The sequence below is a fragment of the Herbaspirillum sp. VT-16-41 genome (assembly GCF_001994935.1).
GTDB classification, from domain to species: domain Bacteria; phylum Pseudomonadota; class Gammaproteobacteria; order Burkholderiales; family Burkholderiaceae_D; genus Herbaspirillum; species Herbaspirillum frisingense.
On the sequence record NZ_MUXB01000183.1, the window covers coordinates 57,672 to 153,349 of the forward strand.

84 protein-coding genes and 1 tRNA gene (1 of these 85 only partly in view) are annotated in these 95,678 nt (G+C 63.8%); 45 read left to right on the forward strand and 40 right to left on the reverse strand.

All coding sequences use genetic code 11. The annotated features are described in order from the left end of the window. From BTM36_RS25880 to BTM36_RS25900, 5 genes are all read right to left on the reverse strand, one after another. Positions 1 to 1,271, reverse strand: the 5' portion of a protein-coding gene (locus tag BTM36_RS25880; RefSeq protein ID WP_077238496.1) for a DNA topoisomerase IV subunit B. The gene continues 718 nt to the left of window position 1, outside the view; 1,271 of the gene's 1,989 nt are visible here — the first part of the coding sequence; it begins with the start codon at positions 1,269 to 1,271; the stop codon falls past the left edge of the window. A 269-nt stretch (positions 1,272 to 1,540) separates the two neighbouring features. After that, positions 1,541 to 2,893: an amidase gene (locus tag BTM36_RS25885; RefSeq protein WP_077238552.1), complete on the reverse strand. Its 1,353-nt coding sequence runs from the start codon at positions 2,891 to 2,893 to the stop codon at positions 1,541 to 1,543. 123 nt (positions 2,894 to 3,016) lie between these two features. After that, positions 3,017 to 3,694: a DUF2848 domain-containing protein gene (locus BTM36_RS25890; protein WP_077238497.1), complete on the reverse strand. Its 678-nt coding sequence runs from the start codon at positions 3,692 to 3,694 to the stop codon at positions 3,017 to 3,019. Positions 3,695 to 3,784: 90 nt separating this feature from the next. Further along, positions 3,785 to 5,098 (reverse strand): MFS transporter, encoded by a 1,314-nt coding sequence (locus BTM36_RS25895; RefSeq protein WP_039876979.1) that lies wholly within the window; start codon positions 5,096 to 5,098, stop codon positions 3,785 to 3,787. A gap of 300 nt (positions 5,099 to 5,398) precedes the next feature. Next, positions 5,399 to 6,334 (reverse strand): LysR family transcriptional regulator, encoded by a 936-nt coding sequence (locus BTM36_RS25900; RefSeq protein ID WP_006463599.1) that lies wholly within the window; start codon positions 6,332 to 6,334, stop codon positions 5,399 to 5,401. A 368-nt stretch (positions 6,335 to 6,702) separates the two neighbouring features. Here BTM36_RS25900 and BTM36_RS25905 point away from each other — a divergent pair, with 368 nt between their 5' ends. From BTM36_RS25905 to BTM36_RS25950, 10 genes are all read left to right on the forward strand, one after another. Further along, complete coding sequence (locus BTM36_RS25905; protein WP_039875452.1) at positions 6,703 to 7,668, forward strand: MurR/RpiR family transcriptional regulator; 966 nt, start codon at positions 6,703 to 6,705, stop codon at positions 7,666 to 7,668. Further along, the gene (locus tag BTM36_RS25910) at positions 7,665 to 8,651 is read left to right on the forward strand and encodes an isoaspartyl peptidase/L-asparaginase family protein (protein WP_077238498.1); all 987 of its coding nucleotides are present in this window, start codon (positions 7,665 to 7,667) and stop codon (positions 8,649 to 8,651) included. Before BTM36_RS25905 ends, BTM36_RS25910 begins: the two co-directional genes overlap by 4 nt. A gap of 25 nt (positions 8,652 to 8,676) precedes the next feature. Next, the gene (locus BTM36_RS25915; protein WP_077238499.1) at positions 8,677 to 10,530 is read left to right on the forward strand and encodes a dipeptide ABC transporter ATP-binding protein; all 1,854 of its coding nucleotides are present in this window, start codon (positions 8,677 to 8,679) and stop codon (positions 10,528 to 10,530) included. Between the two features lie 90 nt (positions 10,531 to 10,620). After that, positions 10,621 to 12,192 (forward strand): glutathione ABC transporter substrate-binding protein GsiB, encoded by a 1,572-nt coding sequence (gene gsiB, locus BTM36_RS25920; protein ID WP_039875449.1) that lies wholly within the window; start codon positions 10,621 to 10,623, stop codon positions 12,190 to 12,192. Positions 12,193 to 12,321: 129 nt separating this feature from the next. Next, positions 12,322 to 13,242, forward strand: coding sequence for a glutathione ABC transporter permease GsiC (gene gsiC, locus BTM36_RS25925; protein WP_006463594.1), 921 nt, complete (start codon positions 12,322 to 12,324; stop codon positions 13,240 to 13,242). A gap of 8 nt (positions 13,243 to 13,250) precedes the next feature. After that, on the forward strand, positions 13,251 to 14,195 hold the full coding sequence (gsiD, locus tag BTM36_RS25930) for a glutathione ABC transporter permease GsiD (protein WP_006463593.1): 945 nt from the start codon (positions 13,251 to 13,253) through the stop codon (positions 14,193 to 14,195). 35 nt (positions 14,196 to 14,230) lie between these two features. Then, on the forward strand, positions 14,231 to 15,259 hold the full coding sequence (locus BTM36_RS25935; protein WP_077238500.1) for a P1 family peptidase: 1,029 nt from the start codon (positions 14,231 to 14,233) through the stop codon (positions 15,257 to 15,259). A 24-nt stretch (positions 15,260 to 15,283) separates the two neighbouring features. Then, positions 15,284 to 16,129 carry a M55 family metallopeptidase gene (locus tag BTM36_RS25940; RefSeq protein ID WP_077238501.1) on the forward strand — a complete coding sequence of 282 codons (846 nt, stop codon included), beginning with the start codon at positions 15,284 to 15,286 and terminating at the stop codon, positions 16,127 to 16,129. An 84-nt stretch (positions 16,130 to 16,213) separates the two neighbouring features. Further along, positions 16,214 to 16,687, forward strand: a complete 474-nt coding sequence (locus BTM36_RS25945; RefSeq protein ID WP_006463590.1) for an antitoxin Xre/MbcA/ParS toxin-binding domain-containing protein — start codon at positions 16,214 to 16,216, stop codon at positions 16,685 to 16,687. After that, complete coding sequence (locus BTM36_RS25950) at positions 16,684 to 17,163, forward strand: RES family NAD+ phosphorylase (protein WP_077238502.1); 480 nt, start codon at positions 16,684 to 16,686, stop codon at positions 17,161 to 17,163. The genes BTM36_RS25945 and BTM36_RS25950 overlap by 4 nt, the downstream gene beginning before the upstream one ends. 26 nt (positions 17,164 to 17,189) lie before the next feature. On the opposite strand, the gene BTM36_RS25955 is transcribed toward BTM36_RS25950, so the two are convergent. The 8 genes from BTM36_RS25955 to BTM36_RS25990 form a co-directional block, all read right to left on the reverse strand. Further along, positions 17,190 to 18,083 (reverse strand): ketopantoate reductase family protein, encoded by an 894-nt coding sequence (locus BTM36_RS25955; RefSeq protein WP_006463588.1) that lies wholly within the window; start codon positions 18,081 to 18,083, stop codon positions 17,190 to 17,192. Between the two features lie 84 nt (positions 18,084 to 18,167). Next, positions 18,168 to 19,004, reverse strand: a complete 837-nt coding sequence (locus BTM36_RS25960; RefSeq protein ID WP_139347297.1) for a GntR family transcriptional regulator — start codon at positions 19,002 to 19,004, stop codon at positions 18,168 to 18,170. Continuing rightward, a complete protein-coding gene (locus BTM36_RS25965; RefSeq protein WP_077238503.1) occupies positions 18,982 to 20,601 on the reverse strand; it encodes a gamma-glutamyltransferase family protein in 1,620 nt (539 codons plus the stop codon). The genes BTM36_RS25960 and BTM36_RS25965 overlap by 23 nt, the downstream gene beginning before the upstream one ends. A gap of 33 nt (positions 20,602 to 20,634) precedes the next feature. Then, complete coding sequence (locus BTM36_RS25970; RefSeq protein WP_077238554.1) at positions 20,635 to 21,582, reverse strand: ABC transporter ATP-binding protein; 948 nt, start codon at positions 21,580 to 21,582, stop codon at positions 20,635 to 20,637. 16 nt (positions 21,583 to 21,598) lie between these two features. Then, positions 21,599 to 22,558, reverse strand: coding sequence for an ABC transporter ATP-binding protein (locus tag BTM36_RS25975; protein WP_077238504.1), 960 nt, complete (start codon positions 22,556 to 22,558; stop codon positions 21,599 to 21,601). Positions 22,559 to 22,603: 45 nt separating this feature from the next. Continuing rightward, positions 22,604 to 23,497 carry an ABC transporter permease gene (locus BTM36_RS25980; RefSeq protein WP_006463583.1) on the reverse strand — a complete coding sequence of 298 codons (894 nt, stop codon included), beginning with the start codon at positions 23,495 to 23,497 and terminating at the stop codon, positions 22,604 to 22,606. Between the two features lie 55 nt (positions 23,498 to 23,552). Beyond that, positions 23,553 to 24,491 (reverse strand): ABC transporter permease, encoded by a 939-nt coding sequence (locus BTM36_RS25985; protein WP_006463582.1) that lies wholly within the window; start codon positions 24,489 to 24,491, stop codon positions 23,553 to 23,555. A gap of 65 nt (positions 24,492 to 24,556) precedes the next feature. Then, complete coding sequence (locus BTM36_RS25990; protein ID WP_077238505.1) at positions 24,557 to 26,056, reverse strand: ABC transporter substrate-binding protein; 1,500 nt, start codon at positions 26,054 to 26,056, stop codon at positions 24,557 to 24,559. Positions 26,057 to 26,504: 448 nt separating this feature from the next. Between BTM36_RS25990 and BTM36_RS25995 the strand changes: the two genes are divergently transcribed. Together BTM36_RS25995 and BTM36_RS26000 are read left to right on the forward strand one after the other, a co-directional pair. Beyond that, the gene (locus BTM36_RS25995) at positions 26,505 to 26,966 is read left to right on the forward strand and encodes a MarR family winged helix-turn-helix transcriptional regulator (RefSeq protein WP_077238506.1); all 462 of its coding nucleotides are present in this window, start codon (positions 26,505 to 26,507) and stop codon (positions 26,964 to 26,966) included. A 335-nt stretch (positions 26,967 to 27,301) separates the two neighbouring features. Then, positions 27,302 to 28,324, forward strand: coding sequence for an alpha/beta hydrolase (locus BTM36_RS26000; RefSeq protein ID WP_077238507.1), 1,023 nt, complete (start codon positions 27,302 to 27,304; stop codon positions 28,322 to 28,324). 152 nt (positions 28,325 to 28,476) lie between these two features. On the opposite strand, the gene BTM36_RS26005 is transcribed toward BTM36_RS26000, so the two are convergent. Continuing rightward, positions 28,477 to 29,145 carry an alpha/beta hydrolase gene (locus tag BTM36_RS26005; protein ID WP_077238508.1) on the reverse strand — a complete coding sequence of 223 codons (669 nt, stop codon included), beginning with the start codon at positions 29,143 to 29,145 and terminating at the stop codon, positions 28,477 to 28,479. A gap of 205 nt (positions 29,146 to 29,350) precedes the next feature. Here BTM36_RS26005 and BTM36_RS26010 point away from each other — a divergent pair, with 205 nt between their 5' ends. Next, a complete protein-coding gene (locus BTM36_RS26010) occupies positions 29,351 to 30,013 on the forward strand; it encodes a hypothetical protein (RefSeq protein WP_077238509.1) in 663 nt (220 codons plus the stop codon). Positions 30,014 to 30,061: 48 nt separating this feature from the next. Here the strand turns inward: BTM36_RS26010 and mog are convergent, their stop codons facing one another. Continuing rightward, positions 30,062 to 30,691: a molybdopterin adenylyltransferase gene (mog, locus tag BTM36_RS26015; protein ID WP_077238510.1), complete on the reverse strand. Its 630-nt coding sequence runs from the start codon at positions 30,689 to 30,691 to the stop codon at positions 30,062 to 30,064. After that, complete coding sequence (yjgA, locus tag BTM36_RS26020; RefSeq protein WP_077238511.1) at positions 30,681 to 31,292, reverse strand: ribosome biogenesis factor YjgA; 612 nt, start codon at positions 31,290 to 31,292, stop codon at positions 30,681 to 30,683. Before yjgA ends, mog begins: the two co-directional genes overlap by 11 nt. Positions 31,293 to 31,367: 75 nt before the next feature. Between yjgA and pmbA the strand changes: the two genes are divergently transcribed. The 3 genes from pmbA to BTM36_RS26035 all read left to right on the forward strand — a co-directional run bounded on the left by pmbA (position 31,368) and on the right by BTM36_RS26035 (position 34,980). Continuing rightward, a complete protein-coding gene (pmbA, locus tag BTM36_RS26025; RefSeq protein ID WP_077238512.1) occupies positions 31,368 to 32,732 on the forward strand; it encodes a metalloprotease PmbA in 1,365 nt (454 codons plus the stop codon). A 75-nt stretch (positions 32,733 to 32,807) separates the two neighbouring features. Further along, complete coding sequence (locus BTM36_RS26030; protein WP_077238513.1) at positions 32,808 to 33,299, forward strand: GNAT family N-acetyltransferase; 492 nt, start codon at positions 32,808 to 32,810, stop codon at positions 33,297 to 33,299. An 82-nt stretch (positions 33,300 to 33,381) separates the two neighbouring features. Continuing rightward, complete coding sequence (locus tag BTM36_RS26035) at positions 33,382 to 34,980, forward strand: MDR family MFS transporter (protein ID WP_077238514.1); 1,599 nt, start codon at positions 33,382 to 33,384, stop codon at positions 34,978 to 34,980. A 79-nt stretch (positions 34,981 to 35,059) separates the two neighbouring features. Here the strand turns inward: BTM36_RS26035 and BTM36_RS26040 are convergent, their stop codons facing one another. Further along, positions 35,060 to 36,544 carry a deoxyribodipyrimidine photo-lyase gene (locus BTM36_RS26040; RefSeq protein ID WP_077238515.1) on the reverse strand — a complete coding sequence of 495 codons (1,485 nt, stop codon included), beginning with the start codon at positions 36,542 to 36,544 and terminating at the stop codon, positions 35,060 to 35,062. Positions 36,545 to 36,783: 239 nt separating this feature from the next. Between BTM36_RS26040 and BTM36_RS26045 the strand changes: the two genes are divergently transcribed. Continuing rightward, entirely contained in the window at positions 36,784 to 38,325 is a 1,542-nt protein-coding gene (locus BTM36_RS26045; protein WP_077238516.1) for a methyl-accepting chemotaxis protein, read from the forward strand. 259 nt (positions 38,326 to 38,584) lie between these two features. Here BTM36_RS26045 and BTM36_RS26050 read toward each other — a convergent pair. Then, positions 38,585 to 38,669: transfer RNA gene (locus BTM36_RS26050), tRNA-Leu, on the reverse strand. 221 nt (positions 38,670 to 38,890) lie between these two features. On the opposite strand from BTM36_RS26050, the gene rnr reads away from it, so the two are divergent. The 3 genes from rnr (at position 38,891) to cysE (ending at position 43,106) form a co-directional block, all read left to right on the forward strand. Further along, positions 38,891 to 41,425, forward strand: a complete 2,535-nt coding sequence (gene rnr / locus BTM36_RS26055; RefSeq protein ID WP_077238517.1) for a ribonuclease R — start codon at positions 38,891 to 38,893, stop codon at positions 41,423 to 41,425. 90 nt (positions 41,426 to 41,515) lie between these two features. Beyond that, positions 41,516 to 42,253, forward strand: coding sequence for a 23S rRNA (guanosine(2251)-2'-O)-methyltransferase RlmB (gene rlmB, locus BTM36_RS26060; RefSeq protein WP_077238518.1), 738 nt, complete (start codon positions 41,516 to 41,518; stop codon positions 42,251 to 42,253). A gap of 100 nt (positions 42,254 to 42,353) precedes the next feature. Next, complete coding sequence (gene cysE / locus BTM36_RS26065; RefSeq protein ID WP_006463567.1) at positions 42,354 to 43,106, forward strand: serine O-acetyltransferase; 753 nt, start codon at positions 42,354 to 42,356, stop codon at positions 43,104 to 43,106. A gap of 68 nt (positions 43,107 to 43,174) precedes the next feature. On the opposite strand, the gene BTM36_RS26070 is transcribed toward cysE, so the two are convergent. The 5 genes from BTM36_RS26070 to BTM36_RS26090 form a co-directional block, all read right to left on the reverse strand. Next, positions 43,175 to 43,966, reverse strand: a complete 792-nt coding sequence (locus BTM36_RS26070; protein ID WP_077238519.1) for a UDP-2,3-diacylglucosamine diphosphatase — start codon at positions 43,964 to 43,966, stop codon at positions 43,175 to 43,177. Between the two features lie 23 nt (positions 43,967 to 43,989). After that, positions 43,990 to 44,478, reverse strand: a complete 489-nt coding sequence (locus BTM36_RS26075) for a peptidylprolyl isomerase (RefSeq protein WP_077238520.1) — start codon at positions 44,476 to 44,478, stop codon at positions 43,990 to 43,992. An 83-nt stretch (positions 44,479 to 44,561) separates the two neighbouring features. Continuing rightward, positions 44,562 to 45,131: a peptidylprolyl isomerase gene (locus BTM36_RS26080; protein WP_006463564.1), complete on the reverse strand. Its 570-nt coding sequence runs from the start codon at positions 45,129 to 45,131 to the stop codon at positions 44,562 to 44,564. Then, on the reverse strand, positions 45,128 to 46,345 hold the full coding sequence (locus BTM36_RS26085) for a murein L,D-transpeptidase family protein (RefSeq protein WP_077238555.1): 1,218 nt from the start codon (positions 46,343 to 46,345) through the stop codon (positions 45,128 to 45,130). Before BTM36_RS26085 ends, BTM36_RS26080 begins: the two co-directional genes overlap by 4 nt. Positions 46,346 to 46,381: 36 nt before the next feature. Continuing rightward, entirely contained in the window at positions 46,382 to 47,863 is a 1,482-nt protein-coding gene (locus tag BTM36_RS26090) for a tetratricopeptide repeat protein (protein WP_077238521.1), read from the reverse strand. Between the two features lie 231 nt (positions 47,864 to 48,094). Between BTM36_RS26090 and cysS the strand changes: the two genes are divergently transcribed. From cysS to tilS, 4 genes are all read left to right on the forward strand, one after another. After that, positions 48,095 to 49,486: a cysteine--tRNA ligase gene (cysS, locus tag BTM36_RS26095; protein WP_077238522.1), complete on the forward strand. Its 1,392-nt coding sequence runs from the start codon at positions 48,095 to 48,097 to the stop codon at positions 49,484 to 49,486. A gap of 1 nt (position 49,487) precedes the next feature. Next, complete coding sequence (locus BTM36_RS26100) at positions 49,488 to 50,147, forward strand: DNA-3-methyladenine glycosylase (RefSeq protein WP_006463560.1); 660 nt, start codon at positions 49,488 to 49,490, stop codon at positions 50,145 to 50,147. Between the two features lie 147 nt (positions 50,148 to 50,294). Then, the gene (locus BTM36_RS26105) at positions 50,295 to 51,275 is read left to right on the forward strand and encodes an acetyl-CoA carboxylase carboxyltransferase subunit alpha (protein WP_006463559.1); all 981 of its coding nucleotides are present in this window, start codon (positions 50,295 to 50,297) and stop codon (positions 51,273 to 51,275) included. Between the two features lie 82 nt (positions 51,276 to 51,357). Continuing rightward, positions 51,358 to 52,776 carry a tRNA lysidine(34) synthetase TilS gene (gene tilS / locus BTM36_RS26110; RefSeq protein WP_077238523.1) on the forward strand — a complete coding sequence of 473 codons (1,419 nt, stop codon included), beginning with the start codon at positions 51,358 to 51,360 and terminating at the stop codon, positions 52,774 to 52,776. A 140-nt stretch (positions 52,777 to 52,916) separates the two neighbouring features. Here the strand turns inward: tilS and BTM36_RS26115 are convergent, their stop codons facing one another. After that, a complete protein-coding gene (locus tag BTM36_RS26115) occupies positions 52,917 to 53,168 on the reverse strand; it encodes a hypothetical protein (protein ID WP_006463557.1) in 252 nt (83 codons plus the stop codon). A gap of 77 nt (positions 53,169 to 53,245) precedes the next feature. Then, on the reverse strand, positions 53,246 to 53,536 hold the full coding sequence (locus BTM36_RS26120) for a hypothetical protein (protein WP_006463556.1): 291 nt from the start codon (positions 53,534 to 53,536) through the stop codon (positions 53,246 to 53,248). Positions 53,537 to 53,741: 205 nt separating this feature from the next. On the opposite strand from BTM36_RS26120, the gene BTM36_RS26125 reads away from it, so the two are divergent. Then, positions 53,742 to 54,401, forward strand: a complete 660-nt coding sequence (locus BTM36_RS26125) for a LysE family transporter (RefSeq protein ID WP_006463555.1) — start codon at positions 53,742 to 53,744, stop codon at positions 54,399 to 54,401. A gap of 125 nt (positions 54,402 to 54,526) precedes the next feature. Here BTM36_RS26125 and BTM36_RS26130 read toward each other — a convergent pair whose 3' ends face one another. Both BTM36_RS26130 and BTM36_RS26135 read right to left on the reverse strand, forming a co-directional pair. Then, positions 54,527 to 54,826, reverse strand: coding sequence for a PsiF family protein (locus tag BTM36_RS26130; protein ID WP_006463554.1), 300 nt, complete (start codon positions 54,824 to 54,826; stop codon positions 54,527 to 54,529). A gap of 79 nt (positions 54,827 to 54,905) precedes the next feature. Continuing rightward, complete coding sequence (locus BTM36_RS26135) at positions 54,906 to 55,295, reverse strand: lysozyme inhibitor LprI family protein (RefSeq protein WP_006463553.1); 390 nt, start codon at positions 55,293 to 55,295, stop codon at positions 54,906 to 54,908. 148 nt (positions 55,296 to 55,443) lie between these two features. On the opposite strand from BTM36_RS26135, the gene BTM36_RS26140 reads away from it, so the two are divergent. The 4 genes from BTM36_RS26140 (at position 55,444) to rmuC (ending at position 60,366) form a co-directional block, all read left to right on the forward strand. Continuing rightward, on the forward strand, positions 55,444 to 55,794 hold the full coding sequence (locus BTM36_RS26140) for a hypothetical protein (RefSeq protein ID WP_077238524.1): 351 nt from the start codon (positions 55,444 to 55,446) through the stop codon (positions 55,792 to 55,794). A 101-nt stretch (positions 55,795 to 55,895) separates the two neighbouring features. Then, the gene (locus BTM36_RS26145) at positions 55,896 to 58,394 is read left to right on the forward strand and encodes an ABC transporter permease (protein ID WP_077238525.1); all 2,499 of its coding nucleotides are present in this window, start codon (positions 55,896 to 55,898) and stop codon (positions 58,392 to 58,394) included. Positions 58,395 to 58,475: 81 nt separating this feature from the next. Further along, a complete protein-coding gene (locus BTM36_RS26150; protein WP_006463550.1) occupies positions 58,476 to 58,877 on the forward strand; it encodes a group II truncated hemoglobin in 402 nt (133 codons plus the stop codon). Positions 58,878 to 58,884: 7 nt separating this feature from the next. Further along, the gene (gene rmuC, locus BTM36_RS26155) at positions 58,885 to 60,366 is read left to right on the forward strand and encodes a DNA recombination protein RmuC (RefSeq protein ID WP_254427102.1); all 1,482 of its coding nucleotides are present in this window, start codon (positions 58,885 to 58,887) and stop codon (positions 60,364 to 60,366) included. Positions 60,367 to 60,723: 357 nt separating this feature from the next. Here rmuC and glp read toward each other — a convergent pair whose 3' ends face one another. From glp to BTM36_RS26175, 4 genes are all read right to left on the reverse strand, one after another. Next, positions 60,724 to 62,010, reverse strand: coding sequence for a gephyrin-like molybdotransferase Glp (gene glp, locus BTM36_RS26160; RefSeq protein ID WP_077238527.1), 1,287 nt, complete (start codon positions 62,008 to 62,010; stop codon positions 60,724 to 60,726). Then, positions 62,007 to 62,627, reverse strand: a complete 621-nt coding sequence (gene mobA / locus BTM36_RS26165) for a molybdenum cofactor guanylyltransferase MobA (RefSeq protein ID WP_077238528.1) — start codon at positions 62,625 to 62,627, stop codon at positions 62,007 to 62,009. Before mobA ends, glp begins: the two co-directional genes overlap by 4 nt. 47 nt (positions 62,628 to 62,674) lie before the next feature. Beyond that, entirely contained in the window at positions 62,675 to 63,790 is a 1,116-nt protein-coding gene (gene moaA / locus BTM36_RS26170) for a GTP 3',8-cyclase MoaA (RefSeq protein ID WP_077238529.1), read from the reverse strand. Positions 63,791 to 64,199: 409 nt separating this feature from the next. Beyond that, on the reverse strand, positions 64,200 to 67,472 hold the full coding sequence (locus BTM36_RS26175; RefSeq protein WP_077238530.1) for an Rne/Rng family ribonuclease: 3,273 nt from the start codon (positions 67,470 to 67,472) through the stop codon (positions 64,200 to 64,202). A gap of 798 nt (positions 67,473 to 68,270) precedes the next feature. Here BTM36_RS26175 and BTM36_RS26180 point away from each other — a divergent pair. The 4 genes from BTM36_RS26180 to BTM36_RS26195 all read left to right on the forward strand — a co-directional run bounded on the left by BTM36_RS26180 (position 68,271) and on the right by BTM36_RS26195 (position 71,602). Continuing rightward, a complete protein-coding gene (locus tag BTM36_RS26180) occupies positions 68,271 to 69,338 on the forward strand; it encodes an RluA family pseudouridine synthase (protein WP_077238531.1) in 1,068 nt (355 codons plus the stop codon). Positions 69,339 to 69,466: 128 nt separating this feature from the next. Beyond that, positions 69,467 to 70,126, forward strand: a complete 660-nt coding sequence (locus BTM36_RS26185) for an HAD-IIIA family hydrolase (RefSeq protein ID WP_006463543.1) — start codon at positions 69,467 to 69,469, stop codon at positions 70,124 to 70,126. 10 nt (positions 70,127 to 70,136) lie between these two features. Continuing rightward, the gene (locus tag BTM36_RS26190) at positions 70,137 to 70,511 is read left to right on the forward strand and encodes a Rieske 2Fe-2S domain-containing protein (RefSeq protein WP_077238532.1); all 375 of its coding nucleotides are present in this window, start codon (positions 70,137 to 70,139) and stop codon (positions 70,509 to 70,511) included. Positions 70,512 to 70,558: 47 nt separating this feature from the next. Then, positions 70,559 to 71,602, forward strand: a complete 1,044-nt coding sequence (locus BTM36_RS26195) for a S49 family peptidase (RefSeq protein ID WP_077238533.1) — start codon at positions 70,559 to 70,561, stop codon at positions 71,600 to 71,602. Positions 71,603 to 71,692: 90 nt separating this feature from the next. Here BTM36_RS26195 and BTM36_RS26200 read toward each other — a convergent pair whose 3' ends face one another. Beyond that, complete coding sequence (locus BTM36_RS26200; RefSeq protein WP_077238534.1) at positions 71,693 to 72,457, reverse strand: SAM-dependent methyltransferase; 765 nt, start codon at positions 72,455 to 72,457, stop codon at positions 71,693 to 71,695. 189 nt (positions 72,458 to 72,646) lie between these two features. Here BTM36_RS26200 and BTM36_RS26205 point away from each other — a divergent pair, with 189 nt between their 5' ends. Both BTM36_RS26205 and BTM36_RS26210 read left to right on the forward strand, forming a co-directional pair. Further along, the gene (locus BTM36_RS26205) at positions 72,647 to 74,104 is read left to right on the forward strand and encodes a Ppx/GppA phosphatase family protein (protein ID WP_077238535.1); all 1,458 of its coding nucleotides are present in this window, start codon (positions 72,647 to 72,649) and stop codon (positions 74,102 to 74,104) included. A gap of 340 nt (positions 74,105 to 74,444) precedes the next feature. After that, positions 74,445 to 75,479: an extracellular solute-binding protein gene (locus tag BTM36_RS26210; RefSeq protein WP_077238536.1), complete on the forward strand. Its 1,035-nt coding sequence runs from the start codon at positions 74,445 to 74,447 to the stop codon at positions 75,477 to 75,479. 59 nt (positions 75,480 to 75,538) lie between these two features. Here the strand turns inward: BTM36_RS26210 and BTM36_RS26215 are convergent, their stop codons facing one another. After that, entirely contained in the window at positions 75,539 to 76,681 is a 1,143-nt protein-coding gene (locus tag BTM36_RS26215) for a GNAT family N-acetyltransferase (RefSeq protein ID WP_174616926.1), read from the reverse strand. 125 nt (positions 76,682 to 76,806) lie between these two features. Between BTM36_RS26215 and BTM36_RS26220 the strand changes: the two genes are divergently transcribed. From BTM36_RS26220 to BTM36_RS26235, 4 genes are all read left to right on the forward strand, one after another. Beyond that, entirely contained in the window at positions 76,807 to 78,864 is a 2,058-nt protein-coding gene (locus BTM36_RS26220; protein WP_077238538.1) for an NAD(+) synthase, read from the forward strand. A 179-nt stretch (positions 78,865 to 79,043) separates the two neighbouring features. Then, positions 79,044 to 79,382: a P-II family nitrogen regulator gene (locus tag BTM36_RS26225; RefSeq protein WP_006463535.1), complete on the forward strand. Its 339-nt coding sequence runs from the start codon at positions 79,044 to 79,046 to the stop codon at positions 79,380 to 79,382. Between the two features lie 267 nt (positions 79,383 to 79,649). Beyond that, positions 79,650 to 81,170: an aldehyde dehydrogenase gene (gene adh, locus BTM36_RS26230; protein ID WP_077238539.1), complete on the forward strand. Its 1,521-nt coding sequence runs from the start codon at positions 79,650 to 79,652 to the stop codon at positions 81,168 to 81,170. 115 nt (positions 81,171 to 81,285) lie between these two features. After that, positions 81,286 to 81,666: a DUF779 domain-containing protein gene (locus BTM36_RS26235; RefSeq protein ID WP_006463533.1), complete on the forward strand. Its 381-nt coding sequence runs from the start codon at positions 81,286 to 81,288 to the stop codon at positions 81,664 to 81,666. On the opposite strand, the gene BTM36_RS26240 is transcribed toward BTM36_RS26235, so the two are convergent. Further along, complete coding sequence (locus BTM36_RS26240; RefSeq protein ID WP_077238540.1) at positions 81,647 to 83,680, reverse strand: sigma-54-dependent Fis family transcriptional regulator; 2,034 nt, start codon at positions 83,678 to 83,680, stop codon at positions 81,647 to 81,649. The genes BTM36_RS26235 and BTM36_RS26240 overlap by 20 nt on opposite strands. A gap of 208 nt (positions 83,681 to 83,888) precedes the next feature. Between BTM36_RS26240 and BTM36_RS26245 the strand changes: the two genes are divergently transcribed. Next, a complete protein-coding gene (locus BTM36_RS26245) occupies positions 83,889 to 85,196 on the forward strand; it encodes a PA0069 family radical SAM protein (RefSeq protein ID WP_077238541.1) in 1,308 nt (435 codons plus the stop codon). Between the two features lie 65 nt (positions 85,197 to 85,261). Then, positions 85,262 to 86,572 (forward strand): leucine-rich repeat-containing protein kinase family protein, encoded by a 1,311-nt coding sequence (locus BTM36_RS26250; protein ID WP_077238542.1) that lies wholly within the window; start codon positions 85,262 to 85,264, stop codon positions 86,570 to 86,572. Here the strand turns inward: BTM36_RS26250 and BTM36_RS26255 are convergent. The 3 genes from BTM36_RS26255 to trxB all read right to left on the reverse strand — a co-directional run bounded on the left by BTM36_RS26255 (position 86,569) and on the right by trxB (position 88,721). After that, a complete protein-coding gene (locus tag BTM36_RS26255; protein ID WP_039875406.1) occupies positions 86,569 to 87,222 on the reverse strand; it encodes a Smr/MutS family protein in 654 nt (217 codons plus the stop codon). The genes BTM36_RS26250 and BTM36_RS26255 overlap by 4 nt on opposite strands. Before the next feature lie 85 nt (positions 87,223 to 87,307). Then, complete coding sequence (locus BTM36_RS26260; RefSeq protein WP_077238543.1) at positions 87,308 to 87,622, reverse strand: I78 family peptidase inhibitor; 315 nt, start codon at positions 87,620 to 87,622, stop codon at positions 87,308 to 87,310. 145 nt (positions 87,623 to 87,767) lie between these two features. Beyond that, on the reverse strand, positions 87,768 to 88,721 hold the full coding sequence (gene trxB, locus BTM36_RS26265) for a thioredoxin-disulfide reductase (RefSeq protein WP_006463527.1): 954 nt from the start codon (positions 88,719 to 88,721) through the stop codon (positions 87,768 to 87,770). Between the two features lie 477 nt (positions 88,722 to 89,198). Between trxB and BTM36_RS26270 the strand changes: the two genes are divergently transcribed. Continuing rightward, positions 89,199 to 91,538: a DNA translocase FtsK gene (locus tag BTM36_RS26270; protein WP_039875405.1), complete on the forward strand. Its 2,340-nt coding sequence runs from the start codon at positions 89,199 to 89,201 to the stop codon at positions 91,536 to 91,538. 110 nt (positions 91,539 to 91,648) lie between these two features. Continuing rightward, entirely contained in the window at positions 91,649 to 92,368 is a 720-nt protein-coding gene (lolA, locus tag BTM36_RS26275) for an outer membrane lipoprotein chaperone LolA (RefSeq protein WP_077238544.1), read from the forward strand. A 73-nt stretch (positions 92,369 to 92,441) separates the two neighbouring features. On the opposite strand, the gene BTM36_RS26280 is transcribed toward lolA, so the two are convergent. Then, a complete protein-coding gene (locus tag BTM36_RS26280; protein WP_254427103.1) occupies positions 92,442 to 92,753 on the reverse strand; it encodes a ferredoxin family protein in 312 nt (103 codons plus the stop codon). On the opposite strand from BTM36_RS26280, the gene BTM36_RS29315 reads away from it, so the two are divergent. After that, on the forward strand, positions 92,701 to 92,823 hold the full coding sequence (locus tag BTM36_RS29315) for a hypothetical protein (RefSeq protein ID WP_256385257.1): 123 nt from the start codon (positions 92,701 to 92,703) through the stop codon (positions 92,821 to 92,823). The two genes, BTM36_RS26280 and BTM36_RS29315, sit on opposite strands and share 53 nt — an antisense overlap. 205 nt (positions 92,824 to 93,028) lie before the next feature. Continuing rightward, complete coding sequence (locus BTM36_RS26285) at positions 93,029 to 94,333, forward strand: replication-associated recombination protein A (protein WP_077238546.1); 1,305 nt, start codon at positions 93,029 to 93,031, stop codon at positions 94,331 to 94,333. A 115-nt stretch (positions 94,334 to 94,448) separates the two neighbouring features. Here BTM36_RS26285 and BTM36_RS26290 read toward each other — a convergent pair whose 3' ends face one another. Together BTM36_RS26290 and BTM36_RS26295 are read right to left on the reverse strand one after the other, a co-directional pair. After that, complete coding sequence (locus BTM36_RS26290; RefSeq protein ID WP_077238547.1) at positions 94,449 to 94,778, reverse strand: H-NS family nucleoid-associated regulatory protein; 330 nt, start codon at positions 94,776 to 94,778, stop codon at positions 94,449 to 94,451. A gap of 84 nt (positions 94,779 to 94,862) precedes the next feature. Continuing rightward, positions 94,863 to 95,552 carry a hypothetical protein gene (locus BTM36_RS26295; RefSeq protein WP_077238548.1) on the reverse strand — a complete coding sequence of 230 codons (690 nt, stop codon included), beginning with the start codon at positions 95,550 to 95,552 and terminating at the stop codon, positions 94,863 to 94,865. Positions 95,553 to 95,678 lie beyond the last annotated feature (126 nt).

Genomic DNA, 95,678 nt, shown 5'->3' on the forward strand with positions numbered 1-95,678 from the left:
TCGCAATCGGTCAGCTTGCCCGGCAGCACGGCCACGCCGGAAGACTTCTTCTTCTCGACCTTCTGCGCCGAGCGCAGGCGGCTCTGGGCCTGCTTGATGACCAGTTCGGCCAGCTTCTTGCCGTACTCGACGTGCTGGTTCAGCCACAGCTCCAGCGCCGGGCGCGAATAACCGGCCACCAGGCGCACGGCGTCGCGGGAGTTGAGACGTTCCTTGATCTGGCCCTGGAATTGCGGGTCCAGCACCTTGGCCGAGAGCACGAAGGAGACGCGTGCAAACACGTCCTCGGCCAGCAGCTTGACGCCCTTGGGCAGCAGCGAATGCATCTCGGCGAAGCTCTTCACGGCCGAGAACAGGCCTTCGCGCAGGCCCGATTCATGGGTGCCGCCGTTGGAAGTGGGGATCAGGTTGACGTAGGACTCGCGCACCACGGCGCCTTCCTCGGTCCAGGCCACCACCCAGGAGGCACCTTCGCCCTCGGCGAAGCCTTCGGCATCCTTGCCGGCGAACTGCTCGCCCTCGAACAGCGGGATCAGGGTCTCGCCGCTGCCGCTCTGGGCCAGTTGTTCCATCAGGTAGCCGCGCAGGCCCTGGTCGTACTGCCAGCTCTGGCTGTCACCGGTCCTGGCGTTGGTGAAGGTCACCTTCACGCCCGGCAGCAGCACTGCCTTGGACCGCAACAGGCGTTGCAGCTCGCCCAGCGGGATGGTGGGCGAATCGAAATACCTGGCGTCAGGCCAGACCGTGACGCGGGTGCCGGATTTCTTGTCCTCGCGGGTGGCGGGGCGCGACTTGAGCTTTTCGATGACGTCGCCGCCGGAGAAGGCCAGGGTATGCACCCCGCCTTCGCGCCAGACCGTGATTTCCAGACGCGTGGCCAGGGCATTGGTGACCGATACGCCCACGCCGTGCAGACCGCCGGAGAAGGCATAGGCGCCGCCGGAGCCCTTGTCGAACTTGCCGCCCGCGTGCAGGCGGGTGAACACGATCTCGACGGTGGGGACCTTTTCTTCCGGGTGCAGGCCGACCGGGATGCCGCGGCCGTCGTCTTCCACGCTGACGCTGCCGTCGGCGTTCAGGGTGACGATGATGCTCTTGCCGTAGCCGCCCAGCGCTTCGTCGGAGGCGTTGTCGATCACTTCCTGGAGGATGTGCAGCGGGTTCTCGGTGCGGGTGTACATGCCCGGACGCTGCTTGACCGGCTCCAGTCCCTTGAGGACACGGATCGATGATTCACTGTAATCGGACGGGGATGTTTTTTTGGTTGCCATGCAGATGAGTGGTCGTGGCTGATGCCGGAGGGTTGTTCTATCTCTGTTTGCCCAGCGCCGAAGCCCCGTCGCAGGGGCCGTCTTGCGCTGCAAAAGCGCATTCTAATGAAAATTCCAGGGATTCGGCGTCCGGGCCGTGGAAATGTTCCCTTCCGCGTGGGACTTGTCCGTAAATGCGCTTAAATGCTGTTAAATATGCATTTAAATGCGGCAATGAAAAAGGCCTGTGCATGCACAGGCCTGGTTGATGTGTTGCAAGCACGCCGATTTCAGCTGGCCAGCAAGCCCTCCACGGCCAGCGCAATGGACAGCAGGCGTCGGTCCTGGCCACCGGGCGCCGCCAGCGACAGGCCGACCGGTGCGCTGCCTTCCGCATGGCAGGGCAGGGAGACCGCGCAGCCGTCGAGGAAGTTGATCAGCGTGGGGTTGCGCAGCATCTTGCCGTTGGCGCCGTAATAGGCGTCGTCGCTGGCCAGCAGTTCGGCAATGCGTGGTGCGACGATGGGCACGGTGGGCATCACCAGCGCATCGTAGCCGGCCAGTTGTGCCTCGACCTGGGCGATCCAGGGCGAGCGGGCGTGCAGCACATCCAGCAGGTCGGCCGCGCTCATGTCCTTGCCGCGCAGGATGCGCGAGACCACACGCTGGTCGTAGCCGGCAGCGCTCTCGGCAATCAGTGCGCGGTGCCAGGCATAGGCCTCGGCGGCGGTGAAGCCACCCTTGCTGTTGATGGCGGCCAGGCTGTTGAAGGCGGGGACTTCTTCCTCCGCCACCACCGCACCGGCTTGCGTGAGCCTGGACAGGGCGGCACGGTAGGCCTTGGCGACGCTCTCGTCCATGCCGTCGAGCACGACATTGGTGGGTGCCAGCAGGCGCAGGCCGCGCAGTGGATGGGCCGGCAGCGGGCGATAGGCTTCACCGGCCAGCACGGCGTCCATGATGGCGCAGCACTCCACCGAGGCCGCCAGCGGGCCGATTGAATCCAGGTAGGCCGACAGCGGCAGCACGCCCTCCATGGAGACCCGTGCGGCGGTCGGCTTGAAACCGGTCAGGCCGTTCAGTGCCGAGGGAATGCGCACCGAACCGCCAGTGTCCGAGCCCACCGCGGCGAACGCCATGCCATCGGTCACCGAGATGGCCGCGCCGGAAGACGAGCCGCCGGGAATGCGGCCTCCTTCGACGCCACGTTCCCACTGGTTTTGCGGGGTGCCGTAGTGCGGATTGATGCCCAGCCCGGAATAGGCGAACTCGGTCATGTTGGTCTTGCCGATGACGATGGCACCGGCGTTGATCAGCTTCTGCACCACCTCGGCATGGGCGCTGGCGACCGGCTTGCCGCGCAGCACCACGGACCCGGCCAGGGTGGTTTCACCGGCCACGTCAAACAGGTCCTTGACCGAGACCGGCACGCCTTCCAGCGGCGAGCGGCGCAGACCGGCGGCGCGCAGGGTATCGGAGGCACGGGCGGCGGCGCGCGCCTGGTCGGCATAGACGCTGGTGAAGACGCGCGCGCCTTCGCCGGCCGGGTCGGCGATGCGGGCCAGGGCCTGTTCGGTCAGTTGCAGGGAAGTGATGCGGCCGGCATCGAGGTCGGCGGCCAGTTGGGAAAGTGTGCTCGGCATGATGGAAAAATGGGGTGGTCGACAGGAGCGGTGCAGCGAAAAGAGCATAAGGGCCAATCAAGCCGGCAGTATCGCATTGCTTGCCGCATCAGACAAAAATGGCCAGCAGGGCTGGCCACGGGATCAGGCGACTTCGGCCAGCGACTGCGCGACATAGTGATGGCGCAGCGCACGCTGACGGCGTGGATCGTAGAGCTCCATCGTGAAGGAGGCCGCCGGGCGGATGCCGCCGATGGCGCCCACTGTGCCGCAGGTCATGCCGCAGCCCTCGGGCAGGGTCGCGCTGCCGTCGGTGAAGCGGGCGATCAGGTCGGACGGGGTGCGCAGCGAGGCCAGCGGGCCTTCCTGGTACAGCACGGTGGCGCCGTCTTCTTCGATCCAGGAGCGGATTACCAGCTCGTCCCAGTAGTCGGCCAGGTCCGCCAGTTTCCAGGCGGCAGCGCCCACCGGCTTGACGCAGGCCTGCTTGGAAAAAGCTACGCTATGGGCTTCCAGCTTGCGGTCGGTATGGTCGGAGGCGATGGAGACATACAGTTCGCCACCGGCATTGAAGACGAAGGTCTCGACTTCGCCGGAGGAGGCCTCGCCCAGTACCTGCACCTGTTCAGCCTGCGACAGCTGGTTGGCCGAGACGCGGTAGAACAGCGGCACTGCGCTGGGACGGGAGATGCCCAGGGCTTCCAGTTCTTCGATGTGATGTTCGATGGCCGCCATGTCGCGGCCGGCCCAGCCGGCGATGACCAGGCTGTCGATGTCGGCCTGGAGGGCAGATTGGTCGGGGAGGGTAAAGGTCAGCTTCATGATGTCTATCCTGCAGGTGATTCAAGGGTGATTCGAGGGTGATTCAAGGGTGATGTGCACTGCGCTTGGGGGAGTTGGTTCAGTGGGGTGTCAGTGCTTCCTGACGAACACCACCACCAGGAAACTGGCCAGGAATTCCAGTGCTGCCACGAAGTACAGGCCCGAGGACAGCGACCCGGTGCTGGTCTTCAGCGCGCCGATCATGTAGGGCGCCACGAAGCCGGCCAGGTTGCCAATGGAGTTGATCAGGGCGATGCCGCCGGCGGCTGCCGTGCCGGCCAGGAAGGCACCGGGAATCGACCAGAACACCGGGAAGGCCGCCAGGATGCCGACCGCCGCCAGCGTCAGCGAGCACAGCGCCAGGGTGGCATTGCCCAGGCTCATGCCGGTGGCGATCAGGCCGATACAGGCAATCAGGGTGGCGATAGCGCTGTGCATGCGGCGTTCGCCGGTCTTGTCGGAGTGGAAGCCGTTCCAGATCATGGCCAGGGTGCCGGCCACGAAGGGGATGGCCGAGATCAGGCCGATCTGCAGATTACCCTTGACGCCGATTTCCTTGATGATGGACGGTGCCCAGAAGGCGATGGTGGCGTTGCCGCTGACCACGCAGAAATACACGGCAGCGCAGATCCAGACGCGGTAGTTGCTACAGGCGTCCTTGAAGGAGAAGTGCTTGCCCGGCGCGCTGTTTTCGGCAGCCAGTACCTGGGTGACGGCATTCTTCTCGGCCTCGCTCAACCACTTTGCGTTGGCGGGTTTTTCCGGCAGCCAGGCCAGCACGGCGAAGCCGGCCAGCAGGGAAGGGATGCCCTCGATGATGAACAGCCACTGCCAGTTCGCCAGGTGACCCACGCCTTCCATGCTGCTCATGATGAGGCCGGCAATGGGGCCGCCGACCGCACCGGCGATGGCGAACGAGGTCATGAACAGGCCATTGACGCGGGCGCGGCGCTGCGCCGGGAACCAGTAGGTCAGGTACAGCACCACGCCGGGGAAGAAGCCGGCCTCGAAGATGCCCAGCAAAAAGCGCAGGATGTAGAAGCTGGTGGGCGTGGTGACGTAGGCCATCGCCATCGAGGCCAGGCCCCAGAGGATGGTGATGCGGGCCAGGGTCTTGCGGGCGCCGATCTTTTCCAGCAACAGGTTGCTGGGGACTTCGAAGAGGAAGTAGCCGATGAAGAAGATGCCCGCCCCCAGGCCGTAGACGGCTTCCGAAAACTGCAGGTCCTGCAGCATCTGCAGCTTGGCGAAGCCGACGTTGACGCGGTCGATCCAGGCCAGCACGAACAGGAAGACCAGGAACGGGATCAGGCGCCAGGCGATCTTGCGATAGGTGACATCCATGCTGGATGGCGCGCCTGCCGATGCCGCCGCTGTGGCGGCGGCGGATGGGGAATAAGACATGAAAACCTCCTCAAGTGGTGCCGGCGTCCGCGTGGCGGCGCCGTGCTGTGTTCGGCATGAAATGGACTGGGTGCATGGATGGCACTGCAGGACCGGCCATGCTGTTGTTGTAGCCCGAAGGCAGCGGTCTTAAATCAGTATGGGGATGCGGAGAGGGCGCTGTCCAACAAGAAAATGTGAACGGCCTTGATTGAAAAATCTTATGAGCAAAAGCGGGGCGGCGGTTGCTTCAGGATGGTGCTGCGCCGCATGCGGCGGTTGTGGATGCGCAGCTAGTAGCGGCGCGGCATTGCGCCCGGCTCAGTTGAGCGGCGCCGGCAGGCGGGCGATCTCGTGGCCCCAATTGAGTGCGAAGTCGGACGCGGTTTCCTGGGCGATGCGGGCCACGGTTTCGGTCAGGGGATTCTCATGGTCCGAGCGGAAGCAGGCGATCAGCGCCAGGGCCGGGAACTCGGTATCGACCCGCAGCAGGTGCAGGCTTTCCTCGTTGAGCTCGCGCTGGATGATGGCCGGCGGCACGGCGGTGATGCCGAAGCCATCGGTGGCCAGCCGGATCATGGTCGCCACCGAGGCGATGCAATTGATGTGCAGCGTGCGCTCGCTACGTTCGCTGCCCGAGAACAGGCGCTCGATCACCGCATGCGGCCCCGAGTTGCGGGCGAAGCTGATGATCGGGAAGGCCGCCAGGTCGGTCAGCGACAGGGTCTCGCTGCCGATGTCGAGCTTGGGACTACCGACCCAGCGCATGGGGAATTCGCACAGCGCGATATTGCTGACCTGCGGGCCGATCACCGGTTCGGCCTGCAGCACCAGGTCCAGGTTGCTCTTGCTGAACTGCTCGTGCAAGTGGATGGTGGTATCGCTGACGATCTCGATCTGCAGGCGCGGGAAGGTCTTGTGCAGCCGCCCCAGGAAATCCGGGAACCAGCTGTGGACGATGGATTCGATCACGCCGATGCGGATCACGCCGGCATAGACCTCGCGGTCGGACATGTCGTCCTTCATCTCGCGCATGAGCTTGACCATGCGCTCGGCATACACCAGCGCCTTGCTGCCGTCGGCGGTGAGTGCCACCTCGCGCGCGCTGCGGTCGAACAGGCGCACGCCGAAGTCCTGTTCGAGCGAGGCGATGCGGCTGGAGACGGCAGCCTGGGTGGTGTGCAGGCGCTCGGCAGTGAGCCGGAAATTGCGCAGCCGGGCCAGCCAGACGAAGGTTTCGAGGAAGCGGATATTCATGACGAGCAGGACGTGGAGAAGAGGCGTATTTTATCGCCAGGACGTGTCAACTCTCGTTGTCATTTTTGGTGCGCTGCGCAATAAAGTCGGTCCCGTTCGGCGCACATCTGGTGCATTTCACAGGGTAAGTTGCGTGCTTCTGGTGCGTTATATCGATATTCGGAATTTGAAAGTATTTTTTCTTTACTCCGGATTGAAATGAAAATATATTTACATTTTTCGCGCCAGGGCTGGTCGTCATATCAAGTCCCGCGACAGGATAAAAATGGGTGAGGCCCGCGTTTTCGTAAACGATATAAATCCAATCAATGATATGGAGCGTTTGCAGGCACGGGGCGATTTCTTCAGCACAGACGGGGCAGCGGACGGTGACACAACAACCGAAGAACATCAGCTTGCAGGGAGCCGGCGCGGTCGCGCAGGCCGTGGGCAAGCTGTATCCGCAGTTGTCCAAGTCGCACCGCAAGACCGCCGACTATGTGCTCGGCAACCCCTTTCGCGCGGCGACCATGACCATCGACGAACTGTCGGAGGCCGCCGGCATCTCGGTAGCCACCGCCAACCGCTTTGCCCACGCGCTGGGTTTTGACGGGTATGCCTCCTTCCGCGCGGCCCTGGTGGCGGACTTCGCCACCACGCTGGCGCCGGTGGAAAAGCTGCGCGACGAAGTGCAACGCGCCGCCACCAGCGCCGAGATCATGGCTGCTGCCTTCGATAGCGACATCCATAACATCGAGGCCACCCGCCGCATGCTCACGCCCGAGCATTGTGAACAGGCAGTGGACATGATTCTTGCCGCCGAACGCATCTTCATCACCGGCTTCGGCGCCTCGGCCTACCTGGCCGGCCTGATGGCGCATGCGCTGGAGCCCTATGTGCGCACCGTGTCCTCGGTGGCGCTGGCTGGTGGTCCTTCGCAGGCGGGCCGGCAATTCTTCAAGCTCGATAGTCGCGACCTGGTGATCCCGATGGTGTTTCCGCGCTATGCCGCCGATACCGTCTGGCTGACCCAGCGCGCAGTGGAGAAGGGCGCCCGTATCCTGGCCATCACCGATACTCCCGGCTCGCCGCTGGTGCCGCTGGCCGATGTCACGATCTATGCCCAGACCGATCGCAAGCTGTCTCCCACGTCCGATGCGGCCGCGCTGATCTTGATTCAGGCCCTGTGCGATGCGGTGGCGCATCGCGCCCGGCGTTCGGTGCAGGCTGCTTCGCAGATGACCGAATTCGTACTGCCCTGGCTCTACTTGCCGCAACAGCACCAGCGTCCGGCCATGACGCCTGTCGCCAAGCCGGCCCGGGCCGCTCTCAATAAAGGAAAGACCAAAGCATGACCACTCCGGTAATTGCCATCCATGGTGGCGCAGGCACCATCACGCGCGCCTCGCTGAGCGCCGAGGACGAAGCCCGATATCACCAGGCGCTGGCTGACATCGTGGCCGCCGGCCAGGCCGTATTGAATGCCGGTGGCTCGGCACTGGAAGCGGTGACCGAAGCAGTGCGCCTGCTGGAAGACTGTCCGCTGTTCAATGCCGGCCATGGCGCCGTCTATACCAGTGAAGGCCGGCATGAGCTGGATGCCTGCGTGATGAATGGCGCCGACCTGGCCTCCGGCGCGGTGGCCTGTGTCACCAATCTGCGCAACCCGGTGCTGGCTGCCCGCGCCGTGATGGAAAAGAGCGAGCACGTGCTGCTGGTCGGTCCCGCTGCCGAAGCCTTTGCCGCTCGCAACGGTGTGGCCACGGTCACGCCTGACTATTTCCATATCGATGCCCGCCACGAGCAATGGCTGCGCGTGCGCGGTCAGTCGCGGGCCATGCTGGACCATGACGCCTCCTCCTTTGCCTTTGCCGAAAAGACCGCCGCCCCCGTCGAGCCCATCGACCCCGACCACAAGTTCGGCACCGTCGGTGCGGTGGCGCTGGACCAGTTCGGCAACCTGGCTGCGGCCACCTCGACCGGTGGTATCACCAACAAGCAGCCGGGCCGGGTAGGTGATTCACCCATCATCGGTGCCGGCTGCTATGCCAACAATGCCACCGTTGCGGTTTCCGCCACCGGTACCGGCGAGGCCTTCATGCGCACCGTGGCCTGTTACGACATCGGCGCGCGCATGGCCTATGCCGGCCAGTCGCTGGAAGAAGCCAGCCGCGCCGTGGTGTTCGATACCCTGCCCAAGGTCGGCGGACGCGGTGGCGTGATCGCCATCGATGCCCAGGGCAACCTGGCCCTGCCGTTCAATACCGAAGGCATGTACCGCGCCTATGGCTGCGGCGAGCTGGCGCCGGTCACCGAAATTTACGCAGCACCGGCCTGAGTCGGCCGAGCAGGAGAGAATCAAGATGCAACAGTCACAACGCGTGCTCGATGTCAGCCACCTCAACGTCCGCTTCGCCACCTCCGAGCGGACGGTGGATGCGGTGCGCGACCTGTCCTTCCATGTGGATCAGGGCGAGACCCTGGCCATCGTCGGCGAATCGGGTTCGGGCAAGTCGGTGTCCTCGCTGGCGATCATGCGCCTGATCGAACACGGTGGCGGCAAGATCGTCGGCGGCAGCATGCAGTTCCTGCGCCGCAGCGGCCAGACGCTTGATCTGGCCCAGGCCGACAATGCCACCATGCGCGGCATCCGGGGCGCCGAGATCGCCATGATCTTCCAGGAACCGATGACCTCGCTGAACCCGGTCTTCACCGTCGGTGAACAGATCGCCGAATCGATCCGCCTGCACCAGGGCATGAGCCGCGCCGCCGCCCAGGCCGAGGCGCTGCGCATGCTGGAGATGGTGCGTATCCCCGAGGCCCGGCGCGTGCTGGGCCGCCATCCGCACCAGTTGTCGGGTGGCATGCGGCAACGCGTGATGATCGCCATGGCCTTGTCCTGCAAGCCTTCGCTGTTGATCGCCGATGAACCGACCACGGCCCTGGACGTGACCATCCAGGCGCAGATCCTGCAACTGATCCGCTCCCTGCAGGAAGAGATGCACATGGGCGTGATCTTCATCACCCACGACATGGGTGTGGTGGCCGAAGTGGCCGACCGCGTGGTGGTCATGTGCCGTGGCGAGAAGGTGGAAGAAAACGCCGTCGAGCCACTCTTCGCCGCACCCAGCCATCCCTATACCCGTTCCCTGCTGGCCGCCGTGCCGCGCCTGGGCTCCATGCGCGGTACCGATATGCCGCTGCGTTTCGGTATTGCGCCACAGGCCGAGGTGCGCCCCGACCTGATCGCCAGCGAGCTGCAGACCCAGCAGGAGATCGCCGCCCAGCGCCAGCCCATCCTCAAGGTGCGCGACCTGACCACCCGCTTTGATGTGAAGAGCGGCATCTTCGGTCGCGTCAAGCAGCGCGTGCATGCGGTGGAAAAGGTCAGCTTCAACCTGTTTGCCGGCGAGACCCTGGCCATCGTCGGTGAGTCCGGCTGTGGCAAGTCCACCACCGGTCGCTCCCTGTTGCGTCTGGTCGATATCGCCGGTGGTCGCGTCGAATTCGGCGGCCGCGACCTGGCGCAATTGCCGCGCACCGAGCTGCGCCAGTTGCGGCGCGATATCCAGTTCATCTTCCAGGATCCGTTCGCCTCCCTCGATCCGCGCATGACGGTCGGTTACTCCATCATGGAGCCGATGCTGGTGCACGGCATGAAGGAGGGCGCCCAGGAACGCGTGGATGCACTGCTGACCCGCGTGGGCCTCACCCCCGAACATGGCCAGCGCTACCCGCATGAATTTTCCGGCGGCCAGCGCCAGCGCATCTGCATCGCCCGCGCCCTGGCCCTGAACCCCAAGATCGTCATCGCCGACGAATCGGTGTCGGCGCTGGACGTGTCGATCCAGGCCCAGATCGTCAATCTGATGCTGGACCTGCAGGCCGAGCTGGGGATTTCCTTCATCTTCATCTCGCACGATATGGCCGTGGTAGAGCGCATCAGCCACCGGGTGGCGGTGATGTACCTGGGCCAGATCGTGGAGATCGGCCCGCGTCGCGCGATCTTCGAGAATCCGCAGCATCCCTATACGCGCAAGCTGATGGCGGCCGTGCCGGTGGCCGATCCCACCTTGCGCCAGCCGGGCAAGAAGCTGCTGACCGATGAAATTCCCAGCCCGATCCGGCTGGTGGGCGATGAGCCCAAAGTGGAGCCCCTGAAGGAAGTGGCTCCCGGGCACTTTGTGGCCCAGCACCGTATTGCCGGCGCTTTCTGAGCGCGGGCGGGTTTCCATGTTGTAAATGCTTCAGTGCAGTAATCCCCACTACGTCGTACCAACCTCGCTTTACTGATCAGGAGAGACTACATGACTACCACTGCAACCCGGAAGGGCATGACCATTGCCAAATGGCTGGCCGTCGGCGCCCTGGGCACCTCGCTGCAATTTGCAGCGGCACATGCGTTCGCGGCCAAGACCGTGACGCTGGCGGTGTATTCCACCTTCACCACGCTGGACCCCTATGACGCCAACGACACCCTGTCGCTGTCCATGGCCAAGTCCTTCTACCAGGGCCTGTTCGGTTTCGACAAGGACATGAAGCTCATTCCAGTGCTGGCCGAAGGCTACCTGGTGAGCAAGGACGGTCTGGAATACACCATCCGCCTGAAGCAGGGCGTGAAGTTCCAGGACGGTACCGTGTTCAAGGCCGATGCCGTGAAGGCCGTGTTCGACCGTGTCACCAACCCGGACAACAAGTTGAAGCGCTACAACCTCTTCAACCGCATCGCCAAGACCGAAATCCTGAACGACTACACCGTCAAGATCGTGCTCAAGGAGCCGTTCTCGGCCTTCATCAACGTGCTGGCCCACCCGTCGGCAGTGATGATTTCGCCGGCTGCGCTGAAGCAGTACGGCAACAAGGACATCGCCTTCCACCCGGTCGGCACCGGCCCCTTCAAGTTCGTCGAATGGAAACAGACCGACTACGTCAAGGTCGAGAAATTCGATGGCTACTGGAAGCCGGGCTACCCCAAGGTCGACGAGATCATCTGGAAGCCGGTGGTCGATAACAACGCCCGCTCGGCCATGATGCAGACCGGCGAGGCGCAATTCACCTATCCGCTGCCCTACGAGCAGGCCGATCTGTTGAAGAGCAAGTCCAACCTGGATGTGGTGGCGGCACCGTCCATCATCCAGCGTTACATGTCGATGAATACCAAGCAGAAGCCTTTCGACAACCCGAAGGTACGCGAAGCCATCAACTACGCCATCAACAAGCAGGCGCTGGTGAAGGTGGCCTTCAACGGCTATGCCACGCCGATGGAAGGCGTGGTACCGCAGGGCGTGGACTACGCCTTCAAGACCGGCCCCTGGCCCTATGACGTGAAGAAGGCCAAGGCCCTGCTGGCCGAAGCCGGTTATCCGAATGGTTTCGAGACCGAACTGTGGTCGGCCTACACGCACAGCACGGCACTGAAGATCATCCAGTTCCTGCAGCAGCAACTGGCGCAGGTCGGCATCAAGGCCAAGATCCAGGCCCTGGAGTCCGGTCAGCGCGTGGAACGCGTGGAAAGCTGGCAAGACCCTGCCACCGCGCCGGTACGTCTGCTCTACATCGGCTGGTCCTCCTCCACCGGTGAAGCCGACTGGGCACTGCGTCCGCTGCTGGCTTCCGAAGCCATGCCGCCGCGCCTGTACAACACCGCCTACTACAAGAACGACAAGGTCGACGCCGACATCGCCAAGGCCCTGACCCTGACCGATCGCAAGGAAAAGGAAGCCCTGTACAAGGATGCCCAGCAGGAAATCTGGAAGGATGCACCGTGGGCCTTCCTGGTGACCGAAAAGCTGCTGTACGCGCGCAACAAGAACCTCAAGGGCGTCTATGTGATGCCTGACCAGGCGATTGAATTCGAGAACATCGAACTGACGAAGTAAGCAGGCAGCACCAAGCGGCGGCGCAGCAGGAGCGCGCCGCCACTTGCATTCTTCGGTGGACGTCTGGTCCATCGCGCAACAAGAAGGGCCCGATCCATCGGCGAAGAGCGGCCTTATTCAGAGAGCATCATGTTTTCCTTTGTCATCAAACGCCTGTTAGGCCTGATTCCCACGCTGCTGCTGGTGGCGGTCCTGGTATTTCTGTTCGTGCACTTGTTGCCGGGCGATCCGGCACGCCTGGCGGCCGGCCCCGACGCCGACGACAAGACGGTCGCGCTGGTGCGTGCCGACCTCGGCCTGGACAAGCCCCTGCCGGAGCAGTTCGTGAACTTCTTCGTCAACGCCGCCAAGGGTGACTTCGGTCGTTCCATCCGCAGCAAACGCCCGGTCTCCGAAGAGATCGCCGCGCGCTTCTGGCCCACGCTGTGGTTGACGGTGGTGGCCATGATCTGGGCCGTGATCTTCGGTCTGATCATCGGCATTTCCTCGGCGGTATGGCGCAACAAGTGGCCGGATCGCCTGGGCATGACGCTGGCGGTGTCCGGCATTTCCTTCCCGGCCTTCTCGCTGGGCATCCTGCTGATGCAGGTGTTTTCGGTCAACCTGGGATGGTTGCCCACGGTGGGCGACGACACCTGGCGCCACTACATCCTGCCCTCGATCACGCTGGGCGCGGCGGTGGCGGCGGTGATGGCGCGCTTCACCCGTTCCTCCTTCATCGAGATCCTGCAGGAAGACTTCGTCCGTACCGCCCGCGCCAAGGGCCTGACCGAGACGGTGGTAGTCATCAAGCACTGCCTGCGCAATGCCCTCATTCCGGTGGTCACCATGATGGGCCTGCAGTTCGGCTTCCTGTTGGGTGGCTCGATCCTGGTCGAAGTGGTCTTCAACTGGCCGGGCATGGGGCGCCTGCTGGTGGACGCGGTCGAAATGCGTGACTACCCCATCATCCAGGCCGAGATCCTGCTGTTCTCGCTGGAATTCATTTTCATCAACCTGGTGGTGGACGTGCTGTATGCCGTGATCAACCCCAGCATCCGTTTCAAGTGAGGGGAATCATGTCGCTCTCCAATTCGCCTCTGGCAACCACCTCCGAAACCGGCGCGCCCTTGCCGCCGCCCGATCCCGCCGCGGTCACGGCCTCTGGCCAGAAGATCCGCACCCCGTGGCGCGAATTCTGGCGCAAGTTCAAGAAGCAGCGCCTGGCCGTCTATGCCGGCGTGTTCATCCTGCTGCTGATCCTGGTCGCCATCCTGGCCCCCTGGATCGTGCCGTTCGATGCCGAGAACTTCTTCGATTACGACGCCCTGAACTCGCCGCCGACCTGGACCCACTGGTTCGGTGTGGACTCGCTGGGCCGTGACATCTTCAGCCGCATCCTGATGGGCGCACGCATTTCGCTGGCCTCGGGCTTCTTCTCGGTGGCCATCGGCGCCGTGATCGGCACCGTCTTCGGCCTGCTGGCCGGCTACTACGAGGGCTGGTGGGACCGCATCACCATGCGCATCTGCGACGTACTGTTCGCCTTCCCCGGCATCCTGCTGGCCATCGGCATCGTCGCCATCCTGGGTGGCGGCATGATCAACGTCATCATCTCGGTGTCGGTGTTCAGCATCCCGGCCTTTGCCCGCCTGGTACGCGGCAATACCCTGCAATTGAAGAACCTGACCTATATCGAGGCTACCCGCAGCATCGGTGCGTCCGATACCACCATCATGTGGAAGCACATCTTCCCTGGCACCATCTCGGCCATCGTGGTGTATTTCACCATGCGCATCGGCACCTCCATCATTACTGCCGCCGGGCTGTCCTTCCTCGGCCTGGGTGCGCAATCGCCCACGCCGGAGTGGGGCCTGATGTTGAACGAAGCCCGCGCGGACATGGTGACCTCGCCGCACGTGGCGCTGGTGCCCAGCATCGCCATCTTCCTCACCGTGCTGGCTTTCAACCTGCTGGGCGATGGCCTGCGTGACGCGCTCGATCCCAAGATCGATCAGCGTTGATGGCGATGGGCCTGCCGCTTGTGACGAGGTCGCCTATGTCGACGCTACCGCACATTGGCCGGCTTGCCGCCGGCCCGCGTAACAGCATCACCGACGTGGCCGGCGTGACCGTCGGCCATTGCACCCTCGATGACGGCCCGGTGCAGACCGGCGTGACCGTGATTGCGCCGCATGGTGGCAACCTGTTCACCCACCGCCTGCCGGCGGCGGCGGCGGTCATCAACGGCTTCGGCAAGAGTGCCGGGCTGGTGCAACTGGAAGAGCTGGGCCTGCTGGAGACGCCGATTGCGCTGTCCAACACCTTCGCCGTCGGCACGCTGCTCAACGCCCAGATCGCCCACACCCTGCGCGCCAACCCGCAATGCGGGCGCAGCCTGCCCACCGTCAATCCGCTGGTGCTGGAATGCAATGACGGCTATCTCAACGATCTGCAGGCGATGGCGGTGCAGCCGGCGCATTTCGATGCGGCCCTGCAGGCAGCTTCATCTGAGGTGGCCCAAGGTTCGGTGGGCGCCGGGCGCGGCATGTCCAGCTTCGGACTGAAGGGCGGGATCGGGACGGCTTCCCGGGTAGCCGTTGTCGGCGCCGCGGGGCAGGGCTACACCGTGGGGGCGCTGGTGCTGTCCAACTTCGGTCGCCTGCCCGAGCTGATCCTGGCCGGCGATCCACTGGGCGCGCGCCTGGCCGCTGCAGAGCCGCCGGATGCCGCCCCCGAGAAGGGCTCCATCATCATCCTCCTGGCCACCGATGCGCCGCTGGATGCGCGCCAGTTGAAGCGCCTGGCCGTACGGGCCGGTGCCGGGCTGGCACGTACCGGATCGGCCTATGGGCACGGCAGCGGCGATATCGCCCTGGCGTTTTCGACCGCGCAGCAGATCGAGGCCGCGGCCGAGTGCGTGCAGATGGCCTTGTTGGCCGATCATCTGCTGGACCCGCTGTTCCATGCTGCCGCCGACAGCGTGGAGCAGGCCATCGTCCATGCGCTCTTTGCCGCCGAGACCGTGTACGGGCGCGACGGCCATGTGCGCGTCAGCCTGCGCGAGCGGCTGGCGGCATTGAACTGAACGACTTACCGTAGCGAGATTTTCATGACTGGCAAACGCGCCAACATTCTGGTTTCCGTCGATATCGAAGGCGTGGCCGGGGTTTTTCACGTCGAGCAGACCCGTGCCGGCAACGGCGAATATGAACGCGCCCGGCGCTGGATGACCGAAGAAGCCAACGCCGTCATCCGCGGTGCCCTGGCGGCCGGTGCCACCGCCATCAAGGTCAACGACTCGCATGGCGGCTTCCGCAATCTGCTGCCGGACCTGCTGCATCCGCAGGCCCGCATGGTGCTGGGCAAGCCCCGCGTGCTGGGCATGATGGGTGGCGTGGACCAGGAGATCGATGCCGTGATGTTGGTGGGTTACCATTCGCGCGCCCAGGGGCGCGGCATCCTCGCGCACACCACCAACAGCTTTGCCTTTGCCCGGGTCTGGCTGGGCGGGCAGGAGATGGGCGAGGCCGGTCTCTATGGCGCACTGGCTGCCGAGCACGGCGTACCGGTGATCTTCGGCAGCGGGGACGATGCCTTCATTGAGGAAAACCAGCCGCTGTATCCCCACGCGGTCTTTGCCGAGACCAAGAAAGCCTATGGCGCCAACAGTGGCGATTCGCTGACCCCTCAACAATCTTGCGTGTTGCTGGAAGAGCGCGCCCGGCAGGCAGTGACCAGCCTGCTGGCGCAACCGGCGTCGATGCCGGTACTGCCCTTGCGCGGACCACTGCGGTGTCGGCTGCAGGTGCAGACCGTGGCGCTGGCCGACCTGTTCAGCCAGTTGCCCATCCTGGAGCGCAGCGACAATGTCACCGTGGAGTTCGATGCGCCGACGGCGGAATACGCGGTGCGCGTGCTCAACAGCTTGTCGGCGATGTCGGCCATGCTGCGCTAGGCTTTCTCATTTGGTAGTTTGTTGACTCTCATTTGGGAAGGTTCTAAGATGAGAGAGTGAAACTGACCAAATGAGAGGTTGACCATGGCAACACGATCCGCCGCCGTCCGTGCATCCGCTTCCGCGAAAGTGACGCATGGCCTGGGTGCCAGGCCGCATGATTTCGAACGTTTCGCCAGCATGGACCCGATCAGCCAGGGTCGGACCATCCGCGATGGCATGGAGGCCATCATCGCCGAGCGCGTTGCCAAGGAACTGTTGCAGGTTCCCCTGCAGACGCTGCTGGCCGGGCTGGGCCTGCCCAGTTCGACCATTCTGCGCAAGATTTCACGCAAGGAACGCCTCTCGGGGCCCGAATCGGACCGCATCGCACGCGTGCTCTATGTCCGCGAACAGGCCGCCGATGTCTTCGAGGATGAAGCGCTGGCGGCGCAGTGGATGTGTCGTCCCAATGCCACCCTGGGCGGCATGACGCCGCTGGAGGTACTCGATACGCAGCCTGGCTATGACCGGGTCCGCGATATCCTGAGCCGTATCGCCTTCGGGGTGGCGGCTTGAGTGTCACCCGTGTTTACCGGCTCGCCAAGGAAAAACCGGGGCATTATGCGGCCGATGATCTTTCCGGCAATGGCGCAGCCTTGAGTGGCGGTCGCTGGAATCCACGTGGCCTGAGGGTGCTCTATACCTGCTGTAGCGCCTCCACGGCGCTGCTGGAATCCCTGGTCCACATGGCCGGGCTGATGCCACGGGCCAACTTCTACCTGGTCGTGCTGGAGTTGCCGCAGGCCGAGGTGCGCAAGGCCTATATTCCGGAGCTGCCACCGGACTGGTCCGACATCACCCGCGATCCGGCCAGCACGGCGGCCATCGGGAAGCACTGGATCGAGCAGGGGAAGCAGCTTGTCATGAAGGTGCCATCAGTGGTCAGTCCCACCGATTTCAACCTCCTGCTCAATCCCCTGCATCCGCAGATGGCCGGTGTCAGGGTAGTGGAAAAGCAGCTCTTCCAGTTCGACGCCCGGCTATTCGGCTAAGGTGTCCGCCCTGGTTTGCCTCGTAGTCACTTCACCTTGCTCTCGATCAGCTTGACCAGCGCATGCACGGTCAGGTTGACCGGTGTGGACAGCCCATGGGCCTGGCCGCGCCGGACGATGAAGCCGTTCAGATGGTCGATTTCGCTGGGCTTGCCGCGTGCCAGGTCCTGCGCGGTCGAGGAGAACTGGGAGGGCATGGTCTCGATGATCTTGCGTACGGCGGTGTCGACGTCGCCGGCCAGTGTCACGCCTTCGGCAGCGGCCACGGCCTTGCATTCGGCCACCAGGTGGGCCATCACCTCCGGCACCCCCACGCCTTCCACCAGCTTGCCGTAGGGCAGTTGCGCGATGGCGGAGAGGGCGTTGTAGGCGCAGTTGATGATCAGCTTCAGCCACAGGGCGCCACGCACATTGTCGGAAATCTCGGTGGGCACGCCGGCGGCGATCAGGGCATCGGCCGCAGCACGGCTGCGCGCAGCCGGTTCGATCACCAGTTCGCCGCGTCCGTGGTGCTTGACGTGGCCGGGGCCGGCCATTTCGGTGGCGACGTAGACCACCGCCGCCGACACCGGTTGCGGGATCACGGTGCGCAGGCGCTCGGCATTGTCGGTACCGTTCTGCAATGTCAGCACCAGCGTATCGGCGCCCAGGTAGGGGCGCAGTTGCGCGCCGGCAGTTTCGGTATCAGGAGACTTGACGCAGAACAGCACCAGCTCGGCGCCGGCGACAATGGCGGGATCGGTGCTGGCCTTGACGGGGATGGTCTCATCGAAGGTCTTGGCTTCCAGCCGCAGGCCACGGGTATTGAAGGCCTCCACGTGCTGGGGGCGGCCCACCAGGACCACCTCATGTCCGGCGCGTGCCAACATCCCGGCAAAATAACAGCCCACTGCACCCGCGCCCATCACTGCAACTTTCATGCGTGTCTCCCCGCTCGGTAGATTGATGACGAAGCGGAAAGCCTAACACAGCACCGCGGTCTTTTCAGGCGGGGTCAGCAGCGGTCAGAACGAGCGCCGCACCCGCACCGACACATAGGCCGGGGGCTTGGTGGTGGCAGTGGCCCGGGCGCTGTGCAGGCGGTGCAGGGTGATCTGGTTGACCTCGGCATGGCTGCCGTCGATGTGTTCTCCCATGATCTGCTGTGCCGCGTCGGCATCGCCGGCTGCGATGCATTCCAGGATGGCGGCATGTTCCTCGTAGGTCGAATGCAGGCAATCGCCATAGAGGAAATCCAGGCGGCGCACGATGCGGATGCGGTCGGTCAGGCGGTCGAAGGTATCGGCCATCTCCTGGTTGCCGGCCGCGCGCACCAGGGTCTGGTGGAACACTTCGTCGAGCTGTGCGGCCTTGGGGCCATCCAGCTCGCGGGCCTGCTCCGGCACGCACCAGGAGGCGCGCAGTCCGGCCAGCACGCTCTGGTCGCCGTCCTGGGCGCACAGGCGGCGCACGGCGTGGGTCTCGATGAGCTTGCGCATTTCGTAGAGGTCGGAAAAGCGCTTGAAATCGATCGGCACGATCTCCCAGCCACCGCGCACGTAGCCCTGCATCAGGCCATCGTTCTGCAGCCGCTGCAGGGCTTGCCGCACCGGCGTGCGCGAGACCTTGAAGTAGGCGGCGATTTCGGTCTCGGTGATCTGGTCGCCGGGTAGCAGCCGCATGTCGAAGATGTCCTGCCGCAGCTGGGCGTAGACATACTCGGGCAGGGAGCCGCTGCGCACCAGCGCATCGTCGCCGTCGGGCTCGGCCACGTCGATGGCCTCGGCCGTCGGCGGCAGGGGGGAGGGGACAGCCACGCTCTTCACGATGGTCGCATCCTCACCAGGCCGCCACGCAGCCATCGGTGCGCGGTTCGGTACCGCCGCACAGGACACCTTCGTCATTGCGCCAGATGATCTGGCCACGGCCGAAGCCCAATTGGTTGCCTGACCACGAGACCTCGTGACCAAGCCCGCCCAGGCCACGGAACAGGTGTTCGGCGGTGCTGTGTTCGATGGAGACCTTGTTGCCCTTTTCCCATTCCCAGCGTGGCGCATCCAGCGATGCCTGCGGGTTGAGGCCGAAATCGACCGTGTTCATCACCATCTGCACATGGCCCTGTGGCTGCATGAAGCCGCCCATCACGCCGAAGGGTCCGACTGCCTGACCGTTGCGCGTCATGAAGCCGGGGATGATGGTGTGATACGGGCGCTTGCCCGGCGCCAGCACGTTGGCATGGCCGGCTTCCAGGGTGAAGTTGTTGCCACGGTTGTGCAGGGCGATGCCGGTACCCGGCACGACCAGGCCGGAGCCAAAGCCCATGTAGTTGCTCTGGATGAAGGACACCATGTTGCCCTCGGCATCGGCGGTACACAGATAGACCGTGCCGCCGCGTGAGGGATCGCCGGCCACCGGCAGGGTAGCGCGTTCGCCAATGAGTTTGCGGCGTTCGTCGGCATAGGCGTCGGAGAGCAACTGCTCCACCGTCACCTTCATGTGGGCCGGGTCGGCGATGTGCGCCAGGCCATCGGCGTAGGCCAGCTTGATGGCTTCGATCTGGCGGTGGTAGGTGGCCAGGGTGTCGCGCTCGGAAAAGTCGTAGGCCTTCAGCAGGTTCAGCGCCATCAGGGCCACCATGCCGTGGCCATTGGGTGGGATTTCCCAGACGTCGTAGCCGCGATAGTTCACGCCGATGGGGTCCACCCATTCCGGCTGGAAGGCGGCCAGGTCGGAGGCTTGCATGTAGCCGCCCGCTTGCTGGATGAAGGCGGCGATCCGGCCAGCCAGTTCACCGCGATAGAAACCTTCGGCGCCATCCTCGGCGATGGATTGCAGGGTCGCGGCATGGCCGGCCGAGCGCCACAGCTGGCCGGCTTGCGGCGCCTTTCCATCGATGCAGAAGGTGTCGAACCAGGACTGGAAATGGGCGTCCTTGAATTCACGCTTGAAGTTCTGTTGTGCCACCTGCCAGGCGTGCGCCACCATCGGCGAAACCGGGAAACCTTCCTGCGCCAGGGTGATGGCACCGGCCATCGAATCGGTAAGGGCCAGCTTGCCGAAGCGCTTGGCCATGGCAGCCCAGGCGCTGGGCGTGCCGGGCACCGTCACCGGCAGGGCGCCGTATTTGGGGACCTCCTTCAGGCCGGTGCCGGTGAGCTTGTCGGCCGAGATCGATTGCGGTGCCGGGCCACTGGCGTTGAGTCCATGCAGCTTGCCGCCATGCCAGACCAGGGCGAAGGCATCGCCACCGATGCCGTTGGCGGTCGGCTCCACCACCGTCAGCGCGGCGGCCGCGGCGATGGCGGCGTCGATGGCATTGCCGCCGCGCTGCAGGACTTCCAGCCCGGCTTGCGCGGCCAGTGGCTGCGAGGTGGCGACCATGCCGCGCCGGGCATAGACGGCACTGCGGCGCGAGAAGTAGGGATAGTGGTTGCTGCTGAAGTCGGGGAAGTCAGGCATGGCGGTCTCTCGTTCTTGGGTCAGGTGTGTATTTTAGCGATACAGGTGGCAGGCCACGGTATGAGTGGGGCTGAGCTTGATCGGGGCCGGCGCTTCACGCTGGCAGACTTCCATGCAGGACGGGCAGCGTGGATGGAAGTGGCAGCCGGCGGGCGGCGCGGCCGGGTTGGGGATGCTTCCCTGCAGCACGATGCGCTGGCGCTGCTCGCGTGGGTGTTCACGCGGGATAGCCGAGAGCAGGGCTTGTGTATAGGGGTGGCTGGGCCGGACGTAGATGTCTTCACGCGCGCCCAGCTCCACCATGCGGCCCAGGTACATCACGCCGATGGTGTCGCTCACATGGCGGATCACGGCCAGGTCGTGCGAGACGAAGAGATAGGTCAGCCCCAGTTCCTGCTGCAGTTCGCGCAGCAGGTTGAGGATCTGCGCCTGGATCGAGACATCCAGCGCCGAGACCGCTTCGTCGGCCACTACCAGCCTGGGGCGGGTGATGATGGCGCGGGCGATGCCCACGCGCTGGCGCTGGCCGCCGGAGAATTCGTGCGGATGGCGCGCCGCATAGGCCGGGTTCAGACCCACCATGTCCAGTGCCTCGGCCACCTTGCGCTTGCGGGTGGCGCGGTCGTGCAGGCCATGCACGATGAGCGGCTCTTCCAGCACTTCGCCGATGCTCATGCGCGGGTTCAGCGAGGAGTAGGGGTCCTGGAACACCATCTGCATGTGGCGGCGCATGGCGCGCAGCGGGCCGGCCGGCAGCAGGGTGATTTCCTGGCCCATGAAGCGCACGCTGCCTTCGGTGGGTTCGATCAGGCGCAGTACGCTGCGGCCGGTGGTGGACTTGCCGCAGCCGGATTCGCCGACCAGGCCCAGGGTCTGGCCTTCGGCGATGCTGAAGGAGACGTCGTCAACGGCCTTGACGGTGGTGCTGCCGGCAGCAAAATGTTTTTTCAGTCCGTGGACTTCGAGCAGGGGAGGGTTCATCGTCATTAGCCTTGCTTCAATGCGGATACCAGCAGCGCACATGATGGCCGTCGCCCAGGTCTTCCAGTGGCGGCATTTCCTGGCGGCAGATGTCCTGCGCGCGGGCGCAGCGGGCGGCGAAGCGGCAGCCGCTCTTGACGGTGCCGGGCGGCGGCACGCTGCCGGGAATGGCATTCAGGGGCGCGCCGGGCGTGGCGTCCAGTGCCGGGCGGGCGCGCATGAGGGCGTGGGTGTAGGGGTGGGCGGGGCGGTCGAAGAGGTCCTCCACGCTGCTCTGTTCCACCACCTGGCCGGCATACATCACCACCACCCGTTCGCACATCTCGGCCACCACGCCCAGGTCGTGGGTGATCAGCAGGATGGAGGTCTGCTGCTCGCGCTTGAGGTCACGCATCAGGTCCAGGATCTGGGCCTGGATGGTGACGTCCAGGGCGGTGGTGGGTTCGTCGCAGATGAGCAGCTTGGGCTTGCACAGCAGTGCCATGGCGATCATCACGCGCTGGCGCATGCCGCCGGAGAGGCTGTGCGGGTATTCGTCCACCAGTTGCGCGGCCCGTGCCAGGCCCACGCGTTCCAGCATGGCCAGCACGCGGGCATCGATTTCCTGGCGCGCCAGGCCGGTGTGGATGCGCAGCATCTCGGCCAGTTGTTCGCCGATGCGGTGCAAGGGGTTCAGGGAAGTCATCGGTTCCTGGAAGATCATGGCGATCTCCTTGCCCCGGATGCCGCGCAGGGCCTCATCCTCGGCCTGCAGCAGGTCGCGCCCGTCGAAGCGGATCGCGCCTGACAGGCGGGCCTGGCTGGCCATGGGGAACAGCCGCAGGATGGACAGCGCGGTCACGCTCTTGCCGCAGCCGGATTCGCCCAGCAGGCCGACCGTTTCGTCGCTGCCCAGCGAGAAGGAGACACCATCGACCGGCGCCACGCGCCGGCCGTGGCTCAGGAATTCTATTTTCAGTTTGTCGATTTCCAGCATGGGTATTCCTTGGCGGCTCACTTGGTGACTCACTTGGTGATGCCATCAGCGGCTCAGTTTTGGATCAAAGACTTCGCGGATACCGTCGCCCAGCAGGTTGAAGCCCAGCACCACCAGGAAGATCGCCAGCCCCGGCCACATGGCCAGCATCGGCGTGGTATTCAGGTAGCCTTGGGCGATGTGCAACATGGAGCCCCAGCTCGGATCTTCCGGCTTGGCACCCAGGCCCAGGTAGGACAGGCCGGCTTCGGCGATGATCGCGGTGCCCATGGCGAAAGTGGCCTGGATCACCAGCGGTGCCAGCGAATTGGGCAGGATGTAGCGCCACATGATGCGCAGGTGGCCGGCGCCGATGGAGCGGGCCGCCATCACGTAATCGAGGTTGCGGATGGTCATGGCCTGGCCGCGTGCCAGGCGCACGAAGGACGAGGTAAAGCCGATACCCACCGCCACCATGGCATTGTAGAAGCCGCCACCCAGTGCGGCCGCCAGTGCCAGCGCCAGGATCAGGGAGGGGAAAGCCTGCAGTGCGTCGACCACGCGCATGACGATGGCATCGACCGCGCCACGGTAGTAGCCGCTGACGATGCCGATGGGCACGCCCAGGGAAAACGCCAGCCCCACCGAGATCAGCGCCGCCTGTAGCGAGATGCGCGAGCCAAAGAGCATGCGGGTGTAGATGTCGCGGCCGAGGTCGTCGGTGCCCAGCCAGTGTTCGGCGCTGGGGCCGGCCAGCAGGTTGCCGTAGTCCTGGTCGAAGATGGGGTCGTAGTGCGCCAGCAGTGGCGCGGCCAGTGCCAGCACGATCAGCAGCCCGATGATGAGGGCGCCGATCAGCGCCAGCCGATTGCCGGCGAAGCGGCGCAGGGTGCGCCAGCGCGGCAGTTCGGGCAGGGCCTGGGAGGACGTCGTGTTGGTCGTGTTGGTGGAGGAATTCATGGTCGGGCCTGGCAGGGTGGGCGGGGATGCATGGTGCTCATGAAGCTCATTGTGATCATCGTGAAATACGCGGATCGATCACGCTGTAGAGCAGGTCCACGCCCAGGTTGACGATCACCACCATGACGGTGGCGGCCAGCACGCCGGCCTGCACGGTCACGTAGTCGCGCTGGAAGATGGCGTCCACGATCATCTTGCCCATGCCGGGAATGCCGAAGATGCTTTCGGTGATCACCAGTCCACCGAGCATGCCCGAGACCATCAAACCGCTGGCGGTGAGCACCGGGATCATGGCGTTGCGCAGGGCGTGGCCCAGCACCACCTGCCAGTCGCGCAGGCCCTTGGAGAAGGCGGTGCGGATGTAATCCTCGTTGAGCACTTCCAGCAGGCTGCTGCGCACCATGCGCATGAGGATGGCCGATTCGCGCAGGCCGGTCACCACCATGGGCATGATCATGGCGATCAGGTTGGCGTGCCAGTCCACGCTCAGCGGCACGAAGCCCGAGGCCGGCAGCCAGCCCAGCTTGACCGCGAACAGGATGATGAACAGCATGCCCAGCCAGAAGTGTGGCACCGACATGCCGAACAGCGCGATCAGGGTGCCGATGGCATTGGCCCAGCCACGTGGTCGTGCGGCCGAGAGGATGCCGGCCGGCACGGCGATGATCACCGCCACCAGGAAGCTGCCGATGGCCAGTTCGATGGTCACCGGCAGGCGTTGCCACAGGGCGTCGGCCACCGGTGTGTTGTCGATGAAGGAGCGGCCCAGGTCGCCGTGCAGCACGGCCCACAGCCAGCGCCCGTACTGCACCAGCAGCGGATCGTCCAGGCCCAGTTTCAGGCGCAGGGCGGCCGCCGCTTCCGGCGTGGCTTCCATGCCGAGGATGGCGGCCACCGGATCGCCCGGTAGCACCGCCAGCAGGGAAAACACCACCATGCTCACCAGCAGCAGGGTGGGGAGGGACAGCAGGAGACGCTTGAGCAGCTTGGGCATGGCTTGTTTTCGAAACGACTTGAAACGACCTGAGACGACCTGCGATGGTGTGCGATGGCGTGCGACTACTTGGACACGGTGGCAGTGCGGATCACGCCGTCGGGCACGTACTGGAAGCCCTTGACCGACTTGGCGATACCGAACAGCACGTTGTCATGCACCGTGTAGATGTAGGGCACTTCCTTGACCAGGATGGCCATGGCCTGGTCGTAGAAGCCCTTGCGCTTGGCCTGGTCGCCTTCCACCCGGGCTTGCTGCAGCAGGTCGTCCACTTCCTTGGCGCCGAAGTGGGAGTAGTTCAGCGAGCCATTGGTGGTGACGAAGTCATAGATGTTCTGGTCCGGGTCGGGACGTCCGCTCCAGCCCACGAAAAGGCCTTCGAAATTGCCGGCCTTGCCGGCCTCGATCTGGGTGGCCAGCTCGGTCTTTTCCAGCGTGACGCTGATCCCGGCGGGACGCAGCATGCCCTGGATCATCTGGCCGACCTGCAATTCATCCGGGGTGGTGGGCAGGGTCAGCTTGAAGCTGAAGCCACCTTCCTTGCCGGCTGCCTTCAGCAGTGCCTTGGCACGCGCCACATCGACCTTGGGCGGGACGTCGCTGGGACCGTTGGCGAACTGCGCCTTGGAGAAGGGTGAGTGGCCGGCGGCCACCGCGTTGTTGTAGACCACCTTGGCGATGGCGTTGCGGTCGATCAGGATGTCCACGGCTTCGCGCACTTCCTTCTTGTCGAAGGGAGGCTTGCCGGTATTCATGTAGAAGCCACGGAAGCCCAGCGAGGGCTTGTTGAGCACGGTGTAGCTGGCGTTGGCGGGGACGTTGGTGATTTCCTTGTAGGGGAAGCGATTGGTGATGTCCACCTGGCCGCTGCGCAGGTTGTTGAAGGCCACGTTGACGTCCGGCATGATCTTGTAGACCACCTCGTCCACCTTGGGCAGGCCGGCGCGCCAGTAGTCGGGATTCTTCTTCAGGGTGATGGTGGCGCCCTTGAGCCGGCCTTCATAGCTGAAGGGGCCGGTGCCGACCGGATGGTTGACGTAGTCGTCGCCATATTTCTTCACGGCCGCCGGCGAGGACATCATGCCGGCACGGTCGGTGAGGATGGAGAGGAAGGGTGCGAAGGGCGTGGAGAGATCCAGTTTGATGGTGTGCTCGTCCACCACCGTGATCTTGCTGACGTACTTCAGCTCGTTACGGCGCAAAGATGTCTTTTCCTGGCCGCGCAGCAGGTTGAATTCCACCGCCTTGGCATCGAAGGGCGTGCCGTCCTGGAACTTCACGCCCTTGCGCAGAAAGAGGGTATAGGTCTTCTGATCCTCCGAGACGGTCCAGCGCTCCGCCAGCATCGGCACGATCTTGCCTTCGCCATCCAGGTCCACCAGCTTGTCGAAGATGCTCTGGTAGACGATGCGCTCATTGAGCATCGAGGACTGGGTCGGATCGAGCTTGCCGGGATCGGCGTCCAGGGAGATGTTCAGGGTCACTGCCAGGGCCGGCAGGGAACAGGCGGCAAGTACCGCCGAGGACATCGTGGACAACAGGAAACGGGAGACGCGCTGGTTCATTCGGTGTTCCTTTCAAGGGTCATCACGCACTGGTCGCAGCCGGCTGGCGTTCCCACGCCGCTCGGCGCAGGGGAATGTCGTCAGGCCATCGCGGCAGCTTAGGCGATGAAAACGGTGAGGGCAAGGACGGATACGTCAATGTATACAACAAAGAAGACATGCATGAACCGTGCCATATCTGCCCGGATCGGGCCCACTAGCGGGATGCCTTGCAGCACTTGCCTGGTCGGCCGGAGAGGCCTCCGGGCGGTGCTTCGTGCCGTGATTCATGGCAGGGCGTAGTGAGGTTCGCCGATGGGGCAATGCCCTGCGGCGGTGCGCGCGAGGCTATCGGATGGGGGCAGGTGATGGGGCAAGATCATGTTGCGGAATGACCTCGCAAGAGCGCATTAAAAGATTTTTCATTAAATCGCTTGCTATTTAATTTTGGCCTCGTTAAACTGCGTCCATGAATTCGAAAACAGACAAACGCAAGGCGGCCCCGCTACTGGATGCCCAGTTGTGTTTTGCGCTGTACTCGACTTCGCTGTCGATGAGCAAGCTCTATCGCAAGCTCTTGCGCAACATGGGCATCACCTATTCGCAGTACCTGGTGCTGATGGTGTTGTGGGAGCAGGACCAGTTGACGGTCTCCGAGATTGGCGAGCGCCTGGTGCTGGATTCGGCCACGCTCACGCCCTTGCTCAAGCGCATGGAAGCGCAGGGACTGCTGACCCGCGAACGGGCGGCCAGCGATGAGCGCCAGGTGGTCATTTCCCTGACGCCCGAAGGCGACGCACTGCGTGAGCAAGCCGTGGAGCTACCGAGGGAAGTGTTGAGGGCGACCGAGTCCACCGCCGCCGAACTGATGGCGATGAAGGAAGAATTGATGGAGCTGCGCGCCCGCTTGCACAAGAACACGGGCGAGTGAGAGAGGGATGTGATGGCGATGCCGACGTCCCTTTTTTAAGGCGATATAAGTAGTGCGCTATATAATAGCGTGGTAAATTGATCGCATCGGTATTTTTGTTGGCGATCGATGGTGAGCAAGGTCAATATCGCCCAGGTTTGCAGGACGCGCTGTTATACGCAGAGCCAATGGTTTTAATAGGTAGTTTGCTATTTAATAGTGATTTAGTTGTATGTGTTTTCCATGCAGTTTTCGACCCTTGGGGTCAGTGTTTCGAAGTAGCTGGTTGTTGTTCCCTCGTTGAAATTTCCCGGTGCAGATGCACCAATCCGACCATAGAAAAAAGGAAGAAGATCATGAAATCGTTCAAGCAACTCGCCGCCGTCGCCGCCATCGGTCTGGTATTCGGCAATGCCTACGCAGCTGGTGACGCCGGTGTCGAGCCGACCACCCAGTCCTTCCTGCAAGCCCTGGAAGCAGGCGGTGGCAAGCCCCTGGAACAGCTCTCCCCGAAAGATGCACGTGCCGTGCTGGTGGGCGCGCAAGCCGGTGTGAAGCTGGAACTGCCCAAGGCGGATGTGTCGGAAAAGACCATCACCGCCGACGGCCAGGAAATCAAGCTGACCATCGTGCGTCCGGCCGGTTCGGCCAAGAAGACGCTGCCGGCCTTCATGTTCTTCCACGGCGGTGGCTGGGTGCTGGGCGACTTCCCGACCCACGAACGTCTGGTGCGTGACCTGGTGGCCAACTCCGGTGCCGTGGCTGTCTTCGTGAACTACACCCCGTCGCCGGAAGCCAGCTACGGTGTGGCGATCAACCAGGCCTACGCCGCCACCAAGTGGGTGGCCGCTCATGGCAAGGAAATCAACGTCGATGGCAAGCGCCTGGCCGTGGCTGGCAACAGCGTCGGCGGCAACATGGCTGCGGTCGTGGCCCTGATGGCCAAGGACAAGGGTGGCCCCGCACTGCGTTCGGAAGTCCTGATGTGGCCGGTGACCGATGCCAACTTCGAGACCGGTTCCTACAACCAGTTCGCCAATGGCTACTTCCTCACCAAGAACATGATGAAGTGGTTCTGGGACAGCTACACCACCGACGCTGCCAAGCGCAAGGAAATCTACGCTTCGCCGCTCAATGCGTCCCAGGCTGAGCTGACCGGCCTGCCGCCGACCCTGATCCAGACCGCCGAAAACGACGTGCTGCGTGATGAAGGCGAGGCCTACGGTCGCAAGCTGCAAGCCGCCGGTGTGGCTGTGACCAGCGTGCGCTACAACGGCATGATCCACGACTTCGGCCTGCTGAACGTGCTGGCCAAGGTACCTGCCGTGCAGACCGCAATGCGTCAGGCGGGCGAGGAACTGAAGTTCCGCCTGAAGTAATCGCCTGACCGGAAGTGCCGGACCGCTGCACAGGCAGCGTCCGGCTTCAAGCACAACGCCCCCGAACGACAGCGTCGTCCGGGGGCGTTGTGTTTTCCGTCGCCGTCGCGTTCAGCGCGGCATCAGGGGATCAGAACTCAGGGCCGAGGACTTCAGGCCAGGACCTTGGTCAGCCAGGCGCCGATATCGGCCACTTCTTCGCCACACACCGAGTGCTGCATGGGGTAGTCATGCCATTCGACCTTGTGGCCCAGTTGCGTGAGCAGTTCGCGCGATTTGACGGCGCGTTCCAGCACCACCACCGGGTCCATGGTGCCGTGCGCCATGAAGATCGGCGTGTCATGGTTGGCACCGTGGCGTTCGGCCTCGATGGTGGTCGCCAGCGGCAGGTAGCCGGACAGGCACATCAGGCCGGCCAGTCGCTCCGGATGGCGCAGGCCGGTCTGCAGGGTCATGGCGCAGCCTTGCGAGAAGCCGGCCAGCACGATGCGCTCGGCCGGGATGCCACGCGCCTTTTCGTTGGCGATCAGCGCTTCGATGGCGGCCTGCGAGGCGCGCAGGCCGGGTTCGTCTTCGCGGCGCACCAGGTCGGGGGCGAAGATGTCGTACCAGGCGCGCATCACGTAGCCGCCGTTGATGGTCACCGGCATGGTGGGCGCGGTGGGGAAGATGAAGCGGATCGGCGGGCAGCCGGAGAGGTCCAGCTCGCGCACGATGGGCACGAAGTCCGAACCGTCGGCACCCAGGCCGTGCAGCCAGATGACGGCAGCAGTCGGGTTGGGGGCGGTTTCGATCTGTATCGTTTCGAGTTGGGCTGCCATGGGTGAGGTTTCCTGATTGCTTGTGAGTTGACGGTTGGCGCTTGACGGCACAGAGCAGGCAGTGGATTTGTGTCTGCCGCCGGGGCGGCGCACAATACGGTGTTGTCCGTCGTCCAGTGTCGCTGCGAGCCAGTCATATTGCGATGGGCTCACATCATACGATGAACACCGCGCAAATGCTGCCGCGCCGAACGAGGATGCTTCCATGAATTGCCGACCATTGATCCGCCACCTGCTGGCCACCTGCGCTGCATTGCTGATGCTGGCGCCCGTGCCGGGGCATACCGAGGCCGAGGGACGGCTGTTCCAGCCTGTGGGCGAAAACCTGATGATCGCGCCGCCGCCGGGCTGGCGGCTGGCCTACATGAATGGTGATCCGGAGGGCGATTACGTGGTCGACTTCCTGCCCGCCAACGAGGCGCACGATTCCTGGCGCGAGGGCTATATGGGCGTGCAGCGCCGCAGCTTTCCCGACGCCGGCCTGCTGGCCAATATCCGGGCGCGCAATGTGACCGTGCCGCAGGTGGCCCTGAGCGAGGTGATGCAGGGTGCCCAGCGCAACTGCCCGGGGCGCTTCGTGCCGATGTCGCAGAAGGATGGCAGCACCAACAATATCCCGCTGTCGGTCAGCGGTGGCTTCTGCGACCGCGTCGGTCCCTCTGCCCCGTATGGCGAGGGGACGGTGCTGGCGGTCTATCAGGGCAAGGAGCGGCTGTTCGTGGTGCAGTTCAGCTGGCGGCCGCCGACCGAGAACGCACTGAAGCAATACCCTTACCGGATCAGCCCGGCGGGTCTGCAGCAGTTCCTGGATCTGCTGAACGCGGCCACGCTGTGCGGCGGGCCGGATGAGGGGAAGTGTCCGAACTAGGGCCTGTGCGCACTGAATCTGCTTTCGCAGATTCAGTGTGAACATGCTCTAGGGTTTGACCGCCGGCCGGATCGCCGACTTGGGACGGAAGGCCTTGCAGACGGTGTCGTCGGTCTCGATGTAGGGGCCACCGATGAGGTCGATGCAGTAGGGGATGGCGGCGAAGATGCCCGGCACCTTGACCTTGCCATCGGCTTCCTTCAGGCCTTCCAGTGTTTCGCGGATGGACTTGGGCTGGCCCGGCAGGTTCAGCACCAGTGCAGCGTGGCGCTCGGTCTCGCGGATCACCGCTACCTGGCGCGAGAGGATGGCAGTCGGCACGAACTGCAGGCTGATCTGTCGCATCTGCTCGCCGAAGCCCGGCATTTCCTTGGTGCCGATGGCCAGCGTGGCTTCGGGCGTGACGTCGCGGCGCGAGGGGCCGGTGCCGCCGGTGGTGAGCACCAGGTCGCAGGCGGCGACGTCGACCAGTTCCATCAGGGTCTGTTCGATCTGGGCGCGTTCGTCGGGGATCAGGCGGGTTTCGATCTGGAACGGGGTGGTCAGCGCGCTGCCCAGCCATTCCTGCAGGGCCGGGATGCCCTGGTCCTGGTAGACCCCGCCGGAGGCGCGGTCCGAGATCGAGACCAGTCCGACCCGCAGCACCTCGCGCTGGCCGGCCTGGGCTTCAACGCTCATCGTCGTCCTGCGCGTCCTGCTGGTCCTGATCCACGACCGCTTCGCCCTTGGCCAGGTTGGCCTGCGTCTGCAGCTGCTTGAGGATCTGGAAGATTTCGCGGTAGGCCTTGGGCGGCTTGTGCTCGGCCTGTTCCTTGCGGGCATTGCGGATCAGCGTGCGCATGTGCTGCGCGTCGACCTCGGGATGGCGGTTCAAAAGTTCGGTCAGGGCCTGGTCGTCGGCCAGCAGCTTTTCGCGGCGGCGCTCCAGTGCGTGCATGGCGGCGGTTTCGGCCTTGGAGGCGCCGTGCCAGCTGTCGATGGTCTTCTGGATGATGGCCAGTTCATCCGGCTCCAGTGTGCGCATCTTCTTGCCCACGTACTGCATCTGGCGACGACGGCCTTCGTGGTCCTTGATCTGCTGGCATTCGAGGATGGCATCGCGCACGTCTTCCGGCATGGGGACGCGCTTGACGCGGTCGCGCGGTTCGGCGACCAGCGATTCGCCCAGTTTTTGCAGGGCATCCATCTCGCGCTTGAGCTGGGACTTGGAGGGGCGGTCGTATTCCTGTTCGAATTCGCTGGACTGGAATCCGACAGCGCCGCGGTTGGCATTGGGCATATCGTGACTTCGAGAAATAAAGCTTAACGACTGCTATGATAACCGTTTTACCCGCATTTCAGAGAAAACAGGCTCATGAGCGATACCCCATTTACGCACAGTCAGGATCAGTTGAAGCAGTTGGCGCAGGATGTCCTGCGTTATGCCCGTGACAAGGGCGCCTCGGACGCCGCCGTCGATATCAGCGAAGGCAGTGGCCTGTCGGTAGCGGTGCGCAAGGGCAAGATCGAGACCATCGAGCAGAACAAGGACAAGGGCATCGGTGTCACGGTGTTCCTCGGAGAAGGCCGCCAGGTGCGGCGCGGCAATGCCAGTACCTCGGATTTCTCGCAGCAGGCGCTGAAGGAAACGGTGGAAGCGGCCTACAACATCGCCCGCTTCACCTCCATCGATGATTGCGCCGGCCTGCCCGAGGCCGAGATGCTGGAAATGGCGCCGCGTGACCTGAAACTGTTTTCGCCATGGAACATTTCCACCGAAGAAGCTGTGGCGCTGGCCCAACGCTGCGAGGCGGCGGCCCTGGAGACCGATCCCCGCATCAGCAACAGCGAAGGGGCCGGTGTCTATGTGCAACACTCGCATTTCATCGCAGCCAACAGCCGTGGCTTCATGGGCGGCTACCCGTTCTCGCGCCACACCATCTCGGTGGCGCCCATCGCCGGCAAGGGCGCGGGCATGCAGCGCGACGACTGGTATTCCTCCAAACGCGACCCCAAGCTGCTGGCCAAGCCGGAAGCCATCGGCCGCTACGCCGCCGAACGCGCGCTGGCGCGCCTGAATGCACGCAAGCTGAGCACCCGCAAGTGCCCGGTGCTGTTCGAAGCACCGCTGGCGGCCGGTTTGCTGGGCGCCTTCGTGCAGGCGGTCTCGGGTGGTGCGCTGTATCGCAAGTCCACCTTCCTGCTGGATTCGCTGGGCCAGCAGGTCTTTCCCGAACACATCCAGATCCTGGAAGACCCGCATGTGGTCGGTGCCGTGGGCTCCGCACCCTTCGATGAAGAGGGCGTGCGCACCGTCAAGCGCGAAGTGGTCAAGGATGGCGTGGTGCAGGGCTATTTCCTGTCCACCTATTCGGCGCGCAAGCTGGGCATGCAGACCACCGGCAACTCCGGTGGATCGCACAACCTGACGCTGCGCTCGGACCTGACCACCAAGGCCGACACCTTCAAGGGCATGTTGAAGAAGATGGGGACCGGCCTGCTGGTGACCGAGCTGATGGGGCAGGGCGTGAACTACGTCACCGGCGATTATTCGCGTGGCGCCTCCGGTTACTGGGTCGAGAACGGTGTCATCCAGTACCCGGTGGAGGAGATCACCATCGCCGGCAACATGAAGGACATGCTGCGCCAGATCGTCGCCGTGGGTAACGACACGCTGGTGCGCGGAACCAAGGAAACCGGTTCCATCCTGCTGGAAAACATGACCATCGCTGGCGACTGAGCCCGGTGCAGGCCGCAGCGCCCGTCAGGGTGTTGCGGCGCCACGGCCGCAGCCGCCCTGACCGGGAGGCAAGCCTTGGACGACATCCACATCCGGCGCGGCTATCTGCCAGGCGCCATCGGGCGGGTAGCCGAGCTGCACGCCGCCTATTACACCGAAAACTGGAGCTTCGGGGTCTACTTCGAAGCGCGCATCGCCACCGAGCTGGCCGCCTTCATGAGTCGCTACGACGATAGCCGCGACGGTTTCTGGACCGCCGCCGTTCACGGGCGCGTCGAGGGCTCGCTCACCATCGATGGCCAGCATGCACAGCAGCAGGGCGCCTGGCTACGCTGGTTCATCGCCTCCGAAAAACTGCGCGGGCGCGGTGTCGGCGATGCCCTGGTGGTCGAGGCGGTGCGCACTTGCGCAGAGCGGGATTATCCTTCCATCTACCTGTGGAGCTTCGAGGGACTGCACGCAGCAAATGCGTTATACGAACGACATGGCTTCGTGCTGGCCGAGCAGCGCATCGGCTCGCATTGGGGCGTGAAGCTCAACGAGCGGCGCTACGAGTTGCTGCTGTGAGGCGATCTGCAGGGCGCACGCTGCGGCGCTAGAATGGCGGATTGGCGCACCTGCGCAACTTCCGGATTGCATCCCTCGCCACATGGCCCAACACACCGCCGCCGCCCACTCCAGCGGCCAAGTCCTGCCGTTCCGTGAATCCCTGCTGGCCACGCTCGGTATCTGCTTCGTCATCATGCTGGTCGCGCTGGACCAGACCATCGTCGGTACCGCATTGCCCACCATCGTGGCCGAGTTGAAGGGCTTCGAACTCTATGCCTGGGTGGCGACGGCCTATCTGTTGACCTCGGTGATCACGGTGCCCATCTTCGGGCGGCTGGGTGACTATTTCGGCCGCAAGCCCTTCGTGATCGCATCCATCGTGGTCTTCGTCGGTGCCTCGGCCCTGTGCGGCATGGCCGACAGCATGCTGTTCCTGGTGCTGGCGCGCGGCCTGCAGGGCATCGGTGGCGGCATGCTGGTGGGGACCTGCTTTGCGTCGATTGCAGACCTGTTTCCCGATCCCCGCGTGCGGCTGCGCTGGCAGATCATCCTGTCGGCCTCGTTCGGCATCGCCACTGCCGTGGGGCCGTCGCTGGGCGGCTTCCTCACGCAGGGCCTGGGCTGGCGCTGGGTGTTCTACTGCAACCTGCCCATCGGCGTGATCTCGCTGTTCTTCGTCTGGCGCTTCGTGCCGCACATCCGGCATATGCAGCATGCGGGCAAGATGCGGCTGGACTGGCCGGGTGCACTGCTGATCTCGCTGTCGCTGGGCAGCCTGCAATTGCTGGTGGAGCTCTTGCCCAAGCGCGGCATCACCGGCGGCATGCTGGCCCTGCTGGTGCTCTCGGTGGTGGCGTTCTATGCCTTGTGGAAGTGGGAGCAGCGCGCCGCACAACCCATCCTGCCCTTCGAGATGCTGCGCGACCGGGCGCTGGCCAGCCTGTTCCTGCTATCGGTGCTGGCCGGCTTTGCCATGTTTTCCCTGCTGATGTACGCGCCGCTGCTGTTCCAGGGCGGCTTCGGCCTGAGCCCGCGTGAGGCCGGCCTGCTGATCACGCCGCTGGTGGCCTGTATTACCGTGGCCAGCATCGTCAATGGCCGCATCATCACCCGCATTCCCAACCCCAACCTGATGATGAACCTGGGTTTCGCCCTGATCGCGGCCGCCTGCCTGGGGGTGGTGCTGTGCGACCGCAATACCGGCAACGGCTTCCTGCTGGCGGTGATGCTGGCCGGCGGTTTCGGGCTGGGGCTGGTCTTGCCCAACCTGACGGTGTTCGCCCAGCAGGCCGCGGCCCGCGAGCACCTGGGCATCGCCACCGCCTTGCTGCAGTCCCTGCGCATGATTGGCGGGATGCTGGGGACCGCCATCACCGGCACGCTGGTCAGCCAGATGTATGGTGCCGGCGTGCAGAAGGCGCTGGAGGGCGATCATGCCGCCCAGTGGCTCAAGGATTTCAGCGACCCGGAAGTGCTGGTCAACCACGACATCCAGTCGGTGCTGCTGGCCCAGCTGATGCAGGCCGGCCACAATGGCTCTGCCTTGCTGGATGCGGCCCGTGACGCGCTGGTCGGGGCCATCCACATGGGCATCGCCATTGCCATCGTGGCCGCGCTGGTGGGCTTGTGGATGGTGCGGCGGGTGCCGCCGATCCGCTTCGATCAGGACAAGAAGGTAGAGCCTGTCATGTCGGAGTGATCTTCCCGGCGAAATGAAAACGGACTGCAATGTGAGTTGCAGTCCGTTTTTTGTTGCCCATGCAGATCGGTCGTTGGGCTTATTCGGCCTTCTTCACCACCGCGTAACGTTCCAGCGTGCGCTCGCGCGCCTGGGCGTGGTCCACGATGGGACGCGGATAGTTCTGGCCCAGCGTCACGCCTGCATCCATGCGCTCGTCCGGCGTGGCTGTCCACGGCGCGTGGATGCGTTTGTCGGAGAGCTTGGCCAGCTGCGGCAGATAACGGCGGATGAACTTGCCGTCGGGGTCGAACTTCTCCGACTGCGTGACCGGGTTGAAGATGCGGAAATAGGGCTGGGCATCACAGCCCGAGGACGAGGCCCATTGCCAGCCGCCGTTGTTGGCGGACAGGTCGAAGTCGTTGAGGTGGATGGCGAAATAGCGTTCGCCCCAGCGCCAGTCGATGCCCAGGTCCTTGGTCAGGAAGCTGGCCACCACCATGCGCAGGCGGTTGTGCATGTAGCCGGTCTGGTTGATCTGGGCCATGGCCGCATCCACCAGCGGGTAGCCGGTGCGGCCTTCGCACCAGGCGGCGAACAGTTCTTCGGCATGCGGGCCCTGTTCCCAGCGGATGGCGTCGTACTCTGGCTTGAAGGCTTTTTCAGTCACACGCGGATGATGGTGAAGGATCATGAAGTAGAAATCGCGCCAGGTCAGCTCCGACAGCCACACCGCCGCCCCGGCCGCCCCCTGGCCGGTGTGCATGGCCTGCATGGCCGCGCGCGCCAAGGTGCGAATGGACACGGTGCCAAAGCGCAGGTGGATCGACAGGTAGGACGGCCCCTTCACCGCCGGGAAATCACGCGCCGTACCGTAGGCCCCGATGCGCCCCAGGAAATCGTCCAGCAACGCCTGGCCGCCGGACATGCCGGTGGGGATCTTCAGTTCCTGCAGATTGCTGGGCTCAAAACCGAGTTGCGCATGGGTGGGCAGGGCGTGATCCAGTCTGGCAGGCGGTCTGGCCAGCGCCTTGAGGTATTTTTCCACCGGATAGGGTTTCAGGTAGAAGTCGCCACCGGCGGCCGCCAGCTTGGCCATCCAGGCGTTCTTGTAGGGCGTGAAGACCGAGAAGGGCTTGGCCGACTGGGTCAATACTTCATCTTTCTCGAAGATGACCTGATCCTTGTAGCTGAGCAGCTGTGCGCCTTGTTTCTTCAGTTGTCGCGCTACCAACTGGTCGCGCTCGATGGCGGCCGGTTCATAGTCGGCATTGGTGAAGACCGCCTGCACCTCCAGTTCGGCCGCCAGTTCGGTGATGCGCTGGGCGGCTGAACCATGTAGCACGATCAGGCCACCACCGGCCTTGCGCAAGGCGGCATCCAGCTCGGCCACGCTGGCCAGCAGGAAGTCGATGCGACGGTCGCGTGTGACCCCTTCGGCCTTGAGGGCGTCCAGGATGTCGGTATCGAAGACGAAAGCGCACCAGACGTTGGCGCTCTGCGACAGCGCGTGATACAGGGCGGCATGGTCGGTGTGGCGCAGGTCGCGGCGGAACCAGACCAGGGAATTCTCGAATTGGGACATTGCGTTCGCAGAATGAGGGTTGACGAGGGTGGCGCCCGGGAAGAAAAGCTCGCTTTCCGATGCTCGCTACTGATCGGTAGCGTCTGCCCCGGATGATAAAAGATTTCTGCCGATTTGACGCAAGGCATCTCAAGTGCGACATCACCTGACCGATAATGATTCATCCGCATGGGGATGCGGAAGCGGGGAGTGACGCGGTCGCAATGTCTGCGTCTCACACAATGGGAGATGGGAAAGCAATGAAGAATATGACAATCGGCGTCCGCCTGGGGTTGGCGTTTGCGGCGGTCCTGGTGTTGATGGCAATGATCACCGGCATCGGCATCTGGCGCCTGCAGGCCGTGGGCAAGCTCAACGACATGATGGTCAACGATGCACTGGTCAAGGAGCGGCTGGTCAATACCTTCTACAAGTCCATCGAGATCAACGTCGGGCGCATCGTGGCTGCGGCCAAGAATGCCGACCCGGAACAGCAGAAGTTCTACAAGCAGGAAATCGGCGCCACCATCAGCAAGAACAATGAGCTGGTCAAGCGCATGGAAGAACTGATCACCGATGACGCCGGGCGGGCCGGTCTGAACGAGATCAACGAGCGGCGCAAGGTGGTGCTGGCCGCCAACGCCGCCGTCTTCAAGGAAAAGGATGCCGGTAACGAGGAAGCCGCCCGCAAGGTGGTCGAAGAGCAGCTGTTGCCCAGTACGCGGGTCTACCTGGCCGCCATCGAAAAGCTGGCGAACATGCAGACCGAGCGCATCCAGGGCCTGACGGTGGAGATCGATGGCCTGTTCCGGACGGCGCGCATCGTGATGACGACCCTGGGGGTGATCGCCATCCTTCTGGGAGTGGTGCTGGCGCTGGCCATCACGCGCTCCATCACGGCACCGCTGAACAAGGCGGTTGACGTGGCCAGCCGCGTGGCCAAGGGCCAGCTGGACAACCAGATCGAGGTCGGCCGGGGTGACGAAACCGGCCAGCTGATGCGCGCCTTGAAGGAAATGAACGACAACCTGGTGGGCATCGTCAGTCGCGTGCGCCAGGGGACCGACACCATTGCCACGGCCTCCACCGAAATCGCCCATGGCAACCTGGTTCTGTCCAACCGCACCGAACAGCAGGCCAGTTCGCTGGAGGAGACCGCCTCGGCCATGGAAGAACTGACTTCCACCGTGAAGCAGAATGCCGACAATGCGCGCCAGGCCAACCAGTTGGCAGCCTCCGCCTCGGAGGTGGCGGTGCAGGGTGGTTCGGTGGTGTCCGAAGTGGTGGCGACGATGGGGTCGATCAACGATTCCTCGCGCAAGATCGTGGACATCATCGCCGTGATCGATGGCATCGCCTTCCAGACCAACATCCTGGCCTTGAACGCTGCCGTCGAAGCGGCCCGCGCCGGCGAGCAGGGCCGCGGCTTTGCCGTGGTGGCGTCGGAAGTGCGTACCCTGGCCCAGCGCTCGGCCAGTGCGGCCAAGGAAATCAAGGAGCTGATCGGCGATTCGGTCGGCAAGGTCGAGGCCGGCAGCAAGCTGGTCGAGCAGGCCGGCACGACCATGGAGGAAGTGGTGGCCAGCGTGCGCCGGGTGACCGACATCGTGGGCGAGATCACGTCCGCCTCGCAGGAGCAGAGCGACGGCATCGAGCAGGTCAACCAGGCCATCAACCTGATGGACGAGGCGACCCAGCAGAATGCAGCGCTGGTGGAGCAGGCCGCCGCCGCAGCGCGCCAGATGCAGGAACAGGCCGCTGCCCTGAGCGAGACGGTGAGCGTGTTCCGGCTGCGCGGGTAGCTAGGGAAGGGGGGGGGCAAGGCACGCAGGCGCTTTGCTCTTATCCTTACGCGCCCCAAAACGCAAAAGGTCGATTGATTTTCATCAATCGACCTTTTTGGTTTGCTGCGCACTGAGGCACTCGGTCACGTCCCGCGACCCCGTCCTGCCTTGCAAGGCAGGACTTTCTCGTCCCTCCCGCAAAGCGCGCAGGCGCTTTGCTCGTGTGCCCCAAAACACAAAAGGCCGACTGACTTGCGTCAATCGACCTTTTTTGTTTTGGTGCCCACGGAGGGACTCGAACCCCCACACCTCGCGGCACATGGACCTGAACCATGCGCGTCTACCAATTCCGCCACGTGGGCTGCGCTGTAAAGCGAAGAACGTAATTATAGAGGGTATTCGCTGGCTGTCAATACTTTTCTTGATCTCCTAGGTGTTTTTTCGTTGTAATACGAAAGCTTGACCCCCTTCTTCCTCCGTATTGCGGTTAGGTAAATGGCAGCAACTCCGTTACACTAGGGGCTTCCATCGGTCCGGGCGATGCTTGCCCCGGCATTTATAACAATTGCGCGAAACGAAACTTTTGAGCCAATTTCCCTATTCCATTCCCAGCCGGGAAGAGATCCTCGGCATCCTGCGCACTTCGTCCGGCGCGCAAAACGCTGCCGCACTGGCAGCCGCGCTCGGCGTCAAGCCTGAAGAAATGGATGGCCTGACGCGCCGCCTCAACGCCATGGAGCGTGACGGCCAGATCAAGCCGGATCGCGCCGGTCATTACAAACTGACCCATTCACCCGACTTCATCCTGGGCCGCGTTTCCAGCCACCGTGATGGTTTCGGTTTCCTGCTGCCCGATGATGGCAGCGCTGACCTGTTCCTGCCCGAGAAGGAAATGCAGAAGGTCATGCACGGGGACCGCGTCCAGGCCCGCATCGTCGGCACCGACCGTCGCGGCCGTCCGGAAGGGACCATCGTCGAAGTGGTGGAGCGCGCCAACAGCCACGTGATCGGTCGTCTGCTCAACGAGAACGGCGTCTGGGTGGTCGCCCCCGAAGATAAACGCATCGGCCATGACGTGCTGCTGGCCGGCTCGCCAGGCAAGGCCAAGGCCGGGCAGGTGGTCAGCGTCGAACTGACCGAGCACCCGTCACGCTATACCCAGCCGGTGGGCAAGATCGTCGAAATCCTCGGCGACATCGACGACCCCGGCATGGAAATCGAAATCGCCGTGCGCAAGTACGGCGTACCGCACGAATTCTCCGAAGCGGCCAAGAAGCTCTCGGCCAAGCTGCCCAGCGAAGTCAAGGCGGCCGACCTGAAGGATAGGGTCGATCTGCGTGATGTCCCGCTGGTCACCATCGACGGTGAAGATGCCCGCGACTTCGATGACGCGGTCTATTGCGAACCGGTCAAGATCGGTCGCACCAAGGGTTACCGCCTGATTGTGGCGATCGCTGACGTCAGCCACTACGTCAAGCCCAACGATGCCCTGGATACCGATGCGCTGGAGCGCAGCACCTCGGTCTACTTCCCGCGCCGGGTCATCCCGATGCTGCCGGAGAAGCTCTCCAACGGCCTGTGCTCGCTGAACCCCGATGTCGATCGCCTGACCCTGGTCTGCGACGCCGTGATCACCGCCAAGGGTGAGATCAAGGCCTACCAGTTCTATCCCGCCGTGATCCACTCGGCCGCCCGCCTGACCTACACCGAAGTGGCCTCGATCCTGGGCAATACCAAGGGTCCGGAGGCGGCGCGCCGGATCGGTCTGGTGCCGCACCTGACGCACCTCTACGAAGTCTTCCAGGCGCTGCTGACGGCGCGCCAGGCGCGTGGCGCCATCGACTTCGAGACCACCGAGACCTACATCGTCTGCAATGCCGCCGGCAAGATCGAGAAGATCCTGCCGCGCACCCGCAACGATGCGCACCGCCTGATCGAAGAGTGCATGCTGGCGGCCAACGTCTGCGCGGCCGACCTGTTGAAGCGTCACGATCATCCGGCGCTGTACCGTATCCATGCCGGCCCGACCAAGGAAAAGCTGACCCAGCTGCGGACCTTCCTCAAGCAGGTGGGCCTTACCCTGGGTGGGGGTGACACCCCCAGCGCATCCGACTATGCGGAGCTGATGCCCAAGGTCAAGGCGCGTCCGGATGCGGTCCTGATCCAGACCATGCTGCTGCGCTCCATGCAGCAGGCGGTCTACAGCCCCGACAACATCGGTCACTTCGGCCTGTCCTACGAGTCCTACGCGCACTTCACCAGCCCGATCCGTCGCTATCCCGACCTGCTGACCCATCGTGCCATCAAGGCCGTGCTGCAGGGCAAGCGCTACGAGCCCAAGGGTATCGACAGCAGCGCGCTCAATACCTCGATCTCGCCGGCCGCCCGCAAGGCGCAGGCACTGCAGCGCGCCACCGACAAGGCCGCCGGCAAGAAGCCGCGTGGCGAAAGCGCCCTGGCGATATGGGAAGCGCTGGGCCTGCACTGTTCGGCCAATGAACGTCGCGCCGACGAGGCCTCGCGTGACGTGGAAGCATGGCTGAAGTGCTACTTCATCCGCGACAAGCTGGGCGAGGAATTCACCGGCACCATCGCCGGCGTGGCCACCTTCGGTATCTTCGTGCAGCTCGATGCGCTCTATATCGAAGGCCTGGTGCACGTCACCGAATTGGGGGCCGACTACTTCCAGTACGACGAAGCGCGCCACGAACTGCGCGGCGAACGCACCGGCATCCGCTACCAGCTGACCGATCGTGTGACCGTGCAGGTCAGCCGGGTCGACCTGGATGCACGCAAGATCGATCTGTCGCTGGTCAACGAACCGGGCATCCGCACCCTGATCAAGAATGAAGCCAAGCGCGCCGAAAGCGCCGCGCGCGGCAAGTCAGGGTCGGCCAGGAATGCGGCCGGGAACGGCGCCGGCGGTGACGCCGGTCAACCGGCACCCCGCGCCAAGAAGGGCGCCGCGCCCAAGCCGGCCGCCGTGGCCGCCAAGGGCAAGGGGGCCAAGGGTGGCGCCCAGGCCAAGACCGGCGCCAGCCACGCCCGCGCCGGCGAAGCTGACCGCAAGCGCGCCGCCGCCAAGGGTTTCAACAAGGGCGGCAAGAAGAAGCGATGAGCATGTCCCCGGCCGCCAGCTGCCCAGGCAGCCTGCGACCGGGTTTGATGGAATGATTTGACCGCAAGACGAAAGACACAAGCAGGATTTATGAAGAGCAAAATGATTTTCGGCTTCCATGCCGTGACCTCCCGCATCCGCCACGAGGCTTCCTCGGTGGACGAGATCTACGTGGATGCCGAGCGCCGCGACCGCCGCATGCTGGACATGCTGCATGCCGCCAAGGAAGCCAATGTGCGCATCATCCAGGCCGACGACCAGCGTCTGTCGGCCATGGTCGGTACGCGCCGTCACCAGGGCGTGGTCGCCAAGGCTGCCACACTTTCGCTGGCGCGCACCCTGGATGAACTGCTGGACGCCGTGGTCGGTCCGCCGCTGCTGCTGATCCTGGACGGCATCACCGATCCGCACAACCTGGGCGCCTGCCTGCGCGTGGCCGACGGTGCCGGCGCGCACGCCGTGATCGCCCCCAAGGATCGCGCCGTGGGTCTCAACGCCACGGCCATGAAGGTCTCCAGTGGCGCCTCCGATACCGTGCCCTACATCACCGTCACCAACCTGGCGCGCACCATGCGCGACCTGAAGGAGCGCGGCGTCTGGATCATCGGTACCTCCGACGACGCCGAGAAGGGGCTCTACGAGGGCGACTTCACCGGCCCCACCGCGCTGGTCATGGGTTCCGAAGGCGAGGGCATGCGTCGCCTGACCCGCGAGACCTGCGACGTGCTGGTCAACATCCCCATGTTCGGTTCGGTCGAGAGCCTGAACGTGTCGGTGGCATCGGGCGTGTGTCTGTACGAGGCGCGACGTCAGCGCTTGCCCAGGTAAGTCCGGTCATCCCCGCATGACAACATCGCCGGACTTTGTGTCCGGCGATTTTTTTTTGTCGTTCCACCCCGCAGTTCGTTCAACGTTTCAGGAAACCACCATGTTCAGCCGACTCAGAGAAGACATCGCCAGCATCCGTGAGCGCGACCCCGCCGCACGCAATAGCTGGGAGGTACTGACCTGTTACCCCGGCCTGCATGCGGTGATCCTGCATCGCTGGGCCAAGGCCTGCTGGCACGCCGACCTGAAGTGGCTGGGGCGCTTCATCTCGCAACTGGGGCGCACGCTGACCGGTATCGAGATCCATCCCGGCGCCACCATCGGTCGCCGTGTCTTCATCGACCACGGCATGGGCGTGGTCATCGGCGAGACCGCTGTGGTCGGTGACGATTCCACCATCTACCAGGGCGTGACCCTGGGCGGTACCTCGCTGTCCAAGGGCGCCAAGCGCCATCCCACCCTGGGACGCGGCGTCATCATCGGTGCCGGTGCCAAGGTCCTGGGCGGATTTACGGTGGGCGACGGCGCCAAGGTCGGCTCCAATGCGGTGGTGACCAAGGAAGTACCGGCCGGCGCCACGGCGGTCGGCAACCCGGCGCGCATCGTTGAGCGTAATCCAGGGCCGGTCGAGCGCGACCAGGCGACAGCCCGGCTATTTGCGGCCTATGGCGTCATGCCCAATGGCGACGACCCGCTCTCCAAGGCGCTGCATGGCCTGATCAACCAGGTGGCGGCGCAGGAGCAGCAGCTCGAGGTGGTGCTGGCCGCCTTGAAGAGTGCGGGGATAGGGTGTCGACGACTGGAAGAAACAACGCACTTCGACGCCGCCCAGTTGAACCGGTTGGTGGATTGAATCGAAGTCGCAGTCCGCAGCCGGGATCATGCCGGCTGCGGTGGGAGGCTGGGCAGGGGAGCGGTGATTCAGGCGATCTCGTCGCCCTGGGTATCATGCCGGTGCAGCACGCCGTCGGCGCTCAGGCTGATCCAGCCACCGCGCGGCGTCTCGACGTCGTATTCCCAGTCCGGCAGGACGTAGCGCAGCCTGGGGGCCTCACCGTCCTCCAGGCGATGCAGGGCAGGGCGGTGGGTGTGGCCGTGGATGAGCACGTCGCTGCCGGTCTGCGCGAAGAGCGCGGCGATGGCATCGGCATTCACATCCATGATGGCCATTTCCTTGCTCTGGTTGGCGTCCTGGCTGTTCTTGCGGATGCCTTCGATGATGGCCTTGCGCTGCGCCAGCGGCATTGCCAGGAATTGCTGCTGGTAGGCCGGCTGACGCACCTGGGCCCGAAAGGCCATGTAGGCCAGGTCGTCCGTACACTGGGCGTCGCCGTGCGCCAGCGCCAGGCGGCGACCGGCCAGGGTGATGACCGTCGGGTCTTCCAGCAGCGTCAGTCCGGCGGCTTCCGCAAAGCCCTGGCCCACCAGGAAATCACGGTTGCCCGCCATCCAGAACAGTTGCACGCCTTGCGCCTGCACGGCCTTCAGGGCATCGGCGATCTGCCGGTTGTACGGCGTGACCAGGTCATCGTCGCCGGCCCAGTATTCGAAGATGTCGCCCAGCAGGTAGAGCTGCTGCGTGCGCGTCGCCTGGTGTTGCAGGAAGGACAGAAAGGCCGCCGTGGTACGCGGCAGGGAAGCTTGCAGATGGAGGTCGGAAACAAAAAGCGCAACCGTCGGTTGCGCTTTTTGCATGAACTGGAAATCAGTCATGGTCGGGGTGAAGAGGGTCTGGCTCAGACCACTTCGGCCTTCTCGATCACCACGTCTTCCGCCGGGACGTCGGCGAACATGCCGGAGCGGGTGGTCTTGACGCCCTTGATCTTGTCGACCACTTCAGTGCCTTCGACGACCTTGCCGAAGACGCAGTAGCCCCAACCGTCCTGGCCCGGGAAATCCAGGAAGCTGTTGTTCTTGACGTTGATGAAGAACTGCGCCGAGGCCGAGTGCGGGGCGGCGGTGCGGGCCATGGCCAGGGTGTAGGGCTCGTTCTTGAGGCCATTCTTGGCTTCGTTCTCGATGGGTTCTTTGGTTTCCTTCTGCTTCATGCCGGGTTCGAAGCCGCCGCCCTGGATCATGAAACCGTCGATGACGCGGTGGAAGATGGTGCCGTTGTAGTGACCTGCATTGACATAAGCCAGGAAGTTTTCAACGGTCTTCGGCGCTTTTTCCGCGTCCAGTTCGATCTTAATGTTGCCGTGGTTGGTGGTGAGCAGAACTGCCATGTTGAATCCTTTGCTTGAGGGTAAAAATAAAAAAAACGAGGCGGGCAACGCTGGCCCGCCTGGCATGCCGGTGCGGTTCAGACCTACTTGACGATGCTGGCCGATTCGATCACCACCGGAGTGGTCGGGACATCACCGCCGCCGGTGCGCACCTGCTTGATCTTGTCGACCACGTCGGTGCCGGCGATCACCTTGCCGAACACCGCATAACCCCAACCATCCTGGCCCGGATAGTCCAGGAAGCGGTTGTTGGCGACGTTGATGAAGAATTGCGCGGTGGCCGAGTGCGGTGCCGAGGTGCGCGCCATGGCGATAGTATAAACCTCGTTCTTCAAACCGTTATTGGCCTCGTTCTTGATGGGCGCGTCGGTGGGCTTTTCGCGCAGGTTCTGGTCCATGCCGCCGCCCTGGATCATGAAGCCGTTGATGACGCGGTGAAACACCGTGCCGTTGTACTGGCCCTTCTTGACGTACTTCAGGAAGTTGTCGACCGAGACCGGGGCTTTTTCCGGGTTCAGCTCGACGGTGATGTCGCCCATGCTGGTTTTCAGCAGCACGCGGGGCGCGTCAGCGGCCAGCACGGGGGAGGCCAGCGTAGCCGACAGGGACAGGGCTGCTGCCATGCGCAGCAGGTGACGACGAGAAATGATCATGCGTTGCCTTCGTAAATGATTTTCCATTGCGATCCTTCACGCACCCAGTACTGGCGCTTGCGGATCGCGTTCTTGCTCTTGCCGACGGCACTCTCCTGGGTGAAGGTGCTGACGATCATGTCTTCCGGTGTGCCGGGATAGCGGAACAGGCTGACATCGCGCAGTTTGACACTGGTATAGCGCGCGCCGTTCAGGCTCTTCTGCTGGCGGCCGAACCAGGTGCTCAGGTTTTCGCCCTGGGCCGAGCGGAATTCGGGGGAGTAGTACGACAGGACCTTGTCGGCATCCGCATTTTCCAGCGACTGGCCCCAGTCTTCCAGCATGGCGCTGGCGGCGTCACGCTGCTTGGCCCATTCGCTCTTGTCCACGAACTGCACGTGCTGGCTGATCACCACCACCGTCCGGCCGACCTCGGCCGTGGAATACAGGCTCTGCAGGTCGGGATTGGCCAGCACCACGCAGCCGTCGGAGGACAGCGGCGGGCGGCTGAAATTGTCCGAGGGCGTGCCGTGCAGCCAGATGCCATAGCCGCTGCGGCCATTGCGCTTATCCCATTCGTTGGGGTAGGACAGGGGCAGGGCGCCAGTGCCATAGAAATCGGGCAGCTTGGGGCCGGGGATGCGGTTGTTGACGTAGTACACGCCGATGGGGGTGCGCTGGTCGCCCGACTTGGTCTTGTTGGCGCCGAAGCGACCCTGGGAGACGTAGTAGTCGGTCAGGTATTTCAGTTCACCGCCCTGGTTCTCATAGACGTACAGGCGCGATCGGGTGGTGTCGACCACCAGCACGTTCTTCTGGTCCTCGCCGACCTGCAGCACGGCCTTGGGAATGAGTTGCGGGTCTGGCTTTTCCTGCAGCGAGCGGATGCGCACCATGGCCTCGTCGCGCAGTTCCTTGAGCTTGTCGGCCGGGCCGTCAGCCATGGCGCCGAAGTTGCGTACCGGTCGCGCATGCATCAGCAGCAGGTCGCCCCGTACCAGATGGCCCAGGCGGAAAGTGGGGTAGGCCGCCACCAGGGCGTCGGCCTTGACCTGGGCTTCGCGCAGGCGATTGGCGCCAAGGTCCTTGTAGATATCGATCAGCAAGGCCTCCGGGTCAGGCTTGGCCTCGGCCGCGCCGGCCGGACTGCTCTGCGGCGGAATGGAAGAAGAAGAGGCCACGCTGCCCATCGAAGGCAGAGCTGCCAGACACAACATCAGCAGGCGTCCCAGCATGCGCATGGAACGCCCTTGCAAAGCGCTAGCCACCAATTACCCTCCCGATCGTTCCTGTTTGATCAGCCATCGATTGCCCTGTTTGACGAATATCAGGGTCTTGCGGCTGTCCACCGTCAGCCGATCCGAATTATATATCTGGCGATAGCGCACGGTGGCGGTGTTGCCGCTGATGCTGACCGTGGCATTGCTGACCTTGACGCTGATGCGGCCCTTGTCCTCGATGCGGGCGCGGCGTTCTTCGGCCCATTCCTTGCGGGATGCGCCCTTGGGGGTGTCGAAGTCGCTGGCGTAGTGGCCCAGGTAGCCGCGCACATCCTTGTCGCTCCAGGATTTGGCCCAGCCGTTGAGGGCCGCCAGTACCGCTGACTTTTCCTGTTCGGCGCTGGCTTCCGCCTTGGCCTTGTCCTTGTCGGCGCGGGCCTTGTCGGCCTTTGCCTTCTCGGCGGCGGCCAGCTTGTCGGCACGCGCCTTCTCGGCGGCTGCCTGGGCGGCTTTTTCCTTCTCGGCGCGGGCGGCCTGTTCCTTGGCCAGCTTGTCGGCCTTGTCCTTTTCCTTCTGGGCCAGCAGTTCGGCCTGCTTCTGCTCGGCGGCAGCCTTGTCGGCGGCGGCCTTTTGCGCGCGGGCCTGCTCGGCGGCCAGTTGCTCGGCGCGTGCCTTGTCGGCGCGGGCCTTGTCTGCCGCGGCCTTGTCAGTGGCAGCCTTTTCCGCCGCTGCCTTGTCCGAGGCCGCCTTGTCGGCCTGCGCCTTTTCCTTGTCGGCGGTGGCCTTGGCAATGGCAGTCTTTTCCACTTCGGCCTTGTCGGCGGCGGCCTGCTGGGCTGCCTTTTCGGCCGCCAGAGCCTTGGCGCGCTGCTGCTGTTCGGCGGCGCTGGCGTCGGCCTTGGCCTTGGCGTCACGCTGGGCGCTGGCCGCCGAGGCCAGGCGCGGCACGGTGCCGCCGGTGGTGTTGCCATTCAGCGAGCGCAGCAGGGTCAGCTTGGGTTGCGGCACGTTGGCGCCCGGGTCGATCTGCAGCGCCTTGTCATAGGCCTGGCTGGCCAGTTTGGCATAGACGTCGCCCAGGTTTTCCAGCGCCGTGGCATAGGTTGGGTTGGTACGCATGGCCATGTCCAGCGCCGCACGGGCCTTGTCGTACTGGCCGTCAGCCGCGTACAGCACGGCCAGGTTGTTGTAGGGCTCGGGCAGGTCGGGGAAATCCTCGGTCAGCTTGCTGAACACCGCGATGGCCTCGGCAGAACGGTTTTGTTCTGCTAAGATCAGCCCCTTCGTGAAACGCAGTTGCGCATCGCGCGGGTGTTTCGCCAGTACGGCATCGGTCTTGGTCAGTGCTTCGGCATACTGTCCTGCCCGCATCAGCTTGTTGATGTCAGACATTTCACTGGCATGCGCGAGGCCGGCAGGCACCCCGAACAGGGCGGCCACCAGGCTGGACAACACTGCTGTCTTGTGGGCAGTCTTGCTGATCAAACCGCGCAAACCATGAATGGATGTCTGTTCTTGTGATTCTGGGGCCATGGTTTTATCGATGCTATACTCGAAGAAATTCGAAGAAAGCTGGCATTTTATAACAAACAAGTAAGACAAAAAGAGGTTTGGCTACCGTGACCCGTTCATGTTGCAACTGCTGTTAGAACAATGATCCCAGGCAGGGGCATGCCAGCGCCAGAACGCTTTCCGGCGCGGCCCCACGCAATCGCATGAATCCGGCGCCCCCAGCGGTAACGCCAATCCAAGAATTCCCATCCCATGAGCGAGCTCAAGATTTACAACACGCTAGCGCGTGATAAGCAGACCTTTTCCCCGATCGAACCCGGCAAGGTGCGCTTGTACGTGTGCGGCATGACCGTCTATGACTATTGCCATATCGGCCATGCACGAGTGCTGGTGGTGTTCGACATGGTGCAGCGCTGGCTGCGCGCCTCCGGTTACGACGTGACCTATGTGCGCAACATCACCGACATCGATGACAAGATCATCAAGCGCGCCCTGGAAAACGGCGAGACCATCAGCCAGCTGACCCATCGCTTCATCGACGCCATGAACGAGGATGCCGGTGCCCTGGGCGTACAGCGCCCCGATCACGAGCCGCGCGCCACCCAGTACGTGCCACAGATGCTGGACCTGATCGGCAAGCTGGAAAAGAACGGCCTGGCCTACAAGGCCAGCGATGGCGACGTCAATTACTCGGTGCGCGACTTCCCCGGCTACGGCAAGCTCTCCGGCAAGTCGCTGGACGATCTGCGCGCCGGCGAGCGCGTCGATGTCAACACCGGCAAGCGTGACCCGCTGGACTTCGTCCTCTGGAAGGCGGCCAAGCCGACCGAGCCCGACGAGGCCAAGTGGGATTCGCCCTGGGGCTGCGGCCGTCCGGGCTGGCACATCGAGTGCTCGGCCATGTCCAGCGACCTGCTGGGCGACCATTTCGACATCCACGGCGGCGGTCAGGACCTGCAGTTCCCCCACCACGAAAATGAAATCGCCCAGTCCGAAGGCGCGCACCAGCACACCTTCGTCAATTACTGGATGCACAACGGCTTCGTGCGCATCGACAACGAAAAGATGTCGAAGTCGCTCGGCAATTTCTTCACCATCCGTGACGTCCTGAAGCAATACGACCCGGAAGTGCTGCGCTTCTTCATCCTGCGCGCGCACTATCGCAGCCCGCTCAATTATTCGGATGCGCATCTGGATGACGCCCGCCAGGCCTTGACCCGTCTGTATACCGCCTTGAAGGATGTGCCCCCCGAGGCCGGCGGCCTGGTCGCCGACGAAGCCCACGCCCAGCGCTTCGCCGATGCCCTCAACGACGACTTCAACACCCCGGTGGCGATCTCGGTGCTGTTCGAGCTGGCCAACGAGGTCAATCGCAGCCGCTCGCCGGCACAGGCGCGCCAGTTGAAGGCGCTGGCCGGCATCCTGGGCCTGCTGCAACGCGCGCCGGGCGAATACCTCAAGGGCGGTGTCAGCGCCGCCGGTGGCCTGGACGAAGCGGCCATCGCAGCCCTGATCGACGCCCGCAAGGCGGCCAAGGCCGGCAAGAACTTTGCCGAAGCCGACCGCATCCGTGCCGAGCTGACCGACGCCGGCATCATTCTGGAAGACAAACCGGGCGGCCTGACCGAATGGCGGAGAGCTTGATTTGAATACCAACCGAAAAGCCAGCGAGCTCGATCCCAGCCTGATCGTCCCGGCCTACTGGGAAGAGGCCAAGGCCGAGCTGATGAAGCGTGATCGCATCATGCGCAAGCTCATCCCGCAGTTCGGGGACCTGCAATTGACAGTGCGGGGCGATGCCTTCACCACGCTGGCACGTTCGGTGATCGGCCAGCAGATTTCGACCAAGGCCGCCAATGCGGTCTGGCAGCGCTTCCTGGAAGCCTGCCCGCGCTGCACGCCGGGTCAGGTGATCCGTACCGGCCCCGAGGCGCTCGCTGCCTGCGGCCTGTCCAAGCGCAAGGCCGAATATATTCTCGATCTGGCGGCCCACTTCAAGGCCAAGACGGTACATCCCGACAAATGGGCGGAGATGGAAGACGAAGCCGTCATTGCCGAGATGATCCAGATCCGCGGGATTGGCCGCTGGACAGCCGAGATGTTTTTGATATTTAATCTGCTGCGCCCGAACGTGCTGCCGCTGGATGACCTGGGATTGCTCAAGGGCATCAGCGTCAGTTATTTCTCGGGCGAGCCTGTCTCGCGCAGCGATGCGCGCGAAGTCGCCGCGAACTGGGAACCGTGGCGCACCGTGGCCACCTGGTATCTGTGGCGCAGCCTGGATCCGCTGCCATCCGATTATTGATCCAAGGGGAAGAGGGCGCGGAGGCCTCTGGTGTATACTCCGCTCCTCTCAAGATTTAAGGCAAACCGATCCATCCGGGACCATCGCGCCGCAACCCGCACCGGGGCGGCCTCCCGCCGATGATCGGACTTGTTGAAAAGGAACACAATGAGTAAATCGACAACGACTTTTCTGGGCTTCGAGCAGGCCATCGCCGAGCTGGATGCCAAGATCGAAGAGTTGCGTTTTGTGCAGGACGACTCGGCCGTCGACATCTCCGAAGAGATCGAACGCCTGGTCAAGAAAAGCCAGCAACTGACCAAGGACATCTACGCCAAGCTGACCCCCTGGCAGGTGTCCCAGATCGCGCGTCATCCGCAACGTCCCTACACCATGGACTACGTGCGCGAAATCTTCACCGACTTCCACGAACTGCACGGCGACCGCACCTTCGCCGACGACCAGTCCATCGTCGGCGGTCTGGCCCGTTTCAATGGCCAGGCCTGCATGGTGATCGGCCACCAGAAGGGGCGCGACACCAAGGAACGCGCCATGCGCAACTTCGGCATGCCCAAGCCCGAAGGCTATCGCAAGGCCATGCGCCTGATGAAGGTCGCCGAGAAGTTCGGCCTGCCCATCTTTACCTTCGTTGATACCCCCGGTGCCTTCCCCGGCATCGATGCCGAAGAGCGCGGCCAGTCCGAAGCCATCGGCCACAACCTGTATGTCATGGCCGAGCTGAAGGTGCCGCTGATCGCCACCATCATCGGTGAAGGTGGTTCCGGCGGTGCGCTGGCCATCGCCGTGGGCGACCAGGTGCTGATGCTGCAATATGCGACCTATTCGGTGATCTCGCCGGAAGGCTGCGCTTCCATCCTGTGGAAGACCGCCGACCGCGCTGCCGACGCCGCCGAGGCACTGGGCCTGACCGCCCATCGCCTCAAGGCCATCGGCCTGATCGACAAGATCGTCAACGAACCGCTGGGCGGCGCCCATCGCGACCCCAAGCAGATGGCCGGCCTGCTCAAGCGTGCCCTGTCGGATTCCCTGCGCCAGTTCCAGGGCATGAAGACCAAGGACCTGCTGGCCGCCCGTCACGAAAAGCTGATGGCCTACGGCAAGTTCAAGGAATTGAATTCGGCGGAATAATTTCCCCACCGTTTCCGCTTCCCACGTTCAGGCGCCAGCGATTGCTTCGCTGGCGTTTGTCTTTTCAGCCGCCGCGTTTCCCATGTCCGATCATCTTTCCGCCTCCCACGACAAGACCCTGGTCAGCCTGATGCAGGCCCTGCAGGCCACGCTGGCGCTGGCCGGCTTCGACGCCCGTCGCGACACCCTGGCCGTGGCCTACAGCGCAGGGCTGGATTCCACCGTGCTGCTGCAGGTGGCCGCGCATTGGGCGCAGGAGGCGGGTGGCAGGCTGGTGGCCTTGCACGTCCATCATGGGCTCAGCCCTCATGCGGACGCCTGGCTGGCGCACGCACAGGGCTTTTGCGACGCGCGCGGTCTGGCCTTCCAGGCCGAACGGGTACAACTGCAGCAGGTCGCCGACAGCGGCGTGGAAGAAGCGGCGCGCCTGGCGCGCTATGCCGCGCTGGGGCGCCTGTGTCGCCAGCAGGGCGCGCGCCTGCTGCTGACCGCGCATCACCTCGACGACCAGGCCGAAACCGTGCTGCTGCAACTGCTGCGCGGCAGCGGCCTGGCCGGTCTGTCCGGCATGGATCGCTGCAATGCTGCGCCAGCCTTGCTGGGCGATGCGGATACCCAGATGGCGCGGCCGTTGCTGGGCGTGACGCGGGTGCAGCTGGAGAGCGTCGCTCAGGCGCTGTCGCTGACCTGGATCGAGGATGAATCCAACCGTGATCCGCGCTACGCCCGCAATGCCTTGCGTCATCAGGTCATGCCGGCGCTGGGGCAGGTCTTTCCCGGCTATCAGCAGCGACTGGCGCGTGCTGCGGGCCATGCCCAGGGCGCGCAGGAATTGCTGCGTGAAGTGGCTCAGGCGGACCTGGAGCAATGTCGGCAGGACGATCACCTGCGCATGCCGGCGCTGCGCCAGTTGAGCGAGCAGCGCTTCCTCAATCTGATGCGCCACTGGTTTGCGCTGCGCGGCATGCGCATGCCCTCGGCGGCCTGGATGCAGGAGATGCGCAGTCAACTGCTGCAGGCCGACGTCGAGGCGCAACTGTGCGTCTCGCATCCCGATGGCGAGGTGCATCGCTATCGCGACCGCGTCTTCCTGGCCCCGCGCCGCAGGCCGCCGGAAGAGGGCGAATCCCTGCAATTGCGCTGGCAAGGCCAGGCCCAGGTGCATGTGCCGGCCTTCTACGGCACGCTGCATTTCGAGCCTGTTTCAGGTGCCGAGGTTGACGCCGATGGCCGGGGCGGCTTCGATCCGGCCTGGCTGCAGTCGCAATCCCTGCTGATCTGCGGTCGCAGCGGTGGCGAGCGTGTCAGGCTGGCACACAACCGGCCGGCGCGCAGCCTCAAGCAGCAATACCAGAGCGCCGATGTGCCTGCCTGGGAGCGACCTTACCTGCCACTGGTGTGGGCCGGTGACACCTTGCTCCTGGCCGCCGGCATCGGCATGGACTGCAGTCGTTTCGTCACGCAGGGCGAACGTATCGCCTTGCGCTGGCAGCCTGACTGAATCCTTGGCTCCAATGATCTAAACAATATAAAAAAATACCGCACCCTGGCCTTTGGCGAGGGTGCGGCATCCCTGTCATCCCTGACATGGCGGGCGTGGCTGAAGATCAACCGCGCCCGGTCCTGCTCCTTGCGGACGGCTTATTTCTTGGCGCCGTCGGTGGCCGGCTTTGCTTGCTCGCCGGTGGCTTCCTTCTTGTCAGTCTTGGCTTCGGCCTTCTTCTCCGACTTCTTGTGCTTGACGTGATGCTTGGCCTTGGGCGCAGCCTCGGTCTTGGCGGCTTCGGTCTTGGCCGGGGCGGCGGCCGGTGCTGCTGCGGCGCCGGTCTGGGCGAACACGGGCAGGGTCAGGGCCGACAACAGGGAGGCAACGATGATGGTCTTGGTGTTCATGATGGTGTCCTTTCAAGGAGACGAAAATCGGTTCGGATGGGGTGTGTCAGTGTTCGGTCGTACGGTGTACTGCAGGATTACTTGGTCTTGGCAGCAGCTGGTGCGGCGGCCGGTGCAGCCTCGGCTGCGGGCTTGGCTTCGCTGCCGGCGGCCTTCTTTTCGGCCTTCTTGTGCTTGGCGTGATGTTCGGACTTGGTCTTGGCCTTGGCCTTGCTCGTCGCCTCGGTCTTGCCTGCTTCCGCCTTGGCCGGTGCGGCCGTGGTCGCGGCTGGCGCGGCAGTGGCAGGTGCGGTGGCGCCGGTCTGGGCAAACACCGGCAGGGCCAGCGCGGTCAGCAGGGAAGCGACGATGACGGATTGGGTTTTCATGGCAATTTCCTTTAGAAAGTGGTTGTTACGCTCGGCGCTTGATTTTGCGTAATCGCTTCATCATTTCCTTGCGCCTTGCTTCCTATAACGAGCCGCCGACGTGCAGGACGACGTCAAAGTGTTTCAATTCATCGTGGATTTGTAAGCAATCGTTGCGGCTTTGCTTATAATGAGCATCTTCACTTTTTGCCTCACCGAGCGCCTCATGGACTACCAGACCTGGTTCACTTTCTTCGCCGCTGCATGCGTCATCGCCATCTCGCCCGGTTCGGGCGCGGTCCTGTCCATGAGCCACGGTCTCAATTACGGCGTGCGCCGCACCAGCGCCACCATCCTCGGGCTGGAGATCGCGCTGGTGGTGATCCTGGTCATCGCCGGGGCTGGCGTCGGTTCGCTGCTGGTGGCCTCCGAAACCGCCTTCAACGTCATCAAGGTGGCCGGTGCGCTGTATCTGATCTATCTTGGTTTTTCGCAATGGCGCGCGCCGGTGCCGACCGAGCAGCAGGGCGAAGCGCTGGACGCGGCCAATGCCGCCGCCCGTGCCAATCGTGGCCAGCTCTGGTGGCAGCGTTGCATGACCGGTTTCCTGACCAATGCCACCAATCCCAAGGGCATCGTCTTCATGGTGGCCGTGCTGCCGCAATTCATCGACCACCAGCGTCCGCTGTGGCTGCAACTGCTGGTGCTGGCGGTGACCATGGTGGTGGTGGACCTGGTGGTGATGCATGGCTACGCGTTCGCGGCCAGCCGCCTGCAGCGCTTCTTCCGCAGCCAGAAGGCGATCAAGGCGCAGAACCGTTTCTTCGGTGGCGTGCTGATGCTGGTGGGCGCGGGACTGTTCTTCTTCAAGCGCACCCAGCACTGAAGTACGCGCAGGACCACGCGCCCAACAAAAAACCCGCAAGTCGCAAACTTGCGGGTTTTTTTCATCCGGGCAGGCCGGTGAGGCCGATGGAATGGCCTGCGCTTGCCTTTTCCTTCACTTCAGCTTCATTTGTCCTTTTTCAAACACGACGACATGAAGGCCTTGCGCTCGTCGCCCTTCTTGCCGGCGGCGTCGGCGTTGCACTGCTTCATCTTGTCCTGCTGGGTGGCCGGCTTGGGCTGTTCCTTCTTCAGGCAGGACGACATGAAGGCCTTGCGGTCGTCACCTTTCTTGCCGGCAGCGGTGGCGTCCGCATTACATTGCTTCATCTTGTTCTGCTGGGCGTTTTCCGCCATGGCGGGACTTGCCACCAGCAGCGGGGCGGCCAGTGCGAAAGAGGTGATGGCGATGAGCAATTTTTTCATTGAATACTCCCTGGGCAGTGTGGATTCGTCTGTCTGAAAATTCAGACGGGAGCATTACAGCATGAAAGTTTGCGACTGCCTAGCGTACGCAGTTCAGGTCACCCTCCTGGCAGCCGGCCAGGGCCTTGAGCTCATCGGCGCGCTGCCGGGTCTTGTCGGCCAGGCAGGTCTGCAGGGCCAGCGGGGCCGCCGAGCCACCGGCGCTGGCGGAGCTCTCGAACCGGCAGGACAGGTCGCGGTATTTCAGCCAGGCCAGTTGCACTTCGCGCAGCTGGTTCTGCTGGGCCTTGTTCAGCTTCTCGCGGTAGGCCAGATAGGTGGCATTGAGGTCGCTGTCGTTCTGGGTCAGGGTCTGCGAGGCGCAGGCATTCATTTCGGCCTGGGTGGCGGCCTTGCTGCAATCGGCGGCGTAGCTGGCGCCGGCGCACAGGAACAGCAGGGCGCCCAGCAGGGGCAGGGGGGCTTTCATCGTCAGGAAACTCCGTCATGGTTACCGGATGCTCGGGATAGAATTGCATTTTGCCTGTCTTAGAAGACAGTGCGGGGTCACGGTTCTCCCAGATGTGCAACGAAATTGCAACAAGCCGTATCCGACCCTGCCGACAAAGGAGAAACACATGGGATTGAGCTGGTTGTCTGCCATCAAGTTGATTCCCTGGGGCGATGTGGTCCAGGCCACCCCGGGCATCGTCAAGGGCGCACGTGACCTGTGGTCGCGCACCCGCAAGGCCAAGTCGGCGGTGGAGGCGCAGGAGGCCATGCCGGCGGCCAGCGATGCCGAACTGTTCGCCCAGCGCATCCGGCAGCTGGAGGCCGAACAGCTGGAAGCCAGCCAGTTGATCAACACCCTGGCCGAGCAGAATGCGCAACTGGTCGCCACCATGGACCGCATGCGCTCGCGCCTGCGCATGTTGACCGCCGGTTGCGTGCTGCTGGCCGTGGGGCTGGTGGCGCTCTGGTTGCGTTGAGCCTGCAGGCGGCGTGGAATCGGTATTCCCGCTATGGTGCAGGTATGGCCTGCGCATTTTCTTCTTCCTTTCTTCTTTCTTTTTTTATTCCTGGCGACTGAATGTTCCAACAAGCATTGCGCATGACCCTGCGCGACTGGCGTACCGGTGAACTCCGCTTCCTGCTGATCGCCCTGATCGTGGCGGTGGCGGCCCTGTCGTCGGTGGGTTTTTTCGTCGACCGCATGCGCGCCGGCATGGCCCGTGACGCACACCAGTTGCTGGGGGCCGACCTGCTGGTGGCGGCCGACCAGCCCTTGCCGCCGCAATGGGTGCAACAGGCCGGCCAGCAGGGGCTGTTGCAGGCCCAGACCCAGGTCTTTCCCAGCATGGCGCTGGCGGGCGAGGGCGATGCGGCACGTTCGGTCCTCTCTTCCATCAAGGCCGTCACGCCGGGCTATCCGCTGCGCGGCCAGCTCAGGCTGCGCGCCGCCGATGGCAGCGACCGGCCGGCCGAAGGCATTCCACAGCCGGGGACGGTGTGGGTGGACCCGCAGATCCTGTCGCAACTGGACGTGAAGCTGGGCGATACCATCAAGCTGGGCGACTTGCCCCTGAAGATCGCCGCCATCATCTCGGTGGAACCGGACCGCGGCAGCGCCTTCGTCAACTTCGCCCCCCGCGTGATGCTGGGCGAAGCCGATCTGGCCGCCACCCATCTGGTGCAGCTCGGCTCACGGGTGACCTACCGGCTGCTGATCGCCGGCCCGGCCGGGGAGGTCCAGCGCTACCAGAAGCAGATCGAGCGCCAGATCGACGCCGACAAGCTGCGCGGCGTGCGCCTGGAGTCATTGGAAAACGGTCGTCCCGAGATGCGCGCCACGCTGGACCGGGCCGAACAGTTCCTCTCGCTGGTGGGCCTGCTCTCGGCCATGCTGGCGGCGCTGGCGGTGGCCATGGCGGCACGCCGCTTCATGCTGCGCCATCTGGATGCCTGCGCCATGCTGCGTTGTTTCGGCATGACCCAGGCGCAGGTGACGCGGCTGTACCTGACCGAATTCATCGTCATCGGCCTGGCCGCCAGCGTGATTGGCATGCTGGTCGGCTTTGCCGCGCATTTTGCGCTGCTGCAGTGGCTGGGCAGCTTCATGCCGACCGCCTTGCCGGCGCCGGGCTGGGCGCCGGCGGTGCAGGGCGTGGCCACCGGCCTGCTGTTGCTGGTCGGCTTTGCGCTGCCACCCATCCTGCAGTTGCGCAATGTGCCGCATAACCGGGTGATCCGGCGCGACCAGGGCGCACCGCAGGCGATGACGGTGCTCACCTATGTGTTGGGGACGCTGGTGTTTTCGGGCTTGCTGCTGTGGCAGGCCGGCGACCTCAAGCTGGGCTTGCTGACCATTGCCGGCTTCCTCGGCGGCTTCGGCCTGTTCGCGCTGGTGGCCTGGCTGTGCCTGCGGGCGTTGCGCTCCATGCGCGGCCTGGTGGATCGCCAGAGCTGGCGCTTTGCCATCGATGGCCTGCAGCGTCGACCGGCAGCCGCCGTGATGCAGGTGGTGGCGCTCGGGCTGGGCCTGATGGCGCTGCTGCTGCTGACCGTCATCCGTGGCGACCTGGTAGGTGCCTGGCGCCAGGCCACCCCGGCGGATGCGCCCAATCGTTTCATCATCAATATCCAGCCCGACCAGCGCCAGGCGGTGCAGCAGGTGCTGCAGCAGGGCGGGGTGAAGGATGCCGCCCTGTATCCGATGATCCGCGGCCGCCTGGTGCAGATCAACGGACGCCCGGTCAACCCGGCGGATTACCAGGAAGATCGCGCCAAGCGCCTGGTCGATCGTGAATTCAACCTCTCCACCATGGCCGAGATCCCGCCCGGCAACGGCATCGTCGCCGGCCGCTGGTACGACGATCGCCAGCCGGAAGCCTCGGTGGAGCGCGGCCTGGCGCAGACCCTGGGCATCCAGTTGGGTGATCGCCTGCAATTCGACATCGCCGGCCAGTTGGTGGAGGCGCCGGTGACCAGCCTGCGCAAGCTGGAGTGGGGTTCCTTGCGGGTCAATTTCTTCGTGATCCTGAACCCGACCCTGATGCGCGATACCCCGCAGAGCTGGATCACGGCGGTGCATCTGGATCCGCAGCAGGAAGCCCTGGGCAATCGTCTGACCCGCGACTTCCCCAATCTCACCGTGGTCGATATCGGCAGCGTGCTGCGCCAGATCCAGGAGGTGGTGGGGCAGGTGATTTCGGCGGTGGAGTTCCTGTTCCTCTTTACGCTCTGCTCGGGCGTGCTGGTGCTGTATGCGGCCCTGGCCGGTTCGCAGGACGAGCGGGTGCGCGAGGCCGGCCTGTTGCGTGCCCTGGGCGCCACGCGCCAGGAGCTGTCGCGGGCGCAGCGCATCGAAGTGCTGCTGGTGGGTTCGCTGGCGGGATTGCTGGCGGCCAGCGGTGCGGCCGGCATCGGCTGGGCGCTGGCGCATTATGTCTTCAATTTCGACTGGAGCTTCAGCCCGCTGGTGTGGGTGGCCGGCATGGGCTTGGGCGCTGCCTGCTCGGCGCTGGGCGGCTGGGCAGGACTGCGTCACGTGCTGCGTCGTCCGCCCCTGCAGACCTTGCGCGAAGCCTGAGCCGAGGCAGGTCAAACGCCCTGCAGATCGCAGCCGGCCGGCCCGACGATGGCAGGGCGGCTGCGGTATCATGGCGGTCTTATGCAAATCGAAGATCCCAACCAACCCACCACGTTCGAACTCATCGGCGGCGCTGAAAAACTGCGCGAGATGGTCGACCGTTTCTACGACCTGATGGACCTGGAGCCGGAGTTCGCCGGCATTCGCGCGCTGCATCCGCCTTCGCTGGAGGGCTCGCGCGAGAAGACCTACATGTTCCTCTCCGGCTGGACCGGCGGTCCCAGCCTGTACATGGAAAAGTTCGGCCATCCGCGCCTGCGCGCACGTCACCTGCCTTTCCCCATCGGCATCTCCGAGCGCGATCAGTGGCTGCGCTGCATGACCTGGGCCATGCAGGACGTGGGCCTGCCCGACGAGCTGATGAAACGCCTGCTGACGGCGCTCTATCAGACCGCCGACTGGATGCGCAACAAGCCCGAGTAAGCCCCCCATGAACACATTCGAAATGATCCTGGCCGGCCTGGTGGTGGTCGGCATCGTCTTGCAGGTACTGGTGCTGCTGCGTGGCGGCTCGCGCGACGACCCGGGGGCTGCCATCGAGGACATGCTGCTGCAACTGCAGCAGGAGCTGCAACGCCACCAGCAGGACACCGGCGAGCGCATCGAGCGCGAGTTGCGCAGTCAGGTCCAGGCCAGCGCCCAGAGCACGCGCCAGGAGCTGGGCAGCAACTTCGCCCAGTTGCAGCAGACGCTGGCCACGCAGATGTCCAGCGTGGCCGGCCTGCAGAACCAGCAGATCGACGGCTTCGCACGGCAACTGGTGAAACTGAACGAAACCAACGCCCAGCAACTGGACAGCATGCGCCAGTCCATGACGCTGCAGGCACAGGTCAACCGCGAAGAGCAGGCGGTTTCGCTCAAGCGCTTCGGCGATACCCTGAACCAGCAACTGTCGGCACTGACCGAATCCAATGCCCAACGCATGGGCGAAGTGCGGGCCACGCTGGAAGCCCGCATCAAGGATCTGCAGAACGACAACGCGCTCAAGCTGGAAGAGATGCGCAAGACCGTGGACGAGAAGCTGCACGCTACGCTGGAGCAGCGCCTGGGTGAATCCTTCAAGCTGGTCTCGGACCGCCTGGACAAGGTGCATCAGGGCCTGGGCGAGATGCAGCAGCTGGCCACCGGTGTGGGCGATCTCAAGCGCGTTCTGACCAACGTCAAGACCCGTGGCACCTGGGGTGAAGTGCAGCTGGAAATCCTGCTGGAACAGATGCTCACGCCCGAGCAGTACGCCAAGAACGTCGAGACCGTGCGCGGCACCGGCGAGCGCGTGGAATTCGCCATCCGCCTGCCGGGAGCGAAGGAAGAGGGCGAGCCGGTGTGGATGCCCATCGACGCCAAATTCCCCAAGGAACAGTACGAACGCCTGGTCGATGCGGCCGAGCGTGCCGACGCCGATGGCGTGGCCAGCGCCGGCAAGGAGCTGGAGCGCGCCGTGCGCAACGAGGCCAAGACCATCGCCGAGAAATACCTCTCGCCCCCGCTGACGACCGATTTCGCGATCCTGTTCCTGCCCACCGAAGGCCTGTATGCCGAGGTGATGCGCCGACCGGGCCTGTCCGACGATCTGCAGCGTACTTGCCGGGTGACCATCGCCGGGCCGTCGACGCTGTCGGCGCTGTTGAACAGCTTGCAGATGGGCTTCCGCACGCTGGCGCTGGAGAAGCGGTCCTCCGAAGTGTGGCAGGTGCTGGGCGCGGTCAAGACCGAGTTCGGCAAGTTCGGCGAAGTGCTGGCCTCGACCAAGGCGGCGCTGGAACGCGCTGCCCGCAATATCGATCAGGCCGAGACCCGTACGCGCCAGATGAACCGCAAGCTCAAGTCGGTGGAGGCGCTGCCGGCGGAAAGTGCGCAGAAGCTGCTGGGGACGGCAGAGCTGGACCTGGGCGATACGGACGAGGCGGTCTGAGCGGCTGATGCTTCGGCCAGAAAACGAAAAAGCGCTGCCAAGGCCGTAATGCCGTTCAGTTAAGAAAAAATCGCCGCGCCAGATGACTTTGGCGCGGCGATTTTGCTTGGTTCTCTTCAAGCCATCTGAAACCGTTCGGACTGAGTAGGCCCTTTAGGGCCGTATCGAAGCCTGTCCTGAGCCTGTCGAAGGGGCGCTGCTCAGCTTGTGGCGCGCCTTCGATACGCGGCTACGCCGCTACTCAGGACGAACGGTCAGCGGTGGTGCAAACAAAGTCTGAGCGAGCTTTCGAGCTGGTAACAAGCTTAACTGAACGGCATTACGGCCTAGACCGCGCTTTTTCATGCCGGGGCGGCTTCAGACCAGCCCGTCGAACAGCACCACCGAGACTTCTTCGCCGGCAGCCACGTCGCCGCGCTCATGCTCCAGTTCGAGGATGCAGTTGGCGTCCGACATCGAGCGCAGGATGCCCGAGCCCTGCATGCCGGTCAGGCGCACGCTCCAGCGGCCATCGGCGTCGGGTGCCAGGATGCCGCGCTGGTATTCGGTGCGACCGGCTTTCTTGCGGATGGGCGTGGCGGTCGTCACCCGCAGGCGTGGCAAGGGCCGGGACTCGGCACCGGCCAGCCGCAGCAGGGCGTCGCGCACGAAGAAGGAAAAACTGACGGTCACCGCCACCGGGTTGCCGGGCAGGCCGAACAGGTAGGCATCGCGCCCACGCGAGCTGATGCGGCCAAAGGCCAGTGGCCGGCCGGGACGCATGGCGATCTTCCAGAACGTCATTTCACCCAGGCTGGCCATGATCTGCTTGGTGTAGTCGGCGGCACCCACCGACACGCCACCGGAGGTGATGACGGCGTCGGCCTCTTCACAGGCACTGCGAAAGGCTGCCTCCAGCGCCACCGGATCGTCCGGCACCACGCCCATGTCCAGCACCTCGCAACCCAGGCGGGTCAGCATGCCGTGCAGGGTGTAGCGGTTGGAGTCATAGACGCAGCCTGCGTCCAGCGGCTCACCCACCGAGCGCAGTTCGTCGCCGGTGGAGAAGAAGGCCACGCGCAGGCGGCGCTGCACCGGAACCTCGGCGATGCCCAGCGAGGCCAGCAGGCCGATGTCGGAGGGCCGCAGGATGCGCCCGCGCGGCAGCGCCACGCTGCCTTGCATCAGGTCTTCACCGCGCAGGCGGCGGTTGTCACCGGGTCGTACGCGCCCGGCCGGCAGGGTTACGCCCTGGTCGTCGGCGTCGGTGGTCAGTTCCTGCGGGATGACGGTGTCGCATCCGGCCGGCATGGGAGCGCCGGTCATGATGCGCACGCACTGGCCGCGTTGCACGCTGCCCTCGAAGCGCTGGCCGGCATGGACCGCGCCGACGATCTGCAGGCGCTGCGCCTGGCCGTCGGCGATGTCTTCGCCGCGCAGGGCGTAGCCATCCATGGCCGAGTTGTCGTGGGCCGGCACATCAATGCGGGAGATGATGTCCTGTGCCAGCACCCGCGAGAGCGCGCTGCGGATGGCCAGCTTTTCCACCGTCTCGATGGGGGTGATGAAGTCCTGGATCACGGCCTGGGCACGGGCCACGGTCATGGCGTGGGGGTCATAGCCGCTGATGCAGCTGACGATGTCGTTCAGGGAAGGATGGGTCATTGTTCTTCTTCGAGCCGTTGCAACTCTGGCGCGGTGTTGATGTTGCTGAAGGCGTGTTCTTCGGGGAATTCCACTTCCACGCAATGGAGGGTGGCGAACCAGCGGTCCATCTTGCGTTCACCCGTGGCCAGGAAGGCGTCCAGGGCGTCGCGGGTGCTCCTGGAGAGCAGGGCGCAGACCGGATGGCGTTGCCGGCCCTGCGCGCCGGTGGTGACGGCGATGGCGGCTTCGGCGCCGGCCTCGGCAATGGCATCGGCCAGGTGCGCCATCAGGTCATAGGGGATCAGCGGTGCATCGCAGGGGGCGCAGGCCAGCCAGGGGGTGGTGCAGTGGGCCAGACCACTCTGCAGGCCCGCCAGCGGGCCGGGGAAGCCGGCTTGCAGATCGCTCCAGACCGGATAGCCGAAGCTGGCGTAGTGCAGTTGCGAGCGGTTGGCATTGACGGCCAGGGTGCCGACCTGCGGCGCCAGCCGCTCCAGCACGTGCTGGACCAGGGGCTTGCCATGCAGCGGTTGCAGGCCCTTGTCCACCCCGCCCATGCGCGTGCCGCGTCCGCCGGCCAGCACCAGGCCGGTGATGTGGCTGGCGCTCAGGGTGTTGGCGGTGGAGGAGGCCATGGCGGGTGAGGACTGGGGGCAGGGCGGCGGGAGGCGGAACTGAATGTCTAGCCGCCGATATAGGACATCTCGACCTTGCGTGCCGGTGCGGCTTGCATGGCGCTGCGCAATTCGGAATAGCGGTCGCCCCGTTGGCCCCACAATGCGGCGATGGCGCCGGCCATCTCGGCGTCGCTGGCTCCATTGCGCAGGAGGCTGCGCAGATCGTGGCCTTCGCTGGCGAACAGGCAGGTGTAGACCTTGCCCTCGGTAGAGAGCCGGGCGCGCGAGCAATCCTGGCAGAAGGCCTGGGTCACGCTGGAGATGACACCGATCTCGCCGCCGCCATCGACATAGCGCCAGCGCTCGGCGGTCTCGCCGGTGTAGTTGGGGTCGGCCACCTGGAGCGGCATCTCGGCCGAGATGCGCCGCACCACTTCGCTGGAGGGCAGTACCTCGTCCATGCGCCAGCCGTTGGAGCTGCCCACGTCCATGTATTCGATGAAGCGCAGGATGGCCGGCGTCCCCTTGAAGTGGCGCGCCATAGGAAGGATCTGGTCGTCGTTGACGCCTTTCTTGACCACCATGTTGATCTTGACCGGACCCAGGCCGGCGGCGTGGGCGGCATCAATGCCTTCCAGCACGCGTGCCACCGGGAAGTCGACATCGTTCATGCGGCGGAAGCTCTCGTCATCCAGCGAATCCAGCGAGACCGTCACGCGCCGCAGGCCGGCGGCCTTGAGCGCCTGCGCCTTCTGCTTGAGAAGGGTGCCATTGGTGGTCAGGGTGAGATCCACCGGCTCGCCATCGGGCGTGCGCAAGGCGGCCAGCATGGCGATCAGGGTCTCGATGTTCTTGCGCAGCAGCGGTTCGCCGCCGGTAAGGCGGATCTTGCGCACGCCATGCGCCACGAACTGGGCGGCCACGCGGGTCAGCTCTTCGAAGGTCAGCAGGTCGGAGTGCGGCAGGAACTGGTATTGCTTGTCGAAGACATCCTTGGGCATGCAGTAGACGCAGCGGAAATTGCAGCGGTCGGTGACCGAGATGCGCAGGTCGTGCAGGGGGCGGCCCAGGGAATCGGTCAGCCAGCCGGTCGGCACCATCGCCACGGGCGCAATCACGCCTGCCGTACTGGCCGACGGCGCTTGCCGGTGATCGAGGATGGGAATGACGCGCTTGTTCATACGGGCTGGCAAAAATGGGTGTGTAAAGATAGCACGGCTGGAGCTGCGACGTTGCGGTCGGTTCATGCATATTCAGTATGCCGCAAGTGCAGGTATTGCGCGCAATGCCGCGCCGGATCTGGACTTGGGATATCCGCAGCTGGGCCGCAGCGCTGCGCGGCCGGCACTGTATCGCTGCCAGGGCGGGCCAACTGTCACCAGATAGGGGACAAGCGGCGGATGACAAGAGGGCGCGAGAGCGATAGTGGCCGGGCTGGCGCGACAGACTGGCCTGGAAAATTGGCGAAAACAGCAGGCCGGCGTGCAGGCCGGCGTGCAGGCAACAGCGCGGACAACAGCGCGGACAAGAAAAAAGGGAGCCGAAGCTCCCTTTTTCCTGGTGATCACCGGTGCGCTTGCACCCTGGCGATCAGCGACGCGTTTCCACCTGGACCAGCGGTTCGCTGGACTGCGGCGGCAGCGGCTTGCGCTCGCGCGGTACACGCGGTGCCGGCACGAAGGCGGCGGCCGCTTCCTGCGCTGCACGCAGCTTGACCGGATCGGTCGTGGCCAGCGTCAGACCGGCTTGCGACAGCATCTGCTGCAGCGACTCCGGCTGGGCGCCATTGCCGGCATGTGCGGCAGGTGCCGCAGTTGCAGCAGCAACAGGGGCCGCCACTTCGACAGGAGCGGCAGGTGCGACCGCAGCAGGGGCCGGGGCCGGATTGGTTTCGACCGCATCCAGCAGGCTGATCTGCTGCGGCAGGCTGGCTGCCGGCGCGGCTTGCTGCACGACCTCGACCTGGACCGGTGCTTCCGATGCCGCCGGGGCGGCGACAGGGGCTTGCACTGGCGCCGGGGCAGGTTCAAAGCTCGGTGCCGGGGCGAAGCTGGCGTCGATGGACGGCGCCGGCGGTTCGATGGCCTGCTGTTGCGAGAACACGGCTTCGGTCGCTTCGGCAGCGGCGGCAGCCACGGCTTCCACCGAGTTCACGCCGCTTTCCACGGCGACGGCGTCGGTATGGAGGGCGGCAGGCGCGGACACGTCGGCTGCTTCAGGAGCTTGCGCCGGAACCGGCGAGGCTGCGAAGGAAGCCTGGGCCACGGCGGCCTGGGCGATTTCCACCGGTGCTGCGGGGGCTGCAGGGGCTGTGGCAGTCACGGCTTCGCCGTTTTCACTGCGTTCACCGGCTTCGCCAGCTTCGGCCGCATCGGCATCGGCGTTTTCGATCAGGTTGCCGTTCTCGTCACGTTCGCGACGATGACGGTTGCGACCGCCACGACGACGACGACGGCGCGGTTCGGTGCCGCCTTCGGCGTTTTCCGAGGCTTCGGCGCCTTCGCCACCTTCGCCACGTTCAACTTGCGCCAGATCCAGTTGCGCAGCCTGCTCGTCATTGGACAGGGCTACGGCACCAGCGGCCACGGCCACGCCGGCGGTTGCAGCGCCGGCTGCCAGAGCGGCTTCCAGCGGCAGACCTTCCTCGGTGCGGGCTTCCTTGCGGTCGCCACGGGGGGCGCGAGGTTCACGCGGTTGACGCGGTTCGCGGGGGTCACGACCTTCGCGACCTTCGCGACCTTCACGCGGTTCGCGTGGCTCACGGGGCTCGTTGCGACGGGCTTCCTTGGGTTCCTGGCCTTCGCGGACCTGGACTTCACGGCCCTCGCGACCTTCACGCGGCTCACGGCCTTCGCGTGGTTCACGCGCTTCCTTGGGCTCGCGCGGGCCACGCGGGGGACGCGCCTGCTTGGCATCGGCCAGTTCACCGGCCTTTGCCTCGACGGCGGCGGCACCACGGGCATTGCGCTGTTCGCCATTGGCGTTGCGCTCGCCACGTTCGGCACGATCACCACGGTCGCTGCGATCATTGCGATTGCGGCCACGACCGTTGCGGTCGCCGCCACGGCCATTGCGGTCGCCTTCACGCTTGGCAGGGGCCTTGGCTTCGACCGGGGCCGGTGCTTCCACCGGGGCCACGGGCTTCTTGCGGAAGAAGGCGAAGATCTTGCCCAGCAGGCCCGATTCCGGTGCCAGGGTCGGCGGCGGCACGGGGGCAGCCACCGGTTCCGGGGCCTTGCGTTCGACGATGGGGGCCGGCTGGTCGGGGGTGATGCCCTTGACCACGGCTTCCTGGCGCGGACGCACTTCTTCCTTCTGGCGCTTGCTGTAGCCGATGTCGGTATCGGCCTGCTCAGCCATGTTGTAGCTGGCTTGGGCGTCGTCCAGGCGCGGATCGTCGTGCTTGATCCGTTCCATCTTGTAGTGCGGGGTTTCCAGGTGCTTGTTGGGGATCATGATGACCGTGACGCGATGACGCGTCTCGATCTTCAGGATTTCGCCGCGCTTCTCGTTCAACAGGAAGGCGGCGACGTCCACCGGCGCCTGCACATGGATGGCGGCCGAGTTCTCCTTCATCGCCTCTTCCTGGATGATGCGCAGCACCTGCAGGGCGGAGGATTCGGTATCGCGGATGTGGCCGGTGCCGTTGCAGCGCGGGCAGGTCACGTGGCTGCCTTCGGACAGCGACGGACGCAGGCGCTGGCGCGACAGTTCCATGAGGCCAAAGCGGGAGATCTTGCCCATCTGGACGCGGGCACGGTCGTGGTGCAGGGCGTCTTTCAGGCGACCTTCGACTTCGCGCTGGTTCTTGGAATTCTCCATGTCGATGAAGTCGATCACGATCAGGCCACCCAGGTCGCGCAGGCGCAACTGGCGGGCCACTTCATCAGCCGCTTCGAGGTTGGTGTTGAAGGCGGTGGTCTCGATGTCGCTGCCACGGGTGGCACGCGCCGAGTTCACGTCCACCGACACCAGGGCTTCGGTGTGGTCGATCACGATGGCGCCGCCGGACGGCAGCGGGACCGTACGCGAGTAGGCGGTCTCGATCTGGTGTTCGATCTGGAAGCGGGAGAACAGCGGTACGTCGTCGCGGTAGCGCTTGACGCGGTGGACCATGTCCGGCATCACGTGGGCCATGAACTGCTGGGCCTGGTCGTGGATGTCGTCGGTGTCGATCAGGATTTCGCCGATGTCGGGCTGGAAGTAGTCGCGGATGGCGCGGATGACCAGTGACGATTCCTGGTAGATCAGGAAGGCGCCCGAGGCGGACTGGCCGGCGCCTTCGATGGCGCGCCACAGTTGCATCAGGTAGTTCAGGTCCCACTGCAGTTCATCGACGTTGCGGCCGATGCCGGCGGTGCGGGCGATGACGGACATGCCGTTGGGCAGGTCCAGCTTGTCCATGGTTTCGCGCAGTTCCTGGCGGTCTTCGCCTTCGACGCGGCGGGAGACGCCACCACCACGCGGGTTGTTGGGCATCAGGACCAGGTAGCGGCCAGCCAGCGAGATGAAGGAGGTCAGGGCCGCGCCCTTGTTGCCGCGCTCTTCCTTTTCGACCTGGACGATGATTTCCTGGCCTTCGCGCAGCGCTTCCTTGATGCTGGCGTTACGGACGTCGATGCCTTCCTTGAAGTAGGACCGGGCCACTTCCTTGAAGGGCAGGAAGCCGTGGCGTTCCTCGCCGTAGTTGACGAAGCAGGCTTCCAGCGAGGGCTCGATGCGGGTGATCACGCCCTTGTAGATGTTGGACTTGCGCTGCTCGCGTCCGGTGGTTTCGATGTCGATGTCGATCAGCTTCTGACCGTCAACGATCGCTACGCGCAGTTCTTCCTGCTGCGTTGCGTTGAACAACATACGTTTCATGTTTTCACTCCGGGATCCGAAGATCCTTCAAATGGCCCGTCCGTATGTGGTAGCGGGCCAAAAGTACAGGGGATGTACGCGAGAACGAAGTGATTGGGGAGGGAATTGCCTTGATTGTGTGAGTGCGCCTTAGCGGGCGCTCCAGCACAAGGGGGCGCGGATGCAGTGGACCGGGACGCCGGGCAGCACCGTATCCGCGCCGCGCGCTCCGCCATAGGCGGTCGCGCAGGCAACTGCGGACGGTAAGCTGGTCTGTGGAGCCAAACGTAACATAGTGAGGTTGGCGACGGCGATCGGGTTCTACTGCATCAACCGGCAAGCTTCGCGATGGCCCGGCCCGAATTGCGGCATGGCCCGAGCGATGCGCTGCAAGGGGGCGGGCTGATGAGCCTGCCATGCTTGCGCTGCTGGTCGCCGGGGGGCTGTGCACTGCTGTCCTGGGTCGGGTCACCGGATGCGAGTCTTGCCAGACTTTTATCCTGATGATCCAAACAAATCTGTTCCACTTCCAAGTGCGCTGTCCGATTGCAACTGCGGTGCAAACTGGACTCGCAAAGGGAAGGTGCGTACTCGTTTCGAGGCCTTTACGTGGACCAGGCAAGCGACATGATCGGCTGTATTGTCAACCGTTGCAGCGCTTTTATTGCGTCTGCGATGCCGCGCGTCGTGGTTTTCGGGGCCCCCTTCGTCAATTTTGCAAATGAGCGAGGCTGACGAAGACTCCTCTTGTGTAGAATGTTCCTTTTTTATTCTACTAACGCCGTTTTTTGATCGGCGTCAATCGATTATATATTCAAAATGAAGGACTTAGCGAGATTTTCTAGGGGGGCTTCTGAAAGCGCCGATGCGGCGCCGGCCTCCCGGAACGCAACAGCCTCGCAGAGCGTCCCTCAGGTGCAGTTGCTGACCATTTCCGACGAAGAGGCGGGCCAGCGGATTGACAATTTCCTGCTGCGGGTTTGCAAAGGCGTTCCCAAGAGCCATATCTATCGTGTCCTGCGTTCGGGCGAGGTGCGCGTCAACAAGGGCCGTATCGACCAGACCTATCGTCTGGTCGAGGGCGATGTCGTGCGTGTGCCGCCAATACGAGTTGCAGAGAAGCAAGAAACTGTAGTCCCGGGAGCGGAATTCCGCATCCTGCTGGAAGACAGCCACATGCTGGTCATCGACAAGCCGGCCGGTGTGGCCGTGCATGGCGGGTCCGGCGTGAGCTACGGTGTCATCGAGCAGTTGCGGGCGGCACGGCCTCAGGCCAAGTTCCTGGAGCTGGTGCACCGGCTGGACCGCGACACCTCGGGCGTGCTGCTGATCGCCAAGAAGCGTTCGGCGCTGACCAACCTGCATGAACAGATGCGCGAGGGCCAGACCGACAAGCGCTACCTGACCCTGGTCCAGGGCGACTGGAAGAATGCCCGCCAGCACGTGAAGTTGCCGCTGTTCAAGTACAGCACGCCCGACGGCGAGCGCCGGGTGCGGGTGCAGGCCGATGGCCAGCCGTCCCATACGGTGTTCTCGCTCTTGCGTCGCTTCGGTGAATTTGCCCTGCTGGAAGCTGAACTGAAGACCGGTCGCACCCATCAGATCCGGGTGCACCTGTCTGCCAGCGGTTTTCCCATTGTCGGCGACGACAAGTATGGCGACTTCCCCTTGAACAAGGCGCTGCAGAAGGCCGATGGCAAGCGTATTGCTTTCAAGCGCATGTTCCTGCATGCCTGGCGCATCAGCTTCCTGCATCCGGAAACCGGCCAGACCGTCACCCTGAAGGCCGGCCTGCCCGATGAATGCGCAAAATTCCTGCGCAGCCTGGAAGGTGGGGCCGAGGGCGATCTCCTGCCCTACAACATGCTGGCTGGCGCGGAGGACTGAAGGACAGTGCACGTAGTCGGCCGGGATATGATACTTTCTGCCCGGCATTAACAAAATCGCATGTTTCGCTGCTGCCTTGTCGCGCTGGCAAGCCGGCGGCGGACATGCCCGCAGAAAGAGCATCAGACATGGCAAGAAAGCAATTCGACCTGATCGTCTTCGACTGGGATGGCACCCTGATGGACAGCACGTCCACCATCGTGCGCTGCATCCAGGCCGCAGCGCGTGACCTGGGCCTGCCGATTCCTGACAAGAGCGCAGCCTCCTATGTCATCGGCCTGGGCCTGCAGGACGCGATGCAGGCCGCCATTCCCGATGTCGACCCCAAGTACTATCCGCGCATCGTGGAGCGTTACCGCCACCATTACCTGGGCCAGGACAAGGACCTCACGCTCTTCGAGGGCGTGCCCGAAATGCTGACCGACCTGTCGCAGCAGGGCTATTTCCTGGCAGTGGCCACCGGCAAGAGCCGGGTCGGGCTGAACCGGGCCATGAACACCACCGGCCTGCTGTCCATGTTCGACGCCACCCGCTGCGCCGACGAGACCTTCTCCAAGCCGCATCCGGCCATGTTGCAGGAGCTGACCCGCGAGCTGGGCCAGGACATGCACCGCACGCTGATGATCGGCGACACCACCCACGACCTGCAGATGGCCATCAATGCCGGGGCCGCGGGCGTGGCGGTGGAGTTCGGCGCGCATCCGCCACAGCAGTTGCAGACGCTCTCGCCGCTGTATTCGGCGCGCTCCATCCGTGAGCTGCACCAGTGGCTCAACGAGCAGGCCTGAGGACGGTCCCGTGAACGCTTCCGGCGACATCCTCATCTGCGCCTCCGGCGATCTGGCCGAAGGCGGCCTGGGCAAGCGCTTCCCGGTGCAGGTGCATGGCGACGAGACCACCGGTTTCGTGGTGCGCTATGGCGGAGTGGTCTATGGCTACCTGAACCGCTGCGCCCATGTCCCCATCGAACTGGACTGGGCCGAGGGCGAGTTCTTCGAATCCAGCGGTCTGTATCTCATGTGTGCAACACATGGCGCCGTTTACGCGCCCGATACCGGAAAATGCGAGGGCGGTCCTTGTACCGGCGCCCACTTGCGTAAGATCATGGCGGTGGAACGCGACGGCCAGGTCTACTGGCGTCCGGACGACATCGTCAAGCCCGTCGAGGCATGAGCTTCGGGGAAACCGGCGCAGGCTGCTGCGCTGCTTAGAGTGAGCCTATGAGCAACAACGAATCTGAAAACCAGCAAGACAAGTCGCCAGTCCCGCCACAAACGCCGCCATCGCCACCATCGCCCTCCATCCCCGCCAGCGTGCGCGAGGACAAGAAGAGCGGCTGGGAGCGCGACGTACTGGAAAAACTGGCCCTGTTCGCCGTCAAGGAACAGCGCGCCCGGCGCCGCTGGGGCATCTTCTTCCGCATCGCCATCCTGGTGGTGATCGTGCTGGGGGCCTGGATGGCCTTCACCTATAACAAGACCGAGAGCGAGCCGCTGGGCACTCATACCGCCTTGGTCGAGATCAAGGGCGCCATCGATTCCGAAGGGCAGGGCTCGGCAGGGGTGGTGATCCCGGCGCTGGACAAGGCCTTTGCCGCCTCCGACTCGGTCGGCGTGATCCTCAAGATCAACAGCCCCGGCGGCAGCCCGGTACAGGCCGGCATGATCAACGACGAGATCACCCGCCTGCGCAAGGCCTATCCCAAGAAGCCGATCTACGTGGTGGTGGAGGAAGTGTGCGCCTCCGGCGGCTATTACATCGCCGCGGCGGCCGACAAGATCTACGTCAACAAGGCCAGCCTGATCGGCTCGGTGGGCGTGCTCATGGACGGCTTCGGCTTCACCGGCCTGATGGACAAGCTGGGCGTGGAACGCCGCCTGCTGACCGCGGGCGAGAACAAGAGCTTCCTCGATCCCTTCAGCCCGCAAAGCCCGAAGCAGCGTGAATACGCCCAATCGATGCTGCAGGAAATCCACCAGCAGTTCATCGAGGTGGTGCGCCAGGGTCGTGGCGCGCGCCTGAAGGAAACGCCGGATACCTTCTCCGGGCTGGTATGGACCGGTTCCAAGGCGATCGAGCTGGGTCTGGCCGATGGCTATGGCACGGTCGATAGCGTGGCCCGTGACGTGCTCAAGGCCGAGGATGTGGTGGATTACACCCAGACCGAAAACCTCTCCGAACGGGTGCTCAAGAAATTCGGCGTGGCCTTCGGTGCGGGCTTTGCCAAGACGCTGATGTCGACGCCGCTTTCCACCCTGCGCTGACGCCTGGGGACGGAGCATGCAAAAAGGCCGGTTGTGTATCACAACCGGCCTTAGTCATTGGGGCGCCGCGTCTCTCGCGTTGGGGCGACGCTATTCGGCCAGCAGCAGGAAGACGGTCGGTTTCTTGTGGAAGTCCGGTGCCTTGCCGGCAGCCAGGGCGGCCTTCCACTGCGCGGCCGTCTGCGTGCGTACCGACTCGCTGGACAGCGACAGGTCGGTGGCCACGCAGATCAGCGTGCCGGGCTGGCAGGATTGCACCAGCGCCTCCAGCATGGCGGTGTTGCGATAGGGCGTTTCGATCAGCAGTTGGGTCTGCTTTTCCTTGCGGGCGCGATCTTCCAGCTGGCGGATGCGCTTGGCGCGCGCCTCGGCATCGGTAGGCAGGTAGCCGTTGAAGGCGAAGCTCTGGCCATTGAGACCACTGGCCATGACCGCCAGCAGCAGGGAAGAGGGGCCCACCAGCGGGCGCACCTGGATGCCATGCTGATGCGCCAGCCGGACCAGGTTGGCGCCGGGGTCGGCCACCGCCGGCACGCCCGCTTCCGAGATCAGGCCACCATCACGGCCTTCCAGCAGGGGAGCCAGCAGCGAGGGCAGGGCGGCCGGCGGTGTGTTGACGTTGAGCTCGGCGATCTGGATTTCCTGGATGGGCTTGGCCAGGGCTTGGCTGCTGCCCAGGAGTTTCAGGAAGGCGCGCGTGGTCTTGGCGTTCTCGGCGACGAAATAGTCCAGGCGTGCTGCGATGGCCTGCACCTGGCGCGGGATGATGCTCTCCAGCGGATGCGTCACGCTGGCGTCGGCGGGAGGCTCGGTGGGGCCCAGTGTGTTGGGAACCAGGTAAAGAATGCCGGGCATGGAAGGGAAATGGGATAAATTGTATAAAATAATATGTGCGACGCAGCATGGCAGCGCCGAGCCGCCATTCTACAGGGTGCCGGCTGTCATCAAAGTGTAATGCGCGCCGATTATCTTGTCGGGATGGAGACAAGGTGAGGTTTAAATTATTTAGCAATTGGCTTCTAGTGCGATTGCGAAAGGACATGCATGTTTGCTGCGGTAGATCTCGGTTCCAACAGTTTTCGCTTGCATATCGGCAAGTACGAGGACGACGGCATACGCGTCATCAAAAGCGCGCGCGACCCCATCCGCCTGGCGGCGGGCATCGACAAGAGCGGCAACCTGACCCAGCAGGCCTGTCAGAGCGCCATCGATTCGCTCACCCGCTTTCGCGCCATCCTGCGTGACTATCCGCTGACCGCAGTGCGGGTGGTGGCCACCAATACCTTGCGCGTTGCCAAGAACGCAGCCGACCTGCTGCCGGAACTGGAGCGGGCCATCGGTTATCCGGTGGAGATCATTTCCGGTGAGGAAGAGGGCCGCCTCATCTACATGGGCGTGGCCGGCGTGCTGGCCGATGCCGGTGAAGAACGCATGGTCATCGACATCGGCGGCGGTTCCACCGAGGTCATCCGTGGCCTGGGCGAGCATATCCGTCACGTCGAATCCTTCGGCATCGGCACCGTCAATCAAAGCCTGGCCTTCTTCCCCGATGGTGCCATCACCACGGCGGCCTTCGAACGCGCCATCATCTCGGCCCGCTCGCATGTCGAAGATGCAGTACACCTGTTCAGCTTCGACCCGGCCGAGGTGAATGTCTATGGCTCTTCCGGCACCATGCGCGCCATTGCTGACACCATCCGTCGCAACGGCATGGGCGATGGCCGCGTGAGCCTGCCCAGCCTGGCCGACCTGATGCAGCGGCTGATCGATTTCGGCCATGTCAGCCAGATCGCGCTGGACGGCATGAAACCCGACCGTGCCGGTGTGATCATGGGCGGCCTGGCGGTGCTGATCGGCTTCATGCAGGAATTCCGCATCGAGGTCATCACCCCGGTGGAAGCCGGCCTGCGCATGGGCGTGATGTGGGACCTGCAACTGCGCGCCACCAAGGCCGACCGCCGCGATCGTTCGGTCGAAGAGTTTGCCCGCCGCTTCCACGTCGATGCCGCTCGCGCCCATGGCGTGGCCGATACTGCGCAGGGCTTCTTCGATCTTTTGAAGCCGGCCACCGATTCCTACGCCCGCTATCTCTACTGGAGCGCCTTGCTGCATGAGACCGGGCTGGTGGTGTCGCCCACCGGTTACCACAAGCATTCGGCCTACATGATCGCCAATGCCGACCTGCCGGGTTTTACCACCCGTGAGCAGCGCTTGATGAGTACGCTGATCCTCGGCCAGAAGGGCAACCTGAAGAAGATCAGCGAGATGCTGGCCGACGTCGATTTCGCCAAGGCGGTGCTGGCGCTGCGGCTGGCGGTGATGTTCCGTCATGCGCACATCACGCTGGACCTGGACAAGGTAAGGGTCAAGCTCAAGAGCCGCATCGACCTGGAGATCCGTCGCGACTACATCAAGGAGCATCCCAGCATTTCCTTCTGGTTCCAGAAGGAGCAGGAGTGGTGGGCCGGCATCGGCGTCGATTTCGCCGTCAAGGTGATCTGAGCGCGTTTCCTCCGTCTTCGCAGCTTTCGCTGCTTTCACAGCACGTCAAAACGCCCTTGCCACAGCGGTCGGCAAGGGCGTTTCTACGTTCACTGCATGGCTTTCCGATATGCCTTTTAGAAGATGATAATGCTTCTTATTTGTGATATATTCGCCTGCGCTTTACCTACCGCGTGTGTACACGTACACGCACAAGCATACCCATAACGAGGCAGCCATCAGGCCGCCCGCTGCGACAGCCAAGTCCATCCTGGAGCCCGCTCCCCGGACCGCCTTCCGCGCCAAAAGAAAACGCCGTTTTGCCACGGCGGTCGTTCACTCTTTTTGAAAAGGATGGTCCATGTTCTCCCGTCAATTCGCCGTCGGCGCCGTACTGGCTGCCATTGCCGCCTCCAGCTTCGCGCAGGAAAAAGTCCTGAACCTGTACTCGGCACGCCACTACCAGACCGACGAAGCGCTCTACGCCGACTTCACCAAGGCCACCGGCATCAAGATCAACCGCGTCGATGGCGATGACGCCGGCATCCTGGCACGCCTCAAGAGCGAGGGTGCTTCCAGTCCCGCCGACGTGATCCTGCTGGTGGATGCGGCGCGCCTGTGGAAGGCCCAGAGCGATGGCCTGTTCCAGCCGGTCAAGTCCAGGCTGCTGGACGAACGCATCCCCGCCAACCTGCACAGCAAGGAGGGCAGCGACGGCACCCAGTGGTTCGGTTTCTCCACCCGCGCTCGCGTGATCGTCTACAACAAGACCAGTGTCAAGCCGGAAGACGTGGACACCTACGAAGCCCTGGGCGACCCGAAGAACAAGGGCAAGCTGTGCACCCGCAGCGGCTCGCACCCCTACAACGTCTCGCTGTTCGGCGCGCTGCTGGAGCATGATGGCGCGGCCAAGACCGAAGCCATCTTGAAGGGCATGGTCGCCAATCAGGCGCGCCAGCCGGTGGGTGGCGATACCGACCAGATCAAGGCCGTGGGTTCGGGCGAATGTGGCGTGGCCATTTCCAACTCCTACTATGTGGCCCGCCTGCTGCGTTCCACCAAGCCGGAAGACGTGGCCCTGATGGAAAAGGTCGGCATCGTCTGGCCCAACCAGAAGAGCTATGGCGCGCACGTCAACATCGCCGGTGGTGGCGTGGCCAAGCATGCCCCGCACAAGGCCGAAGCCGTGCAGTTCCTGGAATACCTGGCCAGCGATGCGGCCCAGCGCTACTTCGCTGAAGGCAATAACGAATGGCCGGCCGTCAAGAGCGTGAAGACCGAGAACCCGGCGCTGGTCAAGATGGGTCCGTTCAAGGCTGAAGTGATCAACATCGGCGCCGTCGGTGCCAACCAGCAGAAGGTGTTGCAGATGCTGGATCGCGTCGGTTACAAGTAATCCGGATGGCAGGAGGCCGGCCCGCAGCATTGCTGCGGGCCGGTTTTTTTTACGCCGCCTCAGCGGGGCGGATCGCGGAAGGGATTGCGCTCGTTGAGCTCGTTGATATAACCATCGATGCCGCCGACTTCGCGGGCCAGGAAGTGCTCCACGGCATCGTAGAACCCCGGATGCGCCAGCCAGTGTGCCGACCAGGTCTTCTGCGGCAGGAAGCCGCGCGCCATCTTGTGCTCGCCCTGGGCGCCGCCTTCGAACCAGCGGATCTTTTCGGCGATGCAGAATTCCAGCGGCTGGTAGTAGGCGGTCTCGAAGTGCAGGCAGGGGACGTGTTCCAGCGCGCCCCAGTAGCGACCGTAGAGGGTGTCGCCGTCATGCACGGTGAGCGAGGAGGCGATGGGCTGGCCATCACGCAGGGCCAGGGTCAGCAGCAGGTGCTGTGGCATGGTGGCGCCGATGCGGTGGAAGAAATCCAGGTTCAGGTAGGGCGTCGAATAATGCGCCGCATAGGTGTGGCGATAGCAGCGGTTGAAGAATCGCCAGTGGGCCTCGGTGATCTCGCTGCCCCGCAGCCAGGTGAATCGCACGCCCTGTTCGGCCACCTTGCGGCGTTCGGCCAGGATGTTCTTGCGCTTCTTGCGATCCAGGGTGTCGACGAACTCGGCAAAGCTGCCATAGCCTTCGTTGTGCCAGTGGAACTGCACGCCGCTGCGCAGCAGGAAACCGGCATCGGCCAGCTGTTCCGCCTGCTCCGGGGGCGGGTAGAGGATGTGGGTGGACGAGTGTTCGTCCTCCTGCTGCAACGCCTGCAAGGCGGCCAGCAGGCCGGCGCGGGCCGTCTCATCGACTGCCATCAGCCGCGCCCCGCGCACCGGCGTGAAGGGGATGGCGGCTAGCAGCTTGGGATAGTATTCGACGCCGTGGCGCTGGTAGGCCTCGGCCCAGGCCCAGTCGAAGACATATTCACCATAGGAGTGGAACTTGCGATACAGGGGCAAGGCCGCCACCAGGGCTTCGTCCTGCCACAGCGTCAGGTAATGCGGCTCCCAGCCGGTGTCGGCACTGGCCGCGCCGCTCTCGTGCAGCGCATGCAGGAAAGCGTAGCTGAGGAAGGGGTTGCCTTCGGCCTGGGTGGCCACCAGTGCGTCCCAGCGGCCGGGGCCGATCTCGGCCAGAGAAGAAACGATTCGCGTGCGATAATCCATGGACTGCGAGTGACCTGCATAAGAAGGCGCGGCCCACGGCCCCGCTCGAACAGGCATTCTACGCAAAACCGACAGAACGCGTCGCCATCGCGGCGACCCGCACAGAGCAAGAAAGTCCGCACGATATGACTAGCCCATTCTTCAATCTCTATAGCCACGGTTTCGCCCGCGTCGCCGTGGCGGTGCCGGACTGCAAGGTGGCCGATCCGGTCTACAATGCCCAGCGCACCATCGCCCTGGCCGAGCAGGCCGCCGCCGGTGGCGCGGTGCTGGTGGCCTTCCCCGAACTGGGGCTGTCGGCCTATAGCTGCGAAGACCTGTTCCAGCAGCGTGCCTTGCTGGACGCCGCGCAGGATGCCCTGCAGCGCGTGCTGGAAGCCTCCTTGCGCATCCCGGCTGCCCTGGTGGTGGGCATGCCGCTGAAGGTCGAACACCAGCTCTATAACTGCGCCGTGGTGGTCAGCGCCGGCCGCATCATGGGTGTGGTCCCCAAGAGCTACCTGCCCAACTACAGCGAATTCTACGAAGCGCGCCAGTTCAGCAGCGCCGATTGCGCCGTCACCCGCCGCACCCGTCTGCTGGGCCAGGATGTGGATTTCGGCAGTCACTTACTGTTCGAGATCAGCAATATCCCCGACCTGCGCTTCCATGTCGAAATCTGCGAAGACGTCTGGGTGCCGATCCCGCCGTCCTCCTTTGCGGCCCTGGCCGGCGCCACCGTGCTGGTGAACCTGTCGGCGTCCAATATCGTGGTCGGCAAGTCCGGTTACCGTCACCAGCTGGTGTCGCAGCAATCGGCGCGCTGCCTGGCGGCCTACCTGTATTCCTCGGCCGGCGATGGTGAATCGACCACCGACCTGGCCTGGGACGGCCAGGCGCTGATCTGCGAGAACGGCGAATTGTTGGCCGAGTCCGAGCGCTTCACCCAGGGTGGCCACGTCATCTATGCCGATGTGGACCTGGAGCGTCTCTCGCGCGAGCGTTTCCACCAGACCACCTTCGGCCAGTCGGTGCGCCGCCATGCGGACGAAGTGCGCCGCTTCGAGGTGGTGTCGTTCGATGTCCAGCTGCCGCAGGACCGCCCGCTGCCGCTGCAACGCCGCGTGGCGCGTTTCCCCTATGTGCCGGCCAACGCGGAGCAGCGCGAACTGCGCTGCCGCGAGGTCTACAACATCCAGGTCATGGCGCTGGTGCAGCGCCTGTCTTCGTCGGGCCTGAAGAAGGTGGTCATCGGCGTTTCCGGCGGCCTGGATTCCACCCATGCCCTGCTGGTCTGCGCCAAGGCAATGGACAAGCTGGGCCTGCCGCGCACCAACATCCTGGCCTATACCATGCCCGGTTTCGCCACCAGCAGTCGTACCCTGGTGCAGGCGCATCAGTTGATGACGCAGGTCGGTTGCTCGGCGCAGGAAATCGATATCCGCCCCAGCTGCGAACAGATGTTGAAGGATCTCGGCCATCCCTATTCGCGAGGCGAGCCGGTCTACGACATCACCTTCGAGAACGTGCAGGCCGGCGAGCGTACCAATCACCTGTTCCGCCTGGCCAACCACCATGGCGCCATCGTCATCGGCACCGGCGACCTGTCGGAACTGGCGCTGGGCTGGTGCACCTACGGCGTGGGCGACCACATGTCGCACTACAACGTCAACGCCAGCGTACCCAAGACCCTCATCACCCATCTGGTGCGCTGGGTGGCCGAGTCCGGCTCGCTGGAACTGAAGCAGCCGGAAGTGCTGATCCACATCCTGGAAACCGAGATCAGCCCGGAACTGGTGCCGGGCGCCTCCGATGGCGAACCCGGTCAGCGCACTCAGGACTTCATCGGTCCCTACGAATTGCAGGACTTCAACCTCTACTACATCCTGCGCTACGGCTTCACGCCGGCCAAGGTGGCCTTCCTGGCGCACAGCGCCTGGCATGACCGCGATGCCGGTCATTGGCCGGACGGCCTGCATGGCGCCCACAACCAGTACAGCTTGCCGCAGATCAAGAAAAACCTGGGCATCTTCGTCTATCGCTTCTTCAAGACCAGCCAGTTCAAGCGTTCCTGCGTACCCAATGCGCCCAAGGTCGGCACTGGCGGCTCGCTCTCGCCCCGCGGCGACTGGCGCGCCCCCAGTGATGGCGAGGCCACCGTGTGGCTGCAGGATCTGGAGCGGATTCCGGATCTGGAGGGCTGAAACCGGCTTTTTGAGGGCTCGCTTGCGCAGGGTGGTTGAAAGCTGCGCGAGCCTGATTGACAATGTACAAGTGGGCAGGGGGCCACGTCCCTGTCCCTAAAAGAACAACATCGCAGCACCCGCTATTCAACAGATCGCAACCGATCGTTTCTTTACGACATACCAAGAGAGGAATTGCCATGAAACAAGTGACCGCCATCATCAAACCGTTCAAGCTGGACGAGGTGCGTGAATCCCTCGCCGAAGTCGGCGTCACGGGCCTGACGGTCACCGAAGTGAAGGGCTTCGGTCGTCAGAAGGGGCATACCGAGCTGTATCGCGGCGCCGAATACGTGGTCGATTTCCTGCCCAAGGTCAAGATCGAGGTGGTGGTCGATGACAAGGTGGTGGAGCAGGCGGTGGATGCCATCATCAAGGCTGCCCGCACCGGCAAGATCGGCGATGGCAAGATCTTCGTGCAGGAAGTGGAGCAGGTGATCCGTATCCGTACCGGTGAAACCGGTCCCGATGCCGTCTGAGCAGGTTCCGCTCTCCCCGAAACCGGCCGCTGGCCGGTTTTTTTACGTCCATTGCAGCCAGAAAGCTGTTGCAGTCTGTTGCGCCGTGGCGTGACGGATTGCGCCAGTCTGACACAGCGTGACAGCGCCACACCGGTGGCACAGGCCGGTGGGCCGCCTGGGACGGGCCTCTGGCGGCTGGCATGCGATTTGCCCCTCAGGAGGTCGAACGCCCGCCGCGGCCATCGATGCGTGCGGGATTTCAACCATCACCATAACGGAGACGACATGAACCTGGCAGACATCAGCAAACTCGGCGTACGTGACCCTTTCAAGCAACGTTACGACAACTTCATCGGCGGCAAATTCGTCCCGCCGGTGAAGGGGGAATACTTCGAGAACATCAGCCCGGTGATCGGACGCGCCTTCTGTGAGGTGGCCCGTTCCAGCGCCGAGGACGTGGAGCTGGCGCTGGACGCCGCCCATGCCGCCAAGAAGAGCTGGGGCAAGACCTCACCCACCGATCGCGCCAACCTGCTGTTGAAGATCGCCGACCGCATGGAAGCCAACCTGGAGCTGCTGGCCACCGCCGAGACCCTGGACAACGGCAAGCCCATCCGCGAAACCATGGCCGCGGACATCCCGCTGGCGATCGACCATTTCCGCTACTTCGCCGCCGCCGTGCGCACCCAGGAAGGCAGCATCGGCACCATCGACAACGACACCTATGCCTATCACTTCCATGAGCCGCTAGGCGTGGTGGGCCAGATCATTCCCTGGAACTTCCCCATCCTGATGGCGGTGTGGAAGCTGGCCCCGGCGCTGGCTGCGGGCAATTGCGTGGTGTTGAAGCCGGCCGAACAGACGCCGGCCTCCATCATGGTGCTGATCGAACTGATCGCCGACCTGATCCCGCCGGGCGTGGTCAACATCGTGCAGGGCTTCGGCGTGGAAGCCGGCAAGCCGCTGGCCTCCAACAAGCGCATCGCCAAGATCGCCTTCACCGGCGAGACCACCACCGGTCGCCTGATCATGCAATACGCCTCGCAGAACCTGATCCCGGTGACCCTGGAGCTGGGCGGCAAGTCGCCCAATATCTTCTTCGCCGACGTGCTGGACAAGGATGACGACTTCTTCGACAAGGCCCTGGAAGGCTTCGCCATGTTCGCGCTGAACCAGGGTGAGGTCTGCACCTGCCCCTCGCGCGTGCTGGTGCAGGAATCGATCTACGAGCGCTTCATCGAGCGCGCCTTGAAGCGCGTGGCTGCCATCAAGCAGGGCAACCCGCTGGACAAGAGCACCATGATCGGCGCGCAAGCCTCGCAGGAGCAGCTGGAAAAGATCCTCTCCTACATCGACATCGGCAAGCAGGAAGGCGCCAAGGTGCTGGCCGGTGGCGGCCGTGAAGAACTGGGCGGCGACCTGGCCTCGGGTTACTACGTCAAGCCGACCGTCTTCCAGGGCAACAACAAGATGCGTATCTTCCAGGAAGAAATCTTCGGCCCCGTGGTCTCGGTGACCACCTTCAAGGACGAGGAAGAGGCCCTGGCCATCGCCAACGATACCCTGTACGGCCTGGGCGCCGGCCTGTGGACCCGCGATGGTACGCGTGCCTTCCGCATGGGGCGCGAGATCCAGGCCGGGCGCGTGTGGACCAACTGCTATCACCTGTATCCGGCGCATGCGGCCTTCGGTGGCTACAAGCAATCCGGCATCGGTCGTGAAAACCACAAGATGATGCTGGACCACTACCAGCAGACCAAGAACCTGCTGGTCAGCTACAGCCCCAAGGCGCTGGGCTTCTTCTGATCGGGTTTCTATCCTTCGTTTGTCTCCTTGGCTCCTTGCAGCAAGGCAGCTTGGGCGCCGGTCCGTTCTCCCACGGCCGGCGCCTTTTTTATGTGGACTTTCCAGGAGCATGCCGATGAGCGCCTTACCCCGGGTTACCGCCACCGACGCCACGGTGGCACTGCTGCGCCAGTTGAAGACACGCCATGGCGCTTTGATCTTCTTCCAGTCCGGCGGCTGCTGTGATGGCAGCGCGCCAATGTGCTACCCCGAAGGAGACTTCACCTTGGGCGACACCGATGTGTACCTGGGGGAGATCGACGGCGTGCCGTTCTACATCGGCGCCGACCAGTTCGAGTACTGGAAGCACACGCAGCTGATCATTGACGTGGTCAATGGCAACGGTGGCATGTTCTCGCTGGAGAATGGCAGCGGCAAGCGCTTCCTGACGCGCTCGCGGCTGTTTTCCGATGAAGAATATGACGCTTTGGAACCGCTCAGTGCCCGCGTGACTTGAAGCGCCGGTACAGCGTATTGCGCGACACCCCGAGCGCCTTGGCGGCGGCGCTGACATTGCCGTCATGCGTGCGCAGTGCGCGTTCGATGGCGGCCCATTCCGTGTCCTGCATGGAAAGTGGCGGAGAGGGTGGTTCGTCGTCAACGCTGGCCAGCGGGGAGCTGGCCGCCGCGTCTTCCAGGAAGTCGTCCGGCAGGTGCTGCAGGCTGATGGCCGCTTCGCCCTCGGCCATGGCCAGCGCGGTGCGGACCAGGTTGGACAATTGCCGCAGGTTGCCCGGCCAGCGGCTGGCATGCAGCAGCGCCAGGGCCTGGGCATCGAAGCGCGGCGCCTGCGGGCCGCCTTCTTCCTGCAGGATGCGCTCGATCAGGCAATCCAGATCGCTGCGTTCGCGCAGGGCCGGCAGCCTGACCTGCAAGCCATTGATGCGGTAGTACAGGTCTTCGCGGAAGGCATGGCGCGCTGCCATCTCGCGCAGCGGCTGGTTGGTGGCGCACACCAGTGCGAACTCCACGGGGATCACACGCTGGCTGCCCAGCGGCGTGACGGCGCGCTCCTGCAGCACCCGCAACAAACGACCCTGCAGTGACAATGGCATGTCGCCGATTTCATCGAGGAACAGTGTGCCGCCCTGGGCTTGCGCGATCTTGCCGATGGCACCCTTGCGGCGCGCGCCGGTGAAGGCGCCGTCTTCATAGCCGAACAGTTCGGCTTCGATCAGGTTTTCCGGAATGGCCGAGCAGTTGACCGCCACGAAGGGCGCCGCCATCCCCTGGCTTTGCGCCCTACGCGAACAGGCGCTGGCGCGGTGGATGGCCTGCGCCAGCCACTCCTTGCCGGTGCCGGTCTCGCCGGTGATCAAGACCGGGATGGCGCGGTCGATCACCCGGCGCAGCTTGCCGATGATGTCGCTCATGCGGGCGTCGCCGGTCTCCAGCGCCTGCAGATCGGGCAGGTCAGCGGGTCCGCGCACGGCCGGTGGGTGGCAGACCGGCGCCAACGCGGGTGCAGACGCTGCTGCCGCTGCTGCCGCCGTTCCGAGTTCTGGCGCCTCGATGACTGCTTCACGGGCGTTCTGGAAATGCTGGTCGCGCAGCCGTAATTCGGCGCGACCGTGGATGCGGATGCCATTGTGCAGGCACAGCTCCAGCAGGCCGGGCGCGGCCTTGCGGTGCTGCTCGAACAACAGCGACAACGGCACCCCGAACAGCGAGGTGAATGTATGCGACTGCAGTGCCGCCAGCGTCAGGCCCAGCTGGAACTGGGCACTGCGGTTGGCCGCCAGGAAACGTCCGCCCGGCGTGAAGCTGACGATGCCCTCTACCAGCGTGCCCACGAATTCGGCGCGGCTGTGGAAGTGCAGGGTGATGCAATCGGGAAAACTGCCCGCCAGCAGGTGGTTTTCTATCATCTGCGCCGACATGCGCACCAGGGCCATGGTGTGCTTGTGGAAGCTGCCGCATTCGCCCGACACGTCGAGCACTCCCAGCACCTTGCCGCGATGGTCGAAGATGGGGGCCGCCGAGCAGGTCAGGAAGCGGTTGGCATCCAGGTAGTGCTGCTGGGCGTGGACCGTGGTCGGTTTCTGTTCGAACAGGGCCGTACCGATGGCATTGGTGCCGCGCAACTGCTCCGACCAGCGTCCGCCGGGACCGAGCGCCACGCGGTCGGCCTTGGCCAGGAAATCGCGGTCGCCCAGGGTATGGATGATGGTGCCTTCGGCGTCCGACAGGATCACCATGCTGTGGGTATTGCGAATCTGGTCGTAGAGGGTTTCCATCACTGGCCGGGCATGGCCGGACAGTGACTGGCTGGCCTCCAGCGTCTGCGCCAGGTCGGCACGCGAGAGCTGTTCCAGATCGGGCCGCTGGCCGCGGGTGATGCCGTAGGAAGAACTGCGCTGGTGCGAGCGCGCAATGGCCTGCAGGTCCGGCTCGCCGTCGGCCGTGGCCTGCACCAGGGGCGCTGCGCCCAGCAATGCACCGGCGCCTGGCCGGTTTGCCTGGTATTGCATCCTTGTCTCCTTGGACCTTTGCGGTCCTTATGCCCTGTCGTCGTGGCCGCCCGGTGTTCTATTTCTTATCTTTCGGGAAGCCTGGGGTGAACAAGCATACCTGATTAATCCGGCAGCCGGCTAAATTGAAACAGGGTTTGCAGGCGGCTGGAAGTGTGGGCAAAATACTGTTTATATATACAGTATTGTTCAGCTAAATCAGCTAGCTATGGCTTCCTTCCCCAAATTCCCGCAGGGCATCGCCCGGCCGTTCCCTGACCAGCAGGCGCCATCGTCCTTGGCCGACGATGATGCGACCATCACACCGGCTACCTTCATCCATCGCCAACAGGTGGCGCAAAAGGGGCGGGGTGCGGTCACCAACCTGCGCGGGCGCTACGAATCGGTGAACCGCGAGGAGTTCGATGACGGCTGGCAGCTTCTGCAATTTGCCGGTGATGGTCCATCGACCGGTGAACCGGCCGCTGGCGCGGAACAGACCGATACCATCGATGCTGGCGAACAGGACGAGGAACCGCCGCGCCTGAAGACCATCGTCACCGAAGAGACGGCCAAGTCCATCATCAGCCGCAATGCCTCGCCCGACTTGCCGTTCTCGCTGTCCCTGAATCCTTACCGCGGCTGCGAGCACGGCTGCATCTACTGTTTTGCCCGACCCTCGCACAGCTACCTGGGCCTCTCGCCGGGCCTGGATTTCGAAAGCCGGCTGGTGGCCAAGACCAATGCCCCGGAGCTATTGCTGCGCGAGCTGGCCCGGCCGTCCTATCAGCCTGACACCATCACGGTGGGCATCAATACCGACGCCTACCAGCCCATCGAGCGCGAGCGCCAGTTGACCCGCCGCATCCTGCAGATCCTGCACGATTGCGAAAACCCGGTGGCCCTGATCACCAAGTCGTCCCTGATCGAGCGTGACATCGACCTGCTGGCAGCGATGGCAGCCAAGCGCCAGGCCATTGCCGCCGTCACCATCACCACGCTGGACCCGGTCATCGCCCGCACCCTGGAACCCAGGGCGGCCAGTCCGGCGCGGCGCCTGCGGGTGATCCGTACGCTCGCCGAGGCAGGTATTCCAGTGAGCGTATCGATTGCGCCGGTGATTCCCTTCGTCACCGAGCCGGACCTGGAGCGGGTCATGGAAGCGGCCGTGGAAGCCGGTGCCAGCCAGGCCGGCTATATCGTGCTGCGCCTGCCATGGGAAGTCAGCCCCTTGTTCAGGCAGTGGCTGCAGGCGCACTTCCCGGACCGGGCGGCACGGGTGATGAACCGCATCCAGGACATGCGGGGTGGCAAGGATTACGACGCCGATTTCGCCACCCGCATGCGCGGCACCGGTGTCTGGGCCGAGCTCCTGCAGCAGCGCTTCGACAAGGCCAGTCGCCGGCTGGGCATCGACCATCGCAACCGCGCCTTCGCCACGCTGGATGCCAGCCGTTTCCGGCGGCCGTTGCTGGTGCCGACGGCCCGGGGCGGGCAGGGCAAGCGGGGCAAGGATGATCAGCTTGATCTGTTCTGAACTGAAGTCTTGCGGAGGGGCTTGGCTGGTACACTGCGCGCTTTGATCGAATCAGGCTTTTTTGCATGCATACCCTGGAACAATTGCGTAGTGGCGAGTTGGCTGGCGTGACGCGGCTTTCACTGTCTTGCGGCCTGCGTGAATTCCCACCGGAGATTTTCACCCTGGCCGATACGCTGGAAATCCTCGATCTGAGCGGCAACCAGCTCAGCACCTTGCCGGACGACCTGCCACGCCTGACGCGGCTGCGCATCGTCTTCTGTTCCGACAATCTGTTCACCGAATTGCCCGCTGTCCTCGGCCGTTGCCCGGCGCTGGAGATGATCGGTTTCAAGGCCAACCAGATCGCAACGGTGCCGGCCGACTCCCTGCCGCCCTCGTTGCGCTGGCTGGTATTGACCGACAATCGCATCGAGGCACTGCCGGCCAGCATCGGCCGTTGCCGGCCCTTGCAAAAGCTGATGCTGGCCGGTAACCGCCTGCGCGCCTTGCCGCCGGAACTGGCGGCCTGCCGCAATCTGGAACTGCTGCGCCTGGCCGCCAATGCGCTGGAAGAATTCCCGCACTGGCTGTTGACCTTGCCGCGACTGAGCTGGCTGGCCATGGCCGGCAACCCCTGGTGCGCGCCGGTGGAAGAACGGGCCGATGGCCTGGCGCAGGTGGCGGACATCGCCTGGGACGATCTGCAGCTGCAGGACAAGCTGGGCGAGGGCGCCTCCGGGGTGATCCATGCCGCCCGCTGGCATGTCGATGGTGCGCCACAGCCGGTGGCGGTCAAACTCTTCAAGGGCGCTGTCACCAGCGATGGCCTGCCGGAACGCGAAATGGCCGCCTGCATCATGGCAGGCCGCCATCGCGGGCTGATCCCGGTGCTGGGCCGCCTGCAGGGACATCCGCAGGGCATGGCCGGGCTGGTGATGCCGCTGATCGATCCGGACTATGCCAACCTGGCCGGGCCGCCCAGCCTGCAGTCCTGCACCCGCGACGTGTATCCCGAAGCGATGACGCTGCCGTGGTCGCAGGCGCTGGCGATTGCGCGCGATATCGCTTCGGCGGCAGCGCACCTGCATGCCCAGGGCATCGTCCATGGCGACCTGTATGCCCACAATATCCTGCATCGTTCCGGTGCGGCGCTGCTGGGCGACTTCGGTGCGGCCTGGTTCTACGACACCGCCAAGCCCCATGCCTGGGGCGTGCAGGCCATGGAGGTGCGGGCTTACGGTTGTCTGCTGGAAGAGTTGCTGGCACACAGCCAGCCGGCCGAGGAAAAGGGACGGGCGGTGCTGGCCGGATTGCGGCAGGCCTGCCTGTCGGCGGATGCAGCGTCGCGCCCGCATTTCGAGGCCATCGTGGCCATACTCGACGAACTTGCCTAGCTGCGCTCGCTGGACTTGAGCAGCACCACCAGCGCACCGGCCCCGCCATCGGCCGCGCGGGCCTGGCAGAAGGCCATCACTTCATCTTTTTGCGCGAGCCAGTTGCGTACCTTGTGCTTGAGCACGGGCTCCTTGTTGACCGAGCCCAGTCCCTTGCCGTGGATGATGCGCACGCAGCGCAGGCCGCGCCGGCGTGACTGGCGCAGGAATTCGCCCAGTGCTTCACGCGCCTGGTCGCGGCGATAGCCGTGCAGGTCGAGCTGGGCCTGGATCACCCAGTTACCGCGCCGCAGCTTGCCGAGCACATCGGCACCCACGCCAGGGCGGGCGAAACTGAGGTTCTCGTCGCTGTCCATCAGGGTTTCGATGGTGAATTCGTCGGAGAGCGACTCCAGCAGCGCCGCCTGTTCATCGGCGATGTGCTGGCGTGGAATGGGCAAGGGGGGATCGGGCAGGTGAAGGGTCTTGTCGACCACTCGCTGATGCAACGGCGCCACCTGGCCGATGCTGTGGCGGAACAGATTGGCCTCCTCGCGGGCGGCCGCTTCCTGACGCTGGCGCTCGGCCAAGGCCAGCGCGCGCGCTTTTTCCTGTTCCTGCAGATCGCGGCGCAATCCCTTGAGCGCCGAGAAGTCCTTCATTGTCGCCATGACAGCACCCAACCCTGTAGCCTACGTTTCCCTGAGCTGGCAACTTTAGCAGAAGTGCAGTCCCTCGACAGCGCGATCGTAGGCCTCAGCCGCAGGCGACCTTGATGATGACCTTGCCGGGATCGATGTAGAGGTTGAGGCGGCGCGGATTGAATTCCATCGTGACCGCGTCGTCAGGCTTGAGCACGCGCACCTCGGCAGCGCCCGATTCGGCCTGGGCCTGGCGTTCCAGGTAGCCGCTCAGGTTCTCGCCGATCAGGTGATCGGCACGGGAGGCATCGCACTGGCCGGGGCCGGCAGCGGCGTCGGCGCTTTCGCGCGAGGCACTGCAGGCAGCCAGTACGGCGCCCAGGGTCAGCGAGGCAAACACGGTAGTGACGGCAGCAGAGGAGCGTGGCACGGTGCTTTCCTTGTTGAAATGAGGGGAAGGGCGCTTTTGTTGTCTTTAGAATAAGCTTAATGTAAACAAAAAACGCCGGGACGAATACTCGTCACCGGCGTTTTGATGCCTTGTTGCGCTACGAGTTCTCGCAGCGCAGCATTTTTTATTCCAGCCCTTCCAGGTAGCGCTGGGCATCCAGTGCCGCCATGCAACCCGTCCCCGCGCTGGTGATGGCCTGGCGGTAGATGTGGTCCTGCACGTCACCGGCGGCGAACACGCCTTCGATGCTGGTTGCCGTGGCGAAACCCTCGGTCCCGGTGCGGGTCTTGAGGTAGCCGTTCTGCATGTCGAGCTGGCCGTCGAAGATGCCGGTATTGGGCTTGTGGCCGATGGCGATGAACAGGCCGTGGACCGGGATCTCGGTGATGGCACCGTCCTGGGTGGACTTGATCTTGATACCGGTCACGCCGCTGTCGTCGCCGACCACTTCGTCCAGGGTGGAATGCCACTGGATGGCGATCTTGCCCTCGGTGACCTTGTGCAGCAGGCGATCGATCAGGATGGGCTCGGCGCGGAACTTGTCGCGGCGGTGGATGATGGTGACCTTGCTGGCGATGTTGGAGAGGTACAGCGCCTCTTCCACGGCCGTATTGCCGCCGCCGACCACGGCCACTTCACGGCCACGGTAGAAGAAGCCGTCGCAGGTGGCGCAGGCCGACACGCCACGACCCATGAAGGCTTGTTCCGAGGGCAGGCCGAGGTACTGGGCCGAGGCGCCGGTGGCGATGATCAGGGCGTCGGCGGTGTATTCACCGTTGTCGCCGATCAGGCGGAAAGGGCGTTCGGACAGCTTGGTGGTATGGATGTGATCGAAAATGATCTCGGTATTGAAGCGTTCGGCGTGCTGCAGCAGGCGCTGCATCAGTTCCGGACCTTGCACGCCCAGCGGATCACCTGGCCAGTTCTCGACATCGGTGGTGGTCATCAACTGGCCGCCCTGTTCCACGCCGGTGATCAGCACCGGGTTCAGGTTGGCGCGCGCGGCATAGACGGCGGCGCTGTAACCGGCGGGGCCGGAGCCGAGAATCAGGACCTTGGCATGTTTGGGCGTGCTCATAAGCTACTCATCAAATGTTGTGGGATCGCCTCTGCAACTTGAGGCGACTCCCGGGATTTCAATTCCCGACCGTCGCTGACAACGGGGCGGGCAGGGCAAGCGGATCAGCTGGCGGGTACCGAAGTTTGCGGATTGCCGCGCTGCAAAACGGGTAAGATTATAGTCCAAGCCCTCATCCAGGCTCATGGAATTACGCTATCCCGACGATAGGTCGAAGGTGGGTCGGATGCAGGCGGGCGCCGCATCAGCGTCCACCCAGCCTGTCTCTCTCCTTCACGGGCAGGGCAACAGAAGTGCAGTATCGGGATCAGGAAAGAATGCTGGAAAGCACCCGAGCGAGCAATTGAGCATCAGGAAAGCAGAACGATAGCGGCAAAAGCCGGTCAGTGAGCCGTTGGCGGTGCTGCCTGGCGCAAATCCGCGAAGCGCCAATTCAATGCCGTTACAATGACGGCTGGTTTTTTTTGCACGGAAGTTATGTCGAAGACGAGTCAAGCCCACATCCGCAATACCAAGGCGCCGGCGCCTCCCATGCCCAGTCGCCTGGTGCGGTTGCTATCGGAGGCACGCTGGCTGGCGCTGGCGGCCTTGCTGCTCTACCTGGTACTGATCCTGCTGACCTATTCCAAGACCGACCCCGGCTGGTCGGTGGCCAGTTCGGTGCCGCGCGTGGGTAACTGGGGCGGCCGGGTGGGCGCCTGGATGGCCGACCTGATGCTCTACATCTTTGGCCTGTCGGCCTGGTGGTGGTGCGTGCTGGTGGCGCGTTCGGTGTGGACCGGCTATCGCCGCCTGTCCAACCGTTTCCTGGTGGAGCAGCCGGTCGAGCCGGAGCACCAGCAGGAACCGCTGATCCGCGCCGTCGGCTTCGTCTTCATGCTCACCGGCAGCATGGGTATCGAATTCACCCGCATGCACCGTTTTACTCCCAAGCTGCCGCATTCCTCCGGCGGCGTGCTGGGCGAGATGATCGGTGCCGGCATGCAGCCGACCTTCGGCTTTACCGGTTCGACGTTGCTGCTGTTGTTGCTGTTCGGGCTGGGGTTCTCGCTGCTGTTCCAGGTGTCCTGGCTGGCAGCGGTGGAGCGCATCGGCGGCCTGATCGAGGACGGCCTGTTCTGGGTGCGCGATTTCTTCGCCGCCCGCGCCGACCGTCGCGCCGGCCAGGAAGCCGCCGTCAAGCGCGAGGAAACCGTGGTCCAGGAGCGCGCCAAGATCGTCGAGGCACCGCCGATCCGCATCGAACCGCAGATCGTGGAAGTGCAGAAGTCGGACCGCGTGCAGAAGGAAAAACAGACCAGCCTGTTCGACGACCTCAACAGCGAACTGCCGCCGCTGTCGCTGCTGGATGAAGCGCCGCCATCGCAGCAGACGGTGTCGGTGGAGACCCTGGAATTCACCAGCCGGCTGATCGAGAAGAAGCTTTCCGACTTCGGCGTCGAGGTCAAGGTGGTGGCCGCCTATCCCGGCCCGGTGATCACCCGCTACGAGATCGAACCGGCCACCGGCGTCAAGGGCAGCCAGATCGTCAACCTGGCGCGCGACCTGGCGCGCTCGCTGTCGCTGACCTCGATCCGCGTGGTGGAAGTCATCCAGGGCAAGAATTACATGGGCCTGGAGTTGCCCAACCCCAAGCGCCAGATCGTGCGCCTGACCGAAATCCTCGGCTCCAAGGTCTACAACGACAGCCATTCCAGCCTCACCGTGGCGCTGGGCAAGGACATCGCCGGCAACCCGGTGGTGGCCGACCTGGCCAAGATGCCCCACCTGCTGGTGGCCGGTACCACCGGTTCGGGCAAGTCGGTCGGCATCAACGCCACCATCCTGTCGCTGCTGTACAAGTCCTCGCCACGCCAGGTGCGCCTGATCCTGATCGACCCCAAGATGCTGGAATTGTCGATCTACGAAGGTATCCCGCACCTCTTGGCGCCGGTGGTGACCGACATGCGCCAGGCCGGCCACGCCCTGAACTGGGCGGTGGAAGAGATGGAGCGCCGCTACAAGAAGATGTCCAAGCTGGGCGTGCGCAACCTGGCCGGCTACAACCAGAAGATTGCGGATGCCGACAAGCGCGGCGAGAAGATCCCCAACCCCTTCAGCCTCACTCCGGATGCACCGGAACCGCTGGAGCAGCTGGAAACCATCGTCATCATCATCGACGAACTGGCCGACCTGATGATGGTGGTGGGCAAGAAGGTGGAAGAACTGATCGCCCGCATCGCCCAGAAGGCGCGCGCGGCCGGCATCCACCTGATCCTGGCGACCCAGCGGCCCTCGGTGGACGTGATCACCGGCCTGATCAAGGCCAACGTACCGACCCGCATCGCCTTCCAGGTGTCGTCCAAGATCGATTCCCGCACCATCCTCGACCAGATGGGTGCCGAGACCCTGCTGGGCATGGGCGACATGCTCTACAACCCGCCTGGCACCGGCCTGCCGGTGCGGGTACACGGCGCCTTTGTCTCTGATGATGAAGTGCACCGGGTGGTGGAACACCTGAAATCCCAGGGGGAACCGAATTACATCGAGGGCATCCTAGAGGGAGGCGTGCTGGAAGACGCCGACGGCGGTGGCAGTGGTGCCGCAGCCGGCGCCGGTGGCGGCGAAGGCGACGAGATGTACGACCAGGCCGTGGCCGTGGTCCTCAAGCATCGCCGGGCCTCGATCTCGCTGGTGCAGCGTCATCTGCGCATCGGTTACAACCGCGCTGCGCGCCTGCTGGAACAGATGGAGCAGAGCGGACTGGTATCCACCATGCAATCCAATGGCAACCGTGAAATCCTGGTGCCGGCGGGTGCCGCGGATGCAGCCGAATAGGAAGCCCGCATCGGCATCCTCGCGGACGTCTTCCACCACGCCCTGAAGGCCGGCCACTTTCGCGCCGGCCGCCACCTCCGGGTGGATCAATCAAGAAGGAATCGAACAACATGGACAATTCCAGAACCGCTTTGCGCTCGCGTACCGCACAAGCCCGCACCCTCAACCTCAAGCTGCGCCGCATGGTCATGGCTGCCGGCCTGTCGGCACTGGCCGTGGCCGGTGCCATCGCCATCACCGCGCTCACGCCGGGCCGTGCTTCGGCCGCCGCGCTGGACCAGTTCAAGCAATTCGTCAGCAGCACGCAATCGGCCAAGGGCAGCTTCACCCAGCGCATGGTGCGCAACGAGAACGGCACATCCAAGGTAGTCAATACCTCCAGTGGCAGCTTCGTGTTTTCGCGCCCGGGCAAGTTCATCTGGACCTACCAGAAACCCTATGAGCAGGTGATCCAGGCCGATGGAGAAAAACTCTTCATCTACGACAAGGACCTGAACCAGGTCACCACCAAGAAGCTGGGCAATGCGCTGGGTTCTTCCCCGGCCGCGATCCTGTTCGGCAGCAACGACCTGGAAAAGAACTTCACCTTGAAGGAAGCCGGCAACAAGGATGGCCTGGAATGGCTGCAAGCCACCCCCAAGAGCCGTGATACCACCTTCGACAACATCGGTATCGGCCTGAAGAATGGCACGCCGGTGGCGATGGAATTGCATGATTCCTTCGGCCAGGTGTCGGTGCTGACTTTCGACAGCTTCGAGAAGAACCCTTCGCTGAAGGGCAACAGCTTCAATTTCGTGGTCCCCAAGGGCGCGGACGTGTTCGACAACTGATCCCGCCGCGCTCCAAAGCAACAGCCCCGCAAGCGCGAGCCTGCGGGGCTGTTTGGTTTTTGAAGAGGGAGGATCAGGCCGGCGGCATCTGCAGCAGCGGGAGCTTGTCGGTCCGGTCCTTCCATTGCGCATGTTCCGGCAGGGGCGCCTTGGCCTGGGTGATGGGCTTCCAGCCGGCTTGTCTGGCCAGCTTGGCGTTGAGGTCCTCGAAGTGCGCCAGCGCCGCCGGCAGGTCAGTGGCGTTGTAGATGGCCCCGACCGGGCATTCCGGTACGCACATGGAACAATCGATGCAGCCGTCCGGATCGATGACCAGGAAATTTGGCCCCTCCATGAAACAGTCCATGGGGCAGACGCTGACGCAATCGGTGTACTTGCACTGGATACAGGAATCGGTGACGACGAAGGGCATGGCAATTCGGGGTGGGCAGTCAAAAGGGCAGGCGGCATTGTAACGCTTGCGCCCGATGCCTGCTGCCCTCTGCCCGCCATCTGCCCTCATCGTCCCGCTGCTGCGTTAGACTACGGCCTTTGGCGAATGCGCCTTGCAATCCGGCGCCGCGCCCGCATCCTGAAAGAACATGAAACCGATTTTCGAGACCGCCCCGATGCGCTCGCCATCGCCGGACCACGTAACCAGTCTGGCCGGGGAGCACCCGCATGGCTGACCTGTTTGTACAAGAACCCGCCGCGCCGCTGGCCGAAGCCCTGCGTCCCAAGACGCTGGACGAGGTCATCGGCCAATCGCACCTGCTGGGCGAAGGCAAGCCCTTGCGCCTGGCGTTTCAGTCGGGCAAGCCGCATTCCATGATCTTCTGGGGGCCGCCGGGGGTGGGCAAGACCACGCTGGCGCGCCTGACGGCAACGGCCTTCCAGTGCGAATTCATCGCCTTGTCGGCGGTGTTCTCGGGGGTGAAGGATATTCGCGCGGCGATGGAGCAGGCCGAGCAGAACCTGGCCATGGGCAAGCACACCATCCTGTTCGTGGATGAAATCCATCGCTTCAACAAGTCGCAGCAGGATGCGCTGCTACCCTACGCCGAGAGCGGCCTGGTGACCTTCATCGGCGCCACCACCGAGAATCCCTCCTTCGAGGTCAACTCGGCGCTGCTGTCGCGGGCGCAGGTGTATGTGCTCAAGTCCCTGAGCGACGACGAACTGCGGCTCCTGCTCAAGCGCGCCCAGGAAAAGGCGCTGGGTGAACTGCACTTCGACGAGCAGGCCACCGACACCATCATCGGTTACGCCGACGGCGATGCACGTCGCTTCCTGAACCTGCTGGAGCAGACCGAAACCGCTGCCCGCACCACCGGTACGGTGCTGGTGACGGCCGATTTCCTGCAGAATGCGCTGACCCTGAACAGCCGCCGTTTCGACAAGGGCGGTGACAATTTCTATGACCAGATTTCAGCCCTGCACAAGTCGGTACGCGGTTCCCACCCGGACGCGGCGCTCTACTGGCTGACCCGCATGCTGGACGGCGGCGCCGATCCGCGCTACCTGTCACGCCGCATCGTGCGCATGGCCTGGGAGGACATCGGCCTGGCCGACCCCCGTGCTATGCAGATCGCCAACGACGCCGCGCTGACCTTCGAACGTCTGGGTAGTCCCGAGGGCGAACTGGCGCTGGGCCAGGCGGTGATCTACCTGGCCGTGGCAGCCAAGAGCAATGCCGGCTACAACGCCTACAATGCCGCCCGCGCCTTCGTGAAGCAGGACAAGAGCCGCGAGGTGCCGGTGCACCTGCGCAATGCGCCGACCAAGCTGATGAAGGAATTGGGGTATGGGCATGAATACCGTTATGCCCATGACGAACCCAATGCCTATGCTGCCGGGGAGACCTATCTGCCGGATGGCATCGATGAGCCGGGCTGGTATCAGCCGGTGCCTAGAGGGTTGGAAATAAAGATTGGCGAGAAGTTGAGTCTGCTGAAGAAGTGGGATGAAGAAGCGGGCGAGAAATAATTTAAATAAAAAACTTGCAGGGGGTAAGAAGTTGGGGAAAGAAGCCCGAGCAAGAGAGAGGAATTATGCGTTTTCTCTGAACTCGGGTGTTCGTTTCTCAAAATGAGGATATTTTTTAGCGCCGGGAATTCGCCTTCACGCGGTATTTCTCGATATCGCCGCCAGCATCCATGATTTCCTTGACCCATCCAGGCTTGCGGCCACGGGCGGCGCCTGACCAAGTGAGATCGCCATTTCGGTACATCACCACGGCCGTTTTTGCGCCACCTTTCCTTACCGTTCTCTTGCTGGCAGCCGCGAATCCAAGCTGTTCCGCCGTCAGGCCATATTCAGAGATTTGCTGCTTGATAGCAGCGATAACGCTTTCCAGCTCTTTAGCCTTCAGCTTTTCGGCCTGGTCTTGCAGCTTCTTGATTTGCGCTTGTAAAGCAGCATAGCTTGTCATTTTTTCCTCTAATGAAGGAGTGGATCGGGTTGGAATTCACTGCTCATCATTGATAGCCCTTTTTTTAGCTGAAGTGCTTAACTTCTAAAATAAATATTTGGCTTTCAATCTATCAATGAGTGACGGCGGCATCGCAATGATGTGGTCCTCCTGCTCCTCATCGTCTTGATAGGTGATGCGGTCATCTCCAATGACCAGCGGCTCATGTCCGGGTTTTCCATCCCATACGATGACATAATGCCTTTTTACCAGTAGCTCTCCCTGATCATTTTTAATCGTCAATTCAGCCAGGTCCGGCGAGTCATCAGAAAGAATGCCTCCGTGACTTGTCCCGCTTCCACAAATCTTGATCGAGTACTTCTGATTCTGGAATTCCTTGATGCCGCCATTTAATTCATTGGTGTAATCATATCTGCCGCAATCGAATTTTCTGCTGTTTGCAGCAAGGTAGTTGGTGATCAAAAGGGCGGAAAAAAGAAAACATACCACCCAGAAAATGATGGCCGGTATCATTTTTGGGAATTCTTTCCTTAGGTCATTTCCCTTTGTATTGAAGCTATAGGATTTATATCCAAAGAAAATCAGAATCATCAATATGATTCCAAGGGCGGTGTATTCTTTTAAATAAAAAAGTAGGAATAATAATTTCCCAAATAATTGGAATTCCCCAATCTGAGCAAGTGCCAATAATCCTGTAATCGCAATAACAATAAAACTCAGGATGATGGCAAGGTTCTTTATTGACCAGATAAAGTATTTTCGTATGGACGGCATATCGTTCCAAGACGGAGAGTGATAGGTTTGTTGAGCGCGTAAAGCTCGGGTGACCTGCTCCCCAATTTAGTACGAGAACGACTTGGAGTCTGCGGTTAAAAAAGTCTCTGCAAACTGTTGCGGCGT

Bases quoted from the DNA above. Each gene is read 5' to 3' on its own strand.
- BTM36_RS26195 (WP_077238533.1), top strand. From the start codon at position 70,559: ATGAGCAACAACGAATCTGAAAACCAGCAAGACAAGTCGCCAGTCCCG.
- BTM36_RS25980 (WP_006463583.1), bottom strand. From the start codon at position 23,497: ATGAATTCCTCCACCAACACGACCAACACGACGTCCTCCCAGGCCCTG.
- BTM36_RS26180 (WP_077238531.1), top strand. From the start codon at position 68,271: ATGAAGGACTTAGCGAGATTTTCTAGGGGGGCTTCTGAAAGCGCCGAT.
- BTM36_RS26150 (WP_006463550.1), top strand. From the start codon at position 58,476: ATGCAAATCGAAGATCCCAACCAACCCACCACGTTCGAACTCATCGGC.
- BTM36_RS26075 (WP_077238520.1), bottom strand. From the start codon at position 44,478: ATGGCAGTTCTGCTCACCACCAACCACGGCAACATTAAGATCGAACTG.
- lolA (WP_077238544.1), top strand. From the start codon at position 91,649: ATGGACAATTCCAGAACCGCTTTGCGCTCGCGTACCGCACAAGCCCGC.
- BTM36_RS29315 (WP_256385257.1), top strand. From the start codon at position 92,701: ATGAAACAGTCCATGGGGCAGACGCTGACGCAATCGGTGTACTTGCAC.
- rmuC (WP_254427102.1), top strand. From the start codon at position 58,885: ATGAACACATTCGAAATGATCCTGGCCGGCCTGGTGGTGGTCGGCATC.
- BTM36_RS25970 (WP_077238554.1), bottom strand. From the start codon at position 21,582: ATGAACCCTCCCCTGCTCGAAGTCCACGGACTGAAAAAACATTTTGCT.
- BTM36_RS26005 (WP_077238508.1), bottom strand. From the start codon at position 29,145: ATGGCAGCCCAACTCGAAACGATACAGATCGAAACCGCCCCCAACCCG.
- BTM36_RS25940 (WP_077238501.1), top strand. From the start codon at position 15,284: ATGACTGGCAAACGCGCCAACATTCTGGTTTCCGTCGATATCGAAGGC.
- BTM36_RS26255 (WP_039875406.1), bottom strand. From the start codon at position 87,222: ATGGCGACAATGAAGGACTTCTCGGCGCTCAAGGGATTGCGCCGCGAT.
- BTM36_RS26185 (WP_006463543.1), top strand. From the start codon at position 69,467: ATGGCAAGAAAGCAATTCGACCTGATCGTCTTCGACTGGGATGGCACC.
- BTM36_RS26295 (WP_077238548.1), bottom strand. From the start codon at position 95,552: ATGCCGTCCATACGAAAATACTTTATCTGGTCAATAAAGAACCTTGCC.
- BTM36_RS26205 (WP_077238535.1), top strand. From the start codon at position 72,647: ATGTTTGCTGCGGTAGATCTCGGTTCCAACAGTTTTCGCTTGCATATC.
- BTM36_RS25910 (WP_077238498.1), top strand. From the start codon at position 7,665: ATGACCACTCCGGTAATTGCCATCCATGGTGGCGCAGGCACCATCACG.
- BTM36_RS26145 (WP_077238525.1), top strand. From the start codon at position 55,896: ATGTTCCAACAAGCATTGCGCATGACCCTGCGCGACTGGCGTACCGGT.
- BTM36_RS26290 (WP_077238547.1), bottom strand. From the start codon at position 94,778: ATGACAAGCTATGCTGCTTTACAAGCGCAAATCAAGAAGCTGCAAGAC.
- BTM36_RS26210 (WP_077238536.1), top strand. From the start codon at position 74,445: ATGTTCTCCCGTCAATTCGCCGTCGGCGCCGTACTGGCTGCCATTGCC.
- mog (WP_077238510.1), bottom strand. From the start codon at position 30,691: ATGAGCGTTGAAGCCCAGGCCGGCCAGCGCGAGGTGCTGCGGGTCGGA.
- BTM36_RS25935 (WP_077238500.1), top strand. From the start codon at position 14,231: ATGTCGACGCTACCGCACATTGGCCGGCTTGCCGCCGGCCCGCGTAAC.
- moaA (WP_077238529.1), bottom strand. From the start codon at position 63,790: ATGAACAAGCGCGTCATTCCCATCCTCGATCACCGGCAAGCGCCGTCG.
- BTM36_RS26090 (WP_077238521.1), bottom strand. From the start codon at position 47,863: ATGGCCCCAGAATCACAAGAACAGACATCCATTCATGGTTTGCGCGGT.
- BTM36_RS25955 (WP_006463588.1), bottom strand. From the start codon at position 18,083: ATGAAAGTTGCAGTGATGGGCGCGGGTGCAGTGGGCTGTTATTTTGCC.
- BTM36_RS26240 (WP_077238540.1), bottom strand. From the start codon at position 83,680: ATGCAATACCAGGCAAACCGGCCAGGCGCCGGTGCATTGCTGGGCGCA.
- BTM36_RS26250 (WP_077238542.1), top strand. From the start codon at position 85,262: ATGCATACCCTGGAACAATTGCGTAGTGGCGAGTTGGCTGGCGTGACG.
- adh (WP_077238539.1), top strand. From the start codon at position 79,650: ATGAACCTGGCAGACATCAGCAAACTCGGCGTACGTGACCCTTTCAAG.
- rlmB (WP_077238518.1), top strand. From the start codon at position 41,516: ATGAAGAGCAAAATGATTTTCGGCTTCCATGCCGTGACCTCCCGCATC.
- pmbA (WP_077238512.1), top strand. From the start codon at position 31,368: ATGAGCGATACCCCATTTACGCACAGTCAGGATCAGTTGAAGCAGTTG.
- BTM36_RS26235 (WP_006463533.1), top strand. From the start codon at position 81,286: ATGAGCGCCTTACCCCGGGTTACCGCCACCGACGCCACGGTGGCACTG.
- BTM36_RS26200 (WP_077238534.1), bottom strand. From the start codon at position 72,457: ATGCCCGGCATTCTTTACCTGGTTCCCAACACACTGGGCCCCACCGAG.
- cysE (WP_006463567.1), top strand. From the start codon at position 42,354: ATGTTCAGCCGACTCAGAGAAGACATCGCCAGCATCCGTGAGCGCGAC.
- BTM36_RS25895 (WP_039876979.1), bottom strand. From the start codon at position 5,098: ATGTCTTATTCCCCATCCGCCGCCGCCACAGCGGCGGCATCGGCAGGC.
- BTM36_RS26115 (WP_006463557.1), bottom strand. From the start codon at position 53,168: ATGAACACCAAGACCATCATCGTTGCCTCCCTGTTGTCGGCCCTGACC.
- BTM36_RS25945 (WP_006463590.1), top strand. From the start codon at position 16,214: ATGGCAACACGATCCGCCGCCGTCCGTGCATCCGCTTCCGCGAAAGTG.
- trxB (WP_006463527.1), bottom strand. From the start codon at position 88,721: ATGAGCACGCCCAAACATGCCAAGGTCCTGATTCTCGGCTCCGGCCCC.
- BTM36_RS26245 (WP_077238541.1), top strand. From the start codon at position 83,889: ATGGCTTCCTTCCCCAAATTCCCGCAGGGCATCGCCCGGCCGTTCCCT.
- tilS (WP_077238523.1), top strand. From the start codon at position 51,358: ATGTCCGATCATCTTTCCGCCTCCCACGACAAGACCCTGGTCAGCCTG.
- gsiB (WP_039875449.1), top strand. From the start codon at position 10,621: ATGACTACCACTGCAACCCGGAAGGGCATGACCATTGCCAAATGGCTG.
- BTM36_RS25885 (WP_077238552.1), bottom strand. From the start codon at position 2,893: ATGCCGAGCACACTTTCCCAACTGGCCGCCGACCTCGATGCCGGCCGC.
- BTM36_RS25915 (WP_077238499.1), top strand. From the start codon at position 8,677: ATGCAACAGTCACAACGCGTGCTCGATGTCAGCCACCTCAACGTCCGC.
- BTM36_RS26175 (WP_077238530.1), bottom strand. From the start codon at position 67,472: ATGAAACGTATGTTGTTCAACGCAACGCAGCAGGAAGAACTGCGCGTA.
- gsiD (WP_006463593.1), top strand. From the start codon at position 13,251: ATGTCGCTCTCCAATTCGCCTCTGGCAACCACCTCCGAAACCGGCGCG.
- glp (WP_077238527.1), bottom strand. From the start codon at position 62,010: ATGACCCATCCTTCCCTGAACGACATCGTCAGCTGCATCAGCGGCTAT.
- BTM36_RS26010 (WP_077238509.1), top strand. From the start codon at position 29,351: ATGAATTGCCGACCATTGATCCGCCACCTGCTGGCCACCTGCGCTGCA.
- BTM36_RS26035 (WP_077238514.1), top strand. From the start codon at position 33,382: ATGGCCCAACACACCGCCGCCGCCCACTCCAGCGGCCAAGTCCTGCCG.
- yjgA (WP_077238511.1), bottom strand. From the start codon at position 31,292: ATGCCCAATGCCAACCGCGGCGCTGTCGGATTCCAGTCCAGCGAATTC.
- BTM36_RS25965 (WP_077238503.1), bottom strand. From the start codon at position 20,601: ATGCCTGACTTCCCCGACTTCAGCAGCAACCACTATCCCTACTTCTCG.
- BTM36_RS26225 (WP_006463535.1), top strand. From the start codon at position 79,044: ATGAAACAAGTGACCGCCATCATCAAACCGTTCAAGCTGGACGAGGTG.
- BTM36_RS26220 (WP_077238538.1), top strand. From the start codon at position 76,807: ATGACTAGCCCATTCTTCAATCTCTATAGCCACGGTTTCGCCCGCGTC.
- mobA (WP_077238528.1), bottom strand. From the start codon at position 62,627: ATGGCCTCCTCCACCGCCAACACCCTGAGCGCCAGCCACATCACCGGC.
- BTM36_RS26130 (WP_006463554.1), bottom strand. From the start codon at position 54,826: ATGAAAAAATTGCTCATCGCCATCACCTCTTTCGCACTGGCCGCCCCG.
- BTM36_RS26135 (WP_006463553.1), bottom strand. From the start codon at position 55,295: ATGAAAGCCCCCCTGCCCCTGCTGGGCGCCCTGCTGTTCCTGTGCGCC.
- BTM36_RS26070 (WP_077238519.1), bottom strand. From the start codon at position 43,966: ATGACTGATTTCCAGTTCATGCAAAAAGCGCAACCGACGGTTGCGCTT.
- BTM36_RS25890 (WP_077238497.1), bottom strand. From the start codon at position 3,694: ATGAAGCTGACCTTTACCCTCCCCGACCAATCTGCCCTCCAGGCCGAC.
- BTM36_RS25975 (WP_077238504.1), bottom strand. From the start codon at position 22,558: ATGCTGGAAATCGACAAACTGAAAATAGAATTCCTGAGCCACGGCCGG.
- BTM36_RS25900 (WP_006463599.1), bottom strand. From the start codon at position 6,334: ATGAATATCCGCTTCCTCGAAACCTTCGTCTGGCTGGCCCGGCTGCGC.
- BTM36_RS26045 (WP_077238516.1), top strand. From the start codon at position 36,784: ATGAAGAATATGACAATCGGCGTCCGCCTGGGGTTGGCGTTTGCGGCG.
- BTM36_RS26215 (WP_174616926.1), bottom strand. From the start codon at position 76,681: ATGGATTATCGCACGCGAATCGTTTCTTCTCTGGCCGAGATCGGCCCC.
- BTM36_RS26125 (WP_006463555.1), top strand. From the start codon at position 53,742: ATGGACTACCAGACCTGGTTCACTTTCTTCGCCGCTGCATGCGTCATC.
- BTM36_RS26285 (WP_077238546.1), top strand. From the start codon at position 93,029: ATGGCTGACCTGTTTGTACAAGAACCCGCCGCGCCGCTGGCCGAAGCC.
- BTM36_RS26085 (WP_077238555.1), bottom strand. From the start codon at position 46,345: ATGCTGGGACGCCTGCTGATGTTGTGTCTGGCAGCTCTGCCTTCGATG.
- cysS (WP_077238522.1), top strand. From the start codon at position 48,095: ATGAGCGAGCTCAAGATTTACAACACGCTAGCGCGTGATAAGCAGACC.
- BTM36_RS25990 (WP_077238505.1), bottom strand. From the start codon at position 26,056: ATGAACCAGCGCGTCTCCCGTTTCCTGTTGTCCACGATGTCCTCGGCG.
- BTM36_RS25985 (WP_006463582.1), bottom strand. From the start codon at position 24,491: ATGCCCAAGCTGCTCAAGCGTCTCCTGCTGTCCCTCCCCACCCTGCTG.
- BTM36_RS26080 (WP_006463564.1), bottom strand. From the start codon at position 45,131: ATGATCATTTCTCGTCGTCACCTGCTGCGCATGGCAGCAGCCCTGTCC.
- BTM36_RS26120 (WP_006463556.1), bottom strand. From the start codon at position 53,536: ATGAAAACCCAATCCGTCATCGTCGCTTCCCTGCTGACCGCGCTGGCC.
- BTM36_RS26270 (WP_039875405.1), top strand. From the start codon at position 89,199: ATGTCGAAGACGAGTCAAGCCCACATCCGCAATACCAAGGCGCCGGCG.
- gsiC (WP_006463594.1), top strand. From the start codon at position 12,322: ATGTTTTCCTTTGTCATCAAACGCCTGTTAGGCCTGATTCCCACGCTG.
- BTM36_RS26140 (WP_077238524.1), top strand. From the start codon at position 55,444: ATGGGATTGAGCTGGTTGTCTGCCATCAAGTTGATTCCCTGGGGCGAT.
- BTM36_RS25995 (WP_077238506.1), top strand. From the start codon at position 26,505: ATGAATTCGAAAACAGACAAACGCAAGGCGGCCCCGCTACTGGATGCC.
- BTM36_RS26040 (WP_077238515.1), bottom strand. From the start codon at position 36,544: ATGTCCCAATTCGAGAATTCCCTGGTCTGGTTCCGCCGCGACCTGCGC.
- BTM36_RS26000 (WP_077238507.1), top strand. From the start codon at position 27,302: ATGAAATCGTTCAAGCAACTCGCCGCCGTCGCCGCCATCGGTCTGGTA.
- BTM36_RS25960 (WP_139347297.1), bottom strand. From the start codon at position 19,004: ATGGCTGCGTGGCGGCCTGGTGAGGATGCGACCATCGTGAAGAGCGTG.
- BTM36_RS26105 (WP_006463559.1), top strand. From the start codon at position 50,295: ATGAGTAAATCGACAACGACTTTTCTGGGCTTCGAGCAGGCCATCGCC.